This is a genomic window from Aeromonas sp. sia0103, assembly GCF_963895295.1.
Lineage (GTDB): Bacteria > Pseudomonadota > Gammaproteobacteria > Enterobacterales > Aeromonadaceae > Aeromonas > Aeromonas encheleia.
The window spans coordinates 625,187-740,529 of sequence record NZ_CAWQKG010000011.1 but is presented as its reverse complement, the minus strand read 5'-3'; the positions used below and the strand labels follow the sequence as shown (position 1 = coordinate 740,529).

The 115,343-nt window shown below is 61.6% G+C and carries 98 protein-coding genes and 2 pseudogenes (2 of these 100 running past the window's edge); 64 read left to right on the top strand and 36 right to left on the bottom strand.

Annotation, left to right across the window (positions count from 1 at the left end; all coding sequences use genetic code 11):
• On the bottom strand, positions 1 to 830 hold the 5' portion of the coding sequence (locus tag AACW18_RS06160; protein WP_218388111.1) for an ABC transporter substrate-binding protein. Its footprint begins 790 nt before the window's first position; only the first 830 of its 1,620 coding nucleotides appear in the window; it begins with the start codon at positions 828 to 830; the stop codon falls past the left edge of the window.
• 281 nt (positions 831 to 1,111) lie between these two features.
• Complete coding sequence (locus AACW18_RS06155) at positions 1,112 to 1,747, bottom strand: YchE family NAAT transporter (protein WP_042654529.1); 636 nt, start codon at positions 1,745 to 1,747, stop codon at positions 1,112 to 1,114.
• A 941-nt stretch (positions 1,748 to 2,688) separates the two neighbouring features.
• Between AACW18_RS06155 and adhE the strand changes: the two genes are divergently transcribed.
• The 5 genes from adhE (at position 2,689) to AACW18_RS06130 (ending at position 11,020) form a co-directional block, all read left to right on the top strand.
• Positions 2,689 to 5,364, top strand: coding sequence for a bifunctional acetaldehyde-CoA/alcohol dehydrogenase (gene adhE, locus AACW18_RS06150; RefSeq protein WP_042654528.1), 2,676 nt, complete (start codon positions 2,689 to 2,691; stop codon positions 5,362 to 5,364).
• 109 nt (positions 5,365 to 5,473) lie between these two features.
• Positions 5,474 to 6,709 (top strand): HD-GYP domain-containing protein, encoded by a 1,236-nt coding sequence (locus AACW18_RS06145; RefSeq protein ID WP_218388110.1) that lies wholly within the window; start codon positions 5,474 to 5,476, stop codon positions 6,707 to 6,709.
• A gap of 354 nt (positions 6,710 to 7,063) precedes the next feature.
• Positions 7,064 to 8,755 (top strand): sensor histidine kinase, encoded by a 1,692-nt coding sequence (locus tag AACW18_RS06140; RefSeq protein ID WP_218388109.1) that lies wholly within the window; start codon positions 7,064 to 7,066, stop codon positions 8,753 to 8,755.
• Positions 8,752 to 9,456, top strand: a complete 705-nt coding sequence (gene btsR, locus AACW18_RS06135; RefSeq protein WP_218388108.1) for a two-component system response regulator BtsR — start codon at positions 8,752 to 8,754, stop codon at positions 9,454 to 9,456. The genes AACW18_RS06140 and btsR overlap by 4 nt, the downstream gene beginning before the upstream one ends.
• 142 nt (positions 9,457 to 9,598) lie before the next feature.
• The gene (locus AACW18_RS06130) at positions 9,599 to 11,020 is read left to right on the top strand and encodes a carbon starvation CstA family protein (protein WP_042654524.1); all 1,422 of its coding nucleotides are present in this window, start codon (positions 9,599 to 9,601) and stop codon (positions 11,018 to 11,020) included.
• 67 nt (positions 11,021 to 11,087) lie between these two features.
• On the opposite strand, the gene AACW18_RS06125 is transcribed toward AACW18_RS06130, so the two are convergent.
• On the bottom strand, positions 11,088 to 12,716 hold the full coding sequence (locus tag AACW18_RS06125; RefSeq protein ID WP_218388107.1) for a mechanosensitive ion channel family protein: 1,629 nt from the start codon (positions 12,714 to 12,716) through the stop codon (positions 11,088 to 11,090).
• Between the two features lie 244 nt (positions 12,717 to 12,960).
• Here AACW18_RS06125 and AACW18_RS06120 point away from each other — a divergent pair, with 244 nt between their 5' ends.
• From AACW18_RS06120 to AACW18_RS06100, 5 genes are all read left to right on the top strand, one after another.
• Positions 12,961 to 13,305 (top strand): DUF3302 domain-containing protein, encoded by a 345-nt coding sequence (locus AACW18_RS06120; protein WP_126623294.1) that lies wholly within the window; start codon positions 12,961 to 12,963, stop codon positions 13,303 to 13,305.
• A 10-nt stretch (positions 13,306 to 13,315) separates the two neighbouring features.
• The gene (locus AACW18_RS06115) at positions 13,316 to 14,353 is read left to right on the top strand and encodes an HlyD family secretion protein (RefSeq protein ID WP_042654522.1); all 1,038 of its coding nucleotides are present in this window, start codon (positions 13,316 to 13,318) and stop codon (positions 14,351 to 14,353) included.
• A 170-nt stretch (positions 14,354 to 14,523) separates the two neighbouring features.
• Complete coding sequence (locus AACW18_RS06110) at positions 14,524 to 16,284, top strand: DEAD/DEAH box helicase (RefSeq protein WP_218388106.1); 1,761 nt, start codon at positions 14,524 to 14,526, stop codon at positions 16,282 to 16,284.
• Between the two features lie 171 nt (positions 16,285 to 16,455).
• Entirely contained in the window at positions 16,456 to 17,889 is a 1,434-nt protein-coding gene (dacB, locus tag AACW18_RS06105) for a D-alanyl-D-alanine carboxypeptidase/D-alanyl-D-alanine endopeptidase (RefSeq protein WP_218388105.1), read from the top strand.
• Positions 17,890 to 18,087: 198 nt separating this feature from the next.
• The gene (locus tag AACW18_RS06100; protein ID WP_218290361.1) at positions 18,088 to 18,345 is read left to right on the top strand and encodes a GrxA family glutaredoxin; all 258 of its coding nucleotides are present in this window, start codon (positions 18,088 to 18,090) and stop codon (positions 18,343 to 18,345) included.
• A gap of 72 nt (positions 18,346 to 18,417) precedes the next feature.
• On the opposite strand, the gene AACW18_RS06095 is transcribed toward AACW18_RS06100, so the two are convergent.
• Positions 18,418 to 18,627 (bottom strand): DUF1653 domain-containing protein, encoded by a 210-nt coding sequence (locus AACW18_RS06095; protein ID WP_042654518.1) that lies wholly within the window; start codon positions 18,625 to 18,627, stop codon positions 18,418 to 18,420.
• A gap of 360 nt (positions 18,628 to 18,987) precedes the next feature.
• Here AACW18_RS06095 and AACW18_RS06090 point away from each other — a divergent pair, with 360 nt between their 5' ends.
• Positions 18,988 to 20,202 carry a pyridoxal phosphate-dependent aminotransferase gene (locus AACW18_RS06090; protein WP_042654517.1) on the top strand — a complete coding sequence of 405 codons (1,215 nt, stop codon included), beginning with the start codon at positions 18,988 to 18,990 and terminating at the stop codon, positions 20,200 to 20,202.
• A gap of 156 nt (positions 20,203 to 20,358) precedes the next feature.
• Here AACW18_RS06090 and fabV read toward each other — a convergent pair whose 3' ends face one another.
• Entirely contained in the window at positions 20,359 to 21,552 is a 1,194-nt protein-coding gene (gene fabV / locus AACW18_RS06085; RefSeq protein ID WP_042654516.1) for an enoyl-ACP reductase FabV, read from the bottom strand.
• A 726-nt stretch (positions 21,553 to 22,278) separates the two neighbouring features.
• Between fabV and AACW18_RS06080 the strand changes: the two genes are divergently transcribed.
• Positions 22,279 to 22,602, top strand: coding sequence for a hypothetical protein (locus AACW18_RS06080; RefSeq protein ID WP_218388104.1), 324 nt, complete (start codon positions 22,279 to 22,281; stop codon positions 22,600 to 22,602).
• 146 nt (positions 22,603 to 22,748) lie between these two features.
• On the opposite strand, the gene AACW18_RS06075 is transcribed toward AACW18_RS06080, so the two are convergent.
• Entirely contained in the window at positions 22,749 to 22,838 is a 90-nt protein-coding gene (locus AACW18_RS06075; RefSeq protein ID WP_339381473.1) for a hypothetical protein, read from the bottom strand.
• Between the two features lie 407 nt (positions 22,839 to 23,245).
• On the opposite strand from AACW18_RS06075, the gene AACW18_RS06070 reads away from it, so the two are divergent.
• Positions 23,246 to 23,683 (top strand): DUF4124 domain-containing protein, encoded by a 438-nt coding sequence (locus tag AACW18_RS06070; protein WP_042654512.1) that lies wholly within the window; start codon positions 23,246 to 23,248, stop codon positions 23,681 to 23,683.
• Positions 23,684 to 23,766: 83 nt separating this feature from the next.
• On the opposite strand, the gene AACW18_RS06065 is transcribed toward AACW18_RS06070, so the two are convergent.
• The gene (locus tag AACW18_RS06065) at positions 23,767 to 26,187 is read right to left on the bottom strand and encodes a beta-glucosidase (protein ID WP_218388102.1); all 2,421 of its coding nucleotides are present in this window, start codon (positions 26,185 to 26,187) and stop codon (positions 23,767 to 23,769) included.
• Between the two features lie 500 nt (positions 26,188 to 26,687).
• Between AACW18_RS06065 and AACW18_RS06060 the strand changes: the two genes are divergently transcribed.
• From AACW18_RS06060 to AACW18_RS06050, 3 genes and pseudogenes are all read left to right on the top strand, one after another.
• A complete protein-coding gene (locus tag AACW18_RS06060; RefSeq protein WP_218388101.1) occupies positions 26,688 to 27,524 on the top strand; it encodes a helix-turn-helix domain-containing protein in 837 nt (278 codons plus the stop codon).
• 344 nt (positions 27,525 to 27,868) lie between these two features.
• Positions 27,869 to 28,627, top strand: a pseudogene (locus AACW18_RS06055) (PAS domain-containing protein); the annotation flags it as partial.
• 96 nt (positions 28,628 to 28,723) lie between these two features.
• On the top strand, positions 28,724 to 29,167 hold the full coding sequence (locus tag AACW18_RS06050) for a methyl-accepting chemotaxis protein (RefSeq protein WP_269746809.1): 444 nt from the start codon (positions 28,724 to 28,726) through the stop codon (positions 29,165 to 29,167).
• A gap of 78 nt (positions 29,168 to 29,245) precedes the next feature.
• On the opposite strand, the gene AACW18_RS06045 is transcribed toward AACW18_RS06050, so the two are convergent.
• Positions 29,246 to 29,443, bottom strand: a complete 198-nt coding sequence (locus AACW18_RS06045; protein ID WP_218290353.1) for a hypothetical protein — start codon at positions 29,441 to 29,443, stop codon at positions 29,246 to 29,248.
• Between the two features lie 340 nt (positions 29,444 to 29,783).
• Here AACW18_RS06045 and rsxA point away from each other — a divergent pair, with 340 nt between their 5' ends.
• The 8 genes from rsxA to gloA all read left to right on the top strand — a co-directional run bounded on the left by rsxA (position 29,784) and on the right by gloA (position 37,047).
• Positions 29,784 to 30,365 carry an electron transport complex subunit RsxA gene (gene rsxA, locus AACW18_RS06040; RefSeq protein WP_042654507.1) on the top strand — a complete coding sequence of 194 codons (582 nt, stop codon included), beginning with the start codon at positions 29,784 to 29,786 and terminating at the stop codon, positions 30,363 to 30,365.
• Between the two features lie 4 nt (positions 30,366 to 30,369).
• Positions 30,370 to 30,936, top strand: a complete 567-nt coding sequence (gene rsxB, locus AACW18_RS06035) for an electron transport complex subunit RsxB (protein WP_218388099.1) — start codon at positions 30,370 to 30,372, stop codon at positions 30,934 to 30,936.
• A 2-nt stretch (positions 30,937 to 30,938) separates the two neighbouring features.
• Positions 30,939 to 33,287, top strand: coding sequence for an electron transport complex subunit RsxC (rsxC, locus tag AACW18_RS06030; RefSeq protein WP_218388098.1), 2,349 nt, complete (start codon positions 30,939 to 30,941; stop codon positions 33,285 to 33,287).
• 3 nt (positions 33,288 to 33,290) lie between these two features.
• A complete protein-coding gene (rsxD, locus tag AACW18_RS06025) occupies positions 33,291 to 34,343 on the top strand; it encodes an electron transport complex subunit RsxD (protein WP_218388097.1) in 1,053 nt (350 codons plus the stop codon).
• Positions 34,344 to 34,386: 43 nt separating this feature from the next.
• On the top strand, positions 34,387 to 35,019 hold the full coding sequence (rsxG, locus tag AACW18_RS06020) for an electron transport complex subunit RsxG (protein ID WP_042654541.1): 633 nt from the start codon (positions 34,387 to 34,389) through the stop codon (positions 35,017 to 35,019).
• A gap of 75 nt (positions 35,020 to 35,094) precedes the next feature.
• Positions 35,095 to 35,853, top strand: coding sequence for an electron transport complex subunit E (locus AACW18_RS06015; RefSeq protein WP_042654503.1), 759 nt, complete (start codon positions 35,095 to 35,097; stop codon positions 35,851 to 35,853).
• Positions 35,854 to 35,884: 31 nt separating this feature from the next.
• Entirely contained in the window at positions 35,885 to 36,526 is a 642-nt protein-coding gene (nth, locus tag AACW18_RS06010; protein ID WP_218388096.1) for an endonuclease III, read from the top strand.
• Between the two features lie 107 nt (positions 36,527 to 36,633).
• Complete coding sequence (gene gloA / locus AACW18_RS06005) at positions 36,634 to 37,047, top strand: lactoylglutathione lyase (protein ID WP_218388095.1); 414 nt, start codon at positions 36,634 to 36,636, stop codon at positions 37,045 to 37,047.
• A 96-nt stretch (positions 37,048 to 37,143) separates the two neighbouring features.
• On the opposite strand, the pseudogene AACW18_RS06000 reads toward gloA, so the two are convergent.
• Positions 37,144 to 37,332, bottom strand: a pseudogene (locus AACW18_RS06000) (methyl-accepting chemotaxis protein); the annotation flags it as partial.
• Between the two features lie 100 nt (positions 37,333 to 37,432).
• Here AACW18_RS06000 and AACW18_RS05995 point away from each other — a divergent pair.
• The 13 genes from AACW18_RS05995 to AACW18_RS05935 all read left to right on the top strand — a co-directional run bounded on the left by AACW18_RS05995 (position 37,433) and on the right by AACW18_RS05935 (position 49,341).
• A complete protein-coding gene (locus tag AACW18_RS05995) occupies positions 37,433 to 38,362 on the top strand; it encodes a ZIP family metal transporter (protein ID WP_218388094.1) in 930 nt (309 codons plus the stop codon).
• A 158-nt stretch (positions 38,363 to 38,520) separates the two neighbouring features.
• Complete coding sequence (gene mtnN, locus AACW18_RS05990; RefSeq protein WP_218328022.1) at positions 38,521 to 39,213, top strand: 5'-methylthioadenosine/S-adenosylhomocysteine nucleosidase; 693 nt, start codon at positions 38,521 to 38,523, stop codon at positions 39,211 to 39,213.
• Between the two features lie 23 nt (positions 39,214 to 39,236).
• Positions 39,237 to 40,172, top strand: a complete 936-nt coding sequence (locus tag AACW18_RS05985; protein ID WP_218388358.1) for a cobalamin biosynthesis protein CobD/CbiB — start codon at positions 39,237 to 39,239, stop codon at positions 40,170 to 40,172.
• Positions 40,165 to 41,007 carry a cobalamin-binding protein gene (locus AACW18_RS05980; protein WP_218388093.1) on the top strand — a complete coding sequence of 281 codons (843 nt, stop codon included), beginning with the start codon at positions 40,165 to 40,167 and terminating at the stop codon, positions 41,005 to 41,007. Before AACW18_RS05985 ends, AACW18_RS05980 begins: the two co-directional genes overlap by 8 nt.
• A gap of 105 nt (positions 41,008 to 41,112) precedes the next feature.
• On the top strand, positions 41,113 to 42,117 hold the full coding sequence (gene pseB / locus AACW18_RS05975; protein WP_218388092.1) for a UDP-N-acetylglucosamine 4,6-dehydratase (inverting): 1,005 nt from the start codon (positions 41,113 to 41,115) through the stop codon (positions 42,115 to 42,117).
• Positions 42,114 to 43,256 carry a UDP-4-amino-4,6-dideoxy-N-acetyl-beta-L-altrosamine transaminase gene (gene pseC / locus AACW18_RS05970; protein ID WP_218388091.1) on the top strand — a complete coding sequence of 381 codons (1,143 nt, stop codon included), beginning with the start codon at positions 42,114 to 42,116 and terminating at the stop codon, positions 43,254 to 43,256. The genes pseB and pseC overlap by 4 nt, the downstream gene beginning before the upstream one ends.
• Positions 43,247 to 44,092: an aldo/keto reductase gene (locus AACW18_RS05965; protein ID WP_218388090.1), complete on the top strand. Its 846-nt coding sequence runs from the start codon at positions 43,247 to 43,249 to the stop codon at positions 44,090 to 44,092. The genes pseC and AACW18_RS05965 overlap by 10 nt, the downstream gene beginning before the upstream one ends.
• Positions 44,089 to 44,844 (top strand): cytidylyltransferase domain-containing protein, encoded by a 756-nt coding sequence (locus AACW18_RS05960; protein ID WP_218388089.1) that lies wholly within the window; start codon positions 44,089 to 44,091, stop codon positions 44,842 to 44,844. The genes AACW18_RS05965 and AACW18_RS05960 overlap by 4 nt, the downstream gene beginning before the upstream one ends.
• Complete coding sequence (locus tag AACW18_RS05955; protein WP_218388088.1) at positions 44,841 to 46,130, top strand: aminotransferase class III-fold pyridoxal phosphate-dependent enzyme; 1,290 nt, start codon at positions 44,841 to 44,843, stop codon at positions 46,128 to 46,130. The genes AACW18_RS05960 and AACW18_RS05955 overlap by 4 nt, the downstream gene beginning before the upstream one ends.
• Positions 46,131 to 47,075 (top strand): hypothetical protein, encoded by a 945-nt coding sequence (locus AACW18_RS05950; protein ID WP_218388087.1) that lies wholly within the window; start codon positions 46,131 to 46,133, stop codon positions 47,073 to 47,075.
• Positions 47,057 to 47,620 carry a UDP-4-amino-4,6-dideoxy-N-acetyl-beta-L-altrosamine N-acetyltransferase gene (pseH, locus tag AACW18_RS05945; protein WP_218388086.1) on the top strand — a complete coding sequence of 188 codons (564 nt, stop codon included), beginning with the start codon at positions 47,057 to 47,059 and terminating at the stop codon, positions 47,618 to 47,620. The genes AACW18_RS05950 and pseH overlap by 19 nt, the downstream gene beginning before the upstream one ends.
• On the top strand, positions 47,617 to 48,675 hold the full coding sequence (pseI, locus tag AACW18_RS05940; RefSeq protein ID WP_218388085.1) for a pseudaminic acid synthase: 1,059 nt from the start codon (positions 47,617 to 47,619) through the stop codon (positions 48,673 to 48,675). The genes pseH and pseI overlap by 4 nt, the downstream gene beginning before the upstream one ends.
• Positions 48,676 to 49,341 carry a class I SAM-dependent methyltransferase gene (locus AACW18_RS05935; RefSeq protein ID WP_218388084.1) on the top strand — a complete coding sequence of 222 codons (666 nt, stop codon included), beginning with the start codon at positions 48,676 to 48,678 and terminating at the stop codon, positions 49,339 to 49,341. It begins immediately after the preceding gene.
• A 63-nt stretch (positions 49,342 to 49,404) separates the two neighbouring features.
• Here AACW18_RS05935 and AACW18_RS05930 read toward each other — a convergent pair whose 3' ends face one another.
• The 9 genes from AACW18_RS05930 to AACW18_RS05890 all read right to left on the bottom strand — a co-directional run bounded on the left by AACW18_RS05930 (position 49,405) and on the right by AACW18_RS05890 (position 59,636).
• Positions 49,405 to 51,492 carry a motility associated factor glycosyltransferase family protein gene (locus AACW18_RS05930; protein WP_218388083.1) on the bottom strand — a complete coding sequence of 696 codons (2,088 nt, stop codon included), beginning with the start codon at positions 51,490 to 51,492 and terminating at the stop codon, positions 49,405 to 49,407.
• A complete protein-coding gene (locus tag AACW18_RS05925; protein WP_242376766.1) occupies positions 51,492 to 51,818 on the bottom strand; it encodes a hypothetical protein in 327 nt (108 codons plus the stop codon). The genes AACW18_RS05930 and AACW18_RS05925 overlap by 1 nt, the downstream gene beginning before the upstream one ends.
• The gene (fliS, locus tag AACW18_RS05920; RefSeq protein WP_218388082.1) at positions 51,815 to 52,237 is read right to left on the bottom strand and encodes a flagellar export chaperone FliS; all 423 of its coding nucleotides are present in this window, start codon (positions 52,235 to 52,237) and stop codon (positions 51,815 to 51,817) included. Before fliS ends, AACW18_RS05925 begins: the two co-directional genes overlap by 4 nt.
• A gap of 29 nt (positions 52,238 to 52,266) precedes the next feature.
• Positions 52,267 to 53,670 carry a flagellar filament capping protein FliD gene (gene fliD / locus AACW18_RS05915; RefSeq protein ID WP_218290324.1) on the bottom strand — a complete coding sequence of 468 codons (1,404 nt, stop codon included), beginning with the start codon at positions 53,668 to 53,670 and terminating at the stop codon, positions 52,267 to 52,269.
• A gap of 33 nt (positions 53,671 to 53,703) precedes the next feature.
• Positions 53,704 to 54,159 carry a flagellar protein FlaG gene (locus tag AACW18_RS05910; RefSeq protein WP_256351766.1) on the bottom strand — a complete coding sequence of 152 codons (456 nt, stop codon included), beginning with the start codon at positions 54,157 to 54,159 and terminating at the stop codon, positions 53,704 to 53,706.
• A 39-nt stretch (positions 54,160 to 54,198) separates the two neighbouring features.
• Entirely contained in the window at positions 54,199 to 55,098 is a 900-nt protein-coding gene (locus AACW18_RS05905; RefSeq protein ID WP_042654484.1) for a flagellin N-terminal helical domain-containing protein, read from the bottom strand.
• 624 nt (positions 55,099 to 55,722) lie between these two features.
• On the bottom strand, positions 55,723 to 56,628 hold the full coding sequence (locus tag AACW18_RS05900; RefSeq protein ID WP_042651513.1) for a flagellin N-terminal helical domain-containing protein: 906 nt from the start codon (positions 56,626 to 56,628) through the stop codon (positions 55,723 to 55,725).
• A 601-nt stretch (positions 56,629 to 57,229) separates the two neighbouring features.
• On the bottom strand, positions 57,230 to 58,114 hold the full coding sequence (locus AACW18_RS05895; protein ID WP_042651511.1) for a flagellin N-terminal helical domain-containing protein: 885 nt from the start codon (positions 58,112 to 58,114) through the stop codon (positions 57,230 to 57,232).
• A 622-nt stretch (positions 58,115 to 58,736) separates the two neighbouring features.
• Positions 58,737 to 59,636, bottom strand: coding sequence for a flagellin N-terminal helical domain-containing protein (locus tag AACW18_RS05890; RefSeq protein WP_042651510.1), 900 nt, complete (start codon positions 59,634 to 59,636; stop codon positions 58,737 to 58,739).
• Between the two features lie 399 nt (positions 59,637 to 60,035).
• Between AACW18_RS05890 and AACW18_RS05885 the strand changes: the two genes are divergently transcribed.
• Together AACW18_RS05885 and AACW18_RS05880 are read left to right on the top strand one after the other, a co-directional pair.
• The gene (locus AACW18_RS05885) at positions 60,036 to 60,668 is read left to right on the top strand and encodes a trimeric intracellular cation channel family protein (RefSeq protein ID WP_218290320.1); all 633 of its coding nucleotides are present in this window, start codon (positions 60,036 to 60,038) and stop codon (positions 60,666 to 60,668) included.
• Positions 60,669 to 60,769: 101 nt separating this feature from the next.
• Positions 60,770 to 61,162 carry a hypothetical protein gene (locus AACW18_RS05880; protein WP_042651508.1) on the top strand — a complete coding sequence of 131 codons (393 nt, stop codon included), beginning with the start codon at positions 60,770 to 60,772 and terminating at the stop codon, positions 61,160 to 61,162.
• A 70-nt stretch (positions 61,163 to 61,232) separates the two neighbouring features.
• Here the strand turns inward: AACW18_RS05880 and thiI are convergent, their stop codons facing one another.
• The gene (thiI, locus tag AACW18_RS05875; RefSeq protein WP_218388081.1) at positions 61,233 to 62,681 is read right to left on the bottom strand and encodes a tRNA uracil 4-sulfurtransferase ThiI; all 1,449 of its coding nucleotides are present in this window, start codon (positions 62,679 to 62,681) and stop codon (positions 61,233 to 61,235) included.
• Positions 62,682 to 62,859: 178 nt separating this feature from the next.
• Between thiI and AACW18_RS05870 the strand changes: the two genes are divergently transcribed.
• Complete coding sequence (locus tag AACW18_RS05870; RefSeq protein ID WP_218388080.1) at positions 62,860 to 63,819, top strand: hypothetical protein; 960 nt, start codon at positions 62,860 to 62,862, stop codon at positions 63,817 to 63,819.
• 67 nt (positions 63,820 to 63,886) lie between these two features.
• Here the strand turns inward: AACW18_RS05870 and pbpC are convergent, their stop codons facing one another.
• Entirely contained in the window at positions 63,887 to 66,199 is a 2,313-nt protein-coding gene (gene pbpC, locus AACW18_RS05865; RefSeq protein ID WP_256351806.1) for a penicillin-binding protein 1C, read from the bottom strand.
• 43 nt (positions 66,200 to 66,242) lie between these two features.
• A complete protein-coding gene (locus tag AACW18_RS05860) occupies positions 66,243 to 71,081 on the bottom strand; it encodes an alpha-2-macroglobulin family protein (RefSeq protein WP_218388079.1) in 4,839 nt (1,612 codons plus the stop codon).
• A 556-nt stretch (positions 71,082 to 71,637) separates the two neighbouring features.
• Here AACW18_RS05860 and AACW18_RS05855 point away from each other — a divergent pair.
• From AACW18_RS05855 to AACW18_RS05820, 8 genes are all read left to right on the top strand, one after another.
• A complete protein-coding gene (locus AACW18_RS05855) occupies positions 71,638 to 72,747 on the top strand; it encodes an AI-2E family transporter (protein ID WP_042651504.1) in 1,110 nt (369 codons plus the stop codon).
• A 4-nt stretch (positions 72,748 to 72,751) separates the two neighbouring features.
• Positions 72,752 to 74,269 carry an efflux transporter outer membrane subunit gene (locus tag AACW18_RS05850; RefSeq protein WP_042651503.1) on the top strand — a complete coding sequence of 506 codons (1,518 nt, stop codon included), beginning with the start codon at positions 72,752 to 72,754 and terminating at the stop codon, positions 74,267 to 74,269.
• Position 74,270: 1 nt separating this feature from the next.
• Positions 74,271 to 75,365 carry an HlyD family secretion protein gene (locus AACW18_RS05845; RefSeq protein WP_042651502.1) on the top strand — a complete coding sequence of 365 codons (1,095 nt, stop codon included), beginning with the start codon at positions 74,271 to 74,273 and terminating at the stop codon, positions 75,363 to 75,365.
• 8 nt (positions 75,366 to 75,373) lie between these two features.
• A complete protein-coding gene (locus tag AACW18_RS05840; protein WP_218388078.1) occupies positions 75,374 to 76,399 on the top strand; it encodes a DUF2955 domain-containing protein in 1,026 nt (341 codons plus the stop codon).
• A 1-nt stretch (position 76,400) separates the two neighbouring features.
• Complete coding sequence (locus tag AACW18_RS05835) at positions 76,401 to 76,820, top strand: ion channel (protein ID WP_218388077.1); 420 nt, start codon at positions 76,401 to 76,403, stop codon at positions 76,818 to 76,820.
• A 364-nt stretch (positions 76,821 to 77,184) separates the two neighbouring features.
• Complete coding sequence (locus AACW18_RS05830) at positions 77,185 to 80,121, top strand: sensor domain-containing phosphodiesterase (RefSeq protein WP_218388076.1); 2,937 nt, start codon at positions 77,185 to 77,187, stop codon at positions 80,119 to 80,121.
• Positions 80,122 to 80,186: 65 nt separating this feature from the next.
• Positions 80,187 to 81,029 (top strand): pyruvate formate lyase 1-activating protein, encoded by an 843-nt coding sequence (gene pflA, locus AACW18_RS05825; RefSeq protein WP_218290311.1) that lies wholly within the window; start codon positions 80,187 to 80,189, stop codon positions 81,027 to 81,029.
• 109 nt (positions 81,030 to 81,138) lie between these two features.
• Positions 81,139 to 81,780, top strand: coding sequence for an energy-coupling factor ABC transporter permease (locus AACW18_RS05820; protein WP_218388075.1), 642 nt, complete (start codon positions 81,139 to 81,141; stop codon positions 81,778 to 81,780).
• Positions 81,781 to 81,839: 59 nt separating this feature from the next.
• Here AACW18_RS05820 and AACW18_RS05815 read toward each other — a convergent pair whose 3' ends face one another.
• The 4 genes from AACW18_RS05815 to AACW18_RS05800 all read right to left on the bottom strand — a co-directional run bounded on the left by AACW18_RS05815 (position 81,840) and on the right by AACW18_RS05800 (position 85,100).
• Entirely contained in the window at positions 81,840 to 82,532 is a 693-nt protein-coding gene (locus AACW18_RS05815; protein ID WP_042651497.1) for an ABC transporter permease, read from the bottom strand.
• A 3-nt stretch (positions 82,533 to 82,535) separates the two neighbouring features.
• The gene (locus AACW18_RS05810; protein ID WP_218388074.1) at positions 82,536 to 83,276 is read right to left on the bottom strand and encodes an ABC transporter permease; all 741 of its coding nucleotides are present in this window, start codon (positions 83,274 to 83,276) and stop codon (positions 82,536 to 82,538) included.
• A 212-nt stretch (positions 83,277 to 83,488) separates the two neighbouring features.
• Complete coding sequence (locus AACW18_RS05805; protein WP_042651495.1) at positions 83,489 to 84,262, bottom strand: ABC transporter substrate-binding protein; 774 nt, start codon at positions 84,260 to 84,262, stop codon at positions 83,489 to 83,491.
• 67 nt (positions 84,263 to 84,329) lie between these two features.
• The gene (locus AACW18_RS05800; RefSeq protein WP_218290287.1) at positions 84,330 to 85,100 is read right to left on the bottom strand and encodes an ABC transporter ATP-binding protein; all 771 of its coding nucleotides are present in this window, start codon (positions 85,098 to 85,100) and stop codon (positions 84,330 to 84,332) included.
• A gap of 531 nt (positions 85,101 to 85,631) precedes the next feature.
• Between AACW18_RS05800 and AACW18_RS05795 the strand changes: the two genes are divergently transcribed.
• Both AACW18_RS05795 and AACW18_RS05790 read left to right on the top strand, forming a co-directional pair.
• The gene (locus tag AACW18_RS05795) at positions 85,632 to 86,534 is read left to right on the top strand and encodes a lysine exporter LysO family protein (RefSeq protein WP_218388073.1); all 903 of its coding nucleotides are present in this window, start codon (positions 85,632 to 85,634) and stop codon (positions 86,532 to 86,534) included.
• A 123-nt stretch (positions 86,535 to 86,657) separates the two neighbouring features.
• On the top strand, positions 86,658 to 87,263 hold the full coding sequence (locus AACW18_RS05790) for an acyl carrier protein phosphodiesterase (RefSeq protein ID WP_218388072.1): 606 nt from the start codon (positions 86,658 to 86,660) through the stop codon (positions 87,261 to 87,263).
• A 43-nt stretch (positions 87,264 to 87,306) separates the two neighbouring features.
• On the opposite strand, the gene AACW18_RS05785 is transcribed toward AACW18_RS05790, so the two are convergent.
• Entirely contained in the window at positions 87,307 to 87,690 is a 384-nt protein-coding gene (locus tag AACW18_RS05785) for a DUF2069 domain-containing protein (protein ID WP_042651492.1), read from the bottom strand.
• Positions 87,687 to 88,037, bottom strand: coding sequence for an arsenate reductase (glutaredoxin) (gene arsC / locus AACW18_RS05780; RefSeq protein WP_218388071.1), 351 nt, complete (start codon positions 88,035 to 88,037; stop codon positions 87,687 to 87,689). The genes AACW18_RS05785 and arsC overlap by 4 nt, the downstream gene beginning before the upstream one ends.
• A 60-nt stretch (positions 88,038 to 88,097) precedes the next feature.
• Between arsC and AACW18_RS05775 the strand changes: the two genes are divergently transcribed.
• Positions 88,098 to 88,577, top strand: a complete 480-nt coding sequence (locus AACW18_RS05775) for a TlpA family protein disulfide reductase (protein ID WP_218388070.1) — start codon at positions 88,098 to 88,100, stop codon at positions 88,575 to 88,577.
• Positions 88,578 to 88,675: 98 nt separating this feature from the next.
• On the opposite strand, the gene AACW18_RS05770 is transcribed toward AACW18_RS05775, so the two are convergent.
• Complete coding sequence (locus tag AACW18_RS05770) at positions 88,676 to 90,130, bottom strand: beta-barrel assembly-enhancing protease (protein ID WP_371317017.1); 1,455 nt, start codon at positions 90,128 to 90,130, stop codon at positions 88,676 to 88,678.
• A 129-nt stretch (positions 90,131 to 90,259) separates the two neighbouring features.
• Here AACW18_RS05770 and AACW18_RS05765 point away from each other — a divergent pair, with 129 nt between their 5' ends.
• The 3 genes from AACW18_RS05765 to AACW18_RS05755 all read left to right on the top strand — a co-directional run bounded on the left by AACW18_RS05765 (position 90,260) and on the right by AACW18_RS05755 (position 92,578).
• The gene (locus AACW18_RS05765; protein ID WP_042651488.1) at positions 90,260 to 90,505 is read left to right on the top strand and encodes a sulfurtransferase TusA family protein; all 246 of its coding nucleotides are present in this window, start codon (positions 90,260 to 90,262) and stop codon (positions 90,503 to 90,505) included.
• A 24-nt stretch (positions 90,506 to 90,529) separates the two neighbouring features.
• Positions 90,530 to 91,597, top strand: a complete 1,068-nt coding sequence (locus AACW18_RS05760) for an AI-2E family transporter (protein WP_042651487.1) — start codon at positions 90,530 to 90,532, stop codon at positions 91,595 to 91,597.
• A 180-nt stretch (positions 91,598 to 91,777) separates the two neighbouring features.
• Positions 91,778 to 92,578, top strand: coding sequence for a MipA/OmpV family protein (locus AACW18_RS05755; RefSeq protein ID WP_042651486.1), 801 nt, complete (start codon positions 91,778 to 91,780; stop codon positions 92,576 to 92,578).
• A gap of 73 nt (positions 92,579 to 92,651) precedes the next feature.
• On the opposite strand, the gene AACW18_RS05750 is transcribed toward AACW18_RS05755, so the two are convergent.
• From AACW18_RS05750 to yejK, 6 genes are all read right to left on the bottom strand, one after another.
• Positions 92,652 to 93,452 (bottom strand): alpha/beta fold hydrolase, encoded by an 801-nt coding sequence (locus tag AACW18_RS05750; RefSeq protein WP_218388069.1) that lies wholly within the window; start codon positions 93,450 to 93,452, stop codon positions 92,652 to 92,654.
• 202 nt (positions 93,453 to 93,654) lie between these two features.
• A complete protein-coding gene (locus AACW18_RS05745) occupies positions 93,655 to 94,791 on the bottom strand; it encodes an ABC transporter ATP-binding protein (RefSeq protein WP_218388068.1) in 1,137 nt (378 codons plus the stop codon).
• A gap of 174 nt (positions 94,792 to 94,965) precedes the next feature.
• Complete coding sequence (gene malG, locus AACW18_RS05740; RefSeq protein ID WP_033131921.1) at positions 94,966 to 95,856, bottom strand: maltose ABC transporter permease MalG; 891 nt, start codon at positions 95,854 to 95,856, stop codon at positions 94,966 to 94,968.
• Positions 95,857 to 95,868: 12 nt separating this feature from the next.
• Positions 95,869 to 97,521, bottom strand: coding sequence for a maltose ABC transporter permease MalF (gene malF / locus AACW18_RS05735; protein WP_042651483.1), 1,653 nt, complete (start codon positions 97,519 to 97,521; stop codon positions 95,869 to 95,871).
• A 71-nt stretch (positions 97,522 to 97,592) separates the two neighbouring features.
• Positions 97,593 to 98,774, bottom strand: coding sequence for a maltose/maltodextrin ABC transporter substrate-binding protein MalE (gene malE, locus AACW18_RS05730; protein ID WP_042651482.1), 1,182 nt, complete (start codon positions 98,772 to 98,774; stop codon positions 97,593 to 97,595).
• Between the two features lie 395 nt (positions 98,775 to 99,169).
• Positions 99,170 to 100,219, bottom strand: a complete 1,050-nt coding sequence (gene yejK / locus AACW18_RS05725) for a nucleoid-associated protein YejK (RefSeq protein WP_218388067.1) — start codon at positions 100,217 to 100,219, stop codon at positions 99,170 to 99,172.
• 73 nt (positions 100,220 to 100,292) lie between these two features.
• On the opposite strand from yejK, the gene AACW18_RS05720 reads away from it, so the two are divergent.
• From AACW18_RS05720 to hdfR, 10 genes are all read left to right on the top strand, one after another.
• Complete coding sequence (locus tag AACW18_RS05720; protein WP_042651480.1) at positions 100,293 to 100,520, top strand: YejL family protein; 228 nt, start codon at positions 100,293 to 100,295, stop codon at positions 100,518 to 100,520.
• A gap of 42 nt (positions 100,521 to 100,562) precedes the next feature.
• Positions 100,563 to 102,410: a DUF3413 domain-containing protein gene (locus AACW18_RS05715; protein ID WP_218388066.1), complete on the top strand. Its 1,848-nt coding sequence runs from the start codon at positions 100,563 to 100,565 to the stop codon at positions 102,408 to 102,410.
• 283 nt (positions 102,411 to 102,693) lie between these two features.
• Complete coding sequence (locus AACW18_RS05710; protein ID WP_218388065.1) at positions 102,694 to 104,859, top strand: TonB-dependent hemoglobin/transferrin/lactoferrin family receptor; 2,166 nt, start codon at positions 102,694 to 102,696, stop codon at positions 104,857 to 104,859.
• Positions 104,859 to 106,883: a prolyl oligopeptidase family serine peptidase gene (locus AACW18_RS05705; RefSeq protein WP_218388064.1), complete on the top strand. Its 2,025-nt coding sequence runs from the start codon at positions 104,859 to 104,861 to the stop codon at positions 106,881 to 106,883. The genes AACW18_RS05710 and AACW18_RS05705 overlap by 1 nt, the downstream gene beginning before the upstream one ends.
• A 40-nt stretch (positions 106,884 to 106,923) precedes the next feature.
• Positions 106,924 to 109,353: a proprotein convertase P-domain-containing protein gene (locus tag AACW18_RS05700; protein ID WP_218388063.1), complete on the top strand. Its 2,430-nt coding sequence runs from the start codon at positions 106,924 to 106,926 to the stop codon at positions 109,351 to 109,353.
• 37 nt (positions 109,354 to 109,390) lie between these two features.
• Entirely contained in the window at positions 109,391 to 110,758 is a 1,368-nt protein-coding gene (locus AACW18_RS05695) for an Lcl C-terminal domain-containing protein (RefSeq protein ID WP_218388062.1), read from the top strand.
• On the top strand, positions 110,755 to 111,312 hold the full coding sequence (locus AACW18_RS05690) for an Lcl C-terminal domain-containing protein (RefSeq protein WP_218388061.1): 558 nt from the start codon (positions 110,755 to 110,757) through the stop codon (positions 111,310 to 111,312). The genes AACW18_RS05695 and AACW18_RS05690 overlap by 4 nt, the downstream gene beginning before the upstream one ends.
• Before the next feature lie 202 nt (positions 111,313 to 111,514).
• On the top strand, positions 111,515 to 111,997 hold the full coding sequence (gene eco, locus AACW18_RS05685) for a serine protease inhibitor ecotin (protein ID WP_042651473.1): 483 nt from the start codon (positions 111,515 to 111,517) through the stop codon (positions 111,995 to 111,997).
• 294 nt (positions 111,998 to 112,291) lie between these two features.
• Positions 112,292 to 112,654, top strand: a complete 363-nt coding sequence (locus AACW18_RS05680; protein WP_218388060.1) for a DUF413 domain-containing protein — start codon at positions 112,292 to 112,294, stop codon at positions 112,652 to 112,654.
• Positions 112,654 to 113,529: an HTH-type transcriptional regulator HdfR gene (gene hdfR, locus AACW18_RS05675; RefSeq protein ID WP_042651471.1), complete on the top strand. Its 876-nt coding sequence runs from the start codon at positions 112,654 to 112,656 to the stop codon at positions 113,527 to 113,529. The genes AACW18_RS05680 and hdfR overlap by 1 nt, the downstream gene beginning before the upstream one ends.
• Before the next feature lie 68 nt (positions 113,530 to 113,597).
• Here hdfR and tyrA read toward each other — a convergent pair whose 3' ends face one another.
• A complete protein-coding gene (tyrA, locus tag AACW18_RS05670; protein WP_218388059.1) occupies positions 113,598 to 114,725 on the bottom strand; it encodes a bifunctional chorismate mutase/prephenate dehydrogenase in 1,128 nt (375 codons plus the stop codon).
• 128 nt (positions 114,726 to 114,853) lie between these two features.
• Positions 114,854 to 115,343: the final stretch of a 3-deoxy-7-phosphoheptulonate synthase gene (locus AACW18_RS05665; protein ID WP_218388058.1), read on the bottom strand. Its footprint extends 584 nt past the window's final position; 490 of the gene's 1,074 nt are visible here — the last part of the coding sequence; the start codon falls outside the window, past its right edge; its stop codon occupies positions 114,854 to 114,856.

Below are 115,343 nucleotides of genomic sequence, written 5' to 3'. Positions count from 1 at the left end.
AAGCGCTCGATCGGCATGTTGTAGGTCAGATCGAGTTCACCGGCCAGATAGCGGTTCAGCTCGGCGTTGGTGGACTGGATCGGCAGGTAGGTGACCTTGTCGACCACTGTCTTGGCGTTGTTCCAGTAGTTGGGGTTGCGCTCGACATCGACGCGCTCGTTGACTACCCAATCCTTCAGCTTGTAGGCACCGTTGGAGACCATGTTGGCCGGCTGGGTCCACTTGTCACCAAACTTCTCGATCACCGCTTTCGGTACCGGGTAAGTGGTGGTGTGGGACAGCATGCTGACGAAATAGGGGATCGCTTTTTCCAGCTGCACTTCGAAGGTGTAGTCGTCTGCGGCCTTCACGCCCAGCGTGTCGGCAGGCTTCTTGCCAGCGATGATGGCACTGGCGTTGACGATGGTCGGAAGCTCCATGTACCAGGCATAGGGAGAGCCAGTCTTGGGGTTGACTGCACGCTGGAAGGCAAAGACGAAATCATGGGCTGTCACCGGCTCGCCATTGGACCACTTGGCATCTTTGCGCAGGTGGAACACGAAGTGTTTGTTGTCCTTGGTTTCCCAGGATTCGGCCACGCCGGGCAGGGTCTCACCCTTGGGGCCTGAGCTGACGAGCCCCTCGAACAGGTCACGCAGAATATTGGATTCGACCGTTCCTTCGGTCTTGTGCGGGTCCAGGGTAGCGGGTTCTGAACCGTTACCTTTCACCAGAGACTGCTCGGGGGCGAGCTTGGTGCCAGCGGGGACATCTGCGGCCTGAGCCAGGCTGGCCCCACTGAATAGCGCAGCCAATAAAAGGGTATTTATCATTGTTTTTTTATGAGTCATTTCCATTTACTCCAACAAGAACATTCCATGCATTTGCCATAAGTGCGAGCCTGAGGTCGCAATCAGCATAATTCCCTGTCATTTCTGATAATGCAACATATATCATCAGAGCTGGTGCTAAGCCTTGGTCAAATAAACAGCTTTTAAGCCATTCCCTAGCATTTAAACAGGCTGGTTTGGTGCTTTTATATACAGCCCCGCCCGATTCTAGGAAATGGCTAACAAAAAAGAAACAATAAAAAGCCGGTCACTGGGACCGGCTCCGACAAAACAGACCTGAATCACATCAATCCGGGGAAGACGCCCTTGACGCCAGCCACCATGATCTCGATGCCAAGGGACATCATGATGAGCCCCATGATCCGGGTCACCACGTTGATGCCGGTGTTCCCCATCAGTTTGAACAACAAGGGGGCGGCACGGAAGATGAGCCAGGAGCAGTACGCAAATGCCATGGCCACCACGAACATGCCCAGCAATTGGGGCCAGGTTTTCTGGCTGGCATAGACAATAGAAGAGGAGATAGCCCCGGGCCCCGCCATCAGCGGCAGCGCCAGCGGCACCACGGCGATGGATTCCCGCGCGGCCAGTTCGCCCTTCTCCTGCTTGTTATGCTTCACTTCGCCCAGCTTGCCTTGCAGCATGGACCAGGCGATTAGAGTGATCAGCGAACCACCGGCGATGCGAAATGACGCCAATGAGATGCCGAAACTATCCAGGATCAGCTGCCCCATGCACATGGAGACCATCAGGATCACCACCACCGCAATATGGGCAGTGGTATTGGTCTTCATCCGCTCTTCCGGCTGCATGTGGCCCGTCAGGCTGACAAAGACCGGCAACAACCCAAGCGGGTTGATGATCGCAAACAGACCAACAAAAAATTTCAGATACAAAGAGACGTCAATTGCTGCCATAGGCGCCATCCAGAATCAAACGGGGCCACATGGGCCATCCCAACAAAAACTGTGCGTAAATTTACACCATGCTCATGACCTTCACCAATCAAATAATCTCACCCTTTCCGTGGCTTTTCAGTTAGTTCCTCTAATGAATCGACATAATTCAACATATCGAGTTGTTAATGCCAGCCTGGTGAAATTAACATTTTGGCAAAATTCATTAGCGCTTTATCTGACCACCTTGTCTTGTCGCGATATTTTGCATCGCAAAAAGAGACATTTTCATTGATTGATATGGAGCCAGGTTGCAATGAAACCGGATGCGCAGCCCCTTGGCGCGGCGGCTCTCCGACTCGCGTTGCCAACTGATTATCGACGATCTCTGTCCTAACATTTTGGCCCAGAGTCAGGATCAGGGTCGAACGGAAATCACACTATCGCATGTCAACCCGTGCCGGCATCTTCTGCTGTGACCGCCGAGGGCCAGCAAGCGGCCCTTTGGGTGTACAGATGGATGAAAAAAACACGCTTTTTTGCCGCAAACAACGGTAACAAGGTAAGGGGCTACCGCGAGATGATCGCCTTCGAATCCAGCGCGCCCCTGACCCACTCGGGCCGAAGGCGCTCGAGATCCCTTGGCGCATCTTCACTAACCATTTGAAAAATTAAACATATCCCTTAATTAATGCAGGGATTATCGCCGCCAGACCCCGCCCTGCTTGCAGATCGCCTCAACCGATCTACATATATGAAACAAAATTTCTTTTGTTCTTTTGTTACATATGATCCAGATCAAGTTTTTCTGCAGCGACCCCGCTCTATAATCGACTCAGAAAGCAATTTAGTAAGGCATGTAAATACCCCGTTGTGGTGATTCTATCCTTGACAGGAAGGCTATAATTGCCGGGCATTGCCAAGGTCTTACTAAACAGTTTTCAAATCATCAGGAGATAAACATGGCAGTAACCAATTTGGCTGAACTGGATGCACTGGTTGCCCGCGTCAAAGAAGCACAGCGTGAATTCGCCAGCTTCTCGCAAGAGCAGGTAGACAAGGTTTTCCGTGCCGCCGCCCTGGCCGCCAGCAACGCCCGTATCCCCTTGGCCCAAATGGCCGTGGCAGAGTCCGGTATGGGTATCATCGAAGACAAGGTTATCAAGAACCACTTCGCCTCCGAATACATCTATAACGCTTACAAAGACGAGAAGACCTGCGGCATCCTGAGCCAGGATGACGAGATGGGCACCATGATCATCGCCGAGCCGGTAGGTATCATCTGCGGTATCGTTCCGACCACCAACCCGACCGCTACCGCGATCTTCAAAGCCCTTATCTCCCTGAAGACTCGTAACGCCATCATCTTCTCCCCGCACCCCCGCGCCAAGAACTCCACCAATACCGCTGCCAAGCTGGTACTGGATGCAGCCATCTCCGCCGGTGCACCGAAAGACATCATCGGCTGGATCGATCAACCTTCCGTTGAGCTGTCCAACGCGCTGATGAAGCACAACGACATCAACCTGATCCTGGCCACCGGTGGCCCGGGCATGGTGAAAGCCGCTTACTCCTCAGGCAAGCCTGCTATCGGCGTAGGTGCGGGTAACGTGCCGATCGTCATCGACGAAACCGCCGATGTGAAGCGTGCCGTCGCCTCCATCCTGATGTCCAAGACCTTCGACAACGGTGTGGTCTGTGCGTCCGAGCAAGCTGTCATCGTGGTTGACTCCATCTACAACCAGGTGAAAGAGCGTTTCTCCAGCCACGATGGCTACATCCTGTCCAAAGATGAAGCTGACAAGGTACGTAAGGTGCTGCTGATCAACGGCGCGCTGAACGCCGATATCGTGGGCCAGCCGGCCACCAAGATCGCGGCCATGGCTGGCGTGACTGTGCCTGCCACCACCAAGATCCTGATCGGTGAAGGTCTGGAACTGTGCGCTGAAGATGAGTTCGCTCACGAGAAGCTCTCCCCGACGCTGGGTATGTTCCGTGCCAAAAACTTCGAAGACGCCGTTGATATGGCCTGTGACATGGTCAACATCGGTGGTATCGGCCACACCTCTGGTCTGTACACCGACCAGGATCGCAACGCCGACCGCATCAGATACTTCGGCGACAAGATGAAGACCGCCCGTATCCTGATCAACACCCCCTCCACCCAGGGCGGTATCGGTGACCTGTACAACTTCGCTCTTGCTCCTTCCCTGACCCTGGGTTGCGGCTCCTGGAGTGGTAACTCCATCTCCGAGAACGTCGGTCCCAAGCACCTGATCAACAAGAAGACAGTCGCAAAACGGGCAGAAAATATGCTGTGGCACAAACTTCCGAAATCCATCTATTTCCGTCGTGGCTCCCTGCCGATCGCCCTCGGTGATCTGGAAGGCAAGAAGCGTGCAATGGTGGTTACCGACCGTTTCCTGTTCAACAACGGCTATGCCGACGACGTGGTTCGTCTGCTCAAGAAGCTGAACATGGAAGTGGAAGTATTCTACGAAGTAGAAGCCGACCCGACCCTGTCCATCGTCCGCAAGGGCGCCGAGATGGCCAACTCCTTCAAGCCGGACGTAATCCTGGCGCTGGGTGGTGGTTCACCGATGGATGCGGCCAAGATCATGTGGGTCATGTACGAGCACCCGGACACCGCGTTCGAAGATCTCGCCATGCGCTTCATGGACATCCGCAAGCGTATCTACAAGTTCCCGAAAATGGGCGTGAAGGCCGAACTGGTCTGTATCACCACCACTTCCGGTACCGGCTCTGAAGTCACCCCGTTTGCGGTAGTCACCGACGACGCCACCGGCATGAAGTACCCGCTGGCCGACTACGAGCTGACCCCGAACATGGCCATCGTCGATGCCAACCTGGTCATGAACATGCCCAAGTCCCTGTGCGCCTTCGGTGGTGTGGATGCGGTCACTCACGCCATGGAAGCCTACGTTTCCGTACTGGCTAACGAATACTCCGATGGCCAGGCACTGCAAGCGCTGAAGCTGCTGAAAGAGTATCTGCCGTCCAGCTACCAGAACGGTGCCAACGATCCGGTTGCTCGCGAGAAGGTGCACAATGCTGCGACCATCGCCGGTATCGCATTCGCCAACGCCTTCCTGGGTGTCTGTCACTCCATGGCGCACAAGCTGGGTGCTGAATTCCACATTCCGCACGGCTTGGCTAACGCCCTGCTGATCAGCAACGTCATCCGCTACAACGCGAACGACAACCCGACCAAGCAGACCGCGTTCTCCCAGTACGATCGTCCGCAGGCTCGTCGTCGTTACGCCGAAATCGCCGACCACCTGGGTCTGACTGCGGCCAGTGACCGTACCGCTGCCAAGATCGAGAAGCTGCTGGCCTGGCTGGACGAGCTGAAAGCGACCTTAGGGATCCCGGCCTCCATCCGTGAAGCCGGTGTGAACGAAGCCGACTTCCTGGCCAAGGTTGACCAGCTGGCCCTGGAAGCCTTCGATGACCAGTGCACCGGTGCCAACCCGCGCTACCCGCTGATCACCGAGCTGAAAGCCATCCTGATGGACACCTACTACGGCCGTCCCTTCACCGAGGAAGCTCAGGTAGCGACCAAGGTGGAAGCCAAGGTAGAGACCAAGGTTGAAAGCAAGAAAAAATCCAAGGCCTGATAACTGGCCTTGTGATAGAGAGCCCGCGCACCTGCGCGGGCTTTTTTATTTGTCTATCTGTTTAATTTTGCTAGCTTGTTGGTAGGTAACTACGACACAAGAGCGCGTTATGGCGTTGATCCAAGCCTCTATCGAGCAGTTGAGAGTCGGCCACTACATCCATCTCCCCACGGGATGGACCAGTCACCCTTTCATGTTCAATGCCTTCAAGATCCGCGATCAGCATCAGCTCGACATCATCCGCCACCTCGAACTCACCCTGCTGATGGTGGATCCCACACGAAGCGATCTCCCGGTCGAGCCCCTCTTGCACGGTGATGCGATCCCCGTGATCACTCAGCCCCTTCCCCTCGACGAGCCCCTCCTCCCCGAGCCGGCCATGTTCGACGAGAAGGCCTTTCGCCGCTCCCTGCGCGCCGCCGACAAGGCATTCGGCCAATCCCTGTCCGAGCTGCGCGATGCGCTTGGCGCCCTCAACCTCAAGCCGGACGAGGGGCTGGCCCACACGGCGCAGATAGTGCGCGATGCCGCCGCCCGCATGGCCGCCCACGAGGGGCCGCTTGGCTTGCACCTGATCCGCAGCCAGCACACGGATATCCTGCTGCAGCACAGCCTGAGCGTGGCCTTCATCGCCATGCTGATGGCCCGCGAGCTGGGCATGAGCCCCGTCGAGATGGAAGAGGTGGGGCTGGCCGGGCTAGTCCACGACATTGGCGAGCTCAGGATCCCGAGCCAGATCACCCAGAAGCGGGGGGAGCTCAGCCGGGCCGAGTTGAATTTTCTCAACATGCACCCCCAGTACGGGCTGGAGATGCTCAACCACCTGCATGCATTTGAACCCAGGATCCGTCAGGTCGCCCATCTGCACCACGAGCGGCTCGACGGCAGCGGCTTCCCGCTCGGCAGCAAGGGGGGAGAGATCCCTCCCCTCGCCCGCCTCATCGGCCTGGTGGATTACTACGACGAGCTGCTGCACCCGCGCAGCAGCGCCACCCCGGCGGCGCCGAGCCAGGCCATAGCCCAGCTCTACAAACAGTCCCAGAAGAAGTTCGATCAGGATCTGGTCAAATTGCTGATCAAGGTGCTGGGGGTCTATCCACCCGGCTCCCTGGTTCGCCTCGACGACGGCTTGGTGGCACTGGTGCTCTCCACCGAGCCCAGCATGCCGCTCAGACCCAAGGTGCTGCCCTACTGCAAGGCGCAGCGCCCGGAAGGGGTGCCGATGATCGATCTGCGGGAGGACGGGAGAGCCATCACCGCCTGCATCAGGCGGGAGGAGCTGGACGAGGGGCAACGGCTGTTTTTCAACCTGACCCGGCGCTTCTGTTACTATTTCGCCTTCTGAGTTATCCCCAGAAGCTGGGGATAACTCATTGGACAAACCTGAATAATTGCCCAATCCCCCTCAAAATGGTCCGCTATTGAACCTGAATAAAAAACGCCCAGCCAGAAGGCCGGGCGGAGCATGCTACCTCCGTGTAGCGTATCCAGCGGATACATTCATGCTCTCTTCAGCAATACCAAGCCTGAATCGATTACACAAATATCAATTTAACATGCTGATTTTATATGGTTTTACTCCAGCATTCTGGCAAACTGCTCGCCGCGATACACCCATTGCCCGAGACGGAACAGGATCCGGATCACAAAACGCCGTGCCGGGGCCACTGCGCGCCATGGTTTTAAAGGAACGTTTTTTATGCAGTTAGTCCTCTCCCTGCTGCAGCAGATGAGCGTCAGCCTGGTCATCGCCTACCTCTTTTCCAAGAGTCCGCTGCTGCGCCCCCTGGCCAACTACTCGGTCAGGCTCCCCCACAAAGTCTTGATATACGTTATTTTTTCCTGCTTTTGCATCCTCGGCACCTACGTCGGGCTGGACATAGATGACGCCATCGCCAACACCCGCGCCGTCGGCGCCGTGCTGGGCGGGCTGCTGGGGGGTCCGCTGGTGGGCTTTCTGGTGGGACTGACCGGTGGCCTGCACCGCTATACCCTCGGCGGATTTACCGATCTCGCCTGCGCCATCTCCACCACCTGCGAGGGCTTGCTGGGTGGCCTGGTGCACTGGCGGCTGATGCGGACCAACCGGGTGGATGCCCTGTTCAAACCCCGGATCGCCTTCTTCACCACCCTCTACGCCGAGATCTTGCAGATGGTCATCATACTGCTGGTCGCCACGCCCTTTGAGCAGGCCCTGCTGCTGGTGCGCACCATCGCCACCCCCATGATCCTGGCCAACTCCTGCGGGGCGGCGCTCTTCATCAGCATGATCCGCGACCAGCAACGGATGTACGAGAAGTTCTCCCGGGTCTTCTCCGCAAAGGCGCTCACCATCGCCAACCGCACCGTCGGCATCATGACCCAGGGCTTCACCGTCGAGGCGAGCAACAAAATCGCCCGCATCGTGCAGGAAGAGACCGGGGTCGGCGCCGTCGCCATCACGGACACCGACAAGATCCTGGCCTTCATCGGCACCGGCGAGGATCACCACAAGCCGGGCACCCCCATCACCTCGGCCATCACCCTGCAGGCCATCGCCCGGAACAAGGTGCTGTTCGCCGACGGCAACCGCCAGCCCTATCGCTGCAGCATCTCCCCCCAGTGCCAGCTCGGCTCGGTGCTGGTGATCCCGCTGCAAGGGGACAAGGGGGTGATAGGCACCATCAAGCTCTACGAGCCCAAGAAGCGATTGTTCCTCAAGATCAACCACACCCTGGGGGAAGGGATCGCCAACCTGTTGTCCCAGCAGCTGCTGAGCGGCCGGCTGGAGCAGCAACAGCGGTTGCTGGTGCAGTCCGAGCTCAAACTCATCCAGGCCCAGATCAACCCCCACTTCCTGTTCAACACCCTCAACACCATCAGCGCCATCACCCGGCGCGACCCCGAGCGGGCACGCCAGCTGCTGCTGCATCTGTCACGCTTCTTTCGCAAGAACCTCAAGCGCCAGAGCGACATGGCCACCCTGCAGGAGGAGCAGGAGCACTGCCAATCCTACCTGGAGATCGAGCAGGCCCGCTTTGGTGAGCGATTGACAGTGCAAAACGAGATCCCGCCGCGGCTGGGCCAGCTGCAGTTGCCGAGCTTCACCCTGCAGCCCCTCATCGAGAATGCCATCAAGCACGGCATCTCCACCCTGCTGGAGCATGGCCGCATCCGCCTCTACGCGGAGGAAACCCCCGAGCTGGTCAGGCTCTGCGTCGAGGACAACGCCGGCGCCTGGCAGGGGGATCTGACGGGGGACGGGCTCGGCATGAACATAGTGGACCGCCGCCTCAAGAGTGCCTTCGGCGATCGCTTCGGCCTCAACGTCCAGTGCGAGCCGGAGCAATGGACCCGGGTCTCCTTCAGCATCCCCAAGGCGCCCCGGCCCCCTTCCCAGGAGATAACATGATCCGCATCCTGATCGTCGATGACGAGCCCTATGCCCGCGAAGAGTTGGCCGAGCTGCTCGGCACTGAACCCGATATCGAGATCCTCGGCTCGGCCGCCAACGCCCTTGAGGCGCTGCCGCTCATCCAACGACTCAAGCCGGACGTGGTGTTTCTCGATATCCAGATGCCCAAGCTCAGCGGCATGGAGCTGGTGGCCATGCTCGATCCCCTGCCCCGCATCGTGTTCGTCACGGCGTTTGATGACTACGCCATCCAGGCCTTCGAGGAGAACGCCTTCGACTACCTGCTCAAGCCGGTCGAGCCCGTCCGGCTGGCCAAGACGCTGGCGCGCCTCAAGCAGGATCTCACCCCCCAGTCCATCACCTCGCTGGCGCCCGCCATTCGCCACATTCCCGGCTACCTGCACAACCGGGTGCGGCTGCTGCCCATAGAGCAGGTGGAGTATGCCTTCTCGGATCTCGGCGGGGTGCACGTCGCCTGCCAGGGTGAGCTGTTTCACACCCAACTCACGCTCAAGTCGCTGGAGGAGAAGACTCCGCTGCTGCGCTGCCACCGCCAATATCTGGTGGCTCCACACGCTATCTTCGAGATCCAGTTGCTGGAGAATCAGCTGGCCCAGATCGTCACCCAAAGCGGGGCCAAGGTGCCGGTCAGCCGTCGCTACCTCAAGGAGCTGAGGGATGAGTTAGGCCTGGAGTGACCTGGCCTGAGTGTGCGCCGGCTCACAGTCGGCAACCGCTCGGGTCGCCATGCCGCCGCTCACCACCTTTACCTGCCGTTAACAGAAGAGCCCACTTAGACTGGCCGCGCACACCATAAAATAACAATGCTGGAGCGTAACAATGATCTGGTTCTTCCTCTGCGTCGGCCTGCTAGTGGCTGGCTATTTCTTCTATGGCAAGTTCATCGAGCGGATATTTGGCCCGCAACCCGAGCTCGCCACCCCCGCCATCACCATGGCCGACGGCGTGGACTATGTGCCCATGTCGGACAAGAAGGTCTACCTGGTTCAACTGCTCAACATCGCCGGGGTCGGCCCCATCTTCGGCCCCATCCTGGGTGCCCTGTACGGCCCGGTCGCCATGCTCTGGATAGTGTTTGGCTGCATCTTCGCCGGCGCGGTCCACGACTACTTCTCCGGCATGCTGTCGGTGCGCGCCAAGGGCGCCTCGGTACCAACCGTGGTCGGTGAACACCTGGGTACCACCGCCAAGCACTTCATGAACCTGTTTGCCGTGGTGCTGCTGATGCTGGTGGGTGTGGTGTTCGTGCTGAGCCCGGCGGGCCTGCTCGCGAACCTCACCTCCACCGATCTGGTCTACTGGATAGTGGCGATCTTTGCCTACTACATCCTCGCCACCATAGTCCCTATCGACAAGATCATCGGTCGCTTCTACCCCATCTTCGGCGCCCTGCTGGTGTTTATGTCGGTCGGTCTCATCATCGGCCTCATCGTCTCCGGCAAAGGCTTCTACAACACCGGGATGGACTTCTCCAACCTGCACCCGACCGAGCTGCCGCTGTGGCCGCTGCTGTTCATCACCATCGCCTGTGGCGCCGTCTCCGGCTTCCATGCCACCCAGTCCCCGCTGATGGCGCGCTGCATGCAGAACGAGAAGTCCGGTCGCTTCATCTTCTACGGCGCCATGATAGGTGAAGGGATCATCGCCCTCATCTGGTGCACCCTGGGACTCTCCTTCTACGACAGCACCGAAGCGCTCAACGCCACCCTGGCGAGCGGCGGCCCGGCGGCCGTGGTGCACGAAGTCTCCACCAGCCTGCTCGGCACGGTCGGCGGCATCCTGGCCATCCTCGGCGTGGTGATCCTGCCCATCACCTCAGGTGACACCGCGTTTCGCAGTGCCCGCCTCATAGTGGCGGACTTCCTGAAGCTGACCCAGAAACCCATGGCCAAGCGACTGCTGATCGCCGTCCCCATGTTCATCCTCGGCTTCATCATCTCCAAGGCGGAGTTTGGGGTTATCTGGCGCTACTTCGGCTGGGCCAACCAGACCACCGCCGTCATCATGCTGTGGGCCGCCGCCGCCTACCTCATCAAGGAAGGCAAGCTGCACTGGGTCTGCACCATCCCCGCCATGTTCATGACCGCCGTGGTGTTTACCTACCTGGCCAACGCGCCCATCGGCTTTGGTCTGGCGATGGACATCTCCACCATCATCGGCCTGGTGTGTACCGCCGTCATCACACTGGCCTTCCTGATCAGGTTCAGGCCATCCCGGCTGAGCGCGGTGAAGGAGAACTAACCCGCGTATCGCACCCAAATAAGAAGGCCCGGCATCGCTGCCGGGCCTTCTCGTTTTCCCTCTGCATTCACCCCTGTCTGGCCGCCGGACGCGCCTCTGCGGGCGCCTCGGCCGGGGCCTGATACCAGTGATCTCTGGCCACCAGCACCGCCTGCTCCGGCTGGGCGATGAAGTTGGGGGACATGATCTGCACCCCGAACTCGTTGAACACATCCTGGATGTGGCCATGCAGCTCCGTCTTGACCACCGCGGGCAACAAGCCCTCCTTCATGCGCACCTGCAGCTCGTATTCCACATACCAGTCCTGCAGGTTGAGCTGGCGCACCAGCGGCGGCTCGGCCTGATTGAGCTGCTGGCAGCGCCGCGCCGCCAGTTCCAGCATGGCGTGCACCTGACGCCAGGGGGTGTCGTAGCCGATGGTCACCTTGGTCAGCAGGGCGACCCCCTTGTCCCCCGCCAGTCGCGTGAGATTGGTCACCCTGCCGCCGACCACCACGGCATTGGGCAGGGTCACCTCGTGATCCTGACGCGTCACCAGCTTGGTCGAGAGGGCGTTGAGCTCGGTCACCATCCCCTCCACCTCGCCGATCTGCACCAGATCACCGGGCCGCAGGGCACGGGAGTAGATGAGCACCAGGCCGCTCATGGCATGGTTCATGATCCCGGCCGAGCCCAGAGTCACCATCAGCCCGAAGAAGACGCTGATCCCCTTGAAGGCGTCGGAATTGGCGCCGGGCAGGTAGGGATAGGCCACCGTCAGGGCGAACAGCCAGATCACCACCGAGAGCAACCGCCGGGTGGCGCCTATGGTCTCGGCGTGCAGGCCCTGCACCCGGAACTGGCCGCGCTCGATGCGATCGAACACTATGGCCAGCATCCGGATGAAGAAGCGGGTGATGACGATGATCAGCAGCACCGTTACCAGCCCCGGCATGGCCGAGATCATACCTTCCAGCATGTCGCCGCACAGGGTGAACAGGGAGTCTCCCAGCCGCTCGCTCCAGGCCCGCGTTTGCGGAAAGAGCCCCAGCACATAGGTGAGCCAGCCATAGGTGAGCGCGAAGATCAGCAGCAGCGTCAGCAGACTCAGCAGGCGAGCCTCGACATTGCCCGCCACCTGGCGCCACTGATGGGGGATCAACCCCCTCTGCAACAGCAGGCGGTTGGCGAGCCACTTCTTGACCAGCCGCAGCCCCTTTTGCAGCAGCCAGACTAGGCCAAAGAAGAGGGCACTGGCCAGCAGGGTCTTGCCGACGGCCTTGAGCAGATAGGGGGCTGAATGCAGCTCAAGATACTTGATGCGGACCTCATCCAGGCGCAGCCGGACCCGCTCGGCCGCCTGATCCAGCGTCAACTCATCGAATTCGTCCAGATCGCCGGCCAGCAGCACCAGAATGCGCTTGCCGTTCACCATGAACTCCCGGCTATCCTGGCCGACCCGAGTCCCCTTGGCCACGGTGACGGGCGAGTTCAAGTCGCCGGGCGCCATGGCCTGGAGCCGTTCATGGACCAGCCGCACCCTGGCCGCCCCATCCAGGCTGCCATACTTGGTCTGCAACATGACGATGGGCTCATGGAGCAGGATCAGGGTCTGTGACCGCTCCTGCTCGGTGGGAGCCATCCTGGGCTCTGCCGCCCAGCCGATCCTTGCCGACAACAGGCTGACCAGCAGCAGCCCTCCCCATAACAGACTCATCCAGCATGGTCTTTTCATCGCTAACTCATCTCCTTGAGCTGTGACATCCGAATCCCTTTTCCCCTTTGATTTTACAGAAAGAAATTCATCGTGCGCGGTTTATGACCAGCCAATGAACCGAGGCTGTACCGGAATGTCAACACTCTGATTGCAGTCTTGCGCTGACGTAATATGCTGTCATCATGCACCAGAAACTATGGGTGCAAGTCAGTGTGTGACCTTGCAGCCTCGATTGGAGACATTAATGATACCTGATTACATACTTACCTACGTTGCCCTCGGGATATTGGTGTTTGTCGTTCTGGTCATGTTCTACGGTGTAATCGTTATTCACGATATCCCGTATGAAATTGCCAAACACCGCAATCATCCCCATCAGGATGCGATTCACGTGGCGGGCTGGGTTAGCCTGTTCACCCTGCATGTGCTCTGGCCCTTCCTCTGGATCTGGGCCACGATTTATCGTCCCGATCGGGGCTGGGGTTTCAATCAGCGTCTGGAAAAAGACGAGAATGAGATCTCCACGCTCAAGCAAGAACTTGCCGCATTGCAAGCCCGTATGGCAACGCTCGAACAGACCGAAAAGTAGGTAATATTTCATGGACTTGCTACTCATTCTTACCTATACAGCCATCTGTGTAGGGATTTTCAAGATCTTCAAGATCCCGCTCAACAAGTGGACAGTGCCGACGGCCGTGCTCGGTGGCGTCTTCATCATAGGGGCGCTCATCGTACTGATGAACTACAACCACCCCTATTCTGAAATGTCGCGCAACTACTACGTCTCCACCCCCATAGTGCCTCTGGTGAAGGGCCGCGTCAGCGAAGTTGATGTCAAGCCCAACCAGAAAGTCAAAAAGGGAGATGTGCTGTTTCGCATCGAGTCGGAGCCCTTCGAGCAAAAGGTCGCCAGCCTGACGGCGCGGCTCGACTCCAATCAGGATTTCCTCAAGGCACTCGGTGCCAGACTGCGTTCAGCCAGCCTGGATCGCGATCGTGCCCTGGAACTGGTACGCCGCGGCATCGGCAAGCAGCGTGACCTCGACGTCACCCAGGCCAACGTGGACGACATCGTCGCCCAGCTGGATCAGCAAAAAGCGACCATCAATGATCTGCAGGCACAGCTCAACGAGGCCAAGTACGCGCTGGAGCAGACCGTGGTCTACGCCCCGAGCGATGGTCACGTCGTCCAGCTGGCGCTGCGCCCCGGCATGATAGCGACCCCCTACATGTATCGCCCTGTGATGACCTTCATCCACGAGGACGATACCTCTTATGTCGGCTGGTTCTGGCAGAACAGCATGCAGCGACTGGCGGTCGGCGATGAAGCCGAGGTGGTGATCGACGGTATCCCAGGCAAGATCTTCAAGGGTGAGGTACAAGCCGTGATCCCTGCGATCGCCTCGGGTAACGTGCAGGCCAACATAGGTTTGCTGGATCAGACCTCAGCTCAGGTGCCGGGCCGTCTGCCTGTCCTCATCAAGATCACCGACCCCGAGTGGTCCAAGTATCAGGTGATCGCGGGCTCGAGTGGCCAGGCCGCCATCTACACCGATTATTTCCACCATGTTGCCATCATGCGCAAGATTCTGCTGCGCATGGGTAGCTGGCTCAACTACCTGTTCCCCTTCCACTAAGCAAGATTGCACTCTCTCGGCGGGCCAGAATCATTCTGGCCCGCTTCCTTTGGCGGCGAGACGCCCGTCACCACCTTGCCCCATATCACTTCTGCCCTCTCACGCCTGCCCGCTGCATTTTGGCGGCAAGATCCCTATAATGGCGCCATCTCGCACCGACCAGTCTCCTCATGTTCGTTCTCAGACCCTATCAGACAGACGCAGTCAACGCCGTCATCCAGCACTTTCGTCAACGTCCGGATCCCGCCGTGGTGGTATTGCCAACCGGCGCCGGCAAGAGCCTGGTGATCGCCGAGCTGGCCCGCAAGGCCCGTGGCCGGGTGCTGGTGCTGGCCCACGTCAAGGAGCTGGTGGAGCAGAACCACGCCAAGTACGAGGCCTGGGATCTGCGTGCCGACATCTTCGCCGCCGGGCTGGATCGCAAGCAGGCCAGCGCCCAGGTGGTGTTCGGCTCGGTGCAGTCGGTGGCCCGCAACCTGGCTGCCTTCGATGGCGCCTTTTCGTTGCTCATCATCGACGAGTGCCACCGGGTCTCGCTCGATGATGACAGCCAGTACCATCAGGTGATCGGCCATCTCAGAGCCGCCAACCCGGCCCTCAAGATCCTCGGCCTCACCGCCACCCCCTACCGGCTGGGGCTGGGCTGGATCTACCGGCGCCACTATCACGGCATGGTGAAGAGCCACGGCGAACGGCTGTTTGGTGACTGCGTGTTCGAGCTGCCACTGCGCTACATGGTGAAGAATGGCTACCTGACCCCGCCCCGGCTGGTCGATGCCCCCATAGTCCACTACGACTTCAGCAAGCTGGTGCCACGGGAGAACGGCCTGTTCAGCGAGGCGGATCTCAATGGCGAGCTCAAACGCCAGCAGCGGGTCACCCCCCATATCCTGAGCCAGGTGCTGGAATACGCCGCCGATCGGCAGGGGGTGATGATCTTCGCCGCCACCGTCGAGCACGCCCGCGAGATCCAGGGCCTGCTGGTGGCCAAAGAACAATCCGCGGCCCTCATCACCGGCGAGACCCCGGGCCCGGAGCGGGATGCCCTCATCCACGCCTTCAAGGCGCGGGAGATGAAGTTTCTGGTCAATGTGGCGGTGCTCACCACCGGCTTCGATGCCCCCCATGTCGATCTCATCGTGATGCTGCGCCCTACCGAGTCGGTGTCGCTCTATCAGCAGATCGTCGGCCGCGGCCTGCGCCTGTCGCCGGGCAAGGCCGATTGCCTGGTGCTCGACTACGCCGGCAACAACTTCAACCTGTTCGCCCCCGAAGTGGGGGAGCCCAGGCCCCATGCCGGCACCGAGCCGGTGCAGGTGCCCTGCCCCGCCTGCGGCTTTGCCAACACCTTCTGGGGCAAGACCGACGAGGATGGCAAGGTGATCGAACACTACGGCCGCCGCTGTCAGGGGCTGTTCGAGGATGACGAGGGCAACCGGGAGGAGTGCGACTACCGCTTTCGCGCCAAGATTTGTCCCGCCTGCGGTGCGGAGAACGACATCGCCGCCCGCCGCTGCCAGAGCTGCGATCAGTTGCTGGTGGATCCGGACGACAAGCTCAAAGAGGCGCTCAATCTCAAGGATTGCATGGTGATCCGCTGCGCCGGCCTCACGCTCGCGGCTGGCCGGGGCAAACAGGGGGAGCGGCTGGAGGTCACCTACCACGATGAGGACGGCCTGACCCTGACCGAATACTTCGGCTTTCACTCCCCGGCCGCACGGCGCTTGTTTCAACAGCACTTTGTGCGTCATCATTGGCCCGCCCCGGGCCTGGAGCCCGAATTCACCACCCTGGACAGCGTGCTGGCTGCCGGCACCCAGTTTCGTCATCCGGATTTTGTCATCGCGCGCAAGTCCGGGCGCTTCTGGCAGGTGAAAGAGAAAATTTTTGATTATCAGGGTCGATACCGTACCGCGGACACCCTGAGTTAGCGCCCGCTTCTTGCTGGCAGCTGTGAGAGCGAGTCATTGGCTACCAGGGTCGATGTCGTACCGCGGACACCTTAGTGAGTGCCTGCTCCAGGCGAGCGGGTGAGAGAGTAAATGGTTGGTTATCAGGGTTGGCATCGCACTGCCGACCCCTTCGTCAAGTTAGAGGATCTTATGCAGCGGCTGTTGATTGGTTTTTGTGCTCTGTTTTCCATGGTGGCCCACGCCACCCCGCTGACCCCGCCCAAGGGGGGCCAGTACGCCATCATAGTGCAAGGCAACGGCGGGGTTGAATTCGCCCGTCACGCCGACGACATGATAGCGCCCGCCTCCACCATGAAGGTGCTCACCGCCCTGGCCGCCCGCCTCGAACTCGGCGCCGACTTCCGCTTCGCCACCGACGTGCAGGCCCAGCCCGGCGCCAAGCAGGGGGACGTCATCAATGGCGATATCTGGATCAACTTCGTCGGCGATCCCACCCTGTCACGGATGGATCTGGTGGCCCTGTTCAAGCAGCTCGGGGTCACCCGCATCCAGGGCAATGTCTACGTCAACACCGGCGCCTACAACGGCTACGAGCGCGGCAACGGCTGGTCCTGGGGGGATCAGACCCTCTGCTTCGCGGCACCTGTCTCCTCCGTCATCATCGACAAGAACTGCGCCTACGGTACCATCACCGCCACCCAGATTGGCAAACCGGCCATCGGCAACGTGGCCACCGGCGTGCCCATCGGCATAGGGGCCGACAACGTGGAGGTGATGAGCTATGGCGACATGGCGCGCCAGTTCTGCGCCCTGGAAGTGGACATGGCCAAGGGCAACTTCTACGAGCTCAAGGGCTGCATCAGCCCGAACAAGGAGCCGCAGGGCCTGCGCTTTGCCATCCACGACGTGGAAGCCTGGGGCTGGGACAACATCCGCTGGGCCATGAACCGCGCCGGGATCAGCCACGACGGCCTGCTGCGCGTCACCCACAAGGCGCCGGTGGGTGCCGAGACACTGGCCACCCACTACTCCGTCTCCCTGCCCGTCATGCTGAGCAAGATGCTGAAGAGATCGGACAACCTCTACGCCGACACCTTCCTGAAGACGGTGGGTCGCCACTATTACAACAAGCCGGGCAGCTACCGCAGCGGCACCATGGCGGTGCGCGCCATCCTGACCAAGAACGGCATCGATCTCGGCAACGCCACCCTGGCCGACGGCTCGGGCCTCTCCGCCCACAACCTCATCAGCGCGCGCCAGATGCTGTCGGTGCTGAACTTCATCCAGAAGAATGATGCCGAGCTCGACTTCATCAAGTTGCTGCCCAGCGCACAGGTCGACGGCACCCTGGCCTGGCGCCGCAGCGTCACCGCCCCCATGATGAAGAACAAGGTGCATGCCAAGACCGGCACCATCACCGGCACCTCCAACCTGGCCGGTTTCATCGACACGGCGAGCGGTCAGCGCAAGGCCTTCGTCATGTTCCAGCGCGGTCTGTCCCAGGATCCGGCCACCCATGAACGCTACCGTGCCAGCAAGGCACCCTGGCCCTGGACCGGATTTGAGAAAGGAGTGCTGGAGAGCATCTACCAGCAGCAACCCATCCAGATTGCCGAGCAATAAATCGGGGCCCTCATTAGCCCTGGACCGGGTTTGAGAAGGGGCTGCTGGAGCGCATTTACCAGCAGCAACCCATCCAGATTGCCGAGCAACATGCGGCTGGCTATCGAAGATGCCGAACATGGGTATCGGCAATTTCCACTTTGACTGACCCTGAGGCGGGGCTATGCTGTGCCCTGCCTCATATCACGGAGAAAAAAGATGTTTGTAGAAATTTTTGGTCGTCCCGGTTGCCCCTATTGTGTCCGTGCCAAGCAGATCGCCGAGCAGCTGGTCGAAGAGCGCGACGATTTCGAGTTCCGCTATGTGGACATCAACGCCGAGGGTCTGACCAAGGACGATCTGGCCGCCAAGGCGGGCAAGCCCGTTACCACTGTGCCGCAGATCTTCCTGGATGAGCAGCACATCGGTGGCTGCACCGATTTCGAGGCCTATGCCAAGGCCAATCTGGGCCTCTGATCCCAGCATCATCTGCATATAAAAAAGGCGCCCTCTGGCGCCTTTTTGCATCATGGCCACCGCCACGCTGACTCAGTCCAGCGGGGTGAAGCGGCTCACCACCGCCCCCTGATGCTCGATCCACTCCATGAACATGGCGACGGGGCGAGCATAGACGGCCCCATCCTGCTCGGACTGATAGATGACCAGCGACTCCTGGGTTTCGGTATGAGTGGCCAGGGTGAGAACCCGATAATGGCCTCCCTTGAAGTGACGGTAGCGACCGGGTGCGGGTGCGCGCATGGCAATGCCTCGATGAGATGATGAAAAAGCCCGTCGGACGAGGTCCCGAGACGGCCAGGACCAGGGGCTGACGCCGGTTTCCTGACCCAGCCAATCGTGCCAGATGGGATGAATATTTCAATACACTAGGGCGGCCTGGTGAAAGCATTCCTCATCTTTCACTGGTTTCTCGCCAGACAGACAAACGATCCTGCTGAAATCAACAAATTGGTAACCCTGTTTGATGGTGAAAAATCAGGGATTTATTCCAGAAATAAGATTGTTCTAGCATTCAATTCTGTGAAGAATAGGGGCAAAGAAATTAGATACTAAAACTCGCTTTCTGCCAACGCGCCCCCAGGGGAAGGAATCACGCTCACCATGTTCACTATCGACAAGTCGCACAAGCTCGACGATGTCTGCTATGACATCCGCGGCCCGGTGCATAAAGAGGCTCGCCGTCTCGAAGACGAAGGCCACCGCATCCTCAAGCTCAACATCGGCAACCCGGCCCCGTTCGGTTTCGATGCACCGGAGGAGATCATCAAGGATGTGATCCTCAACATGCCCCAGAGCCAGGGCTATTGCGACTCCAAGGGGCTGTTCTCCGCCCGCAAGGCGGTGATGCAGTATTACCAGCAGAAAGGGATGCGCAAGGTCGACATCGATGACATCTACATCGGCAACGGCGCCAGCGAGCTGATCGTGATGGCCATGCAGGCGCTGCTCAACAACGGCGACGAGATGCTGGTGCCCTCCCCCGACTATCCGCTGTGGACCGCGGCCGTCACCCTCTCCGGCGGTCATGCGGTGCACTACCGCTGCGATGAAGGGGCCGACTGGCATCCGGATCTGGACGACATCCGGGCCCGCATCACCCCGCGCACCCGCGGTCTGGTGCTGATCAACCCGAACAACCCGACCGGCGCCGTCTACGGTAGCGAATTCCAACTGGAGCTGATCGAGATCGCCCGCCAGCACAATCTCATCATCTTCGCCGACGAGATCTACGACAAGATCCTCTATGACGACATCTCCCACACCAGCGTCTGTACCCAGTGTGACGATGTGATGGTGGTGACCTTCAACGGCCTCTCCAAGGCCTATCGCGCCTGTGGCTTCCGCCAGGGCTGGATGGTGATCACCGGGCCCAAGGGCCGTGCCAAGGGCTATATCGAGGGGCTGGAGATGCTGGCCTCCATGCGGCTCTGTGCCAACGTGCCCATGCAGCACGCCATCCAGACCGCGCTCGGTGGCTACCAGAGCATCAACGAGCTGATCCTGCCGGGCGGCCGGCTGCGTCGCCAGCGGGACAAGGCCTGGGAGCTGCTCAACGAGATCCCGGGGGTCTCCTGCGTCAAGCCCAAAGGGGCGCTCTACATGTTCCCGCGCCTGGATCCCAAGGTGTACGACATTCGCGACGATCAGAAGATGGTGTTCGACCTGCTGCAGCAAGAGAAACTGCTGCTGGTGCAGGGCACCGGCTTCAACTGGCCGGCGCCGGATCACTTCCGGCTGGTGTTCCTGCCCCGTGAAGAGGAGCTGGAAGAGGCCATTGGCCGCCTCGCGCGCTTCCTCAGGGGCTACAAGCAGTAAGCTCCGCACCTCGCAACAGCACGTCGCAACAAAGGCTCCCGAGGGAGCCTTTTCTATTGCGCCCATCCCTGGGCCGCACCAACAAAAAAGCCCCGTCTGTGACAGAAGGGGCTTTTTGCAGGCCGGGAGCGGGAACCGCCCCGGCCCAGGGGTGATTTACAGCTCGACCACGTCGAAGCGCACGTCCGGATTCACATCCGCATCGTAATCCACCTCGTCCAGACCGAAGCCAAACAGGCGCAGGAACTCCTGCTTGTAGCCGGTATAGTCGGTAAGCGTGGACAGGTTCTCGGTGGTGATGGAGGGCCAGAGATCGCGGCAGGTCTGCTGCACGTCGTCACGCAGCTCCCAGTCATCCATGCGGATACGGGCCTGCTCGTCCAGCACCAGCTCCTCGCCATAGAGGCGGGTGCGCAGCATGCGGTCGACCTGCTCCATGCAGCCTTCGTGGATGCCTTTCTCTTTCATGATCTTGAAGGCCATGGATATGTAGAGCGGCATCACCGGAATGGCGCTGGAGGCCTGGGTCACCACGGATTTGAGCACGGCCACGTGAGCGGTGCCGCCCTTGCCGGCCAGATCGCCACGGATGGCGGTGGCGGCGCGGTCCAGATCTTCCTTGGCGCGGCCCAGGGTGCCATGCCAGTAGATGGGCCAGGTCAGATCGGTACCTATGTAGGAGTAGGCAACGGACTTGGCGCCGTCGGCCAGCACGCCCGCGTCACGCAGGGCCGCCATCCACAGCTCCCAATCCTGACCGCCCATGACGGTGATGGTGTTCTGGATCTCTTCCTCGTTCGCCGGCTCGACGGTGGCGGTGATGATCTGATCCTTGTTGGTATCGATGGCGGTGGTGGTGTAAGTCTCGCCGATGGGCTTCAACGCGGAGCGCACCACTTCACCGGTATCCGGCATCTTGCGTACCGGCGAGGCCAGGGAGTAGACCACCAGATCGATCTGGCCGAGATCGGCCTTGATGAGCTCGATCACCTTGGCGCGGCACTCGTTGGAGAAGGCATCGCCATTGATGCTCTTGGCGTACAGGCCGGCCTCTTTGGCCGCCTTGTCGAAGGCGGCGGAGTTGTACCAGCCGGCGGAGCCCGTCTTGGTCTCGGAGCTCGGCTTTTCGAAGAAGACGCCAATGGTGGCGGCGCCGGAGCCGAAGGCAGTGGCAATGCGCGAGGCCAGGCCGTAACCGGTGGAGGCGCCGATCACCAGTACCTTCTTGGGACCATTCTCGATGGTGCCCTTGGCCTGGGTGTAAGCAATCTGGCGACGAACATTGGCTTCACAACCGACAGGGTGAGTGGTGGTACAAATAAAGCCGCGAACCTTGGGTTTGATGATCATAGGGGGTCTCGACACCGTTAAATGAATGAAATCGGGGCATAAGATACCTCATTGTGGCCCGTTATGGTGCTCTGATGTGTTGAACTGCCTGGAAAACCGGCAAAGTGCCGTCGCCCGCCGCGAAAAATGAAAAATCCGTTGGTGCAAGACAACACCCTCAACCCAATCGGGTGTATCAACCTCAGCGACCTGGAAACTACCCAGTGCGAAAGCCGTTTAAAGAGGGGTAAAAGGCCGGAGAATCAACAGCAGGCCCTGTGATAGCACCGGCTAGATGGCAAGCCCTTGGGCCTATCGCCCCCCATCCCCTCAGGCAACAACCACACCACTCCCTGATAGTCACCAGCCTTATGCTGGTCTTGGTGGTAGCCGTGGCAGCCCCGACCGGCCGCAGAATAGATATCAGGCAATATAAAGACTCCTCGATTGGCTACGTCATCCGCAGCGAACCAGAGGGCCGCTATGACAGCGGTTTATGAAAGGTTAGAAATACAGAAGTATAATAACGTTGCTATTTCAGTAGGTGCCCCGCTATTAATTACATGTTTTTCACACACCTTAATTACAAATTTAAAGTTTCATTTTCAAAAACATTAATATAACTTCGTGGCATGCAGACATAAATTAAAGGGTTGACACAGGACCCTCGTCTGGGTATTTTTTTGCTCCTGCATATTGTTATGCAGCACTTTAAATGACTGTGACTTGATGTTTTAAGGAGATGAGATGGCAATCATAGACTCAACAACTCAAGAGTTCCAAAGCTTTATTAAGAACGGCGGCTCACTGACATTTACCGTTGATGCTCGCGATATCTCTGTTAGTGATTTCGAAGAGCTTGATAGCATCAAGCCAATTCTCTGCAGTGGCTTCGAAATCCCTCCGTCTCTGGTCATTCATGATCCGCTGGAGAAGACGGTGATACATAAATATGGTGACGAGTGGACTAACATAGTCGAGGAAATATATAGCCGAGGCGGGCGCATTGTTTACCAAAAACAACCTTCCGGCCAATTCCTCGCTACATGCACCATCCCTGCCAACGCCTGATATAAAGACTCTCTGGTTATTTAAAGTAAAACCCCGCCATGGCGGGGTTTTACTCGATGTGAGCAGTACCACTCTTGCTATCCAGACAATCCAGGCTGATACCGGGGCCCGATCAATTGCCACTGCTCCGCCACTACCGCATGGGTTTAGGCTACCGTCAGCCCATGTTTGCGACCCCATTTCGCTATATTGCGACTGTTGAACTCATCCCGGATAGCCCTATCTCGCAACGCCACCTTGGGATGCGCCCCGCTGGGAATGTAATCAACGCGCCCCCCATGCAATGCACCTCTATCAGCACCGGCTCACGGGCTGGGGCAAGCAACAGGTACAATATGACGCAGGGCCGCGCGACCGGGCCGATAGCCCGAATGTAACGGTGGATGGACTGGCACTTCGATTGGATTTTGTACTGTTTTTTCCCACATAGCCCCGTCACTACCCTGGAGCACCTTGAAGTGATGGGCTGTATGAGAGCCACCGCACAGGCAAACCGGCCGGCAACGCCAGAACACCTTCATAAACTGTGGCAATCTGTCATGAAGCGGCTCGCCGCAGCGACTACTGTTTCAGATACCCGATGCAATCAGCAAGTAACCTGCCCAGGCTTGGTTGTGCAGGCACCGCATTCAAGGAGGAGTCCATGTCACGCATTCTGGCCATCTGCCTCACCAGCCTGATTCTCACTGCCCCGCTGGTTACCCAGGCCGCCGTCTATCAATGCACAGTCAACGGCCGCGTCAGCTTCAGCGACATCCCCTGCAGCGGTGACGCCAAACCCATGGACTTGCGCGTCTACACCCCACCGGTCGAGGCGGTGGCAGAGGCCAGCAAGCAGACCCAGGAGATAGAAAAAAATCTGGCCGACAGCCAGAAGCAGCGCCAGATTGCGACCCTGCGCGCCGAGATGGAGGCCAAACAGCAGAAGATGAAAGGTGAGATCGCCAGGTTCAACGGGGCCACGACATCCCAGACCGGCGAGCCACGCTCCGCCGCCGAGATACAGTCCCTGACCCGCCGCCATCAGAGCGACATGGAGGCCCTGAACAAGCAGATCACGACCCTTCAGCAGCAGAAATAGACAGGCTCAGGTGCCAACGTCGGCGCCTGAACCTGCAAACTGGAATGAAAAGGGGGAGCCAAGGCTCCCCCATTGCTACTCCCTCAATACTGGGTTTCGAAAGCGGCCTCGGTGACCCCGGCCGGCAGCGCCAGGGCGCCGGGCGTGGTCTTGCTGACCACCAGCCTGCTGGCCAGGGTGAAGGTCAGCGGCTCTATGGCCGACACCTCGCTGGACGGGGCCACATACAGCTTGTAGGTCCCGGGCTCGATGACCCACTCGCTGTTGAGGTTGTCGAAGCTGGCCAGCCAAGTGGCCGGGATCTCGAAGCTCAGCGTCTCGCTTGCCCCCGCCGCCAGCAGGCCGGTCTTGGCGAATGCCTTGAGCTCGATGGCCGGCTTGCCGAGGGTGCCCGCCGGCGCGGCCACATAGACCTGGGCGGCCTCCTTGCCCGGTACATCGCCACTGTTGTACACCGTCGTCGTCAGGCTCAGCTTGCCCCCTTGCTCGGTGAGGCTGTTGGCCGTGATCGCCGTGTTCTTGTAGTCGAAGCTGGTGTAGGAGAGTCCATAGCCAAAGGGATAGCTCACCCCCTTGCCGAAGGTCGCATAGTAGCGATAGCCGACATAGATGCCTTCGTTGTAGTAGTGGGTATCTATGGTGCCATCACCGTCGGTGTCGGTACCTGGGAAGCCCTTGGACGAGGGCACGTCTGTGTAGCTGAGGGGGAAGGTCTGGGTCAGCTTGCCGCTGGGGTTGACGGCCCCCGACAGCAAGTCGGCCACCGCATTGCCCGCCTCCTGCCCCGGCATGTAGGCCAGCAGTATGCCGTCTACCTTATCCTGCCAGGCGCTGGTGTCCATGACGCCACTGATGTTGAGCACCACCACCACCTTCTTGCCCTGGCCGTGGAAGGCGGCCGCGACGTCGTCGATCAGGCTCTGCTCCACATCCGACAGCTGGTAGTCGCCCTTCAGGTTCTGGCGATCCACCCCTTGCATGGAGTTGCGGCCCAGGGTGATGACGGCGACGTCATTGCTGGCGGCGTAGGCGCCGATGTCGCTCGGGCTCAGCGCCGGCTCCGGGCAGCTCACCACGGTGGAGATGCCACCGAAGTCGCTCGATGTCTTGTTCGCCTCGAAGAAGCTGCGATAGAACTCCTTCAGCCCGGCATCAACGGCGAACTGCTGCGCCAGCCCGTCCACCATATTGACGGTATGGGCCGCGTTCACATCACCACTGCCGGCCCCACCTTTCAGCGTGTTGATCTGGGTGATCCCGAAGGAGGCGACCTTGCTGCCCTTGGTCAATGGCAGACTGGCCTGGCTGTTTTTCAGCAGCACCATGCCGTCGCTGGCCGCCTGCCGGGAGAGGCGAGCATGGCCGTCGAGATCCGGCGCATTGCCGGCCACATAGCCCTGGTTCGATGGCATCTTCAGCACCTGGGTCAGGATCCGCACCGCCCCCTGCGCTATGGTATCGGCGCTCAGATCCCCGGCGGCATAGGCCTCCTGCAGGCCGGTCAGGGCATCCCCGTAACCGTATGGCAAGGCCGGTCCACCCGGTTCAATCAGGTCGTTGCCCGACTTGATCATCGCGGCATAGCTACCGTCCCCCGACCACCAGTCGCTCATGACGAAGCCCTCGAAGCCCCATTCGCCCCGCAGCACAGCGGTGTTGAGATCGGCCCACTGCCCGGTGTAGGTGCCGTTGACCTTGTTCATGGCGGTCATCACCGCCCAGGGGTTGGCGTGCTCCTCCGCGTATTGGAAGCCCCGCAGATAGATCTCCCGGATGGCTCTTGGGGAGATGATGTTGTCCACGATGGAGCGCGAGGTCTCGGCATTGTTGGCGATGAAGTGCTTGATGGTGGTTCCCACCCCCTGGGCCTGCGCCCCCGCCACCTCGGCGGCCCCCATCACTCCCGACACCAACGGATCCTCGGAGAAGTATTCGAAGTTGCGACCGTTGAGCGGGTCGCGCTGGATATTCATGCCGGGAGCGAGCCAGACATCCAGCCCGTACTCCTTGATCTCGTTGCCGATGGCGGCCCCCACCTGCTTGACCAGGGCCGCATCCCAGGTCGAGGCCAGCAAAGTGCCCACCGGGAAGGCGGTGCCATAAAAGGTGCCCGCTTCCCCGTCCCGGGTCGGCGTGATGCGCACTCCGGCAGGCCCATCCGCCAGCTTGCTGGCCGCGATGTCCAGACCCGACTCGGCGTTGTATACCCCGTTGATGTAGCCCACGCTGCCGGGCACATCGCTCTTGAGGTTATTCAGGGCATCCTTGTTGGCCACGAAGGCGCCATTGGCAAACACATAGCCAGGCCCCACCAGCATCCCCAGCCGCTCCTCGGGCGTCATCTTCTGCACCATCCCCTCGGCGAGGGCGCGGTAATAGGCGTTATCCTTGTTGACCTCCGTCTTGGCGCTGGAGCTGTTGTCATTGCATCCTTGCGCCACCAGGGCCACTGCGATGGCAATGGCAACCCCACTCCATCTGTTGAGGTTATTATTATGTTTCATATGATTCCCTTTCATTCCATGTTCAGGTGAACAAACAAGCCAGAATAGCCTGTGCAGCGTAGCGCGAAGACAAGGGCGCCCGCTTTGCATCCGGGAGCGGGAATTGTGCATGGCGGTGGTGATATTCAATATCACCACCGCCATCACAGCGTTACATTTGGTTACAACAACAGACGTTAAGTTTCACTGCATTTGATCTGACGCGCAGTTATCTCACCGGGAAGATGCCTTAATCGCGCAGCGCAGCAGGATGCTGCCTGGCCAGCACAATAATACTTATCAGGCATGAAGGGACTTATATGGGGAAGAGCGTTTCCAATATTATTGCCAGATCGACGCTGCATTTTCTGCGCGAAAATGGCGTTAATACCGATGCCATCCGTGCGCAGTGTCAACTCAGCCAATATGAGCTGGATAAGAATGATGGCCGCATCTCGGACAAACAGCATCTGCGCTTTATTAAAGAGACGGAGCCATATGATTTCCTGTGGCAAGAGCGCATGCGCCAAACCGATGCTGATGATCAGATCATCAGCGGGGCCTACGCACTATTTCCGGAGCTGGTGGGTTATTGCCTCAATCAGAAAAATGCCGAGGAGGCGGTGCTCGGCTATATCCGCAACCGGGTCATCATCGGCAACTGCGACAACTTCGTCCTGCGCAAGGAGGGGGAGCATCTCGCCATCGGCTATGTCGAGGAGCCAGGCATGCCGCAGCGCAACTACTCCGCCATCGGCAACTTCATGCTGCTCAGGGCCCTCGTCCGTCTCTATGCCCCTACCACCGAGAGCGCCGTTTCCCTGCGCGGGAGCGATGAGCGCGGGCGCAAGCGGCTCGATGATGCCTTCGGCTGCCACTGCCAGTTTGGGCAGGAGGCCAACGTCATCTACTTCAAGGGGGCCGATCTGGCCAGCCCGGCCGAGACCTATCTGCCCCTGCTCAACAAGAATCAGCACCAGCTGATCACCCGCAAGGTGGCGGCGCTGGAACATGAGCAGGGTTTTTCATCCCTGATCTATTCCCTGCTTGATGAGGTCATCGAGAATGACCATATCAAGGATGAGACCAGTTTCATGGATCATATTTGTGCCGTCATGGGCATGAGTCGCTGGACCATCAATATTCGCCTCGGTCAGGAGGAAACCAATCTCAGCCTGCTATTAAAAAAGGTGCGAATAAATAAGTCCTGTCGCTGGCTGGCCGAAACCAACCTGAGTATTCAGGATATCAGCGAACGGCTGCGTTTCTCTTCCCTCTCGGTATTCTCGCGGTTTTTCTCGACCCATATGGGTTCTTCCCCCCTGCACTATCGGCGCCGGCTCGGTCAGCGGATCTGATGGGCCTCATATAAATAGATCTCATGTAAATGGGTGTGACGCCGATAATCTCGCCCCCAGGCCTGCAATCACATTCCGAATGGCACCATAATAATGGGGTGCCAATTGATGCATATTTATGGCTGCATCCTGCATGATCGGGAGATCACCCTGTGATTATCTGGCCACGCAGGGGCTAGCCGATATTCAAGTCTCCTCGCCCAATAAATTAATCGGCACTGATAATTAAAAATACAAAAAGTTCACCGTGATTCGAGTAGGGTTCATGGGATAGCGATGCTATTGTTAATTTACTCAGATTACGGTCAGTCTGTCATTCAAGGGTCTCATGGAGGAGCTCTGTTATGTTCTGGAAACGCACAACCAGCAAGGAAGCGAGTGAACAGGCGGCAAGAGTGATGGAGCTGGGGGCCTTCGAACAAGCCATCCAGTCCCAGGTTCCCTACATCCAGTTTACCCCAGCGGGCATAGTCACCTTCGTCAACGACCTGTTCCTGAAGATAGTGGGCTTTCAACGGGAGGAGCTGATCGGCAAGCACCACAGCGCGCTCTGTTTCCCGGAAGACGTCAAGACCCGTGAATACGAGAGCCTGTGGCAGGATCTGCGCGGCGGCACCGCGCGCAATGGCCGCTTCATCCGCCAGTCGAAGTCCGGCAATGCCGTCTGGCTGGAGGCCACCTACTTCCCCATCATGATCGACGGCCGGGTGGCCAGGGTCGCCAAGGTCGCCTCCGATGTGAGCCCGCAACAAAGCTCACTGGAGCGCACCCAGGCCCTGCTGGCGGCACTCGACAAGTCGCTGGCGGTGATCGACTTTCAACCGGATGGCACCGTCATCACCGCCAACCAGAATTTCCTCCACTGCTTCGGCTACCGGCTGGAGGAGGTGGTCGGCAAGCACCACCGCCAATTCTGCGATCCCGAGTTTTATCATAAGAACCCCAACTTCTGGCGGGATCTGGGCTCGGGCAACATCAAGTCAGGGCTCTTCATGCGGTTGGGACGCCATGGCGAGAAGATCTGGCTGGAGGCGACCTACAACCCCATCTTCAACCACGAGGGCAAGGTGGTAAAAATCATCAAGCTGGCGAGCGACATCACCGAGCGGGTCGAGAAATCCATCTCTACCCGTGAGGCGGCCCAGAAGGCCTGCGCCATCGCCAGCGAGACCGTCTCGAGCGCCGCCAAGGGGCGCGAGGTGATCGACAAGGTGCTGGAGACCTCCCGCCACATCAACACCTCGGTCAACGAGGTCAGCAAGCAGATAGATCTGCTCAATCAACAATCCAAGAGCATCGAGTCCATCATCTCGACCATCAGCGGCATCGCGGATCAGACCAACCTGCTGGCGCTCAACGCCGCCATCGAGGCGGCCAGGGCCGGGGAGCAGGGCCGAGGCTTTGCGGTGGTCGCGGACGAGGTGCGGCAACTGGCCGCGCGCACCTCTAGCTCCACCAACGAGATCGTCTCGGTCATCAAGCACAACTCCGACATCACCTCGAAGATCACCCAGACCGTCTCCATCGTCTCCGACAAGGCGGTGGCGGGACAGGAGCAGGCCAACATCGTCTCCAGCGTCATCAAGGAGATCATCGAGGATGCCAACTCGGTCTCGGACACCGTCAAGAGCCTGTCCATCTAAGCGCTGGTCACAACAAAACACGGGGCCTGTCCCCGTGTTTTGTTTGCTGACTGGGCTAGCCATTATTCAGTTCGCGGCTCAATCCTCCCCCTGCAGATAGCGCCTGGCATCCTCGTCGGCCGATGCCAGGGCCGCCTCCCACAACTCGGCGATGCGCAGCCCCTCCTCGCCCACCGCCTCCTCCTCCAGCGCCTCCAGCGCCCTCGCATCGGCCAGGGTAAAGGGATGGTGGGTCAGCAGCGTCTGCGCCCTCGCCAGTAACATCATGCTGTTCATCGCTCGGCTCCTCACTCTCTGCACGCTTGCGCCATGCGGCCACACTGCTACTCAAAATGTAGCCAAGGTAGCCAACAAAGGGCCGCTGACCAGCTCAGTCTGCGCGATGAACAGGGGACAAACCCCGGGTCTATGACGATGCCTCTGCCGCAGGCCTAAGCCACGACACCTGCCTGGGCACGGTCACCGTACCGGGACATGATCAGGGAAAAAGGAGGGAAAGGGGCACGACGCCCCCCTAAATTGGCCATCCGAATAATAACCATGCGGCCTTCCGGTTGTCTAAAGGCACCTAAAATCAGATAATATGGTCGCCTTCATACCGGATAACCCATCTCCCATGACTGAGTACCTGCTTTTACTGGTCGGCACTGTCCTGATCAACAACTTCGTGCTGGTGAAGTTTCTCGGCCTTTGCCCCTTCATGGGCGTCTCTGGCAAGCTGGAAACCGCCATCGGCATGGGACTGGCTACCACCTTCGTGATGACGCTGGCCAGCGCCTGCTCCTATCTGATGGAGCACTATATTCTGATCCCGCTGAACATCGCCTACCTGCGCACCCTTGGCTTTATCCTGGTGATCGCGGTGGTGGTGCAGTTCACCGAGATGGTCATTCGCAAGAGCAGCCCGACCCTCTATCGCCTGCTCGGCATCTTCCTGCCGCTCATCACCACCAACTGCGCCGTGCTCGGCGTGGCGCTGCTGAGCATCAACGAACGCCACAACTTCATGCAGAGCATCATCTACGGCTTCGGCGCGGCGTGCGGCTTCTCGCTGGTGCTGATCCTGTTTGCCGCCATGCGCGAGCGCCTGGTGGCCGCCGATGTGCCCACCCCCTTTCGCGGCGTCTCCATCGCCATGGTCACCGCCGGGCTGATGTCGTTGGCCTTCATGGGCTTTACCGGCCTCATCAAGATATAGCGCTATGACTCACATATTCTTTGCCATCCTGGTGCTGGCCCTGCTGGCCCTGGCCTTCGGCCTCATTCTGGGCTTCGCCGCCGTCAAGTTTCATGTCGAGGCGGATCCCATCGTCGATCAGCTCGATGCCCTGCTGCCCCAGACCCAGTGCGGCCAGTGCGGCTATCCCGGCTGCAAGCCCTACGCCGAGGCGCTCGCCAACGGCGATCAGATCAACAAGTGTGTACCCGGTGGCGATGCCACCATGCGCAAGATAGCCGACCTGATGGGGGTCGAGCCCCAGCCGCTCGGCGGCGGTGACGAGGCGGCGGTGCCCATCAAGAAGGTGGCCTTCATTCACGAAGACAGGTGCATAGGTTGCACCAAGTGCATCCAGGCCTGCCCGGTCGATGCCATCCTCGGTGCCACCAAGGCGATGCACACCGTCATCGTCAGCGAGTGCACAGGGTGCGATCTCTGTGTCGACCCCTGCCCGACCGACTGTATCGAGATGATCCCGGTTCCGACCACGGTCGATAACTGGAAATGGGATCTGGCCAAGGTCACCATTCCGGTCAAGATAGTGGAGTAACCATGCAGTCCTTGCTCGAACGTATCAAAGCCGGCACCCTCTGGGATTTTCACGGCGGCATTCATCCTCCCGAAAACAAGCACCAGTCCAGCCTGACACCGGTGATGGACGCGGGGATTCCTCCCCAGCTCATCATCCCGGTGCGCCAGCACGCGGGCCCGGCCGGCGATCTGCTGGTACGGGTCGGTGACAAGGTCAAGAAGGGTCAGCCGCTGACCCGCTATGACAAGGGCCGCATAGTGCCGGTGCATGCCTCCACCTCGGGCACCGTCACCGCCATCGACCTCCATACGGTGGCCCATCCGTCCGGTCTCGACGATCTCTGCATCACCCTCACCCCGGATGGGGAAGATGCCTGGGGAGTGCGCGACGCTCGCCCAGATTACTGGAATCTGGAGCGGGGCGAACTGCTCGAACGCATCCAGCAGGCCGGTATCGCCGGCCTCGGCGGCGCCGTGTTCCCGACCCACAGCAAGCTCGATGGCCGTGGTCAGCTCACCGAGATCCTGATCGTCAACGGCCTGGAGTGCGAACCCTACATCACCACAGATGATCGGCTGATGCAGCAGTATGCCGACGAGATCATGGACGGCATCCGGGTGCTCAAGCACCTGCTCAAGCCCAAGCTGACCCTGATCGGGGTGGAAGACAACAAGCCGGCGGCCATCGACGCCCTCAACCGCCATGCCACAGACCCGGATGTGCTGGTCAAGGCGGTGCCGACCAAGTACCCCTCCGGCGGGGCCAAGCAGACCATAGAGCTGCTCACCGGACGCCAGGTTCCCAAGGGCGGCCGGGCGGTCGACATGGGTATCATGGTGCTCAACGTCGCCACCGTGTTTGCCATCAAGCGCGCCATCATCGACGGTGAGCCGCTGATCGAGCGCATCGTCACCCTCACCGGGGATGCCTTCAAGAAGCCGGGCAACGCCTGGGTGCGCCTCGGCACACCGGTGCGCTGGCTGTTGCAACGCTTCGAGCTGCAGCCGGAGGCGGATCAGCGCGTCATCATGGGTGGCCCCATGATGGGCTTCACCCTGCCCCACGCCATGGTGCCCGTGGTCAAGGCCACCAACTGTCTGCTCTCCCCCACCCGGGCCGAGCTGCCGCCCCCCGGCCCCGAGCAGTCCTGCATCCGTTGCAGCGCCTGTTCCGACGTCTGCCCCGCCAACCTGCTGCCGCAGGAGTTGTACTGGTACAGCCGTGCCAAGGAGTACGACAAGGCCGAGGGGCTCAACCTGTTCGACTGCATCGAGTGCGGCGCCTGTGCCTGGGTCTGCCCGAGCGAGATCCCGCTGGTGCAGTACTACAAGATTGCCAAGGATGACATCCGCGAGGTCCACGCCGAGGCAGAGAAGGCCGAGCGCGCCAAGCAGCGATTCGAGGCCAAGCAGGCCCGCTTCGAGCGGGAAAAGGCCGCGCGCGAGGCCCGCCATGCCGAGGCGGCGGCCCAGCGCCGCCAGGCCATGACGACGGCGGGTGGGGAAGACCCGGTCGCCGCCGCTCTGGCCCGTCTCAAGGCCAAGCAGGCGGCCGCTGGTGCAGAGGTGCAACCGGACAACGCCGCCATGATGGCGGCCCGCGAGGCCCGCAAGCAGGAGGCGCTGGCCCGTCGCGCCGCCAAGGCCAGCGATGGCGATGAAGCAACCACCACCATCACGGCGGTGACGCCCGAGGCAGATCCCAAGAAGGCCGCCATCGCCGCCGCCCTGGCCCGTGCCAAGGCGAAGAAAGCCGCTCAGGCTGCGGGGGAAGTGATCGCCGAGCCCGAGGCCAACACAGCCGAGGCCACTGTGACCGAACCGGCTCCCGTCGCCGAGGTCGATCCCAAGAAGGCGGCCATTGCCGCCGCCATCGCCCGTGCCAAGGCCAAGAAAGCCGCCCAGGCTGCGGGGGAAGTGATCGCCGAGCCCGAGGCTAACACAGCCGAGGCCACTGTGACCGAACCGGCTCCCGTCGCCGAGGTCGATCCCAAGAAGGCGGCCATTGCCGCCGCCATCGCCCGTGCCAAGGCCAAGAAGGCCGCTCAGGCTGAGGGGGAAGCGGCCGAGGCCCCGGCGGTCGAACCGGCCCCCGCTGCCGACGTCGACCCCAGGAAGGCGGCCATCGCCGCCGCCATCGCCCGTGCCAAGGCCAAGAAGGCTGCCCAGGCTGCGGGGGAAGCGGTCGCCGAGACTGAGGCCAACACAGCCGAGGCCCCGGCGGTCGAGCCGGCCCCCGTCGCCGACGTCGACCCCAAGAAGGCGGCCATCGCCGCCGCCATCGCTCGCGCCAAGGCGAAGAAACTGGCCGCCGAGGCTGCCGCTCAGGGCGAGACAGAGTCAGACCCACTTTCCGACAAGAGTCACTGATCCATGTTCAATATCGCGAGTGCGCCGTTTGCCCATAACCGCAAACAGACCCAGACCCTGATGTTGCTGGTGATCCTGGCCTGTCTGCCGGGCCTGCTGGCCCAGATCTGGTTCTTCGGCTGGGGAACCCTGATCCAGATCCTGCTGGCGCTGGCGACGGCGCTGGGCAGCGAGGCGCTGGTACTCAAACTGCGGGGCCGCCCCGTCAAACCGGCCCTGCTGGACGGCAGCGCGGCGCTGACCGCCGTGCTGATCGGGCTCTCCCTGCCCCCCCTGCTGCCCTGGTGGATGCTGGTGCTGGGCACCGCCTTTGCCATCATCATCGCCAAGCACCTCTATGGAGGGCTGGGCCAGAACCTGTTCAACCCGGCCATGGTGGCCTATGTGCTGCTGCTGGTCTCCTTCCCGGTCCAGATGACCAGCTGGTTGCCGCCGTCGAGCATAGCGGCCTATGACCTTGGCTTCGGTGACGCCGTCTCGGTGATCTTCACCGGCTTCAGCCTGGACGGCTACAGCATGCTGCAGCTCAAGCAGGGGGTGGATGGCCTGACCATGGCCACGCCGCTCGACACCCTGAAGACCGGCCTGACCCAGGGCCTCACCGCCAGCGAGGTGATGACCCACAAAGTGTTCGAGGGCTGGGGCGGCATCGGCTGGAGCTGGGTCAACCTCGGCTATCTGCTGGGGGGCCTGTTCCTGCTGCAGCAGAAGGTGATCCACTGGCGCATTCCGGTCGCCGTGCTGGGGGCCTTGCTGCTCTCTGCCACCCTGGGCTATCTGGCCACGCCGGACGCCACCGCCACCCCCATGCTGCACCTGTTCAGCGGCGCCACCATGTTGGGGGCCTTCTTCATCGCCACCGATCCGGTGAGTGCCAGCACCACCCCGCGGGGCCGGCTGGTATACGGCGTGCTGATCGGCGTGCTGGTCTACCTCATTCGCCGCTACGGCGGTTACCCGGACGCCTTCGCCTTCGCGGTGCTGCTGGCCAACCTGTGCGTACCGCTGATCGACAGCCTGACCCGCCCCAAGGTCTATGGAGCGCGCCGCAAATGACCTCATCTTTGACTTCTCATCCCAGCGGAACCGGAGCCACAACATGTTAAAGAGCATGCGCAAGAACGGCGTGACCCTGGCCCTGTTCGCCCTTGGCTGCACCGCCATGGTGGTGCTGACCAACGAGCTGACCAAGGACCGCATCGCCCACCAGCAACAGCTGGAGAAGCTGCGCACCCTCGAAGCCCTGTTGCCGGAGGGGAGCTATGACAACGATCTGGTGGCCAGCTGCAAGCTGGTCAGGAGCCGGGAATATCTGGGCAGCGATCAGCCCATGCCGCTCTATACCGCGACGCTCAACGGCGAGCACACCGGCTATGCGCTGGAAACCGTGGCCCCCGACGGCTACAGTGGGGCCATTCGCATGGTCGTAGGTACCGATGCCAAGGGCGCCGTCAGCGCGGTGCGGGTGCTGGCCCACAGGGAGACCCCGGGTCTGGGCGACAAGATCGAGCTGAAGAAATCCAACTGGATCGACAGCTTCGTCGGCCGGGTGCTCAATGCGGACAACGACGCGAGCTGGGCGGTGAAGAAGGATGGCGGCGAATTCGACGCCTTCACCGGCGCCACCATCACCCCTCGCGCCGTGGTCAAGGCAGTGAAGAACCTGCTGCTGTTGCAGCAACAGCACCCGGAGCTGCTGCGTGACGCCCCCCCCTGCGACACAGCCCCATGATCCCGGTCGATAATGAACCGAGATGGCACAGATTGACGGCCGAAGCCGGCTACTCGAACACAGCGGAGCCAACAGATGGAACAGATTGATGTGATTGACGATCAGGGTCTCGCCAGCGAGAGCAATGGCCGTCGCGAAGAGCTCAAGGAGCTGATGCTGCAGGGGCTGTGGAAGAACAACCCCTCCCTGGTGCAGGTGCTGGGCTTGTGCCCGACCCTGGCGGTCTCCTCCACCTTCACCAACGCCCTTGGGCTGGGGCTGGCGACCATGGTGGTGCTGATCAGCTCCAACCTGGCCATCTCCCTGGTGCGCAACTGGGTGCCCAAGGACATTCGCATCCCGGTCTACGTGATGATCATCGCCGCCCTGGTGACCAGCGTGCAGCTGCTGATGAACGCCTACACCTATGGCCTCTATCAGGCGCTCGGCATCTTCATCGCGCTGATCGTCACCAACTGCGTCATCATAGGCCGGGCCGAGGCCTATGCCTCCAAGAACCCGCCCCTGCTGGCGGCCATCGACGGCTTGATGATGGGGCTGGGCTTCACCCTGGTGCTGCTGGTGCTGGGGGGACTGCGGGAGATCATCGGCATGGGCACCCTGTTCGACGGCGCCGATCTGCTGCTGGGGGACTGGGCCAAGTCACTGCGCATCGAGCTGTTCCATGCCGATGCCAGCCTGCTGCTGGCGATCCTGCCGCCCGGTGGCTTCATCGGGCTGGGGCTGCTCATCGCCGGCAAGAATGCCATCAACGACTGGATGGGCCGCAAGCAGAGTGCCGACAAGGCGCACTGCAGCGTGCCGGCGGCCGGTGCCCGCGCCACCCAGCTCTAATGCTCTTGCGCCAGGACAGACCCGAGAATCGATGAACAATCAAAAACGCAGACAGATTCTGGAGCGGCTGCGGGACAACAATCCCCACCCCACCACAGAACTCAACTTCAACTCGCCGTTCGAGCTGCTGATCGCCGTGCTGCTGTCGGCCCAGGCCACCGACGTGAGCGTCAACAAGGCCACCGACAAGCTCTATCCGGTAGCCAACACCCCCGCCGCCATGCTGGCGCTCGGGGTGGACGGGGTGAAGCAGTACATCAAAACCATAGGCCTGTTCAACACCAAGGCCGAGAACGTCATCAAGACCTGCGCCATCCTGCTGGAGCGCCATAATGGCGAGGTGCCGGAGGACCGCGAGGCGCTGGAAGCCCTGCCCGGGGTCGGTCGCAAGACCGCCAACGTGGTGCTCAACACCGCCTTCGGCTGGCCCACCATCGCCGTCGACACCCATATCTTTCGCGTCTCCAACCGCACCGGCTTCGCGGTGGGCAAGAACGTGGATCAGGTGGAGGAGAAGCTGCTCAAGGTGGTGCCCGCCGAGTTCAAGCTGGATGTGCACCACTGGCTGATCCTGCACGGTCGTTACACCTGCCTGGCGCGCAAACCGCGCTGCGGCTCCTGTATCATCGAAGACTTGTGTGAGTACAAAGAAAAGGTCTACCCGGAGAGCTGATCGATGAGGCGCCTGCACAACATGCAGTTGTGCCAACCTCGAGACTCTGCCTCTCTTATCAACGATTTGTGTGAATACAAAAGAACCACTACCCGGAGAATTGAGCAATGAGAATCCTGCATACGATGTTACGCGTCGGCGATCTGCAACGCTCCATCGATTTCTACACCCGCGTGCTGGGGATGAAGCTCTTGCGCAAGAGCGAGAACAGCGAATACAAGTACACCCTGGCCTTCGTCGGTTATGGCGACGAGAAGGACGAAGCCGTCATCGAGCTCACCTACAACTGGGGCGTGAGCGAGTATGAGCTGGGCTCGGCCTACGGCCACATCGCGCTGGAAGCGGACGACATCTACGGCACCTGCGACGCCCTGCGCGCCGCCGGCGCCAAGATCACCCGCGAGCCGGGCCCGGTCAAAGGCGGCACCACCGTCATCGCCTTCGTGGAAGACCCCGACGGTTACAAGATTGAACTGATCGCCAAGAAAGACGCAGGCGCGGGCCTCGGCCAGAGCTTCTGAGTCACACCTGTACCCTCCCTTGCATGGAGGTGAATAAAAAACGGGGCCCAGGGCCCCGTTTTTTATGCTCGAGATTTCTGCCGTGGCAGCCGGCCATCAGGCCAGCCGGAAGCGGCCTATGGTCTGGCGCAGGCCCGCCGCCAGCTGACTCAGCTCCAGGCAGGCGCGGGCGGTGTGATCCGCCCCTATGGCCACCTCGTTGGAGGATTCATTGATCCGCTCCACGTTGCGGCCAAGCTAATCGGAGACCGCGTCCTGCTCACCACAGGCGCTGGCGATCTGGATCCCCTGGCCGATTGCCACAATCGGCCCGCCAGCGTGGACAAAGGGGAGCGCCGGCGATGTAATGGAGCCCTCGTCTCCCCTTCGCCTCAAGGTCTTGTCCATGGATAACGCGTCGACCCTCCCCTCTTCCTGGTCCGTTCAACTGCGCGAGCAGATGCAGGCCCGCCCGCTCACCGCCTTCGGGTTGCTGATCGCGCTGGTCGCCGTGCTGCTGCTCCTGCTGCAGAGCCTCGTCATGCTGGCGACCGGTGATATCAGCCCGGGCGTTCGTTACGGCCTCATCGGCGGCGTCGCCGGTTTCGCGGCCACCGCCCTCGGCGCCCTGCCGGCGCTGTTTCTGCGCTCCGTGCCCCAGCGGGTGGAAGACGGCATGCTGGGTTTTGCCGCCGGCATGATGCTGGCGGCCAGCGCCTTCTCCCTGCTGCTGCCGGGGCTTGAGGCCGCCGAGGGGATCACCGGGGACGGTTTTCTCGCCGCCGCCGTGGTGGTCGCCGGCATGACGCTCGGGGTGCTGCTGATGCTGGGGCTGGATCAGTTCACCCCCCACGAGCATGACAAGACAGGCCCCTGCGGCCCCGGCCATGAGAGCTGCTCCCGGGTCTGGCTGTTCGTGTTTGCCATCGCGCTCCACAACCTGCCGGAGGGGATGGCCATCGGGGTCAGCTTCTCCCAGGGGGACATGGCGGTGGGTCTGCCGCTGACCACCGCCATCGCCCTGCAGGACATACCGGAAGGGCTCGCAGTCGCGCTGGCCATGTGCGCCGCCGGTTTTCGCCCCTCGGTCGCCGTGCTGGTCGCCATCGGCAGCGGCCTGCTGGAACCGCTCGGTGCCCTGCTCGGGGTCGGTCTCGCCAGCGGCATGGCCCTCGCCTACCCCATTGGCCTGGGACTGGCCGCCGGGGCCATGCTGTTCGTGGTCTCCCACGAGGTGATCCCCGAGACCCACCGCAACGGCCACCAGACCCATGCCACCCTCGGCCTGATGGCGGGCTTCGCCCTGATGATGACGCTGGACACGGCGCTGGGTTGAGACGCGGATTGATGGTCGGGGGAGCGAGCCGGTTTATTTAGACGCCACACCGGCCTCCCCCGCCCGCATTCGACCACCGGCACTCGGCGCCGCCCTTATCTTTTGCTATGATCCGCGCCAACTTATTCGGCCCAAGGGCCATAGAGACGAGGTAGAGGATGAAAGTAGGTATTATCGGCGCCATGGAGCAGGAAGTGGCCCTGCTGCGCAGCCAGCTGAGCGAACTGACCACCCTGCAACTGGGCGGCTGCGAGTTCTATCAGGGCCGGTTGGCCGGTAAAGAGGTGATCCTGACCCGCTCCGGCATCGGCAAGGTCGCCGCCAGCGTCGCCACCGGCCTGCTGCTGGAAAAATTTGCCCCGGATTGCGTCATCAACACCGGCTCCGCCGGCGGTTTCGCCCAGGACCTGCACATAGGTGACGTGGTGATCGCCAGCGAGATGCGCTTCCACGACGTGGACGTGACCGCCTTTGGCTACGAGATGGGCCAGATGGCGCAGCAGCCCGCCGCCTTCCCCTGTGACGAGAAGCTGATCGCGCTTGCCCAGAGCTGCATCGCCGAGCAGGGCAAGCATCAGACCAAGATCGGCCTCATCTGCACCGGTGATCAGTTTATGTGCAAGCCGGACGCCATCGCCAAGGCGCGCGCCGACTTCCCGCAGATGCTGGCGGTCGAGATGGAAGGGGCCGCTATCGGCCAGGTGTGCCACATGTTCAAGGTGCCCTATCTGGTGGTGCGCGCCATGTCTGACATCGCCGGCAAGGAGCAGGTGGAATCCTTCGATGCCTTCATCGAGGTGGCAGGCCAGCACTCGGCCGAGATGATCATCAAGCTGCTCGGCAAGCTGTGATCGACACCGCCGCCCTGGCGCCCATGGCCGCCTCGCTGGTCTCGACTGCGGCGGCCATTTTAGTGGGCGCCGCCCTGCTGGAGGCCATCCTGCCCTGGCCTGCCCGCTTCCGGCTCGGGGCCACGGTGCCGCTGCTGGCTCGCCTCGGTCGGCGGGTCTATCGCCCCGACGGCTCGCCCAGGCAACAAACCCAGGCGGGGCTGCTGGCCCTGCTGGTGGTCTGGCTGCCCTGCGCCGCCGGGCTCTGGGCGGTGCGCAACCTCTCCCTGTCCGAGCCCCTGTTCGATCTCCTGTTTCTGCTGCTGATGCTGGAATCATGGCCGCTGCGGGAACTCGCCAAGGCGACCCGGGTGCTGGCGACTCAGGAGACGCTGGTCGTGGCCCGCCTGCAGGCGGCGCCCTGGCTCAAGCGCGAGACGGGGGCGATGTCGGTGATGGGGCTGAACAAGGCGGTCAGCGAGAGCTGCGTGCTGCGCCTGGTGGGCCAATGGGCCGGCCCCTTGCTGGGCTTCGCCCTGGCGGGCGTGCAAGGCGCCCTGCTCTGGCGCCTCGCCCAGCTGATGAATCAGGGCTGGAGCCCGAAACAGCTGCAGTTTGCCTATTTCGGCCGCCCCGCCGCCGCGCTCTATCAGGCACTCTGCGCGCCCGCCATCCTGCTGCTGGGGCTGCCGCTATTACTAACCCAGTTGCGTCAGCTGGGCAGCCGGCTGCGCGCTGCCCTGCACTGGCCCTATCCGGCCATGGGCTGTCTGCTTGGCCTGCTGGCTCACGCCTGCGGCAGCCGACTGGGGGGCCCCCGCTACTATCAGGGGCAGCTAGTGCGCTTTCCGGTGTTTGACGCACACGCCGAACCCGCCGCCGACTCGCCGCAACGCCTGCTCCGGCGCCTGCTGCTGACGGGCTGGGGCTGGCTGGCGCTGGCGCTGCTATTGACCCTGCTGGAGCAATTCCATGGCTAGTATCTTCAGCCCGCGCACCCTGGGCGCGCTACTTTGCCTGCTCTGTTGGCCGCTGGCCGGGCTGGCGCAGACGCCGCAGCGCATCATCAGCCTCACCCCTCATCTGACCGAGCTGCTGTTCGATATCGGTGCCGGGGATCGCATAGTCGCGACCGACGATGCCTCCGACTTTCCCCCCGAGGCGCAGGCGAAGCCGCGGGTCGCCAACTACCGCAGCATCAACCTCGAGGCCCTGCTGGCCCAGAAACCAGATCTGGTGGTGGCCTGGCGCTCGGCCCAGTCCCGCATGCTGGCCCCCGTCGAGCAGCTCGGCATCCCCATCTTCTATTCGGAGCCCACCGACTTTGCCTCGCTGGCCGACGAGATGCGCCGCCTCGGCACCCTGCTCGGAGTCGAGCAGCAGGCTAATCGTGAGGCCGATGCCTATCTGGCGCGGCTGGATGCCCTGAAACAGCGCTACGGCCAGCCCAAGCCGGTCTCGGTGTTCTACCAGCTCTGGACCCCGCCGCTCACCAGCGTCAACGATTCGACCTGGCCGGGCCAGGCCATCGCACTGTGCGGCGGCAGCAACGTGACCGCCGCGGCCAAGACCCCCTACCCCCAGATCGGGCTGGAGCAGGTGATCAAGGCCAACCCGCGGCTTATCCTGGCCGGCAGCCGGGATCCCGCCGTGCTGACCCACTGGCAGCAGTGGTCCATGCTGGATGCCGTCAAGCACCGGCGGCTCGCCCTCATCAACCCCGATGAGCTGCACCGCTTCACCCCCAGGGCCCTCAACGCGGTGGAGCAACTGTGCAAGGAGATCGCCCGGAGCAACCCGGCCTCCCCCGCCTGACCCCTGCCTCCCTCCGCGGGTCATCCGTCCGATGACCCGCCATTATATGTGGCATAAAATATGCTTCCAATCTGCCAGATACTCACTTCATAACGGGACAATGACATGTTCAACGGAAAAACGATCCTGATCACCGGCGGCACCGGCTCCTTTGGCAAGAAATTCATCGAGACAGTCCTCTCCCTCTACACCCCGAGCAGGTTGATCGTCTATTCCCGTGATGAACTCAAACAATTCGAGATGCAGCAGCGCTTCAACCATCCCTGCATGCGTTACTTCATCGGCGATGTGAGGGATGCCGAGCGGCTCAACATGGCCATGCACGGCGTGGATTTCGTGGTGCATGCCGCGGCCCTCAAGCAGGTGCCGGCCGCCGAATACAACCCCATGGAGTGCATCAAGACCAACGTGGGTGGCGCGGAGAACGTCATCAAGGCGGCGCTCAACAACGGGGTCGAGAAGGTGATCGCCCTCTCCACCGACAAGGCCGCCAACCCGGTCAACCTCTATGGCGCCACCAAGCTCTGCTCCGACAAGCTGTTCGTCGCCGCCAATAATATGGCGGGCAAGAACCCGACCATCTTCTCCGTGGTCCGTTATGGCAACGTGGTGGGCTCTCGCGGCTCGGTGGTCCCCTTCTTCGACAGGCTGATCAGAGAGGGTGCCAACCATCTGCCGATCACCCATGCCGAGATGACCCGCTTCTGGCTCACCCTGCAACAGGGAGTCGACTTCGTGTTGACCAACTTCCAGCGGATGAAGGGAGGGGAGCTGTTTATCCCCAAGATCCCGTCAGTGCGCATCACCGATCTGGCCAGCGCCATGGCGCCGGAGCTGCCGCAAGAGATCGTCGGTATTCGCCCAGGCGAGAAGCTGCACGAGGTGATGTGCCCGGCCGATGACTCCTATCACACCTTCGAGTTCAACGACTATTACGTGATTTCCCCCAGCATCAGTTTCACCAGTCGCAACAATGACTTCGCAGTCAATGCCCTGGGGGATACGGCCACCCTGGTCGAGCCCGGCTTCGAATACAATTCCCTAAACAATCGGCACTTCCTGTCGATAGACGAATTGAAGATGATGAACCAGCAGGTGCTAGCCGAATGATCCCCTATGGACGCCAATCCATCACAGATGAAGATATCGATGCCGTCGTTGCCGTCCTGAAGTCGGACTATCTCACCCAGGGTGAGGCGGTGCCCGCCTTCGAACAAGGGCTGGCCGACTATTGCCGGGTCCCCCATGTGATCGCCTGCAACAATGGCACCACGGCGCTCCATCTGGCCTGCGCCGCGCTGGAGCTGGGGGGCGACGATTGGGCCTGGGTCTCGGCCATCAGCTTCGTCGCCTCCGCCAACTGTGCCCGCTACTGCGGTGCTCAGGTGGATTTTGTCGATGTGGATCCCGAGACCGGCAACCTCAGTGTGGCTGCCCTGCGGGAGAAGCTGCGCACCGTCCAGGGAACCTCCCGCCTGCCCAGGGTGCTGGTCGCCGTGCATCTGGCGGGCCAACCCTGTGATCTGAGCGAGATCGGCGCCCTGTGCCGGCAATATGGCATTCACCTCATCGAGGATGCCTGCCATGCCCTGGGGGCCAGCTATCAGGATGTCCCCATCGGCAGCTGTGCCCACAGCGACATGACCGTCTTCAGCTTCCACCCGGTGAAGCCCATCACCACAGGGGAAGGGGGCGCCGTCACTACCCGTGATGCCGCGCTGGCCGCCAAGCTGAGGCTCTATCGCAGCCACGGCATCACCCGCGATGCCGAGCAGCTGGACTCGCCCAGTCCGGGTGGCTGGTACTATGAGCAGCAGGTGCTCGGCTTCAACTATCGGCTGACCGACATTCAGGCCGCGCTGGGCCTGAGCCAGCTCGGCCGCTTGTCCCACTTTATCGACCGGCGCCAACAACTGGCTGCCCGCTACGACGAATTGCTGACCGAGCTGCCGCTGCGACCGCTGCGTCAAGACAATGACCGTAGCTCCGGCTACCACCTCTACGTAATCCAGGTCGCCGATAGGGACCAGGTGTTTGCCCGGCTGCGCGAGGCTGGCATCGGCGTGAATGTCCACTACATGCCCATACCGGCACAGCCCTATTATCGCAATCTGGGGCAGGATCCCGCCGATTACCCCGGCGCCCAGGCCTACTACCGACAAGCCATCAGCCTGCCTCTGTTCCCCAGCCTCTCATTGGCCGAGCAGGACAGAGTTATCCAGACCCTTGAGCGAGTGTTATGCGCCTAGCACTGGGCACGGTACAGTTCGGGCTCGATTACGGCATCAGCAACCAGGCAGGACAGGTCGGTGATGATACCCTCGACGATATCCTGACGCTGGCTTGCCAACTGGGCATCGATACCCTGGACACGGCGCAAGCCTATGGCAATGCCGAGTCGCGGCTCGGCAGCCGCCACAGCGCCGACTTTCTGTTGGTGGACAAGCTGGCCCCCGGTATCCTGGCCACCGAGGTCGCTGCTTCCGTCGACAACAGCCTGCGCCAACTGGCACGCCCGAGGCTGGATGGGCTGCTGCTCCATCGCGGCCAGGACGCCAGCCCCGCCCTGTTCGAACAGCTGATGGAACTGCAGCGACAAGGCAAGGTGGGCAAGCTGGGGGTGTCGGTCTACTCCCCGGACGAGCTGGATCTGTGGTTGAGCCAGGGCTACCCATTGCATCTGGTGCAACTGCCTGCCAACCTGCTCGACCAGCGCTTCCTGCGCACGGGCTGGCTGGACAGGTTGCAGGCGCTGGGGTGCGAGATCCATGTGCGCTCCCTCTTCCTGCAGGGGCTGTTACTGATGCAGCCAGCTCTGCGACCCGACTATTTTCAGCACTTCGCCCAGCCACTGACCCGGCTGGATCACTGGCAGCCCCATCTTCCGCTTCTCGACAAGGCGCTGTCACTGATAGCGGCCCTGCCCCAGGTCAGCCGGTTCGTGGTGGGGGTCTGTCATGCCCATGAGCTGGCCGCCATCGCCACGGCCTATGCCCGGCGGCAGACATTGAGCGACACCGAGCTGGCCGGCCTCGCCTGCGACGAACCCGGCCTCATCAACCCGGCACAGTGGAAGTCATCATGATCCTCGGAATCCTACAGGCCAGGGCGGGCTCCAGCCGGCTGCCGGGCAAGGTGCTCAAACCCTTGCTGGGCGTCCCCATGCTCGCCCGCCAGATTGAACGACTGAAACGATCGACCAGGCTGGATCAGCTGATGGTCGCCACCAGCGACCAGGCCGACGATGAGGCCATCGCCCGACTTTGCGCGCAGCTGGACGTGCCCTGTTTTCGTGGCCCCCTTGACGACGTGTTGCAACGCTTCCATCTGGCCGCGCAACGCTTTAACCCCAGCCAGATCGTCAGGCTCACCGGCGACTGCCCGCTGGCGGATCCCGAGCTCATCGATGAACTCATCGAGCTCCACCTGCAGGGTGGCTATGACTACAGCAGCAACTGCTGGGATCCCTGCTACCCGGATGGCCTGGACGCCGAGATCCTGAGTGCCGCCACCCTGCGTCTGCTGGCCGCGCAGGCCCAGAGCCCGGCCGAGCGCGAGCATGTGACCTATTACATCCGCCAACATGCCGAGCTGTTCAAGATAGGCAGATTGAGCCGTACGCCGAGCCTGGCCCAGTTGCGCTGGACAGTGGATGAACCCGCCGATTTTGAGCTGATTGAGCAGATCTATGGGCAGCTTTATCCTACAAACCCAGCATTTACCACTAACGACATCCTCATTTTGCTGGCTCGGGCGCCACATCTCGCGACCCTGAATACCCAGCATCAGCGCAATGAAGGGCTGGCAAGCTCGCTGGCCAAGGAGAACCACCCATGACCTCACGTTATCAACATTCACTGGCACTCTCCGCCCGGGCAGAGCAGAGCATTCCTCTGGGCTCCCAGACCTTCTCCAAGAGCCGTCTCTGCTTCCCCTACGGCGCCGCCCCGCTGTTTATCGAGCGCGGCCAGGGCGCCAGGGTGTGGGATGTGGATGGCAACTCGTATCTGGACTTTGCCAGCGGTCTGCTCGCCATCAGCCTCGGCTATTGCGACCCGGATGTGAACCAGGCCGTGCTGGAGCAGCTCAACCTCGGCTCCATCTTCTCGCTCCCCCACCGCCTGGAGACCGAGGTGGCGGAGCAACTCATCGAGCTGATCCCCTGCGCCGAGATGGTCCGGTTCGGCAAGAATGGCACCGATGCGACCTCCGCCTGCATTCGCCTCTCCCGCGCCGTGACCGGCAGGGAGCGGGTCGCCGTCTGTGGTTACCATGGCTGGCAGGACTGGTACATAGGCTCCACCACTCGCCACCTGGGGGTGCCCGAGTGCGTGCGGGAGCTGACCCATCGCTTCGACTACAACGATCTGGCGTCACTGCGAGCGCAACTTGAGGCCCATCCCGGGGAGTTTGCCGCCGTGATCCTGGAGCCGATGAACGTCGCCTGGCCCTCCCCCGAATTTCTGCCCGGCCTGCGCCAGCTGTGTGACCAGCATGGCGCCCTGCTCATCTTCGACGAGACCATCACGGGTTTTCGCTTCCATCTGGGCGGCGCCCAGACCCTGTTCGGCGTCACGCCGGATCTGGCCGCCTTCGGCAAGGGCATGGCCAATGGCTTCCCCATCTCCGCCGTGGTGGGCCGTCGCGATCACATGCAGCGCATGGAGGATATCTTCTTCTCCGGCACCTTTGGCGGCGATGCCATCGCCCTGGCCGCGGCCAACGCCGTGATCAAGAAGATGCGCAGCCTCGATGTGCCTGCCCGGCTGGCCGAACGGGGTCAACCCCTGCTGGACGGACTGGATAGCCTGTTGCAGACGCTGGACGCCCCCCAATGGCTCAAGACCGCCGGTCACCCGAGCTGGAGCTTCCTGCTGATCGGCGATTCGGCCAACCATTCCAGCTGGCTGCTCAAGAGCTACTTCATTCAGGAGCTGTGCAAGCGCGGCATCCTCAGCCTAGGTAGCCACAACATCAACCTGGCACACAGCGAACAGGATATGAGGACGCTGCTCGATGTCTATGCCGAGGTTCTGCCGGAACTGATCCGTCTGGATGCCGATAACGCCATCCATCAGGCCCTGGATGGCGAGCCGATCCAGCCGGTGTTCAAGGTGCGTTGAGTGCTGCCGCTGTGGATTTTCAGCGAAGGGGATAAAGAGCGGGGTCTCGGCCACCTCAGCCGCTGCAGTGCCTATGGGGCAGCCTGGCGGCAACAGGGCGGTACCGTCCACTGGGTGGTCGAAGGCGATGAGCTGGCGCAAGCCCTGCTCAAGGATGAGAGCGTCAGCTGGGACAACTGGCAACAGCAAAGCGCCTCCCCACGGCAGGCGGTCGCCATCGTCGACTCCTACTCGGCGAGTCTGGCCACCCTCGAGAGTATCTCGGCTGGCTTCCAGCGGGTCATCTATCTCGATGACACCGAGCGCCTGAACTACCCCAGGGGGTTGGTGATACATGCCAGCCCCGGCACGCCCAGCCACCAGTCGGGCGCCGCCAGCTGGCAATGGGGGCCGAGTTGGCAGCCCCTGCGCCCCCCCTTCTGGTCCCTGCCCGCCCGTACCCAGGTCGCCGCCCGCATAGAGCGCATCCTGATCATCATGGGAGGCACCGATGTGCGTGACCTGACCCCAGGCTTGGTGGCCTGGTTGCGCCGGCACAGACCCGAAACTGAACTGGAGGTCGTCACCCGGGAGCCCGACCCGCGCCTTGAGGGGTGTAGGCAACATCACCATCTCGACGCCGAGCAGATGGCCGGCCTCATGTCCCGCTGCGACATGGCCATCAGCAGTGCCGGACAAGTCACCTATGAGCTGGCTCGCTGCGGCCTGCCGGGCATCCTGATCGGGGTCGCCGACAACCAGGCAAGCCAGCTGGCCGGCTGGTGCAGCAGTGACGCTTTTCTCTCGGCGGGTTGGTGGCACGACCCTGCACTATTCTCCCGACTGGAACAGGGCCTGTCCAGGCTGGCGCCAGCAGATGAGCGAGCCAGACGGACCCTCAGGCTGCAGACGCTAATGGCAGGAAATGGAACCCTGGAGGCACTCTCATGGCTCAAGCAGACATAGACCTGCAACGGCACTTCAGCCTCGCCGGGCTGGAGCTCATCCCCTTCGCCATGCTGGACGAGCCGCAGACAGTAGCGGTCTGGCAGATGCGAAACCATCCGGAAATCGCGCGCTGGATGAACACGGGGGGCGATATCAGCCTCGAGACGCATCGCGCCTTCATGGCGCGCCAGCAAGATGAAAGCCGCAACCTCAATTACCTCTGCCAGGACGCGCAAGGGATCCTCGGAGTGATCTCCCTGCACCGATTGGACTGGCAAAATCGACTGGCCTGGCTTGGGATCTATCGCAATCCCAGGCGCACCGATAAGGGGCTGGGGATGCGTCTGCTGGCCGCCATCAACCAGCTGGCGTTTGAGGTCGCGCGCTTGCACACGCTCAAGCTGGAGGTCGCGGCGGACAATGAAAGAGCCATTCAGGCCTATTTGAGGGCCGGTTTTTGTCAGGAAGGCGCCTGGCGGGAAGCGGTCTACCGACCCCATACCACACATTATGTCGATCTCTTGCTCATGGGGATCACCGAACAGGAGTGGAGACATCCATGAACCCAAGCAGGGCTCAAGCCATCAATCCGAAGCGATGCTTCATCATTGCCGAACTGTCGGCCAACCATGGCCACTCACTGGACAAGGCCCTGGCGACGGTGCGCGCCGCCAAGGAGTGCGGTGCCGATGCCATCAAGATCCAGACCTACACCGCCGATACCATCACCCTGGATTGCGACAATGAATATTTCCAGATTAATCAGGGCACTATCTGGGATGGCACCACGCTACACAAGCTCTATCAAGAGGCCTATACCCCTTGGGAATGGCATGCCGCCATCCAGGCCGAAGCGGAGAAAGCAGGGCTTGTCTTCTTCTCGACCCCCTTTGACTTCACCGCCGTCGATTTCCTGGAAACCCTCGATGTCCCCCTCTACAAGATCGCCTCGTTCGAGATCACCGACATTCCGCTGATCGAATATGCGGCCAGCAAGGGCAAGCCGATGATCATCTCGACCGGCATCGCGACCCTTGCCGATATCGATGCGGCCGTGCAGGCCTGCCGCCGCATGGGCAATCAGGATATCACCCTGCTCAAGTGCACCTCTTCCTATCCCGCCCCGGTGGAAGAAGCCAACCTGCTCACCATCCCCAATATGCGGCAGACATTTGGCGTCAAGGTGGGACTCTCGGACCATACCCTGGGGCAGGCCGTGGCCATGGCCGCCGCCGCCCTGGGTGCCGAGGTGATAGAGAAACACTTCATCCTGGATCGCGCATTGGGTGGCCCGGATGCCTCTTTCTCCATGACCCCAGCAGAATTTGGCCAGATGGTGGCGGGCGTAAGGCAAGTGGAGGCCGCGCTGGGTGAGATCAGCTACAGCCTCAACCCCAAGGCAGAGCAGAACCGTCTGTTTTCACGTTCGTTGTTCGTCTGTGAGGATATGAAGGCGGGAGAGGCGTTCACTCCCCGTAATTTGCGATCCATCCGACCCGCTCACGGGTTGCCCCCAGTCCACCTTCCCTCCCTGCTGGGCCGCTGCGCCAGCCAGGATATTCAGGCCGGCACGCCGCTGGCCTGGTCATTGATTTCCCAAGCTGCCGAGGAGCGCTAGATGCAACAGAAGAACGTCTTCATGGCACAAGAAGGGAATGAGTGGTACGAGCGAAACAAGACCGCCATTCTCGGCAAGTCGCTGGCCAGCGATCCCATCTTCAAGGCGCTGCACTATCTGGCGGTCAAACCCGCCCGGATCCTGGAGATAGGTTGCGCCAATGGCTGGCGACTGGCGCAGTTGGCCGAGCATTATGGGGCCCGCTGCTATGGGGTGGATCCGTCGGCAAGTGCCATCCAGGATGGGCTCTCTCGCTATCCAGGGTTGCATCTCTCCGTGGGGACCGCCGATTGTCTGCCCGAGATAGAAGCCGTCGATCTCATCATCTTCGGCTTCTGCCTCTACCTGTGCGACCCACAGGATCTGTTCAAGATTGCCGCCGGCAGCGATGCCCTGCTGGCCGATCGGGGTCTGATGACCATCATGGATTTCAATCCTCCGGCGGGTCACTATCGCAACGACTACCAGCATCACGCCAATCTCTTCAGCTACAAGATGAACTACGGGGAGCTGTTTGGCTGGCACCCTGGCTACCATCGTCTGTTCGAACACGTGCAGCATCACGATGGCGGCGCCGAACTGGAGCCGGATGCGCTGATCTCGGTACAGATATTGCGAAAGGATGCGAGGCTGCTCACGGCGCAGAACCCCTACCCCAAGAGATAAAAAATACCGACCCCAGGGTCGGTATTTTCATTTTCTGCTCTTACTTTCTGAATGCTTCGGCTCTTATTTTCTGAACAGTGCCATCACTTCGTTATCAATCATGTCGACGCTGTCGAGTGCCCTTGGATACATCTCCCTCGCCTTGGCTAAAAACTCCAGCCAGAGATCGATGGCGGGTTTCATCAGCACCAGCGTCTCCTCTTCACCCTCGAATGAATAGAGAATGGAGCTCAACAGGGTGAACACATAATTCATCGACCCGACCATGGTCTGGGAAATATGTTGCTGCCGGGTGGCGGCGATCTGGGAGAGATAGCCAAAGTTACGCAGCATCAGCTGATTCAACTCATTACGAGACCTGAAGTCCTGTTGCCATTCGGCCATCATCTTGTCGATGAGGATATTGAAGAACTCGATATCCAGCAAGGGTTCAAAATCCTGCTTTGACAAGGGAATGGGGGCGCAGAGCCCGGCGATCTCCTCGAGCAGAGCAGGCTTGTCGACCCGATGGAGCAGGCTTATTTCTGCACTCGGCAAGGCTCTGGCGTGCTCAATCTTGGCACCATCGCTGCAGTTGAAGCATCGAACATCTTCATTCGCAGCCAATACCTGCTCTATCACGCGGCGGGAGGTGTCAAACATGGCGTTGCTGATGACGGTGCCATCAAAGTTTCCTTCGCGTCGCCACTGACTGTCGCCATACATCAGATCGCCAAGGGCCCCGGCATTTTCCTCATTGTTGTAATAGGAGCTGAGCTTCGAATGATGGTGCCCCTTGTGCTTGTAGCCATTATCCAGGCCGAACAGATAAAGGTTCTTGAAACCGAGGTGAGTGGGCGCGCTGACACCGATATTGCCCACCAGAGGGTTGACACCGCCAAGGGCGGCACAGGCTTGCCAGCCTGGGAAGTAGTTCCGATAGAGCACCACCCCTGGCTCACTGAGCTTGAAGACAAGTGCCGATTGATTGAAGAGTGTCGCGCAATCAGGATGGATCACATCCGTACTCAAGAATAAAACATCCCGCAGATATTCAGGATCATTCAGGTTGACCAGGAAGTCATAGACTATCTTGGTGCGTTCGGTTTCCACGTGAATATCCGGCTTGATGCCCACCTTGTGCAATGCGGAAATGGCACTGCCACACGAGATCAAAATAGCCTTGTCTTTATTCTCCCTGATGACCGCGATTGATTCATCCAGCGAGGGGCCATTGGCAATGATGAAGACGGGGGTCCGGTGATGTTCTGGCGCGACCCTCTGGTCTTGTTTCAAAAAAGGGACCGCACGTTCGATATTGTTGATGGTGTGAGACAAGGCAATCAGGTTGTCATCGAAGAAGCCCCATCCCATCACCAACAGATAATATTCTTGCTGCACCTTCTCTATCAGTTTCCTTATCTTGTCGTTCTGATATCCCCACATGATGAAGGCATTGGCGATAAGGAAAGAACCCCGACTATGAATGGCCGACGAGAAGTCCTTCACTATGGTCTCTTCATCCTGTCCCAACAGGATGTGCAGCCCCAGGTTTTCCTGATGCAAATAAGCCAGCAGCGGTGCCCAATCAAAACAGAATAGCGACCCGTAGAAGAGATCCAGATCCGGCTCAAACAGGAACAGAGTACCGATCTTGCACCGCTCATAGAGATAGCCGAGGTGGTAACCCAGACCCACCCCGAAGATAAGGGCGCTGGGTACCTCGAGGGGAACACGGCTCAACATGTCTTCCCTGGTGGATATGTCGTCCAGATAAGCATTCAGTTTGTTGAGGTATTCCACATGCATGAAGCCGAGTGGATTGGCCTCTTGGCTGAAGGAGAACTTGGACAGCCCCCCCCGCTCCATGAACTCCTTAACCAGGGTCTCGCAGATGAGATAAGGCTCGGCGCCATACACGGCGACGTCATCATCGAGCCAGGCCAGATTGGGCTGGCCATTTTCACTACAGAAAAATCTGAAGGGACGAGCGGGTTGATAGGCTTCATACATGTCCGCAATATGGGGAATATATTGGCGAAAGGCCGCCATATTCTGCGCAAAGCGAAGCGGTAACGCCGCCGCCATGGCCACTTCCTGCTCTGCCTGTTGTTGCAGTCGCAGCGCCTCCTGTTCGGCTTTTGCCAAGGCAGTATCAATATTGACGGACATCAGAACTCCTTGCTGTTCACTCGATAGGCTTGCCCGGCCTTGTTGGCCCGCCCGACCTGGGTCAGCTGTTTAAAAACGGCTTGATGATGGCTGATGGCCAGGGCTTTCATCTGCTTTTCTTGAATGGAGAGGCTTGTGGCCAAGGCGGCGATGTCCTGTTGTTGCAGAGGATCATCTTTTGCCAATTGAGCCAGACGAGCGATCAAGGCCAGACGCTCATCCATGCACAATAACGCCTCGTCGTATCGCTGCTGTTGCAACAGCGCCTCCATTAAACTGGCATTTTCCGTCAATGCCTCATCGAGGGAGGCTGACGTGATGTTCACAGCTCACCCAGCTGTTGTCTCATTTGGTAGCCTTGCTGTTTCTCTGTTTCCGGCAGTTGATCCCAACCGGATTTGATTGTCACCATCAGCCCCATGACCTCATCGAGGGGGACGCTATCGCGTGCCAGACTGGCATCCCAGATACGCTCATCCATATAGGAGTAGAGTCCATATAGATCTTCGGCCATGGTGCCCTGGCTCATGTCGAGTGCATCCTGCAATCCATGCAACAGCCCTTGCGCCTTGGAGACCGCAATGGATTTTGCCTCCATATCATGCCGCTCAATGGCACCCTTGGCCTGAGCCAGTCGCTCGAGAAAGCCTTGCATCATGAGCTGAATGACACGGTGAGGATCGGCAACCGCCAAATCAGCCGTGATGCTGGTTGCCTTATATGCCTTCAGATTACGGTTGTACATAACATGAGTCCTCGTAATATCACGCTCAATCAATTCTTATTGTTTATTTGTAACGACGTCAGGGCGGATGCCGAGTTATTCATTTTAACAAGCAGGGCATCCAGGCTGCCGTATTGGGCTCGCAAAGAGGCTTCATATTTTGCCAGCTGCGCGCTGGCCGTCGCCGTTTTTTGAGTGAGGCTGCGCAAATCTGAATTCAACACATCTTCTCGTTGTGCCAGCATGCCGCCACTCTTGGTGTACTCTTTCAACCCTGTGTTCAGGGTGGCTGCCAGGCCCTTGTCCCCACCAAACAGCGCTACAACCTGGTCGAAGTTCTTGTCGACGGCCTCGCCAAACTTCGTCTTGTCGAGAGACAGCTTGCCCTTGTTATCCATCTTGACGCCGATCTCGAAGATGGTGGAATAGGTACCGCTGTTCTGGGAAGGGCTGACCAGTAGATTACTCATGAAAGATTCGATGGCTCGGGTGGTCGAATCACCGGCCAGGGCGCCACCATCATCCTGTTTCACCCCCCCCACGAAGGTGCCACGCTTGCCCAGGGTGCCCATGCTGTCTTGCAGGGTGTTGTAACCGTCTACGAACTGCTGGACAAGTTCCTGAATAGAGGTCTTGTCGGTCGTGATATCGACCTTGTTTGACTTCAGTGCTCCCGACGTGGTGCTGTCTTTGTCCAGGTCCGAGACGCGCAACACCGTTATCTTGAGATCCTGGACGGAGTCGTCAAAGGTATTGGTATCGCTCTTGAGGGTGTTGCCATCCACGACAATTTCGGCACTGCTGGCCGGCCGTGTCTGGCTCATGACACCTCCCCCCGCCTCGAAGATACCGAGCTCGGCGGTACTCCCGGTGATGGTCAGATCCTTGCCATCTCCTGATACACCGGAGTCAATCATCAGCTTGGCCTTGCCATCGGCGGTATTGACGATGTTGACACTGAGCCCAAAGTTGTCACCATTGCTGTTGATGTTCTTGCGGATGTCTTGCAAGGTATCGCCGGCTTTCACATCCACCTTGAAGGTCTTGTCGCCGGCCTTGAACGTCAGTTGACCATCCTGAGTGACCAACGGGGTGGTTGAGCTGTCGAAGGTCCCTTCCTGACGACTCGTCTGCGCCAACTTGTTGACGGTGATGTTGTATTGACCGTTGGAAGCGCCTGACTTGCTCTCCACCTTCAGCACGGGATCGTCCTTGCTTTGGGTGATGTTGATGGCGCGCTTGTTGAAAGCGCCGGGGGCACTCAGTTTGTCGAGGATGTCGGTGAAGGCGGAGAGAGAGGATTTGAGCTGGCCTATGCCAGACAAGGTGATCTTGGTACTGTTTTGTTTGGTGATGATCGGTTGCTGCAACTGGGCTTTCTTCGCCGCCACACTCGCCGAAATCACGCTTTCAAGATCGAGTCCAGAACCCGCCCCTGCAGAGGTAATCGCCATACATCCTCCTGTCTATCAACTTAAAAAATAGGGTCAAACCTGACCATCGAACAGCAGCCCCGGGAGACTGGCCAGATTGCCACTCGCCTGCTCCATAGCCTGTAACCTCTTGTTCATCAAGAGCATTTCCTCACTCGGGATCTGGCGAATAACCTGCTTGGTATCCGCGTCTATCACCTTGATCACCGGTTGTTCGAGTTCGGGGACCAGAGTGAAATTGATTGTCCATCCCTTCAACTTGCTCAAACTATCCAATCTTTCTTGCAATTCTTGGGCCTGTTTTTCTATATAGGCCTTATCTATACGCGACTCTGCTGGTTTGGTATGCGCCGGCGGATCCTGCGATACCTTGGCTGTCGGCTCGACACTTGCCTGTTCGACCGAGTTATCCCCACCTGATGCGGGAGAAACAGTCATGGCGGCCTGAGGGCCGCCATGTTGAGTGAGCGTCGAAGTAACAGAAGGCAAGGTTATCGATTCATTGGCCATCTGCTGCTCCTTATATCAGTGGCTGAAGATGGTACCGGCTTAGCCCAGCAGCGATAGGGCCGACTGCGGACGCTGGTTGGCCTGGGCCAGGATGCTGGAGGCCGCCTGTTGCAGAATATTCTGCTTGGTCATATTGGCGGTCTCGGTCGCAAAGTCTGCATCACGGATACGGGAGCGCGCGGCACTGACGTTTTCCGAGATGTTGGACTGGTTGCGAATGGTCGAATCCAGCCGGTTCTGCACCGCACCCAGCTCGGCACGCTTGCCATCGACCACACCCAGCATGGAATCGACGGCAGCCAATACGTTTTGAGCCGCGCTCTGGGTGGCAATGTTAATGCCACCTGCACTGCCGCCAACGAAAATAGCTGACACCAGCACGGTACCGCCAGTGGCGGTCGTGATTGACGTGCCCGCAGCAGCGGCAATGCCCGAGATACTGAAGCCTGCAGACTGATTCAGGCTAAAGCCGATGGTCTGGTTGGCATCGGCGCCCACCTGGAAGGAGCCGCTGTAGTTGCCATCCAGCAACTTGGTGCCGGCGAAGGTGGTGTCTGTAGAGATGCGGTTGATCTCCGATCCCAGCTGATCCACTTCCTTTTGCAGAGCCTCGCGATCCTTGGCGGAGTTGGAGCCGTTGGCGGATTGCTGAGCCAGGGTGCGCATGCGCTGCAGCATGCCGGTCACTTCATCCATGGCGCCTTCCGCGGTCTGCGCCAGGGAGATGCCGTCGTTGGCGTTGCGGTTGCCCTGATCCAGGCCATTGACCTGGGAGGTCAGACGGTTGGAGATCTGCAGACCCGCCGCATCGTCCTTGGCGCTGTTAATGCGCAGACCGGACGCCAGGCGGGTGTACGAGGTATCCAACGACTTGGTGGTGTTCATCAAGTTACGCTGCGCGTTCAATGATGAAGTGTTGGTATTGATAAACATGGCCATAAAAGATTTCTCCTGATGAACAAGAAACTGCGGACTCTGCTTGTGTCAACACAGTCAGGATCCCACCGTTCAGATGGACAGCTTGAACGGGTCTGTACCATCTGGCGGGTCCTCTGTTTGAACGGACATCAAACCCGCAGTTGCGCAAATGTTGGACTTCCGAACTCCCCTCATTTTGCTTCACATTCTGTAGCGGCATTTTCAACAAAAGCTTTAGGAGATTTATTGCCGCCCTCATCAACCCAGAGGTAAATACTCGCCGCCCGGCGTGATCTGGTTGACGAAACATCACACCGTAAGACCGCTCTGATACGGAGAATAGGCAGCGCGATTGCGGATCAGGACTAGATAGGGAATGGCATGATTTGTGCTTTCTTTATAGGGAGCCGATTTCTCGGCACCCATAAGAAAGGCCGACAGTGTCGGCCAAAGAAGAGCTTACGCTCAGGAGAACAACCTCGAGGGTGACAGAGTGAACGATCTGCGCAACACTCGAGGGGTATACCAATAAGAGAATCATGCTTTCGATAGAACAAGGCGTAAATCCGAACACCCCGTTGTTCCATCTTTCTTACCAGGGCGGCCTGAACAACCGCCCTTTTCTTTTTCTTGGAACTTATCGAGTTAGCCCAGCAGCGACAGGGCCGATTGCGGGCGCTGGTTGGCCTGCGCCAGGATGCTAGAGGCCGCCTGTTGCAGAATATTCTGCTTGGTCATGTTGGCGGTCTCGGTCGCAAAGTCTGCATCACGGATACGGGAGCGCGCGGCACTGACGTTTTCCGAGATGTTGGACTGGTTGCGAATAGTCGAATCCAGCCGGTTCTGCACCGCACCCAGCTCGGCACGCTTGCCATCCACCACGCCCAGCATGGAATCGACAGCGGCCAGCACGTTCTGAGCATTGCTCTGACTGCTGATGCTGATACCACCGGGATTGGAACCGCTGGTGAAAATGGTTGAAACCGCGGTAACGATAGAGCCAGCAGGACCACTGGTAAAATTGGAAGCCGCCGTCGCAATCCCAGAAATACTGAAACCACCGACCTGACTCAGACTGAAACCTATAGTCTGGTTGGCATCGGCGCCCACCTGGAAGGAGCCGCTGTAGTTGCCATCCAGCAACTTGGTACCGGCGAAGGTGGTGTCTGTAGAGATGCGGTTGATCTCCGATCCCAGCTGATCCACTTCCTTCTGCAGAGCCTCGCGATCCTTGGCGGAGTTGGAGCCGTTGGCGGATTGCTGAGCCAGGGTGCGCATGCGCTGCAGCATGCCGGTCACTTCATCCATGGCCCCTTCCGCGGTCTGCGCCAGGGAGATGCCGTCGTTGGCGTTGCGGTTGCCCTGATCCAGGCCATTGACCTGGGAGGTCAGACGGTTGGAGATCTGCAGACCGGCCGCATCGTCCTTGGCGCTGTTGATGCGCAGACCGGACGCCAAGCGGGTGTACGAGGTATCCAACGACTTGGTGGTGTTCATCAAGTTACGCTGGGCGTTCAATGATGAAGTGTTGGTATTGATAAACATGGCCATAAAAGATTTCTCCTGATGAACAAGAAACTGTGGGCTCTGCTTGTGTCAACACAGTCAGGATCCCACCGTTCAGATGGACAGCTTGAACGGGTCTGTTCCACCTGGCGGGCCCTCCGTTTGAACGAACATCGGGCCCACAGTTGCGCAAATGCTGGATTTCCAAGCCCCCTCATTTTGCTTCACGTTCTGTAACGGCAGTCCCATCAGAAGCTTTAGGGTGACCCTATCAATAAAGAGGTTGTCACTCTCCATAATGACGTGATGGCAAAGAGGGCTCTTTATCACTCCCTGACACCCTGCGCTTAATCTGCCATCGAAGGCTGATATCAGGTATCAACGGGGATGGTTAATACGCTCTGATTTATGGTTCATCGTTTTACCGGTACCAATAAGAAAGCCGACGATGTCGGCCGAAGAAGAGCTTACACTCAGGAGGACAGCCTCGAGGTGACAGTGTGAACGGCTGCCAACCTCGAGGCGATATATAAGAGGGTCTCTCTTTCGATAGAACAAGGTGTCAATCCGAACACCCCGTTGTTCCATCTTTCTGATCAGGGCGGCCTGAACAACCGCCCTTTTCTTTTTCTTGGGACTTATCGAATTAGCCCAGCAGCGACAGAGCCGATTGCGGGCGCTGGTTGGCCTGCGCCAAGATGCTGGAGGCCGCCTGCTGCAGGATATTCTGCTTGGTCATGTTGGCAGTTTCGGTGGCAAAGTCCGCATCACGGATACGGGAGCGCGCGGCACTGACGTTTTCCGAGATATTGGATTGGTTACGAATGGTCGAATCCAACCGGTTCTGCACCGCACCCAGCTCGGCACGCTTGCCATCGACCACTTCCAACATGGAGTCGACTGCCGCCAGGACATTTTGAGCATTGCTCTGACTGCTGATGCTGATACCACCGATGTTAGAGCCACTGGTAAACACACTGCCAACCGGCGCGCCACCTGCTGCAGTCACCGCAGTCGCAATGCCTGAAATGCTGAAACCGCCAGCCTGGCTCAGGCTGAAGCCAATGGTCTGGTTGGCATCGGCCCCCACCTGGAAGTTGCCGCTGTAGTTGCCATCCAGCAACTTGGTGCCGGCGAAGGTGGTGTCTTTGGAGATACGGTTGATCTCGGAGCCCAGCTGATCCACCTCTTTTTGCAGGGCCTCACGATCCTTGTCGGAGTTGGAGCCGTTGGCGGATTGCTGAGCCAGGGTGCGCATGCGCTGCAGCATGCCGGTCACTTCATCCATGGCTCCTTCCGCGGTCTGCGCCAGGGAGATGCCGTCGTTGGCGTTGCGGTTACCCTGATCCAGACCGTTGACCTGAGAGGTCAGACGGTTGGAGATCTGCAGACCCGCCGCATCGTCCTTGGCGCTGTTGATGCGCAGGCCGGATGCCAGGCGGGTGTACGAGGTATCCAACGACTTGGTGGTGTTCATCAAGTTACGCTGCGCGTTCAATGATGAAGTGTTGGTATTGATAAACATGGCCATAAAAGATTTCTCCTGATGAACAAGAAACTGCGGGCTCTGCTTGTGTCAACACAGTCAGGATCCCACCGTTCAGATGGACAGCTTGAACGGGTCTGTACCATCTGGCGGGTCCTCTGTTTGAACGGACATCAAACCCGCAGTTGCGCAAATGTTGGACTTCCGAACACCCCTCATTTTGCTTCACATCCTGTAGCGGCATTTTCAACAAAAGCTTTAGGAGATTTATTGCCGCCCTCATCAACCGAGAGGCAGATACTCGCCGCTCGGCATGATGCGGTTGACGAAGAGTTGCGCCGTAAGACCTCCCTGATGTGGAGAATGCACACAGGGATTGCAGATCAGGGCTAGATCGAGAATGGCATGGTTTGTGCTTTGCTTTATGGGACGTCAGTTTTCTGGCATCCATAAAAAAGGCCGACAGTGTCGGCCAAAAAGAGCTTACGCTCAGGAGAACAACCTCGAGGGTGGCAGAGTGAACGATCTGCGTAACACTCGAGGGCTATATCATTAAGAGAATTTCTCTTTCGATAGAACAAGGCGTAAATCCGAACACCCCATTGTTCCATCTTTATTACCAGGGCGGCCTGAACAACCGCCCTTTTCTTTATTCTTTAATTACCGCTTAATTCTGCAGCAGGGAGAGTGCGGACTGTGGACGCTGGTTGGCTTGCGCCAGAATGCTGGAAGCCGCCTGTTGCAAAATGTTCTGTTTGGTCATATTGGCGGTCTCAGTCGCAAAATCTGCATCACGAATACGGGAACGCGCGGCACTGACGTTTTCCGAGATATTGGACTGGTTGCGGATGGTCGAATCCAACCGGTTTTGCACCGCACCCAGCTCCGCACGCTTGCCATCGACCACGGTCAAAAGGGAGTCAACTGCGGCCAATACGTTTTGAGCAGCGCTCTGGGTAGCGATGTTAATACCACCAGCACTGCCGCCAACGAAAATAGTTGACACCAGCATAGCGCCAGTAGCAGTCGTGATTGACGTGCCAGCTGCAGCCGCAATTCCGGAGATGCTGAAACCATCGGCCTGGCTCAGGCTAAAACCGATAGTCTGGTTGGCATCGGCCCCCACCTGGAAAGTACCGCTAAAAGAGCCATCCAGCAGTTTGGTACCCGCAAAGGTAGTCGCGCTAGAGATACGGTTGACCTCAGCCCCCAGTTGATCTACCTCTTTTTGCAAGGCTTCACGATCCTTGGCGGAGTTGGAGCCGTTGGCGGATTGTTGGGCCAGGGTGCGCATGCGCTGCAGCATGCCGGTCACTTCGTCCATGGCGCCTTCTGCGGTCTGCGCCAAAGAGATGCCATCGTTGGCGTTGCGGTTGCCCTGATCCAGGCCGTTGACCTGGGAGGTCAGACGGTTGGAGATCTGCAGACCGGCCGCATCGTCTTTTGCGCTGTTGATGCGCAGACCTGAGGCCAGCCGAGTGTAAGAGGTATCCAGGGATTTGGTGCTGTTCATCATGTTACGCTGAGCGTTAAGCGATGAAACGTTGGTATTGATATACATACTCATGACTATTCTCCTAAGCTATTAAATTTTATCTTTAATTCACTCAGGCTTTATTTTGTTCGTGCCTGATATGTTTAGTTAACGGCGCTCTTTGGTGAGACTTTAATTTGTTTTTTACAGCCTTCATGGCCGTAATTGCCGCCTAACCTATATATCGGCCTGTATTTCTCAGCCTTGAGAAAAAAGTTCAGGATTTTTTGTGGCGACTCCGAAGCCGCCCTCCTCGGCCAAGAGCCATCTCCCCCTCCGATGGGTGGGGAACGGTCATTTCGCCAGCACCTCCTGACCACAAGCCCCTGGAAACTAGGCCTGGCTCCCATTTTTACACTCCAGGATTGCTCACTCGCCTGACTTGCCCCTAAAATCGCCGCCCCATCATCTATCGGACGTGAGTTGTTCTCCATGCAGACACTGGTTGAGCAGATTGTTTACATCAGCGACATGTTTGGTACTGCGGTCTTCGCGTTCTCCGGGGTACTGGTGGCCGGCAGGCTGCGCATGGATGGCTTCGGTGTCATGGTATTGGCGGCGGTGACCGCCATCGGCGGGGGCACCATACGTGACATGATCCTGGGAGCCACCCCGGTGTTCTGGGTGCGCGACCCTCTCTATATCTGGGTGGTCATCGCCACGGCGCTGATTGGCATGTGGATGGTCAAGCTGCCAAGGCGCATGCCCTGGTACGTGCTGCCGGTGGCGGATGCCTTCGGCCTGGCCCTGTTCACCGTGATCGGGGCACAGAAGGCGCTGAACTTCGGCACCCCGGGCCTGATTGCGGTGCTCATGGGCACCATGACAGGGGTGGCGGGCGGCATGATCCGGGATGTGCTGGCGCGGGAGGTCCCCATGGTGCTGCAGAAGGAGATCTATGCCACCGCCTGCATCCTGGGGGGCATCCTCTACACGGTGGCACTGGAGTGTGACGTAGACAGGGTCGCCGCCATGCTGATCAGCATGCTCGGGGTGTTCGGTTTGCGGGTGGCGGCCATCTACTGGCACCTGTCGCTGCCCACCTTCTCGCTGCAACGCCACTGAACCCGCCCTGGATGAGCGATATCGCACTCCCGGACAGGTAGCATTGAACCAAGCCGGCTTTTCTGTTGTCATACAGTGGTCGTTTTAAGCCGGAATACCTCATGCAAAAACTTGGGCTCATTACCACGCTAGTTCTGATGACGGTGGCGGCGGCTCATGCCAGCGCACAGGTCCTGTTCGGCCGCCTGGCCTCGACGCCGGTGCAGCAGTTCAACCAGCAGATCCGTCAGGCGAACAGCAGCCAGCAGGGTTGGGTCAACGACTATCGTGAAGTGGCGCGACGTTTCGTCGGCCATAGCGACGTTCCCAGTCGCATCCACGCACAGCAACTGGATAATGATCTGGTGCTTTCGGTGGCCCTCGATGGCAACAAGAGTGACATGATCTATATCCTGACCCTGTTCCGCAGCAACAATCTGTGGCAGATGCGTCAGGCCGAGATGGGCTGGCGTTGCCAGGGCCAGGAGACCTTTACCCCAGTGCCCTGCCCCTGAGCGGCTACCTCTGTGAAATAAAAAAATCCGGCACTTGGCCGGATTTTTTTATTTGGCGGCAATCCCACCGTTAAGGGCGATAGACCTTCACATTGTCAAAGCCCTGCTCCTTCAGATAGAGCGCCTGCAGCTTGCTCATCACGCCGCGATCGCAGTAGAGCAGATAGGTCTGCTCCTTGGGCAGATCACCAAAGGTGGTCGCCAGCTTGAAGAAGGGCAGATGTATCACCTCGCGTCCTTCCACCACCAGCGGCTTCTCATCACGCTCATCGCTGGAGCGGATGTCCAGAATGACTTCGCCTGCGGCCAGCTCCTGGGTGGTCTCCACCTCTTGCACCTGAGCTGTGGTCTCCTCGCCGATGCGGCGGATATCGAGATAGCGCGCCTCACTCACCACCTTGTCCAGGATCGCGAAGTCGAAGTTGCCCTCTTCCGCCTCGATGTTGGACAGCACGGCCTTGATGGTCGGCTTCTTGGAGATGACGCCGCAATATTCCGGCATGGTCTCGGCGAACTCCAGGGTACCGATGCGGCGCGCCTCGCTGATGATGTCCGGCTTGTCCCAGGTGATGAGCGGACGCAGGATCACCTTGTCGGTCACCCGGTCGATCACATTGAGGTTGGTCAGCGTCTGGCTGGATACCTGACCCACGCACTCACCGGTTACCAGCGCCGGGATCTGGAAGGTTTCCGCGACCTGGCCGGCGGCGCGCATCATCATGCGCTTGAGCACCACCCCCATCTGACCGTTGTCGATCTTCTCGAGGATCTCGGCCACCACGGGCTCGAAGTCGATGGCGGTGAAACGCACCTTGTGGGAGGCACCGAACTTGCTCCACAGGTAGTAGGCCACCTGCTTCACGCCGATCTCGTGGGCGGCCCCCCCCAGATTGAAGAAGCAGTAGTGCACCCGGCAGCCGCGCTTGATGAACTGGTAGGAGGCCACGCCGGAGTCGAAGCCGCCAGAGATCAGGCTCAGCACATCTTCCTGAGTCGCCATGGGGAAGCCGCCCATGCCGTGGTGGACGGCGCTGATGATGTAGAGCTCATCGTTTTCCACCTCCAGATTGACCTGGATATCGGGCTTCTTGAGGCGCACACCGGCGGTTTCGCAGTGCTGGTTGAGACCACCGCCCACGTAGCGCTCAAGCTCCAGGGAGCTGAAGTCGTGCTTGCCGACCCGACGGGCCCGTACGCAGAAGGTCTTGCCCTTGAGGCGATCGCCCCAGACCGCACGGGTCTGTTCGAAGATGTCGTGCAAGTCGGTGAAGTTGCTCAGTTTCACTTCGAGGAAGTACTGGATGCCGGGGATGCAGGCCAGGGTCTCCAGGTACTGGGCGTGGAACTGATCATTGCGGGAGCTCACGACCAGCTTGTCCCAGTCCATCCGTACGCGGGCATCGTCGTCGAAGCGGCGCAACACGTTACGGATGTTGCCCTGCAGCATCTTGGTGAAGCGCTGACGCACTGACTTGCTCTTGATGGTGATTTCCGGGAACAGCTTGATAATGAACTTCATGATGATGACTCGGGTGGCCTCGATTTAAGGGCGCGAATTATATCAGAAGTTTAGGGTCAGCGCCTACTGGCTGAGCACCGGCTCACATTTCCCCACGCAATGTTTGCGACGCGGCGGCCTTCTTGCGTATATTCCCGAGCCTGCGCCTTGGCAACATGCTCGACAACAGATCGATTCGATGAAGACCTATATCTACTACCCCGGAATGGAAGTACGGGACGAGCTCTGGCTCAAGTTTGCCCTGATCTACCTGGAGCGGCTCGCCTTCGTCTTTACCGTGAGTGAGAAGAGCGGCCTTACCGCCCTGCTGGAGCGCCTGCGCCAGCAGACCGATCTGCTGGCCGAGCGGCCGGATGCCAGCTTCTTTGCGGCCATCACCCCGCAGCTGGAGAGCCAGCTCGGCGGCCTCCTCGCCCCCGATTTCGCCCGCCACAAGGTATTTGGCAACCGGGAGCTCATCGACCGCTGGCGTGCGAGCCCCAACCACGACTGCTTCTGCCCGGCCCAGGCCGGGCTGGAGCGGCTGCACGGTTTCTGCCTCGCGGCAGGCTTCGCCAGCCAGGACGAGGGCGGGATCAGGATGGCGCGGCGCTTCGCCAATCTGCTCTCCATGCGCCTCGCCCGTGAGTGGGCACTCGCCAATGAGGGGGCGCTCATCACCGATCACGACTACCTGGATCGCCTGTTGCACCTGCTGGAATCCCGCTACCACCACAGAGGCGGCCAGGATTGCTTCCATCTCGAGATCCCGTTGCAAGTGCCCACTCACCTTGGCGAGATAGCCTTTGACGAGTTGATCGCCCTGCGCGCCCGCAGCGGCTTTCGCCAGCAACTGGCCGAATTCCACCAGGCGCTCGATGCCCTGCTCGCCATGCTCGGCAGCGGTTATGCCGAGCCCGCCGTGCTGACCCGCTTCGAGCAGGCCCAGCAAGGGCTCAATCTGCTGCTGGGGGGCGAGACCCTCAGCCTGCCGCTCACCACGCTGATTAGCACCGGCTTGCCGGCCATGGCGATGATCCATCGGCTCAAGGAAAGCCATCCGGACACAGGGCTCGTCTTCCACCCCATCAAGAAGAGCCACTTCCACCAGCGCAAGAGCCAGCACTTCTTCACCCGGCTCGGTCAGGTCAAACCCTGACCCACGCAGCAGCCCATATACCCTCACTCGACCGGGTCGGGCCAAGTCCAGCGAAAGTCCCTCCTGCTCAGGAGGGATTCTCCAGTCGAAACTCGATACGATCGCTATTGCCCGCCTCGTCCACCACCACCAGCTGGTAACGGCCCGCCTCGCTCAACACCTGATCCCCGTCCCAACGCAGCCGCTGGCCGTTGAGGAACCAGTGCGGCTTGCCAATCCCGCCCAGCACCCTGGGCTGCAGACGATAGCGCTGACTGCGGATGAGGTTGCCCTCCCCCAGCGCCACTATGCGAATCGGCGCCTGCAGGTCCGCCTCCCGCGCCTCCCCGGCGCAGCCGCTGGCGAGCAGGGCCCCGCGCCGCTCGGCAGGATCCCGCCAGGGCTCCAGCGACAGGGGCCAGAGCGCCCGCCAGGCCGAGTCGCTGGCATTGCCGCAGCGAGCCAGGGTCGGCTTGCCCTCCGCCGTCAGCGCGACCTTGCGCAGCGGCGACGGCCAATCCATGGGATCGGGCAAGGTGGGGGGATCCCGCTCCTCCAGCAGCCAGGCGCGCTGATGCTGCAGGCAGGCCTCCGGCAGGGTGGCGCGCTCACGGCGCCCCAGCGGCCAGCAGATGTTGGCCTCGCTGACGGTATTGGGTTGCACCGGCAAGGGGCTGTTATCCCCCAGCCGTGAATAGACCGAGAGCAGCAGCGGTATGGCCGCACTCTGGCCGTAAAAGCCGGGCAAGGGGGTGCCATCGGGACGCCCCAGCCAGACGCCTAGGGTCCAGCGACCGGACACCCCCAGCGCCCAGCTGTCGCGATAGCCGTAGCTGGTGCCGGTCTTCCAGGCCAGTCGGTTGACCCGCCCGGTCGCCTCGCTGGCGAAGGGCTGATCCGCCCGCCCCTGGGCGCTCAGGATCTGCCAGATGATCCAGGCGGCACCCGGGCTCAGCAGGGGGCGCGAGATGGCCTGCTGGCCCGCCTGCCAGACCGGCATCGCCACCTGCCCCTGCCGGCTGAGGGCACTGTAGAGCGCCACCAGCTGCTCCAGCCGGATGCCCGCCGCCCCCAGCGCGATGGCGGGATTGGGTTTGTCGGAGAGCGCCAGCCGCACGCCGGCGTTGTCCAACCGGTTGACCAGGGTGTCGGGGCCCAGCGCCTCCAGCACCTGCACCGCCGGCACGTTGAGGGATTGCTGCAACGCCTGGGTCAGGGTGACCGGCCCCTGGAAGGCGCCGCTGAAGTTGGCGGGTCTGTAGTCAGAGCCGAGGCGCGGCGCATCGGAGAGCAGTGAGCCCCCGTGCACCAGCCCGGCATCCAGCGCCAGCCCATAGATGAACGGCTTGAGGGTGGAGCCGGGGGAGCGGATCGCCTGCACCATGTCGAGGTAGCCGTGGCGCCGCAGGTTGCCGTACTCGGCGCTGCCCACGTAGGCGCGCACCGCCATGGTCCTGTTGTCCACCAGCAAGAGCGCCGCCGAGGTCTGCTCCGGGAAGCGGCGGATATAACTCTCCACCCGAGCCTCCAGCCAGCGTTGCAGATCCCCGTCTATGGTGGTGTGCACCAGGGCGCCCGGCTGACTGCTGGCGGCGAGGCGCGCAAACAACGGCGCCTCCATGGGGGTGAAATGGCCCCGCGCCAGCACCGGCTCGATGCGTCCCTGAGTCCAGACGCTCTCGGGCCAGGCCCCCTGCTTGACCAGCCGCAGCATCACCTTGTCGCGGGCGGCGCGCGCCCGCTCGGGGTGGCGATCCGGGCGGTAACGGCTCGGCGCCTGGGGCAACACCGCCAGCAGGGCGGCCTCGGCATGGCTGAGTTTGGCCGCACTCTTGCCCAGATAGGCAAAGCTGGCCGCCTGCACCCCCTCCAGGTTGCCGCCGAAGGGGGCCCGGTTGAGGTAGACGGTGAGCAGGGTGCGCTTGTCATAGTGCCACTCCAGCTGCAGCGCCCGCGCCATCTGGCGCAGCTTGCCCGGCACACTGCGGTGATAGGGCTCGATCAGCCGGGCCACCTGCATGGTGAGGGTCGAGCCGCCGGAGACCGCCCGCCCATAGCGCAGCCACTGCCAGACCCCGCGCACCATGGCCACCGGATTGACCCCGGGATGTTGCCAGAAGTGGCGATCCTCGTAGCCGAGCAGCGCCTCGATGTAGCGGGGGGAGACCTGCGCCAGGGTCACCGGGTAGCGCCACACCCCGCTGGTGTCGGCGAAGGCTCGCAGCGGTCGCCCCTGCATGTCGAGCACCACCCGCGCATAGGCGGGATCCAGCGGTGGCGGCGGGAAGAGGCGATCCAGCGTCAGCAACAACAGCAGCAGACCGCACAGGCCGCCGCCGGTGATCCGCAGCCAACGGGGCCAGCGTGACCAGGCACGCCACCCCTTGCGGACGAGCGCCAGACCCCGCTGGTTGGCCGGACGGCTCGCGTCCGGCGATGGCGCCTTATTCAGAGATGATCACCTCGTGGATATCCTGTCCCACCGCGCGCAGTTCGGGGCGGTACATGTCCTCCACCTGGGTCGGCGGCACCCGATAACGGCCCGGCGTCACCGCCCGCATCAGGTAGACCAGCTGCTGGTTGCTTCCCTCGCTCAGATCCAGCGCCGCCGTGTAGCGATCGTCTCTGTACTCCTGATGCTTGAGGTAGTCGTTCCACTCGCTCTGCCAGGCCGGTTTGCCTTCGATGCTAAGCTCCTCCAGCTTGATGCTGTTGCCAAGGGCCGGATTTTCCAGCTCGAACCCCGCCGGCAGCATCTCCACCAGCAGGGCGTCGGGCACCGCCTGCTCGCTCGCCACGTTGAGTCGCACCACCACCAGATCACCGACCCTGACCTTGGCGGGATCGAAGCGCTGACCCTCGGCATTGAACCAGCTGCGGGTCACGCTCATCCCCTGGCTGATACGCTCGGGCGCCTGCTCCGGGTAGCCGATCAGGGTGCGCTGCACATAGAGGGAGCCCTTGCCCTCGTTGGTGACGCTGGTCACCCCCAGCGCCTCGGGCGCCCCTAGCTGTGCGCTGGCCCGGCCGGCCAGGGGTTGCCCACCGGTGGCCGAGCCCAATTTGGCCTGCCAGTCGGTGGCGGGATCGGCCTGCGCCAGCCGCAGCAGGGCGAGCCGCTCCTGGGTGCTGAGCCACTGGCGATGGGCCAGCAGCTCGGCCAGCCTGGCGCTCAGCTCGGGCCAGCGCTCGGAGGCCAGCCGGTGCTGGCGCAGCAGGGCGAGTTCGAGGGCCCCGTCCCGCAGCGGCGAGCCGTAATCCCCCAGATAGTCATCCCCGCGCTCGACGCCGAGCGCCTGGGTCAACGCCTTGGCGGCGCTCTGCTCATCCCCCATGGCCGACAGGGCCAGGGAGAGGTGCAGCAGCGGCAGGCCGGAGCGGGCGTGATCCGCCTGCTGCTCCCAGATGAGGCGCAGGGCGGAGAGCGGTGCCTTGCCCACCCGCGCCAGCACGAAGGCGCTGTAGGCCTGATAGGCCAGGCGGCTGTGCTCGGGGGCGCTGCTCCAGCGCTCCCCATACTGGCTGTCGGTGAGGTAGCTCTGCAGGCGACCCAGCGCCTGATTGAGCATGGCCTCCGGCACGGCCTCGCCGGCCTCCTTGCGGGTCAACAGGTAGTCGGCGGCATAGGCGGTGAGCCACTGCTCCTCGTCGGAGCGGCCATCCCACAGGCCGAAGCCGCCACTTGGCAGCTGCAGCCGTTGCAGACGCTGCAACAGGGCCCGCTGCACCTCGGCTTCGCTCAGCGGTTTCTCTGTCTTGGGCAGATTCTGTGACCAGGCCTCCCGCTCGGCGGCGGTGCTGAGCTGATAGGGCCAGGCGCGCGACAGGGTCTGCTCCAGGCAGGCATAGGGGTATTGCGCCAACGCCTGCCACTGGGCCGCCGGATCCCAGGGCGGGGTACCGGAGAGACTCAACAAGCCTTGCAGATTGGCGGGATCCAGCCCCGCCAGCTCAGCCAGGGCAAAACTCATCTGCTGCGCCGGCACCAGCATCTGGTAGCGCTGACGCGTCTGCGCCGGCCAGGGGGAGCGCAGCGGCAGCGACCAGTCGCGGCTCACGGCAAAGTCCTTGCCGCTGGCAGCCAGCTGCAGGCGGGCCACCCCGCTCGCCCCGGTCACGGTGAGCGGCAGCGTCAGCCAGCGCTCCTCGCCATTCTTGAGGTTGAGGGTCTCGGGCAATTCGCCCCCCGCCTGCAAGCCCCCACTCAGGGTCCAGGCCAGCGACAGGCTCTGATCCGCACCGCTCATGTTGCGCAGCTGCACCAGGGCCCGGGTCTCATCCCCCCTGGCGCCGAAGCGCGGCCAGCCTATCTCGGCCACCAGGGGCGCCACCACCTTGACGGCGCGCTCCGCCTGGCCGACCTGCTGCTCGTTCCAGGCCAGCGCCATCAGCGCCAGCTCACCGTTGAAGTTCGGCAGCTCGAGCGGAATGCTCGCCTTGCCAGCCCCATCGAAGCTCACCTCGCCACTCCAGAGCGCGGCGATCTCGACCCGGCTCTCCAGCGCCCCGCCTTTCTTGAGGGCCGGCGCATCGCCACCGTAGCTGAGGCGAGCCAGCTTGCCGTCCTGAGGCGGGATCACCTGACCGTAGTTATCGAACAGATCCTGGGCGAAGCGCTTGCGCCCGAAGAAGATCTCGAACGGATCGAGGGGCTTGTAATCGCTGATGTTGAGCACCCCTCGATCCACCGCCGCCAGCACCACCCGGCCCTGACTGTTCGGCGTCGAGGTCACCGCCACCTCGAACCGGGTGAGCGGCACCGCCTTGTCCGCTGCACTCAGGGTGAGCGGCAGGCGACGGGACTCTCTGTCCAGCACCAGGGGCACCAGACCGACAGAACGCAGACTCTGCACGCTTTGCTGGCTTATTGGCACCGACTCGCTGTCGGGGGCGGCGATCTGCGCCGAGATATGCAGGTCATGACGTTGCCACTCGGGGCTGACGGGGATCTCGAACTCGCCGCGCCCCTCCTTCAACTCGATGCGCTGCCACCAGCGCAGGCCGTCGCCATCCTCCACCAGCAGCAGCCCCTTGCCGGGACGGGGCGCCACAAGCGTTACCCTTGCCTTGTCGCCGGCCTGATAGGCCCGCTTGTCGAGGCTAATGGCAATCTTGTCCGGTCGAGCCTGCTCGCCACCGCCGCCCCAGGCGTAGCTGCCGATCTCTACCCTCAGGCTGGATTGATGGCCCTGGCTGTTTTCCACCTCGAGCCGATACCAGCCAGCGGCCAGTGGCAGGCTGAGCCTGGTCGGCTCCTTGCCATCCAGTTGCAGGCTCTGCTCCTGCTCCAGATAGGGCTGGCTGTTGAATTCATACTTCCACCCCTCCCCACCCGCGTAGTGCCAGTAGTAGTCCCGATACTCGTTGATGAGGCGCACCTTCACCTCACCGGCCACCGGCTGGCCCTGCTCATCGAGGTTGAGGATCTGGAAGGGCAGCGGCGCGCCCCCCTCCACCCTGTCTGCCACGAAGTCCGCCTTGAGGGCCGGCCACTGGCTCCCCTCGGGCCAACCATACTGGGTGCGGCCACGATTGACCGCACGGCCACCCGGCTCGGACAGGGACACCCGATACGCGACCTCGAGCGGCCCCAGCGCGGCTACGCTCTCCAGCTGATCCCCCAGGGCGACCTGCCCCTGCCCCTTCTCGTCGAGAGTCAGGCTGACGGGCTCCAGCTCCCTGGCCTGTTCGCTCAGCAGCACATCCCCCAGGGTGAAGCCCTGCCACTGGGTGAACGGCATGGTGGCGCGACCTATCTTCACCTCCGCCTTGGCCTTGGTGCCGCTGGCGGGTGCGCCGTAGAGGTAATCCCCCTGCAATGGCAGCGTCAGCGCCGCTTCTTGGGTCAGTAGTTCCCCGTCCGGTCCGCGGCCGAGCTGCAGCTTGAGCCGCTCAGGCAGGAACTCCTCCACCAGGAAGGGCCACTCGAAGCGGCTGCCGGCGGCGGTCTTCAGGGTGATGTTCCAGCGCCCGAGCGGCGCATCCTCCGGCAACCGCAGACCGTAATGGGCGGCGCCGAGATGATCCGGCAGCAGCCGTTTCTGCTCGAGCAGCTGACCGTCCGGCTGTTTCACCTCCAGCTCCACCGCCATGCCCGGCAGCAACTGGCCATCCTGCCCCTTGAGCAGGATCTCGCTGTCGAGCCGCTCGCCGGGACGATAGAGATCCCGGCCGCTGAACAGATAGAGTTGCTGGGCCTGCCAGGGCTGGGTGCCCAGATCGAAGGAGGAGAGATCGAGGGCGGCGCCGTCGAGACGCAGCACCGCCAGATGGCTGCCCTGCTCCGCCAGCAGCAGACGCGCGCCCTGCACCTGTTCGAAGCGGCGATGGCCCTGGGTGTCCGAGCTTTGCACCTGCAGCCGGTTGCCCTTCTCATCGAGCAGGGAGAGCTGCACATCCTTGAGCGGGGCGGCGCTGGCGAGGGAGCTCACGAAGACTTCCAGCTGATCCGGGTAACGGCGTGCGCTGAGCCCCATGTCGCTCACCGCGAAATAGGTGGTCTCCTTGCGCCAGCGGTAGTCACCGAGGGGCGACATCACCGCAAAATAGACCCCGGCCTCGGCCAGTTGCGGCTCCTTCACGTTGATGAGGCGAGTCTCGCGGCGGTTGGGATCCAGCTCCAGGGCGTAGCGGCCGCTGAACACCCGCTTGGCACGGGCCGTGATCTGCTCCAGCTCCCAGTTGCCCATACCGGCACCGGGCCTGTATTCGGCGAGAAAACGCGGCAGATAGTCGGCGTCTACCCGGAAGAAGTCGATGTTGACCTCATCCACGTTGACCCCGTTGATGGGCAGGCGCAGCTCCTGGCGCAACGGCAGCACCATGCCGCTGGCGGCGAAGGAGGCACCGGCCTCCAGCGGCCGGGTCTTGAGGGTCCAGCTCTGGGGGGCAGGGCCCAGACCCGCCTTGAGGGTCACCTCATAACTCTTGTTGGGCTGAACCTGCGGGAAGTAGAGGGTGCGGCCATCCTCGGCCAGGATCCAGTCCCCCTGCACCTGCTTGCCCCCCTCCGTCACCCCGAGCCAGGCTTGCCAGCTCGATCTCGGTGCCAGCGGACCGGAGAAGACCAGCGCCAGCGCCGGTGCATCCCGGTACTGGCGGGCATTGGCCTGGCTGATCTCGGTCGGGGCGCCCGTCTCCTGCCGCGCTGCGGGCGCCTGATTGGCGGGCTCGGGCTTGTCAGGGCCACAGCCTGCCAGGACCAATACCGCCAGCAAGAGCGCAGGCCAGGGGCGCGACAGATGCAAGAGGCGGGAAACGAGGTTGGAATCGGAGAGATACATAGGTTTGGTCCCGGATTGGGTTGCCGCATTCACGGCATAATGGCCAATAGAATAAGGGATCCGGACCGGGTAACACAAAACCCATTTCGGGGTGATCCGCACCGATAACAGTAAGCATCACCCCATGTTGTTTTTAAACAAGCGAGATTTACACATAATCCATACGAATCTCCTTGTTAGATAACTATTTTATAGTTAATGATGTCCACCAGTTTTCTGAACCCAAGCTAAACTGGGAGCTATAGATCGCTTGTGCCGATTTTGGCTACTCTTTATTCTCTGCGCTCGACTACGGGTCGAGCCCAGAGAAGAGAAGAGATGCACAGCGCGAGGTGGGATAAACACTTAATAATTATGATGTTATCTTGACCCCCACCCTGCAGTGAGACTTATCTGTTCCATGGATGAAAACAGGTGACGAGACTCTACAAAACACTCATCTCCATATTGAAATACTTTCTAGCTTATTTTATTGCGACTGCAGTTATCCGCAGGCCTGGACTTAGTGCTGGTCACGGATGGTTGTGCACTCATTACTGATTGGGATAACACCACAATGGAAAATAACGATCTGTCCGTAGTCGAAAAAAGGTTGGTTGCCAGATTCCTGGATATGTTCATCAAGTTCGGTCTTATCCTGGCATTGGGCTCTTTCTGCTTTACCGTATTCTCCCCCTTCATGAACATGATGTTGTGGGCCCTCATTCTGGCGGTCACCCTCTATCCGCTCCACCAGCGTTTTGCCACGCGCCTGGGTGGGAAACAGGGCAAGGCAGCGACCCTGCTGGTCCTGCTGGGGGTATTGCTGATCGTCGCCCCGACCGTCGCCATGCTCAGCTCCCTGGGTGACAGCGTCAGCACCCTGGTCGACAAGGTGAACAACAACACCCTGGTGATCCCGGCGCCTTCCGCCAGCATCGCCGAGATCCCGCTAGTGGGTGGAAAAGTGCACGCCATGTGGCTGAAAGCCTCGATGGATCTGCCCAGCCTGATCAACAGCTACCGCCCGCAGTTGGGCGATCTTGCCAAGCAGGTGGTGGGCATGCTGGCCAGCATGGGTGGTGGCTTGCTGGGCTTTGTCGCCTCCTTCATCGTGGCCGGTATCATGATGGCCTGGGGTGCTCCGGGCGCAGTCAGTGCCGATCGCATCGCCATGCGCATCACCGATGAACGCAAGGGGCTGGCGCTGACCAAGCTCTGCACCAGCACCATCAGGGCCGTGGCTCAGGGCGTCATCGGGGTGGCCTTCATCCAGGCGCTGCTGGCGGGTATCGTCATGTCACTGGCAGGGATCCCGGGCGTCGGCATCTTCTTCATCCTCGCCCTCATCCTGGGCATCGCCCAGGTGCCTGTCATTCTGATAACGGGTCCGGCCATCGCCTACATGTGGGCGACCGGGGATAACGGTACCGTGGCCAACATCATCTACTCCGTTCTGCTGGTCATCGCAGGCATGGCGGACAACGTGCTCAAGCCGCTGCTGCTGGGTCGTGGGGTTGATGCCCCCATGCCGGTAGTGTTGCTGGGTGCCCTTGGCGGCATGGCAACCAGTGGCATCCTCGGGATGTTCATCGGTGCCACCCTGCTCTCCATCGGTTATCGCATCTTCATGGCCTGGGTCAACGAAGGTCCGGCTGCGGCGGATAAAGTGGCTGCGGATAAATAAACGCATGATCCCCGATCGTTACCTTATGCGCCCCCTGCTCACAGGGGGGGCATGTCTGTTGCTGAGCGCCTGTACCGTGCTCGGCCCGGACTATCAGCCCCCCCAGGTCAAGGAGATGGCGGGCTGGCAAAGCGCCAGCGAGAGCCAGTTCAAGGATTCCCCCCGCGCCGCTGATTATCGCCAGTGGTGGACCCAGTTAAATGATCCCGTGCTGAGCGCTCTGGTCGAGGAGGCCCTGGTCAAGAATCCGGATGTGCGGATCGCCGGTTTGCGCATCCTCGAGGCCCAGGCCCAGCTCGGCATCGCCGAGAGCCTGCTCGGTCCTCAAGCCACGGTCGCCAGCGGGGAATGGCTGCAAGCCGGCCAGACACGCAACGGCCACAGCACTTCAGGAAGCAGCTATGGCGCCGCCTTCAACCTGGGTTGGGAGCTCGATTTTTGGGGCAAGTTCCAGCGTGGGGTGGAAGCGGCGGATGCCAACTACTTCGCCACCCTGGCGCAGTACGATGACATCCAGGTCCTGATGATCGCCCAGGTGGCCCAGCTCTATGTGAGCATACGGACAGTGGAGGCCCGCCTTGAGATCGCCCACGAGAACGCCCGTATCCAGCAACGCAGCCTGGAGATCACCGAGCGGCTGTTCAAGAGCGGCAACAACGCCGAGCTGGACGTGCAGCAGGCCAAGACCCAATACCTGGGGACCCTCTCCAGCATTCCACAACTCGAAACCAGCCTGCGCCAGAGCCAGAATGCCCTGAGCACCCTGCTCGCCAGGGTGCCAGGTCCGCTCCCCGAGATGCTCCCCGGCACCGGCGTGATCCCGCAGGGCGAGCTCGCGCTGGTCGCCGAGATGCCTGCCGATCTGCTGCGCCGCCGTCCCGATGTGCGGGTGGCGGAGCGGCAGCTGGCCGCCCAGTCGGCGCTGATCGGGGTGGCCGAGACCGAGCTCTATCCCTCCATCACCCTGCTCGGCACCCTGGGGGTGAGCGCCACCGGCGGTGGCAGCGAGACTTTCTCCTGGGCTGCCGGCCCCGCCATCAGCTGGGATCTGCTGGATCGCGGCCGCCTCAGCAATCAGGTGCTGGTGCAAGATGCCCGCTTCCAGCAACTGCACGAACGCTACCGCGACACCGTGTTCCGGGCGGCCCGCGAGGTGGACGACTCCGCCGTGGCCTATGCCAACGGCCAGGATGAGATCGAGCTGTTGGGCCAAACCGGCGCGGCGGCTCGCCGCTCTCTGGATATCGCCAACACCCAGTACCGCGAAGGGATGGCCGACTTCCAGCGGGTACTCGATTCCCAGCGCGCCCTGTTCAACCAGCAGGAACGGCTGGTCAACAGCCGCGGCGCCCGGATGCGCGATCTCATCACTCTCTACAAGGCACTGGGTGGCGGATGGGAACAGGGGCGACAGCGTCCCCTGGTGACGCCAGAAGTCGATGCCCAGTTCAGGACCAACTCAGATTGGGCGCCCCTGCTCGATGCAACTCAGCCCCAGCCCACGGCTCAGAAGGTAAAATAGAATGACTGACAGTTCCGCTTCCCCCGGCCAGGCCAGCCGCCGCTCCACCCTGGGGCTGCTTGGGCTGATCGTCCTCCTGTTGATCTGGTATCTGCTGGCCGATCGGTTGACGCCCTACAGCTCCCAGGCCAGGGTGCAGGCCTTCGTGGTCCCCGTCGCCGCCGAGGTATCGGGCCAGATCCGCCAGGTCTATGTGAAGGACAATCAGGACGTGTCGGCAGGGGCCTCCCTGTTCGAGATCGATCCCGAACCCTACGACATCGCCCTCGCCAAGGCGCGCTCCGACTACCAGACGGTGCTCAGCAGCGTCAAGGCGAGCGGTGAAGGCATCAAGGCCGCAGAGGCAAGCCTGCAGGCCATGCGCGCCGCCTATGACAATGCGGCCAAGGATGCCGATCGCCAGGAGCGCCTCTATCGGGAAGATCCGGGTGCCATCTCGGTCCGCCGACTCGAGGTCGCCCAGGCCACCCGCGAGACGGCCAAGAGCCAGGTGGCCGCGGCCGAGGCCGATGTGCGCCGCGCCATCGAGGCCGCAGGGGTGAACGGCGAGAACAACTCCCAGTTGCTCAGCGCCCGCTCGGCGGTGCACAAGGCGGAGCTGGATCGGAAGAATACCCTGGTGGTGGCGCCCGGCAGCGGCCTCATCACTGACCTGAGTACCGACGTCGGCCAGTTCATCGGCGCCGGCGCACCGGCCATGACCCTGATCGCCATCCACGACGTCTGGATCTCCGCCGATCTGACCGAGAACAACCTGGCCAACATTCAGCCTGACGATGAGGTCGCCATCCTGCTCGACAGCCTGCCCGGCCGCATCTTCAAGGGCAAGGTGCGCAGCATCGGCTACGGGGTGGGTGATGGTCAGAGTCAGCCGGCGGGGTCGCTGCCGACGGTGGACAACAACCGTGACTGGCTGCGCCAGGCCCAGCGCTTCCCGGTCAAGGTCGCCTTCACCGAAGACGATCTGCCGCCGGTTGCCGCGCTGCGGGTCGGCGGTCAGGCCGACGTGCTGGTCTATGCGGATGAGGGCGGGCTGATGAACCTGTTGGGCGCCCTCTACATTCGCCTGATGAGCCTCTGCTCCTTCCTGTACTGATGAGCCCTATGCATAACGGAGATCGTGCGGTACTCAGGATTGGTGTTGGCATCGCGCTCGCCACCCTGATCTGCTATGGGCTGGCCCTGCCCATGCCACACCTTGGCTGCATCATGGCCTGGGTGGTGCTGTGCCGCCCGGGGGAGCCGCTCGCCCTGCGCAAGGGGCTGGTCGGGGGCCTCATGCTGCTGGCCATCATGGTCGGCGGCGTCTTGCTGGTCCCCCTGCTGACCCACTATGCCCTGGCGGCCGTGCTGCTCATTACCCTGCTGCTCTATCTGCTGATGCAACAGTCGATGGCCGGCAAGGGGGCATCCGCCATGCTGCTCATCATGGCCATCACCGTGATCCCGGTGGCGGGCCTCATCGAGCAGACGCTGGCCATCTCCATCGCTCAGATGATGGGAGTGGGGATACTGATCGGTACCCTGGTCAATCTGCTGAGCCATGCGCTGTTCCCTCCTCAGCCCACGGCCGCCGTGGCGGGCAAGGCCCCCTCTCGCCCGGAGCAGCCAACCCGGCTGGCGATGCGAGCCGTGGTGATAGTGCTGCCGGTCTGGCTGCTGGCACTCGGCAACCCGGCCTTCTACATTCCCGCCGTGATGAAGACGGTGGCGCTGGCGCAGCAGAGCACCTCAATCAATGCCAAACACGCGGGCAAGGAGCTGGTGCTGTCGACCCTGATGGGTGCCCTGCTGGCCTTTGTGCTCTGGATAGGGCTCAGCATCTGGCCCTCCCTGCTGATGCTGGTGCTGATGCTGGGCCTGATGACCCTCTGGCTGGCCAGGCGCCTGGTGCGGCTGGTGCCGGGTCGCTTCCCGCCCTCGTTCTGGAGCAATGCCTGGATCACGGCGCTGATCCTGTTTGGTCCGGCCATCGAAGACAGTGCGACCGGTAAAGACGTCTGGCTGGCGGCCGCGATGCGGTGCGGCCTGTATCTGCTGGTGGCCGGTTATGGCTGGTTGTGCATCGTGACCCTGGAGCGCTGGTGGCCCGTTGGCCGACCGGCGGCAGAAACACAGATAGGAGAGTGATATGTTATCTATTTTGCTGGTCGGCCTCCCCGTGATCCTGGCCAATATGCTGCTGCAGTCCGCGGTGTCCGTCGGGGGCATTCGCTTCTATATCAATCACTTCCATGAAAGGGAAGGGGTGCTGGCCGGGGTGTTGGCCCTGTTTGGCATCATCATCATAGTGCTGACGGGCAACCTGCTGCAGATCACGCTCTGGGGCGCCCTGTTCCTGTGGCTGGGGGAGTTTGCCACCCTGCAGGAGGCCATCTATCACTCCGGTGTCAACTTTGCCACCCTGGGCTATGGCGACATCGTCATGAGCGCACAGTGGAAGCTGCTTGGCCCGCTGGAAGCGGTCAACGGCGCCCTGATGATCGGCCTGTCCGGCGCCAGCATGCTGGCGGTCCTGCAGCATCACATTCGCAAGCAACTCGGCCAGTAGTGCCACGAATAGTGCCTCTCGCCGGGCGTTCGAAAACATAAAAAAGAGGGGAGCCAATGGCTCCCCTCTCTCATTTCAGGTGGCTTGGGGCCAACCGCTCGCCCCGTGCCCCTCGCCTCAGCTCACGGCGATCTGTTCGGTCGCGGTGGCAGTGGCAGTGTTCTTACGCTTGATTTCACGCGCCAGCAGGGTGGAGAAGGCACTAAGGGGCTAATGCCTGTGGGGCTTCCATTGGAAACCTTTAATCCGTCATCAGATTGGGCGAACACAAGGGGGTGGGTTTCTGATGGCGTGAAATTTCGTTTGGGCCGGTTTTGCAGTATTCTTGCCCTCCGACAGTTGTTCAACAGGATAGTGCCAGTTCATGTCGTCTACCGCGCTCAGTCCCCTCCCCTCTGCCAGCCAGGCACCGCTGTTTTTTCGCCTGGACACCCGCAGCCAACGGCTGGTCGCCCTGACCGATGTGATGCAGACCCCGCTCCACTGGCTGGATGAGCCCAGGAGCGCCTGGCCAAGCCAGTTGCCGGATGCCCTGCGCCTGCCCGTCGAGCAACGGCTCGCCAGCGGCCAGGGTGGCAAATTGCTGGTGCGCTTCGCCGATCAGCAGTGGCACATTTCACTTTCCCATGAACAGGACGCCTTCTGGCTCATCTGCCTGCAGACCCAGCGCAATGAGAGTGCCGCCAATCTGGCGTTGCAGTTGCCACGGCTGAGCCAGATGGCCAGCCAGCAGCAATATGCGGCCATGCTGGAAAGCCTCAAAGAATGCCTTGGCGCCGATCGACTGATCCTCTGGCACTACCAGGCCAACGGCCCGCTCGGCAGCGAGCAACTGAGCCCGGTGTTCAGCCTGGGGGTTGATTCTCTCGGTGCCATCCGCGGGGATAGCCGCTATATCCGGGCCCTGCGCACCCGCGGCGCCTTGAGTTTCTCGGAGGCGGCCCATCAGCCCATGCTGAGCCAGCACTATTACCTGGCCGATACCCAGGTCAGCTCCCGCCTGGATGGCGCCCTGCTGGAGCAGGAGAAACTCATCGGGGTACTCAGCCTCGAATATGCCGAGACGACCCAGCTCGGTGAGGAGGTGCTGCAACTGGTGCGCCACTGTGCCCAGCTGCTGGGCCACTGGCAACCGGCACAGGCCGAGCCTGAGCCCTCCCTGTCACTGCCCGCCGAGCTGGCCAGCAAGACCGGCCACGACTACTGCCGCGCCCTGATCGGCTGGGCCATGGCCACCAGCGGGGCCCGCATCGGCTGGCTCGGTGAATATCAGCCGAGGGGGCAGGAGCTTTGGCTGATCCCGCACTGCGTGCACAAGGATGGCGCCTTCGTCTCCCGCAGGCCGGTCAATATCAACCTGGGGCCAGGCCAGGATCTGTTCCTCCATGGCCAGGCGCTCTATGTGGAAGACCTGCCCCTGCGCTACCCGCAGGCGACACGCCTGCTGAAGACCGAGGCCAAGGCCTACGTCGGCATCCCCCTGGCCATCGGATCGGCCTCTCCGCTTGGCCAGCTCACCCTGTTGCTCGACGCCCCCCTTGCCGACCCCATGCCCCTGCTCGATGCCCTCAACAGCCAGCGCGAACGGGCGGCCATCGAGCTGCAGCGCCTCGCCAGTGACGATGCCTTGCGCCTGGCGGAGGTGGCCTTCAATACCCACGATGGCTTGCTGGTGATGGATGACAACGGCATCATCCTCAAGGTCAATGCCTCCTTCACCCGCATCACCGGCTTTCGGGACGATGAGATGATCGGCCTTCACTTCGAGTCGCTGCGACCCACCTACTATGGCGACAGCCTGAGGGACGAGGTCATCTCGGCCGTGCTCAGGCAGGAGTTCTGGCTGGGCGAGGAGCAATGCCTGCACAAGAGCGGCCACCTCTTCCCGGTGCGGCTCATGGTGAGCGTGGTCAAGGATGGGGCCGGCGGCATCTCCCATTTCGTCTGCAGCTTCTACGACATCACCGAGGAAAAAGAGGCGGCCCGCCACATCGAGCAGCTCGCCTATTACGATGATCTGTCCGGCCTCTACAACAGGCGCAGCCTGAACGACATCCTGCAGCGCACCCTGCTCGCCCCGAGCGGGCAGTGGGGTGCCCTGCTGCTGCTGGATCTCGACAACTTCAAGTCGATCAACGACTCCCTCGGCCATGCCTGCGGCGATCTGCTGCTGCGGGCCGTGGTGGAGCGGCTCAAGTCCCTGCCGCAGGACAATCTGGTGCTGGCCCGCACCTCGGGCGACGAGTTCGCGCTGCTGTTCACGGCCCTGGGCCAGGGCTATGTCACCGCCAAGATCCTGGCGGAGCACTTCGCCCGCGAGTTGATGGGGATGTTCCGCAACCCGTTCGATATCGACGATCACAAGCTGCACTGCAGCGCCTCGGTGGGGATCAGCCTCTTCTGTGACGAAGACAAGGATCATATGGTCCTGATGCAGCAGGCCGATACCGCCTCCCACATGGCCAAACGCTCTGGCCAGGGCAGCTATGTCTTCTTCAGCGAGGCCATGGCCGAGAAAGAGAAGAACAAGCTCTCCCTGAACAACCAGTTGCGCGACGCCCTGCGCAACAACGAGCTGGCGTTGCACTATCAGCCCCAGTACCGGGTCGACAACGGCACCCTCTCCGGCGCAGAGGCCCTGCTGCGCTGGCAGAAGAGCGACGGTACCATGGTACCCCCCGGTGAGTTCATCCCCATCGCCGAGGAGACCAGTCTCATCCAGGAGATAGGCTACTGGGTGATGAAGACCGCCTGTGCCCAGTACAGTTTCTGGCTCAACCAAGGTCTGGTCATCCCCCATCTGTCGGTCAACGTCAGCGCCCGCCAGTTCCACACCGCCGGTTTCGTGCAGCAGGTGGAGTACATTCTGCGTGATACCGGGGTGCCTCCCTCCCGCCTGCTGCTGGAGGTGACCGAGTCCGTGGTGCTGGAAAACCGGCTGGAGAGCATCGCCAAGATCCGCCAGCTCAAGGCCATCGGCCTCCTGATCTCCATCGATGACTTCGGCACCGGCTATTCATCCCTCGCTTATTTGCGCGATTTGCCGGCCGACGAGGTCAAACTGGATAGAAGCTTCATCCAGACGCTGGTCCACAGCGAACAGGACAGGGCCATCGTCAAGGCGATCCTGGATCTCGCCCAGGTATTTCGCTTTACGGTGACCGCCGAAGGGGTGGAAGATGAGGAGCAGCTCAAGGTGCTCAAGCAGCTGGGCTGCCAGCACTACCAAGGCTTCCTGACCAGTCGCCCGCTCACAGTCAAGGCGCTCGAACGGTTGCTGGGGGCCCCATCCCCGGGCTAAACATGTAGGATTTATAGGGCTTTATGTAATAAAATAACGGCCTGCTCGAATCATTGGAGTCGTCTATGTCAGTCATAAACCGGATCCCTGCCGTTGAAACCAGCGGCTCTGCCGAGAGTTGCGGAAGCACGCACCGGAGCCCTGCCGCCAGCGATGCCAGCAGTACAGATGTTATTGGCCGGATCCATTCCGTTGAGACCTGCGGCACGGTCGACGGCCCCGGCATCCGATTTATCGTGTTCATGCAGGGCTGCCTGATGCGCTGCAAGTATTGCCATAACCGGGATACCTGGGACACCCAGGGCGGCCGCGAGGTCACTGTGCCCGAGTTGATGAGCGATCTCACCAGCTATCGCCACTTCATGAATGCCTCCGGCGGCGGCGTCACGGCCTCCGGTGGGGAAGCCATGCTGCAGCAAGAGTTCATCGCCGAGCTGTTTGCCGCCTGCAAGGCGCAGGGGATCCACACCTGCCTCGATACCAACGGCTTCGTGCGCCATTACGACGAGCTGCTCGATCGGGTACTCGACAACACCGATCTGGTGCTGCTCGATATCAAGCAGATCAACGACGACAAGCATATCCCGCTCACCCACGTCAGCAACAAATATACCCTGGAGTTTGCCCGCTATCTGGCGGCAAGGGGCCAGAACATGTGGATCCGCTACGTGGTGGTGCCCAGCTGGTCCGACGATGACGAGAGCGCCGAAGGCCTCGGCCAGTTCATCGCCAAGCTGGGGGACTGTGTCGAGAAGGTAGAGCTGCTGCCCTACCATGAACTCGGCAAACACAAGTGGGACGTGCTGGGTGATCACTATGATCTGACCGGGATCAGACCCCCCAGCAAGGAGACCATGGACAGAGTCCAGGGCATCCTAGGCAAGTACCACCCCAACGTTAAATACTGATGACAAAGGGCTGACTCGGAAGGGGCAGCCCTTTTCTTCACCCGGGCCATCCTGTCGATACGCTCGTCTTTCGTTCATCCGCTGAGGATTAGATGCCAAGGAAGATGCCATGACTGAAGGACAAGTCGCCGCCCTCTTGCTCTGGTTGGTGCTGCTCATCTTCAGCCTGCGGGGCTCCCTGCTGCGCACCCTGCATGACAACCCCCTCTACCAACACCTCTGTCTGGGCGGTGCCATCGCCCTGGTGCCACTCTGGACCCTGCGAGCCGGCCTGCATGAGGGGCTGGAGATCCATTTTCTCGGCCTCACCAGCCTGACCCTGCTGCTGGGTTGGCGCCTCGCCCTGCTTGCCCCCTGCCTCACCCTGCTGATCCTCGGCTACTTTGGCATCACCGATCTGGCCGAGCTGGGCTGGCAGGCGCTGATTGGCATAGGCCTGCCGGTCGCTACTAGCTGGTTGCTGTTTCTGGCGAGCTGGGCCTGGCTGCCCCGCCACCTGTTCGTCTACCTGTTCGTGGCCGCCTTCCTCGGCGGCGCCCTCAGCATCACGGTCAAGATGATCGCCAGCGCCCTGTGGATGGGGCTGGATGCGCGCTACAGCTGGCAGGTGATAGGCGCCGACTATCTCTCCATCTGGCCACTGCTGCTCTTCCCCGAGGCCCTGCTCAACGGCATGGCCATGACCCTGCTCGCGGTCTACCGCCCCCACTGGGTCAACACCTTCTTCGATCGGGAATATCTGGGGCGCTGACCCCTTATGAAATATGAGACCCACAAAAAAGCCCGCAGCTGCGGGCTTTTTTATTGTCGTTACACGGAGCGGGGTCGCAGGTGGGCGTGCCAGCGGGTCTCCCACTTCTTGAACAGCCAGACGATGACGAAGGTCAGCAGCATGTAGAGCAGGCCTGCGGTCAGGAACGCCTCGAACGGGCTGTAGTAGCGGGAGTTGATGATCCGCGCGGCGCCGGTCAGGTCGACGATGGTGATGATGCCCGCCACCGCCGAACCCTGTAGCATGAAGATCACCTCGTTGCTATAGGCGGGCAGCGCACGGCGGAACGAGTTCGGCAATATGATGCGGGTGAGGGTCTGCCAGCGGGTCATGCCGAAGGCGTTGGCCGCCTCGATCTGCCCCTTGGGCATGTTGAGCACGGCGCCGCGCACTATCTCGGCGGTGTAGGCGCCGGTGTTGAGGGTGAACGCCAGCAGGGCACAGAACCAGGCCTCGGAGAACAGCTCCCAGGCGACGCTGTTCTTCAACCACTCCCACTGGGCGGCGCCGTAGTAGATGATGAACAGCTGCACCAGCAGCGGGGTACCGCGGAAGAAGTAGATATAGGCCCAGATCGGCCCCTTGATCAGCCAGTTGTGACTGTTGCGCAAGATGCCCATGGGCACCGCCAGCGCCAGACCCAACGCGAGGGACGCCGCCACTAGCAGTATGGTGGTGTATAGGCCCTGCCAGTAGGTGGGCCACTCATCGAGAATGATGGAGAAATCCATGGCTTACCTCGTCTTTATCGCATAGTGACGCTCGGCCCACTTGAGCGCCGAGGTGGAGACCGCAGTGAAGATCAGGAAGATCAGGGCCACCGCCATGTAGAAGGTGAATGGCTGCTGGGTCGAGCCCGCCGCCAGGGACGCCTTGCGCACCATGTCATCGAGCCCGATGATGGAGACCAGCGCCGTGGTCTTGAGCAGCACCAGCCAGTTGTTGCCAAAGCCCGGCAGGGCGTGGCGCATCATCTGGGGGAACAGGATCCGCACAAACACCTGGCTAGCGCGCATGCCAAAGGCGCGGGCCGCCTCCAGCTCGCCCTTGTCCACCGCCAGGATGGCGCCGCGGAAGGTCTCAGTCATGTAGGCGCCGAAGATGAAGCCGATGGTGGCCACCCCGGCCGCGAAGGGGCTGATGTCGATGTAATCGGGCAGCAGGGAGACCCACTCCTGGTTCGGATTGCTCTCCAGCAGGTAGTTGTTGTAGGTCTCGTTGACCCAGGTACAGAGGTTGTTGATCAGCACCTGGCCGCCAAAGAACAGCAGCATCATCAGCACCAGATCGGGGATGCCGCGAATGACGGTGGTGTAGCCGGTGGCGATGCCGCGCGCCCACTTGTAGGGGGAGAGCTTGGCCAGCGCCCCCAGCATGCCGAGCAGCAGGGCCAGCAGCAGTGAGGCCAGCCCCACCTCCAGCGTGACCCAGGCGCCCTCCAGCAGGGAGGTTTCATATCCTTTCAAATCAAACATATGCAGCTCCATCGCAACTAATTGAGTGGGCTCGCCCTTCCCAAGCAGAGGCTCCATATCCTTTCAAATCGACCACATGCAGCTCCATTGCAACTGAGCGGGCCCGTAAACTCCCCTGGGGAGGCCACGGGCCCGAAGACTACAGACGGGGATCAAACTGTCTGGATGACTCGCCGTGAGCGTCTCATCCTGATCCGTCGCAGACGGCGTTCTTACTCGCCGTAGACGTCGAAGTCGAAGTACTTGTCGTTGATCGCCTTGTACTTGCCGTTGGCACGCAGGGCCAGGATGGCGGCGTTGAATTTATCTTTCAGATCCTTGTCAGCCTTGCGTACCGCGATGCCGGCACCCTCGCCAAACCACTTGGGATCGGTCAGTTTCGGGCCGACGAACTCGAAGGCATCGCCCCCTTCCTTCTTCAGCAGACCGTCGCTGATGGCGGCGGAGTCGGCCATCACATAGTCAACCCGGCCGGATTTCAGATCGAGATAGGCCTCGTCTGCGGTGCCGTAGCGCTTGATGGTGGCGTTGGGGAAGTTGTCGGTGATGTAGGTGTCCATGGAGGTGGCGCGCTGTACGGCGACTGTCTTGCCGTCCATGAAGGCCTTGTCGAGCTGCACTTCGGTGCCTTTCTTGGCGGCGAAGCGGGCCGGAATGTGCTGGTACTTCTGGGTGAAGTCCACCTTCTTCTTGCGCTCTTCGGTGATGTCCATGGTGGCGATGATGGCGTCATACTTGCGTGACAGCAGCGCCGGGATGATACCGTCCCAGTCCTGCTTGATCAGGGTACACTTCACCTTCATCTCTTCACACAGGGCGTTGGCGATGTCGATGTCGAAACCTTTCACCTCGCCACTTGGCTCGGTCCAGGAGAAGGGAGGATAGGCCCCTTCCACCCCGATCCGCACCTCTTTCCACTCCTTGGCCATCAGGCTGCCGGAACACAGAGCAGTCACCACGGCGGTCGCCAGCATCAGCTTGTTCATGTATCTCTCCTTGATAAACACGTCGATCGTTGAAAACGAAGATTGTTGAATAATGAAATCCCGCCCATCAATAGATGGAGGAGATGAATTGCTTGAATCGTTCCGACTTGGGATGGGCGAAGATCTCCTTGGGATTGCCCTCCTCCTCCACCCTGCCTTGGTGCAGGAACATCACCTTGTTCGACACGTCGCGGGCAAACGACATCTCGTGAGTGACCACCAGCATGGTGCGACCCTCTTCGGCCAGCTCGCGCATCAGGCCGAGCACCTCTCCCACCAGTTCGGGATCCAGCGCCGAGGTGGGCTCGTCAAACAGCATCACCTCGGGCTCCACCGCCAGGGCGCGGGCGATGGCCGCACGCTGCTGCTGGCCGCCGGAGAGGTGACCGGGATAATAGTCACGCCGCTCCCACAGGCCGACCCGGTTGAGCAACTGCTCCGCCTTGGCGATGGCCTCGGCACGGGGCACCTTCAGCACCTGGATAGGCACCTCGATGATGTTCTGCATGATGGTCATGTGCGACCAGAGATTGAAGCTTTGAAACACCATGGCCAGCCGGCTGCGAATACGCTCGACCTGGCGCATATCCTCCGGCAGCCGCTCGCCGGCCCGGTTGGCTTTCATGCGAATCAGCTCGCCATGGAGTGATACGGTGCCGGAAGAGGGGGTCTCCAGCAGATTGATACAGCGCAGAAAGGTCGACTTCCCCGAGCCGGAGGAGCCGATCAGGGAGATCACGTCCCCCTTGTGGGCCGTCATGTCGATGCCCTTGAGCACTTCGTGGGTGCCAAAATATTTGTGCAGTTCACGAACTTCCAGTGCGGCAACGTCGCTCATCCATTACAACCTTGTCTGTCCCTAGACGCCGCTACGGCGCGACTCCACCATCGCAAATTTAACAAAAAGTTAACCGATGGCAACCTTCAGCGAAAATATCATTCAGGTAGTTAAAAAACAATACAGAACCGAGGTATTTAGTGGTTTATCTGTATTTTTATTGGCCTTGACGGTATTTTTCAGCACTTTGTCTGCATAAAATCCGCTTTGCGCCACCTCTGAGATACCGCCTTTTTATACCCGGAACGCACCAGTGGCAAGAAGATTCAGCCATTTCAGTCAGAAGCCGTTCAGAGTCACTTTATTCATCCCTGTTCAGTCGAACAAAACGCACTTTTTTCGAAATGGAATTGATTTCATTGGCGATGACGAGCCGAGGTCAGGGCACTTGGGGAAGGGGGGTTTGCAATGAAAAGGTAACAATCCGATAAAAAAAGGGCCGAATGAAACATACAAACTCATGGATATATGACTCTTGGCCAATAAGTAGTGGTAATGTGTCGTTTTCCCAGTTTTGTGACCGAGGCCCCAATGTTGCTGAATGTGTTGCTGATCCTGCTGCCGCTGGTGATTGGCTATCTTGTCCCCCTATCTTCCACCCGGCTCATCAAGCTGATCAATCAGTCCCTCGGCAAGATGGTCTACCTCATCCTGTTTCTGATGGGGCTGGGGCTGGCCTATGTGGAGAACCTCGGCAGCAACCTGGCGGTGATCTTCAAGGTGGCCGGGGTGATGCTGGCCGCCATCACCGCCTGCAACTTGCTGGCGCTCTGGTGGCTGGACAAGCGCAGCCCGCCGACCCACGAGGCACCCGATGCCAGGATGCCGAGCAAGCTGCATCTGCTGTGGGAGTCCCTACAGCTCTGCTTCGTGGTGCTCGGCGGCGTGCTGCTGGGGCTGCTGGTGGACTTGCGTGCCCTGCCCATCGACAAGTGGAGCGAGTGGGCCCTGATGCTGTTGCTGCTGCTCATCGGCATCCAGATGCGCAACTCCGGCATGCGGCTGCGCCAGATCCTGCTCAACCCCTGGGGCATGAAGATAGCCGCCACCGTCATCCTCAGCAGCTGGCTCGGCAGCCTGCTGGCGGCCCAGTTGCTCGACATGCCGTTCAGCCATGCCCTGGCGCTGGCCTCCAGCTTCGGCTGGTATTCGCTGTCGGGCATCCTGGTGGCCGACAAGCTGGGCCCTGTGCTCGGCTCCGCCGCCTTCATCAACGATCTGGGGCGTGAACTCATCGCCATCCTCATCATTCCCATGCTGATGCGCCGTCACCCCTCCGCCGCCATCGGCTATGGCGGCGCCACCGCGCTGGACTTCACCCTGCCGGTGATCCAGAAGTCCGGCGGCATCCAGGTCGTGCCGGTGGCCATCGTCTCCGGCTTCATCCTGAGCCTGCTCGGCCCCATCCTGATACTGGCCTTCCTCGCCATCTGAGCCGGGCCGGCCACGGCCCCTCCCTGCGCCGGCGGATCTGCCAGCTCTATGCCATAGGCAAGGGCCGGCAGATCCGCTAGGCTCAGCCACAGTCACCCTCAGCCACGGTCAACGCCCGCCCCCATGAACTATCTGGCTCACCTGCATCTGGCCGCCCACACCCACAGCTCCCTCACCGGCAATCTGATGGGGGACTTCGTCAAGGGACCGCTGCCCAGTGCCCTGGGTCCCGCCTTTGACGAAGGGATCTGGCTGCATCGCAAGATAGATGCCTTCACCGACGCGCATCCCGAGCACAGGGCCGCCGTCGGCCGCTTCGAGGCACCCTGGCGCCGCTTTGGCGGCATCCTGGTCGACATGCTCTATGACCACTGGCTCTGCCGGCACTGGCCGCAATTTACCGCAGAGCCCCTGCCCCGCTTCCTGAGCGAGAGCTATGGCCAACTGCTGGCGGATCACGTCCTGCTGCCGGACGGCCTGCCCCTGCCCCTGCGCCGGATGGCGGAGCAGAACTGGATCGCTTCTTACCACAGCAAAGAGGGGCTGACCCGTGCCCTCAACGGCATCGGCCATCGGCTGCGCCGCCCGCTGCCACTGGGGGAGGCGCTCAGCACCCTGGATGAGGCCAAGTGGCGAGCCTGCGAGCAGGGCTTCCTGCGCTTCTACCCCGAGCTGATCCTGTTCAGCGAGCATCAGCTGACGGCCCGTCGCCACGGCGCGCCGGCATAAAAAAACGCCCCATGCGGGGCGTCTTGTCAGGGCTGAAGCTGGCCTATTCGGCCTGATCCTTCTTCTTGCGAATGCTGAGGCCCAGCTCACGACCGCGCAGGCGGGCGTAGTAGATGGTGCCGACGAAGGCGAGCGTAGTGAACACCAACTCCACCACCGCCAGCGCGCGCTCCCCCTCGTCCGTGGTGATCAGGGTCAGGGCATGGAGGAAATAGGGCATCAGCACGAAGTTGCCCCAGGCATGGGTATAAGGGTTGCCCTGCGCTATGCCCTTGAGCGGGAACAGCAGCGGCACGGTCCAGATCACCGGCAGCAGCCAGGGGTTGAGCCCAGGGTGGGGCGAGAGCCACAGGTGCCACAGGATGACCCAGGCCAGCAGGCCGAAGAAGCCGACCAGGGTCAGCAGGCGGGCGAAGCGAGTGGTCACTTGAGGATCTCCAGCACCTGCTCCGGCGGGCGACCGATGCGGGCCTTGCCATCGCGGATGACAATGGGGCGCTCGATGAGCTTGGGGTGCTGATGCATGGCGTGGATCAGCGCATCGCCGCTCTGCGAACCGAGCTCCAGCTCCCGATAGAGATCTTCCTTGGTGCGCATCAGCTGGCGGGGATCGTCGAACCCGAGCTGCGCCAGCAGGGTCCGAATTTGTGCCTCGCTCGGCGCCTGTTCCAGATAGAGCACCACCTCAGGGGCGATCCCGTGCTGCTCCAGCAGGGCCAGGGTTTCACGGCTCTTGGAGCAGCGCGGATTGTGGTAAATTTGGGTCTCACTCATGGTAACTCCCTGATTGAACGCAAGATGGGACAAGAAACGGCGCTATTGTAGGGGAAACGGATGCACAGGGTAAGCGCAAGGGGACTGGAAATGAAACGAATTTGTTGGCTGTTTGTGGCCACTCTGCTGGGGGCCTGTTCGCCGCCCCCCGGCTTCACCGATGTCGCTGGCAAGCAGGTTGCACTGGCCGAATTCGCCGGCAAGCCGCTGCTGGTCAACTACTTCGCCCCCTGGTGCGCCCCCTGCCTGCGGGAGATGCCGCTGCTCGCGGCGCTGCAGCGGGAGGGCAGGATCAGGGTCATCGCCATCAACTATGATCCGGCCTCCCCCGCCGAGCTGACCGAGCTGGCCCAACGCTACCGGATTGCCGTGCCCCTGATGATCCCCCTGGATGAAGCCAGCCTGCCCTTCCCCCGTCCAAGCGCGCTGCCCACCAGCTATCTGCTCGATGAAGCAGGCAAGTTGCAAGAGACCCTGCAGGGGGAGCTCGACGAAACCAAGCTCGCCGCCCTCAACGCCTGGGCGACGAGAGCCCGATAGCGGCTCAGCGCTTGTCTCATCGAGGGAGGCTGACCAGAAAGAGAACGGGGCGCACCCTCGCAGGCGCACCCCGTTTCATTGTGCTATCCCCTGGCGTATCAGCCCTTCAGGCTGTCCAGATCCTTCTTCGCCCGCTCCAGCTGGGTGATGCGGGCCTCGATGCGGGCCAGGGTCAGCTTGTCGCTGGTGGTGCCACGGGCCACGATCAGCTCGTCGATGGCGGCCTGATAATCCCCGCGCAGGGAGAGCGTCTCCGCCCTGGCCATGTGCAAGTCCGTCATCCGTCCGGCCTTGCGATAGGCATCGGACAGCAGGCTCCAGGCCAGGCTGTTCTCCTCGTGCTCGCGGGCATAGGGATCCAGGATGGCGATGGACTTCTTGTAGTTCCCCGCCTCCAGATAGGCGTTGCCGAGGTTAACCACCACCACCTCGTTGTCCGGCATGCGGGTGCGGAACCGCTCCAGCCGGGCGATGGCCTGGGCACTGCGCCCCTTGGCGAGATCGATGTCGGTCAGGGCATCCACCATGAACAGATCTTCTGGATGGCGCGCCGCCAACTGCTGCATCAGGGCATCGGCCTCGTCGGTGCGCTTGAGCTGCAACAGCACCAGCGCCTTGCCGTAGAGGGCGGCATCCTTGAGGGGATAATCCCCCTTCTGCAACCGGCTGTCGAAGTAGGTGAGCAGCCCCTGCGGGCTCTCGGTGCCATAGCGCACCTGGATGCGCACCTTGGCCAGCCAGAAGTCGAGGCTCGGCGGCAGGGTCCGTAGCCCATAGCTGCTGGCGCGGGAGCGGGCCTCGCTGATCCGGGTCTCGGGCAGCGGGTGAGTGAGCAGCATCTCAGGCGGCTTGCTGGCGTAGCGGTACTCGGCCGCCAGCTTCTGGAAGAAGGTGGCCATGCCCATGGGATCGAAACCGGCGTCATACAGGGTCTTCATGCCGATCCGGTCCGCTTCGTATTCGTTGTCGCGGGTGTAGTTGATGGCCGACTGCATCGACAGGCCGAGCGTCGCCTGCAGGGCGGCGATACCGGCGGTGGGGTTGATCACCGCGAGTGCGATGGAGCCCACCAGACCGGCCAGGGTCATGGCCGAGCTGCTGGCCTGCGCCTCCATGTAACGGGCGATGTGGCGCTGGGTCACGTGGGTGATTTCGTGGGCCAGCACCGAGGCGAGCTCGCTCTCGCTGTCGGCGTAGAGGAACAGCCCGGTGTGCACCTTGACCCGGCCCCCCAGGAAGGCGGCCGCGTTGATGCTGGGATCGTTGATGAGGAAGAAGGTAAACGGGAAACGTACCCCATCGGCGTTGGTGAGCAGGCGCTGACCGAGATCATCGATGTACTCGCTCAGCACGGGATCGTCGATGATGGGCAGACCGGCCCTGGCGAAACGCATGAAGGCATTGCCATAGCGCACTTCCTGCTCGATGGGCAGGGCTGCAACTCCGGCGGTACCGATGTCGGGCAGCTGGTTGCTCGCCTGGGCATGGAAGGTGGCCCCCATCAGGGAAACCAGCATGGGAAGCGATGCCATCAAGGGGGAAAAACGGGCCACGTTATCTCTATCTCCATCGGAAAGGGCTCTGGCAGAATACCCTTGCCTATCAAGGCTCACAAGCGTTGTTTCATACTGGTATCACGGCCATAATGGCGGCCACTGCGCGCGATGGAGCCTCCCCTTAATATGGAACAGCAATGGGAACAGCTCGACCTGACCCCTTGGCGTTGTCCCGAGCCCCTCATCCGGCTCAAGCTCTGGCTGCGCCGCGCCCAACCCGGTCAATCCCTGCACATCCTGCTGGGAGATCCCGGCTCAAGACAGGACATACCGGCCTGGCTGCGTCGCCAGGGCCATCAGGTTCTGCAACTGCAGGAGTCCGAAGCCTGCCTCTCTTTGCAGCTAGTCGTCGGGGTCATGCCGTCGTCATGACCCCAGTAATGTAAGGAAGCTCCGATGTTAGAAGTCTTGAAGCGCTGGTATCAGACCCGTTTTTCCGATCCGGCTGCCGTCACCCTGTTCCTGCTGCTGGTGTTCTGCTTCGCCGTGCTCTGGCTGTTCGGCGATCTGCTGGCGCCGCTGCTGGTGGCGCTGGTGATGGCCTATCTGCTGGAGTGGCCGGTGATCCGGCTGCAACGGGCCGGGCTCTCCCGCACCCTGGCCACCAGCCTGGTGCTGTTGCTGTTTGTCGCGCTGACCACCATGGCCCTGCTGGGGTTGATCCCGACCCTGGTGAGCCAGGGCATCAACCTGGCCAAGGAGGCGCCCGCCATGCTGGCCCACGCCCAGGACTATGTGCGTGGGCTGCCGGATAAATACCCCGACGTCGTCGACATCAGCCTGGTCGAGACCCTGATCGACAACATCCGCCAACGCATCCTGACCGGCGGCGAGCAGCTGGTGAGCGCCTCCCTGAGCTCGTTGGTCAACGTGGTCGCCATCCTGATCTACGTCATCCTGGTGCCGCTGATGGTGTTCTTCATGCTCAAGGACAAGCAGGTGCTGATGGGCAGCCTGCGCCGCTTCCTGCCGCGCAACCGCACCCTGGTCAACCGGGTCTGGGTGGAGATGAACGATCAGATCATCAACTACATCCGTGGCAAGGTGATCGAGATCCTCATCGTCGGAGTGGCCACCTACATCCCCTTCGCCCTGATGGGACTGCGCTACTCGGTGCTGCTGGCGGTGGCGGTCGGCCTGTCTGCGCTCATCCCCTACATCGGGGTCGCGGTGGTGACCATCCCCGTCGCCATGGTAGCCCTGTTCCAGTGGGGGCTGACCCCCGACTTTGCCTGGCTGATGGTGGCCTATCTGGTGGTACAGGGTCTGGATGGCAACCTGCTGGTGCCCCTGCTGTTCTCCGAGGCGGTCAACCTGCACCCGGTCGCCATCATCATCGCCGTGCTGGTATTCGGCGGCCTGTGGGGCTTCTGGGGGATCTTCTTCGCCATTCCGCTCGCGACCCTGGTCAAGGCGGTGCTCAATGCCTGGCCCAAGCGGGACGACTCCATCCCGGTCGCCTGATCATCTTCCCTCAGGTTTGCGGCGCAGCCGATCGGCGGCAAGCTATGATAGTGAGGACGCAAGCCCCTCAGAGGCCGGTGATGAGCAGTATCGGCCGCTGATGAAAGCACGCTATCATGCTCGGCCAGGCCCCACAGGGATGTGGCCAATACGACCTGTTCACCATGCTTTGGAGAGACGATGACACCAATCCGTCAGCTTGCCGCCACCTGTTCCCTCTTGCTGTTGCTTTCCCCCGTCGCCCGGGCCGAGGTCGATCTCGGCTCACTCGATATCTTCGTGCAGGACAGTCCGACCAGCCCGGTGCCCAAGGGGCTGGTGCTGGGCGGCGCCGTCATCGGCGGCAATGCCCGCTATCAGGGCCAGGACGATACCGCCCTCGCGCTGCCCGGCTTCATCTACTTTGGCGAGCAGTTCATGTTCCTCGGGGACAGGGCCCGCTACTACTTCCACAAGGATGACAGCTTCGCCGCCTACGGTTACGGCAGGGTGCGCTTTGGCAACCTGGACCCCGACGATGCCCCCGAGCTGGCGGGCATGGAGGAGCGTGAGTGGGAGCTGGAAGGGGGCGTCGGCGCCAGCCTGATCACCCCCTACGCCCTGCTCAGCACCCGGCTCAGCACGGACGTCACCGGGACCAGCAACGGCCAGGAGCTGCTGCTGTGGGCCGACTTCCCCATATTGCGGGACAAGCTGCTCATCATGCCCGGCATGGGGGTGATGATCCGCAGCAGCAAGCTGGCGAACTACTACTTTGGCGGAGTCTCGGGGAACGAGGCCACGGCGCAGCGTCCCGAGTGGGACACCGGCACCACCTTCTCCCCCATGGCCGCCCTCATCACCAGCTACCGCTTCAGCCCCCACTGGATCGGCATGTTTGCCGCCAACTACGAGTTCTATGACAAAGACGTCGCCAACAGCCCCATAGTCCAGCACGATGGGGAGCTCTACGCCGGCTTCGCCGTGGGTTACATCTGGTAGGCCCCACAGTCAGCCAGCAAAAAGGGAGCCCAAGGCTCCCTTTTCTACTGTGGCCCTCAGCGACGGGCCGTCATCACAGGCTGGCCAGAAACTCGGCCAGCGCCCGGTTGACGAACTCGGGATTCTCCAGGGTCGAGATATGGCCCGCGGCCGGGATCTCCTTGAAGGGGCAGGCCAGCGTCTCGGCCATCAGATAGCCTTCCAGCACGGGGCGAGCCTTGTCCTCACAGCCGGTCATCACCAGGCTCGGCACCGTGATCTCTTCGAGCCACTCCATGCGATCCTCGCGGGTCACGAAGCTGCGCCCCACCGCCACCAGGCTCGCCACCTTGTCCGCTGGCCAGCTGGCGAGACGGGCCTTGAAGCCCGCCATCAGCGCCGCATCCGGTTGATGGGCGAAGAACAGCGGCGCCACCTGCTCCACGATGGGCGCCGGTATGCTGCCAAGCTGCTCGATGGCGGCGAGCATGGCGAGATAGCGCTCGCAGGGGATCTGGGGCTCCCAGCCAACGAAGCTGTCCATCAGCACCAGTCCCTTGAGGCGCATAGGCGCCAGCCTGGCCAGCTCCACGCCCCACATGCCACCGATGGAGAGGCCCACCAGCACGAACTCATCCACACCGAGGGCATCGAGCAGGGCCAGGTGATCCCGGGCCAGGGTCGCCAGGGTACAGGGCCCTTCCGGCAACGGGTCGGAATCACCGTGCCCCCACAGCTCGGGCACTACGCAGCGGTACTGCCCCTTGAGGGCGGCCACTTGCGGCGCCCACATGGCACTGTCCCACAGATAGCTGTGGCCAAACAACAGGACCGGGCCCTGGCCCTCGTCCAGATAGGCCAGCTGACGACCTGCTATCTCCATCAATTGTTTCATGTTTTCTCCTGTTGCCGGCAAACGGGGCGGCAGTGTAGCACGACCCTGTTGGCCCTGGCCTCCCCCACCGCAAGAGGACGCAGCCCGTGACGCAGAAAGCGCCAGGCCATCGCTCGCCACGGGGTTGCCGAGTGCCGGGCAATAAAAAGCCGGTCTGACGACCGGCAAAAAGGCATTGAATACAAGGAAAACCTGAGCGCCCTCAGGCGCGGATATATTTCGCCGTGCGCGGGAAGGCCTGCTCCTTGGCATCGAACAGGTAGCACGCCTCGGCCGGGATGCCGACGCTGTACTGCTGGCCGGTGGCCACGTCGATGTCGGAGTGCGCCTTGACGGTGAAGTCATGGCCATCCACGTCCATATAGACGAAGGACTCGGCCCCCAGATGCTCAGCCACCTGCACTATGCCGGTCACCTTGCTGTGGGCATGGGCGTGATCCAGAGTCACCAGATGCTCGGGGCGCACCCCCAGCTCGACCTTGTCACCGACCGCGCCGCTGCGGGCATCGATCCGGGCACGCACGGTGTCGCCTGAGGTCAGCCGAACCACACACTCCTGCTCGCCTATCTCCTGCAGCTCCCCCGCCAGGAAGTTCATCTTGGGAGAGCCGATGAAGCCCGCCACGAACTTGTTGTCCGGGTTGTGGTAGAGATCGAGTGGCGTGCCGAACTGCTCCAGGTTGGTCTCGGCCTCGCCCTTGAGCGGGCTCAGCACCACGATGCGGTTGGCCAGGGTCATGGCCTCCACCTGATCGTGGGTCACGTAGATGATGGTGGAGTTGAGCTCCTTGTGCAGCTTGGCGATCTCGATGCGCATCTTGACCCGCAGCGCGGCATCCAGGTTCGACAAGGGTTCGTCGAACAGGAACACCTGCGGCTGCTGCACGATGGAGCGACCTATGGCCACCCGCTGGCGCTGGCCACCGGAGAGCGCCTTGGGCTTTCTGTCCAGCAGCGGCTCCAGCCCCAGGATCTCGGCGGCGCGCATCACCCGCTTGTGGATGTTCTCCTTGTCCATCTTCTTGAGCTTGAGGCCGAAGGCCATGTTCTCGTAGATGTTCATGTGCGGGTAGAGGGCGTAGGACTGGAACACCATGCCCACGTTGCGCTCCACCGGTGGCACGTCGTTCATGTAGCGGCCGCCGATGGTCAGCTCACCGCTGGTGATGTCCTCCAGGCCCGCGATCATCCGCAGCAGGGTGGACTTGCCACAACCGGACGGGCCGACGAAGACGATGAACTCCCCTTCCTTGATGGCCAGGTTGATGTTGCGCAGCGTGTCCTTGTGGACCGCCGGATCGTAGTTCTTGCGAACGTTGTTGAGTACTACTTCAGCCATGACGAGCTCCGCTCTTGAATCTTTGCAAATCGTGATGGCGGGGGGAGCCTGCTCCCCCGGCCACAAACCTTAACCTTTGACGCCACCGGCGGTGAGACCGCCTACCAGCCAGCCCTGTGATAGATCAGCAGGAACACCTTGGTGTTGGCGGCGTGGCACATGCGGCAAGCACACTTAACCTTTCACCCCGCCAGCGGTGAGGCCACCCACCAGCCAGCGCTGAGCCAGCAGGAACACCACTGTGATGGGCAGACCCGACAGCACGGCGGCGGCCGCGAAGTCACCCCACAGATAGTTCTGTGGATAGAGGTATTGCTGGGCACCGACCGCCAGGGTCAGGTTGTTCACATCCTGCAGCAGGATGGAGGCCACGGGCACCTCGGTGATGGTGCCGATGAAGGCCAGGATGAACACCACCGCCAGTATGGGCACCGACAGGGGCAACAGGATCAGGCGGAAAGCCTGCCACGGGGTGGCGCCGTCGATGGCCGCTGCCTCTTCCAGGGAGGAGTCGATGGTCTCGAAGTAGCCCTTGATGGTCCAGACGTGCAGCGCTATGCCGCCCATGTAGGCCAGGATCAGGCCGCCGTGGGTGTTGAGACCCAGCCAGGGGATGTAGTCACCAATCTTGTTGAACAGCGCATAGATGGCCACCAGCGCCAGCACCGCCGGGAACATCTGGAAGATCAGCATCCCCTGCAGAATGGTCTGCTTGCCACGGAACCGCAGGCGGGCAAACGCATAGGCACAGGTGGTCGACAGCGCCACTATCATCACGGCGGTGATGCCGGCGATCTTGATGGAGTTCCACAGCCAGGTCAGCACCGGGAAGGGTGGCGGCGTGATGCTGCCATCGGCGTTGGTGATGGACATGCCCAGCGCCAGCTTCCAGTGATCCAGGGTCGGATCGGAGGGGATGATCTCCCCCACCGAGAAGTTGCCGTTACGAAACGAGATGGCGATAACCATGATCACCGGGAAGATGATCAGCGCCAGGAAGCCCCACATGACCAGGTGGGTTGCCCACACCCGGTATTTGACTGACTTGGGTTGTACGATTGCCATTTAGAAGCCTCCTTACAGTTGCTTGTCGGCTTTGGACAATTTCAGGTTGAGCAGTGCGAGCGCGCCGACGATCAGGAAGATGGCAGTGGCGATGGCACTGGCCAGACCGTAGTCCTGACCACCCGAGCCCTGGAACGCGATCCGGTAGGTGTAGTTCACCAGCAGATCGGTGGTCCCGGCCGGGGTACTGGCCCCTATGATGTCCGGCGCCCCGTTGGTCAACAACTGGATGAGGACGAAGTTGTTGAAGTTGAACGCAAAGGATGCGATCAGCAGCGGCGTGAGCGGCTTCATCAACAGCGGTACCGTGATCTTGAAGAAGTTCTGTACCGGACCCGCACCGTCCATGGCCGACGCCTCGTAGAGGTCCTCCGGGATCGCCTTGAGCAGCCCCATGCAGAGGATCATCATGTAGGGGTAGCCGAGCCAGGTGTTGACGATGAGGATCATCACCTTGGCCAGGAAGGGGGTGGTGTACCAGTCCGGCTTGATGCCGAACGCCGCTTCCAGGAACAGGTTGATCTCACCGAAGTTCTGGTTGAACAAGCCCTTGAACACCAGGATGGAGATGAACGCCGGGATCGCATAGGGCAGGATCAGCATGACCCGGTAGAAGCCGCGCCCCCTGAGTTGCTCCCACTGCACCAGACAGGCCATCACCATGCCGATGGCCAGGGTGAAGACGACCGAACAGGCGGAGAAGATCACGGTCCAGACGAAGATCTGCATGAAGGGACCCTGGATGCCCGGGTCTGTCATGATGCGGGCGAAGTTCTTCCAGCCCACGCTCACCACGAAACCGGGGGCCATGCCCTTGCCGACAAACTGGCCATCGGCATCGATGTACTGGTAGAAGCCGGTGTCACCGTTGGGCAGCATCAGCTCGCCACTCTGGTTGTCACGCAGCAGATTGCTGTCCTTGATCACCACCCCGGACTTGAGCACGGCGCCGTCCACCAGTTGGGTATAGAGCGGCTTCTGGGCGGCAAACTTGCGCAGGCTGCTCATGGTCAGGTGGATCTTGCCATCCGGCAGCACCAGATCCAGCGCATTGAGGTTGGTACGGTGATCGACGATGGCCCGGATGGGTGCCGCCTGGCCGACGGACTCCCCGTTCAGGGGCTGCAACTGAACAACCTGGACGCCATCCTGCACCTTGCCCTCGCGGACGGCCTGGGTGCGAGCCTGGTTATTCAGCAGGGTAAGGGGTTGACTGATAAAGGATTGGTCGTCCTGTTGCAACAGCAGCTGAAACTGATTGTTCTCACCACCCAAGAGGGTGAAATCGAATTCACCGCCGGTCACCTTGTAGCTTTTTTTCAGATGGTATTCCCGTGCCTGCTCGAGGGAGAGCAGGTTGGCACCCGAGTAGTTGGTGAAGGCGATGCCGATCGTGTAGGCAAGAGGGAAGATGATAAAAACAACCATGCCAGCCACACCGGGGAAGATATAGCGGTGGGCATAGGTCTTCTTGTTCATGAAGACATACAGACCGACGGAGACCACCACCAGATCGAGCAGAGCGAATACCCACTCACCGCTGGCGTACATCATCACGGCTGCATAACCGTTGAGGATGGCTACCAGGGCTGCGAGGGTCCACTTAAGCCAGGTGTGCTTATCCTTCGGACCGGCATAGGATTCAATAGAAGGTACTACTTCCATGCCAATTAACCTTTATAACGCCAAGAGAGATTGGAGAGAGTGGGAGGCCCGAAGGCCTCCCTGGTGCGTGCTTACTGAACGATACGCTTGGCAGCGGTATCCAGGGCTTCATCAACGCTCTGACGGCCAGAGGTGACGTTCTTGAGGGCAGTTTCGAAGGAGGACCAGAAACGGCTCATCTCAGGCACGGACGGCATCGGCTCGCCATTCTGGGCGTTCTGCATGGTGGCCTTGATGTTCGGATCCGATTCCAGGGTCTTCTGGAAGGACTTCAGTGCCACGGCACCCAGCGGCTTGTCGGCGTTCACCGGCGCCAGACCGGCATCGGTCAGCAGGTAGTTCTCGAGGAACTCGATGGCCAGATCCTTGTTCGGGCTGGCGGCGTTGATGGTCGCACCCAGCACGCCGACGAAGGCCTTGGCCGGCTTACCCTTCAGGGTCGGCAGCGGCGCTACGCCGTACTTGATGCCGCTCTTGTCCAGGTTGCTCCAGGCCCAGGGGCCGTTGATCATCATGGCCACTTCGCCCTTGTTGAACTTGGCATCCATGACACCGTAGTCGATGCCCTTCTCCAGGTGACCGGACTTGATCATCTCGGAGATGTAGCCGACGCCGGCCTTGGCACCCGCGTTGGCCACGCCGGTGTCTTTCACGTCATAACCGGTAGCGGTCTTCTTGAAGGCATAACCACCGTTGGCGGCCACCAGCGGGTAGCTGAAGTAGGGGGTGTCATAGGCCCACATGATGGCGCGCTTGCCACTCTTCTTCAGGTCTTCGTCGATCTTGGCGATCTCTTCGAAGGTCTTCGGCGGATTGGGCAACAGATCCTTGTTGTAAATCAGGCTGACGGCTTCGACCGCGACCGGGTAACCGTAGGTCTTGCCATCGACGGTCATGGCATCCCAGGCGAACTGCTCGAACTTGGCCTTCTCGGCGGCGTTCGGGGTCACGGGGACCAGCAGACCGGCCTTGACCCACTCACCGTAACGGTCGTGAGCCCAGAAGAAGATGTCCGGACCGTTGCCGGTGGCGGCAGCTTGCTGGAATTTCACCTCGACCTGATCCGGGTGAGCGACGGTGACCTTGATGCCGGTCTCGGCTTCGAACTTCTTACCTACTTCGGCCAGGCCGTTGTAGCCCTTGTCACCGTTGATCCAGATGGTCAGTTGACCTTCGTCAATCGCAGCAGTGGCTGAGCAAGCCACGCCCAGAGTAGCCAGACCGATCAGGGATGACAGCAATTTCTTTTTCATGAGCCTTTCCTTGTATTAGTTCCGCGCTGTAAGAGCATTGTGTGCGAGATGAATATTATCCCAAGCCGCCACCGCCTCACATGACACGCCTCGCATTTTTGAAATGCAATTACGTATTTTCTTCCAGAAAGTTCTGAAAACATTTTCTTATTTCAGGAGGTTAGGGGGATTTATTGGCATATTTTTGGTTGTTGACCGAAAAATAATTACCAAACAGAAATAAATTTACACCATTGAAAGGGGTTTCACTCCAATGAAAACCCTTTCATCCCCATTATTCTGTGCAATGTGTTAACAAAGTACCGAGTCGGTTTCCATGCACGCCAACCCCTTAAATAAAAAGACACCACAGCGGGCTGTGGTGTCTTTTTAGCAAAAATGGAGCCTGGATCACATTATGACTGACGCAGCAGCTGATCCTTGAGGTTGGGCGGCACGCCACGAATGGTCAGGGTATCGGTCTGCGGATCGTAAAAGATGCGGCTGTTCAATAACTTCTGCTCAAAACTCAGGGTCAGACCGCCGCCGGAGCCGACAAATTTGGTCAGCCCACGCAGGGTGGAGCGATCGGCCGGGAAGCGCTCTTCCAGCTCATATTCCTGGCCGAGGAAGCTATAGAAGTCGAGATCGCCGTCTCCCGGCAATTCGGCGGAGAGCTCCTTGATCTCTATCTCCTCGCCGGCGCTGGCCTGCTCGGTGCAATATTTGAAGACCTGCTTCTTGTAGTCATTGCGTTCGGCGGGTTCGAGCTGACGGCTGTCGCAATAATCGTCCACCGCCTGCAACAGGCCTTTATTCTGCACCTTGGCATCCATTCCCTCGCGGGCACCCAGCAGATCCAGGAAGAAGTCCCCCAACTTGCGGCCGACCCGCCCCTTGCTGAAGGTGATATAACGGCGGGATTCCGGCTGGGTTTTCCACTCGGTCAGATCGATGCGGGCCACCAGGTTGAGTTTACCGATATCCAGGTAGTGAATATGGCGCAAGTCCAGCGCCTCGCTGACGGTGACGCTCTCCTTGCCTTCCAGCAGGGCAATCATCAAATAATCGACGCCGACATAGTTGTACTTGGCAAACAACAGCACCCCTTGCTCATCCAGGGCGTGCTCCACCAGGTTTTTCACCAGCAGCTGGGTCATGGTCACCGAGAAGGGGACGAATTCGGTCTGCTCGCCGAGCAGTTGCTCGAGGGCGATGCGAAAGGCGGGAGAGGGCTGTTTCGGGGCGTCTTCGCCGTCGGCCAGCTCGGCAACGGCCGTTTCGGGGTCGGCGAAGAAACCGAAGCCCTTGCCGCCCTTGCCGTTATAGATGCGATGGAGTTCTGCCATCAGCCCTTGCACCGCCTCGTCGGCAGGCAGGGTCTGGCTGCGGGTGTCGGCGTGCGGTTGACCATCGTTGCCCTGGCGCAGGGAGTGAAGAATGATCTTGTCGATATCGAGACTCATGTCACAAAGCCATAGTGTTAGCCGAAAGGGTGAAGTATTATAAGGCGCTTTGAACCGAGATGAACTGAAGATTATGCCCATCGTATCAAAGTACACAAACCAGCAATTTGATGACCTGATGAATGACCTGATCACCGTACTGGAGAAGCACAAAGCGCCAGTCGACCTCAGCCTGATGGTGCTGGGCAATCTGAGCACCAACATCATCAACAACATGGCTCCGGCACAACGTCAGGCTATTGCTGAAAAATTTATCCAGGCTCTGACTTCTTCGGTCGACAATCGCCACGACGCACATTGAGTCGCCGACTTTTTTGACGTTTCTCTACGCAGATGGATCACTATGGTCGAAACCGGCAACCCCTATCGTGATAATGTCTCTCGCCTGATCACCTGGGGGCATTGGTTCTCCTTCTTCAACATCATCCTGGCCATGCTGATCGCGACCCGTTACCTGGGTTCCATCAGTTGGCCATCGACCACGCTCGGCGTGACCTATCTCATCATCAGCTGGATAGGTCATTTCTCGTTCCTGAGCTTCGTCACCTACCTGCTGACCATATTCCCGCTGAGCTTCGTGCTGCCCAAAGAGAGGCCGCTGCGCTTCATCTCGGCCATCATCGCCACCCTGGCGCTGGTGCTGCTGCTGATCGATACCCAGGTGTTCCAGCTGTTCAAGTTCCACCTGAACGGTCAGGTGTGGCAACTGCTGCTGGATCAGGCCCAGACCGAGGAGGGCTCGATCTGGAGCATCATCTTCGTGGCGGTGCCGACCATCTTCCTGCTGCAGCTGCTGCTGTCGGCCTATGTGTGGCGCAAGATCAACAAGCGCAAGCGCCGCCAGTACGGCAACCAGGTCGGGCTGGCCCTGCTGGTCTGCTTCATGCTGACTCACCTGGTCAACAGCTGGGCCGATGCGACCCTGTATCAGCCCATCACCATGCAGCGCGCCAACTTCCCGCTCTCCTACCCCATGACCGCCAGAAGTTTCCTGGCCAAGCATGGCTGGCTGGATCTCGAGCAGTATGAGAAGAAGGCAGAGGATCAGGGCAACGGTGAGCACCGGCTGCTCTACCCGCTGCGCCCGCTCAACGTGAGCGCCCCGTCCGAGCACAAGAACCTGCTGGTGGTGGTGGTCGACTCGCTGCGGGCCGACATGCTCAACAGCATCAACATGCCCAACCTGCAGCGCTACGCAGACAACCATCTCAATTTCCGCAACCACATGAGTGGCGGCAACGACGATGTGATGGGGATGTTCAGCCTCTTCTACGGGCTGCCCGGCCACTACTATGACGACATCCGCACCGACAAGCGCCCACCGGTGCTGTTCGACGAGATGCTGCGCCAGGACTATCAGTTCGGCCTGTTCGGTGCGCTGGAAGATGCCCAGCAATACCAGCAGAGCCTGCTCGCCGGCCTGCGCAAGCAGGTGTTTGTCTCCGAGCAGATCGATGACACTCGCCTCATCGGCGACTGGCAGCAGTGGATGCTCAAGCGCACCGACGATCGCCCCTGGTTCTCGCTGGTCTATCTGTCGAGCCCGGGCGATTATCAGGTGCCCGCCGGTGTGAAGGGGCCCTTCCAGCCCGAGCTGACCCGCTTCAATCCGGCCACCGCCTACCGGACCGAGAACCTGCAGAAGCTGGAGAATCGCTACAAGAACACGGTGTTCTATACCGACCAGTTGCTGGCGCAGATGCTGGATCAGCTGCAGCAGCAGGGGCTGAGCGAGCAGACCATAGTCGTCGTCACCTCCAACCATGGTCAGGAGTTCAACGAGACCCAGAGCAACAGCTGGGGCTATGGCAGCAACTACTCACCCTATCAGGTGCAGGTGCCTCTGGTACTCGCCTGGCCCGGTGCCGAGAGCAAGCCGCAGGAGCTGCCGAGCAGCCACCTGGATCTGGTGCCGACCCTGATGAAGGGCATGCTGGGGGTCCGCAATCCGCCGCGGGACTACAGCATAGGCCGCAGCCTGTTCGACACCAGCCCGCGCAACTGGCTGCTGGCCGGCGATCAGAATGATTTCGCCATCTATCAGGACAACACCATCACCCACTTCAACAAGCAGGGTGACTTCGAACTGCTGGATCGCGACAGCTATCGCCCCATCAAGCACGGTACCCCGGACATGGGCGCCATGATCCAGGTGATGAACGAGCTCAATCGCTTCTACCGTACCCCCTGACGGGGTTTATTGAGTCTGAAAAGCCCGCCACCCCGGCGGGCTTTTTATTGCCTGTGGCTCCATTCGTTACAGGTTCTTTCCTCTTCCCTCCCCCTCCCTTTTCCTTCATTGCTAACCTATCTATCCGCAAACGTCTGTCTTCCCCTACTGACTTACCAGTCAAAAACATCAATCCAATCAAGATCATAAAAACCAAATGATAATAGTTATCAATCATTGATCTGGCTGGACCACTCTGCAATAATCCGCGCCCTTCAGGCTTAAATAATAATCATTATCAACAATGAAAACACCATTGCACTACTGGCCCATGCTGCTGTCCGGCACAGCCCTGGCCGCCAGCGATCCGGTCGGGATCGACTCAACCGGGATCAACCCCACCCTCAAGGCGCGCGAGACCATAGTGGTCAAGGGCCAGCGCATCGAGCAGAAGCTGTCCGATGTCTCGGGCTCCATCACCGTCATCACCGAGGAGGATCTGGATCGCCAGGTGGCCACCGAGCTCACCGACGTGTTCAAGAACGAGCCCGGCGTCTCGGTGACCGGCTCCGCCGGCCGGCCGCAGAACATCATCATCCGCGGCATGGGTGGCAACCGGGTGCTGATCATCAAGGATGGGGTGCGGGTCAGCGACGGCTTCGGCGCCGACGATCTCAACGACAAGGTGGGCCGCTTCAGCTTCGACCTCGATGACGTCAAACAGATCGAGGTGGCCAAGGGGGCGGGCTCCTCCCTGCACGGCTCAGACGCCATCGGCGGTACCATAGTCATCAGCACCAAGCAGCCGGAAGACTACCTGCAGGGCCAGGACGCCTATCTGAGCGGCAAGATCCTGCAGGATGGCAGCAGCGACAAGCAGAAGCTGAGCGCCACCGGCGCCGCCCGGGTGCTGGACAGCGAGCACCTGCTGCGCCTCTCCGGCTGGCAGGGGCACGAGACCGCCAACTATGACGAGAGCCGCATCCCGGCGGATCTGGACGGCCTCAGCGCCTCCACCAGCTCCCGCTTCGAGCTGAATGAACACCATCTGCTGCGCCTCGAGCTCGACTACTTCGAAGACAATGCCGAGCGGGATCAGGGACCGCGCGAGGTGCCTCAGCCCGATGGCAAGTGGCAGGTGCGCCAGTACCGCGAAGAGGCGTCGCAGACGAGCCAGGGAGGCAAGCTGAGCTGGGAGGCGAGCAACCTCGAGCATCTACTGGCGGATCGGTTCAGCTGGAGCCTCTATGGCGGCCATGCCAAGAACACCGCCAACAAGCGCAGCCTGCTGCAAAACGATCTGCTGAGCGGCTACCCCCGCTATCGCAGCGAGCGGGAGCTCGCCACCTTCACCGAAGACCGCATCGGCAGCGAGCTGGATGTGCGTCGCGATCTCAGCACCGGCGCCCTCGCCCACCAGCTGAGTTACGGCATGGAGCTGGAGCGCACCCGCCACGAGCGGCCGGTGGACAAGCTGAGCCTGGAGGCCGGCGTGCCGCAGCCCCAGCAGTCGGCGCCCTTCAGTCGGGCCCGCACCGATCGGGCCGGCGTCTGGCTGAGCGACGTGGCGACCCTGGGTCAGTGGCAGTTCACCCCGACCCTGCGCATGGATCATCAGTGGCTGACCCCGCTGGATGGCAGCAATGGCGAGAACCACAGCTGGCACATCTCCCCCAGCCTGGCCGCCAGCTACCGCTTTAACGAGCAGTGGCGCAGCTGGCTCAGCTACGCCAACGGCTTTCGCGCCCCCTCCTACGACAAGGTGTACGGCAACATCCCCCACTACTTCGCCCTGCCGCCGTTCGAGATCATCGCCAACACCGAGCTGCAGGAGGAGACCAGCCACAGCTTCGAGTGGGGTCTGGGTGGCGAGGGGGAGAACTGGAGCATCAAGCCCGCGCTCTTCTACAACCGCTACTACAACTTCATCGACTGGCGTGAGGTGGGGCTGCGCCTGAGCGACGGCGTCATACTGCGCCAGTACCGCAACGTGGCCAAGGCCGAGACCTGGGGCGCCGAAGTGGCCGCCAGCTACTGGCTGACCCCGGAATGGGAACTCGCCACCAAGCTCGGCTGGGTCGACGGGGAAGACAGCCAGGGCGAGGCGCTGCGCACCCTCACCCCGCTGGAGGGCAACACCCGCCTCAGCTACCAGGCCAACGACTGGAGCCTGGGGCTGCAGGCCGATTACGCCGCCGCCATGAATCGGGTCCCCAGCTGCGGCAACAGCCTGACCAACCAGCAGGGGGCGTGCATGCAGAGCGCCGGCTGGTTCAGCTTGGGCATGACCGCCGACTGGCTGATCACCGACGCCCTCAAGGTCAACCTCAAGCTGGATAACCTGTTCGACACCCGTTACACCCGCTATCAGGATGTGGCCGGGCTGGAAGCCGGCACCGACGCCTCCCTCTTCACCCAGACCGGTCGTTCCCTGAGCGCCAGCCTGCGCTACACCTTCTGGGGGATCTGATGCATAACCTCCTGATCCTGGCCGCCCTGCTGGCGGCCCCTGCCCCCCAGGCCGCCGAGCCGGCGCCCCTCATCCCCAAGCGTCCCGCGCTGCTACAGGGGGAGATAGCCCGGCTCGATCCCTATGGCGGCTGGCGTGACGACAGCCGCCGCTCTCCCGAGCTGCTGGCCCTGCTGCGCGAGCAGAACCGCTGGACCGAACAGCGGCTCAGCGGCCAGCAAGGGCTGGCACGGCAGCTGCAGACCGAGTGGCAAGCCCGGGGGCGGGGCGAACCCATGCCCGAGGAGTGGCTGCACCAGGCGGGTAGCCAGTGGCGTATGCAGGCGGACGGCAGCCTGTGGCAACGGACCGATGAGCGGGCCGCCCCCCGCCAGCGGCTGGCCCCGCGCCAACCGGACAACGGCTACTACGAGCTCGCCAGCTGGTTCCTGCACCCCGACGGGCGCTGGCTGGCGCTGGCCGAAGACAGCCGCGGCGATCGGGATTACCGCATCAGCCTGCTGGATCTGGAGAGTGGCAAGACACTCACCACCCTGATGCACCGCGCCGGCGATCTGCTCTGGAGCCTGGATGGCCGCACCCTCTACACCCTCGCCAACGAGCGCAACACCCTGCGCCCCTGGCAGCTGTGGGCCTGGCAGGACGGCAAGGAAGCACTCGTGCATCAGGAGGCCGACGCCGCCTGGCTGCTCAGCCTCTATCGCACCACGGATCGGCGCCACCTCATCTTACAGAGCAACAACCACAACGGCTCCGAGCAATACCTGCTGGACGACGGCAAGGCGGCCCTGATCAGGGCCCGCCAGCCCGGGGTGGAGTACTACCTGGACACCCTGGATGAGCGGGTACTGTTCAAGAGCAATCAGGATGGGGAGCTAGGTCTCTACCAGGCCGCCAGCCTGGCCGAGGCGGGCCGGCAACCCTGGCACCGGCTCTGGTCCGGCCAGGATAAAACCCTCGAGAAGTGGCGCCTGTTTGCCGATCACACTGTGCTGCAATACCGCAAGGAGGGCGATGACTGGCTCGATGTGCTGGACGCCGACGGCAGGCTGGCGCACAGCCTGCCACTCACCGAGGGGGCCGGCACGGCCTGGATCCAGGGCAGCCAGGATCCCACCAGCGCGCGGGTGCTGATCCGCCGCCAGGGCATGGCCGAGGCCCCGCACCAGCGCTGGCTGGATCTGGCCTCGGGTCGATGGTCGAGCGATGCCGCCCGGGCCAGCGAGTCCCCCTATCAGAGCGAACGGCGCTGGGTGCAGGGCAAGGACGGCGCCCGGGTGCCGGTCTCCCTGGTGTGGCGCAAGGATGTCACCCGTCCCAAGGCGCTGCTGCTCTACGGCTATGGCGCCTATGGCACCCCCATGCGCCCCTACTACCAACCCCAGGTGCTGAGCCTGCTCGATCGCGGCTTCGTCTACGCCATCGCCCATGTGCGAGGCGGCGGCCTGCTGGGGGATGACTGGTACCGGGAGGGGCGTGGCCGGCACAAGCAGCACAGCGTGGACGACTTCCTGGCGGTCGCCGATGCCCTGGCGCTAGATCCCGCCATCGACCCCGCCCGCCTGTTCGCCATGGGGGGCAGCGCCGGTGGCCTGCTGGTGGCGGCGGCGCTCAATCAGGCGCCGACCCGCTTCACCGGCGCCGTGCTGCAGGTGCCCTTCGTCGACCTGCTCGGCACCATGATGGATCCCGAGCTGCCCCTCACCCGCCAGGAGTATGCCGAGTGGGGCAACCCGGCCAGGCCGGCCGACTATGCCGCCATGCGCAGGCTCAGCCCCTATGACAACCTGCACGCCGCCCCCTACCCGCCCCTCTATGTGACGGCCGGGCTATACGACAGTCAGGTGCCCTACTGGGAGCCGCTCAAGTGGCTGGCCCGCCTGCGGGAGCACAGCACCGGGACGGGTCCCTATCTGCTGAGCACCGAGCTCGATGGCGGCCACCAGGCCAGCCCCCACACGGCGCGGCAACAGGCCGCCCGTGAATATGCCTTCCTGCTCAGCCTGGCCGGGATCAGCCGCTGATGCCATGGCGTCCTCTTTCATCTCTGTTTTGGAGTCAACTATGAAACCCTCTTCCCTGGCCCTCTGGCTGGCGGCGACCCTGCTCGCCCAGCCCCTCTGTGCGGCGGAGCTGCTGTTCGTCGATGCAGCGCCGCTGACCACCACGCCGCAGCAGTGGCTGGAGCAGCGCCTCGGCGTGACCCTGGCCCTCGACTACGACAGGACCAGCCTGCTCGGCCATCACCATAGCTTCCACCAGCTGGTCAACGGCCTGCCGGTGGCCACCACTCAGGCCGCCGTCAGCATCGATCCGGCCGGCAAGCCCTGGCGCCTCTACCACAACCTGCGCCCCCTCACCGCCAGCCAGCCGGGCTGCGATGCCAGCGGCAACCTGGATCCCCTGCTGACCAGCCTGCGCGATGCGGGCGCCGAGATAGATCCGCTGGGACCGGTCGAGGCCTGGTATTGGCGCGATGGGGAGACCCTGGTGCCGGCCCTGCGCCAACGGGTACGCGAGCACAAGGAGGGCAACGCCAAGGCCTCCCATGTGCAGCTGTTTGCGAGCTGCGACGGCAGCCAGGAGCTCGGCCGCTGGGGCGACATCGCCACCACCCAGGCGCTGCAGGCGCCCGACGCGGGCGAGGTGTCGGTGCTGGCCCGGGTGTTCGATCCGGATCCTCGCACCCAGCTGCAAGATGCCAGCCTGGTCTGGCACGACTCCCTGGTGCTGGCCGACGCCGCCTATCAGGACAAGGTGGTGCTGCCCGTCACCCGGCAAGGCAGTGACTACGTGCTGAGCGGCCCCCATGCCCGGGTGGTGGATGCCATGGAGCCCAGCACGGCCCCCTACCGCGCCGACAACCCACTGGCATTTCGCCTGACCCGGGACGACCTCGGCTTTGCCGACATCAATGCCTACTACCACCTGGACCTGGCCCAGCGCCACCTCGAGGCGCTCGGCTTTGCCAACCTCATCCCCGGCGCCCTCGACATCGACACCGATGCGGGCTTTCAGGACAACTCCCTCTACGATCCGTTCGAGCGCAGGCTGGAGCTGGGCCGCAGCGGCGTGCCCGATGCCGAGGATCCCATGGTTGTCTGGCACGAGTTCGGCCACGCGGTGCAGCACCACATAGTGCCGGATCTCGGCGATGAGGGGGACTGGGGCGCCATCGGCGAAGGCTTCAGCGACTATCTGGCGGCCAGCCATCGCCAGCGCAGCGAGGCGGGCCGCCAGTTCGAGCCGGCCATGGTGTTCAACTGGGATGCCCGCTTCACCGACAGGGCGCCGCGCCAGCTGGACGATCTGCGCGCCCGCTACCACCCGGACTACAACTACCCGGCCCACCGCACCATCAACGGCAGCAACGGGGATCAGCTGTGGGGCACGCCCCTGTTCCAGGCCCTGTTGGCGGCGGTGGCCGAGCACGGGGAGCTGGCGCGGGACGAGTTTGATCGCCTCGTCATCGAGGCCCACTTCGGCCTGGGCCCGGCCATCCGCATGCCGCAGCTGGCCCGCCTCACGGTGGACACGGCCGAGCGACTCTACCCGGCGCGCCACTATGGCCGTCTGCTGGAGCAGGCATTCCGCCAGCACGGCCTGCTGCAGGCGCCGGTCAACATAGCCCTGGCCGACGGCAGCGCCATCGAACTCGGCAAGCGCCAGTCCGTGGTGCTCAGCCTCAGCAACCCCGGCACCACGGCGGTGACCCTGCACAGTCTGACCCTGGCCCTGCCCGGCGGCCTGCAGGCCGATCCCTACCAGTGGCAGACCAGCACCCTGGCGGCAGGTGCCAGCATGACCACCACCCTGCGGCTGCTGGCCCAGACCCCGCTCGCCTGTGGCGATGTCGCGGCGCTGCCGGTCAGCCTCGCCCTCACCGGGGCCAGCCCGAGCAAGCGTCAATGGCAGCAGCAACTGAGCCTGCCCATCGGTACCCCCGTGATCAGCCGGGCCAACGGCCAGTCACTGACCCTGAAAGATGCGTTGAGTGCGGATGAAAAGGGGCTGAGCCAGACCAGCCTGATGGTGGAGAAGACCCAGGCCCGGGTGAGTAACGAGCTGCAACTGAGCCTGGATCTGCAACACCAGGCCCTGGACGAGCTGGAGATCTGGCTCAACTCCCCCTCCGGCACCCGGGTCCAGATCTGGGACAAGGGCTACAGCCCGCTGCCGCGCCTCAAGGGGGTGTTCCCGACCGAGCTGCAATCCCTGCAGCCCTTCACTCTGTTCGTGGGTGAGCCGCTGGCCGGCCGGTGGACCCTGGAGCTGGTGGACAACGCCCCCGGCAAGCAGGGCCGCCTCAATGGCTGGAGCATCAGCCAGCGCACCGGTGCCCGGTGCGGCGAGCCCATAGCGCCGCCGGATGACGGCATCATCCACTTCGACACCGCGGACAGCGGCGGCGGCGGAGCCTTCAACCCGCTCTGGCTGTTGCCGCTCGCCCTCTGGCGCCGCCTCGCCCGTCGCGAGACCGTTCGTTCCTATTAATAGCAGCGAGGAGCCAAGGCCCCTCCAAGGACCATAAATGAAGATGAGAATTAGCCCGCTGGCCTGTTTGCTGGCGCCCCTGCTCACCGCCTGCGGTGGCGGCTCGGACGAGGCGCCCCTGGCCGCGCCGGACTATCGCCTGACGGTCAACCTGCCCCAGGCGGGCACCCTGTGCGTCAACCTCAACCAGAACAACAGCTGCGACGCCGGTGAACCCGCCGTCAGCGGCGCCGCCGGTGCCCGCCCGCTGACAGGCAGCTCCCCCGCCTTGCTGACCAGCCCCCTGCTGTTCATCCCAAGCGACCCGGCCGCCCTGACCCTGACCCACCCGGCGGCGCGCCAGGATGGGCAGCAGCTCACCCCCACCCCCCTGAGCAGCCTGCTGCAGACCCGCATCGGCGAGGGATTACCACCGGCCGAGGCGCTGGCCGCCCTGCTGCTCGCCCTGGCGCCGCTGCAGCCCGGCCAGGATCTGGCGGCCCTGGCTCGGTTGGAAGAGTTCAACCAGGCCCTCGGTGAGCTGGCGCTGGCCGCACTCGATGACGCCACGACCCTGCCGGGCCAATCCGCCGATGAACGCCGGCGCCAGATCTGGCAAGGGCTGGTCACCCTGCTGCCCGAGCTCGGCCAGCACTTTGCCAACAGCCCCGAGCTGCTGAGCCAGCAGGCCAGTCTCGCCGCCGTGCTGCGACAACAGCAACCGAGGGCCCTGGTCACCGCCAGCGGCGTCACCACCTACAGCGACGGAACCGACTACCTGCTGATCAGCGAGCCCGCCGATCACCCGGGCCAGGAGGCCAGCCTCAAGCAGCCCCCCCTGCGCTATCGCAAGCTGGACGGCAAGGGCCAACCGCTGCCGGACAACGCGGCCCAGTGGGACTGCGTGGAGGATCTCAACAGCGGCCTCGTCTGGGAGAAGAAGCTGGATGACCCGGACAGTCCGCGGGATCTGCATCGGGTCTTCGCCTGGGAGTTTGGCAACTACCATCCCACCCAGAAGGAGCTGGACTACGCCTGCCCGAATGGCGAGGCCATCTGCACCACGGAGCAGTACCGGCAGTGGCTCAATAGCCAGCAACTGTGCGGCATCCAGAACTGGCGTCTGCCCCACATTCAGGAGCTGATGAGCCTGCAGCATTTTGGCTCCCTCAGTCAGCAAGACGGCCAGGTCGTCAGCATTGATGTGCGCTATTTCCCCGATGTCGGCCCTTCCAACGGTGACTACCATGGCATCTACTGGAGTCAGACCCTGACCCCGTCCCGTCGTCTCGAGAGCGTTCCCATCGCGGTCCTTGGTCCCCAGTTCCTGGGGGAGGATCCGGGCGCCGATTATCCCTATGCTGTCCAGAATCCCAATGAAGTCAATGCCCTGCAACTGCGCCTGGTGGCCGAGGTAACCCGATGAACAAGTTTCTCCTGACCCTGCTGCTTTGTCTGTGCAGCCCGCTGGCACTGGCCATCGCCATCTGCGATGACAACATGCCCAGAACCAGCCCCAGCTCCCGCTTCCTCGATCGCGGCAACGGCACAGTGATGGACAGAGCCTCCGGTCTGACCTGGATGCGTTGCCAGCTCGGCCAGAGCTGGCGCAACCAGAGCTGCAGCGGCGAACCAACCCGGCTCTACTGGCAACAGGCGCTGCTGACGGCGGAGCGGATCCGCACCGAGCCCAACCACGCCCTCCATGGCTTCGGCGGCCACCATGACTGGCGCCTGCCCACCATCAAGGAGCTGGCCAGCCTGCTGGAATCCGCCTGCTACAAACCGGCACTGAATGAAACCATCTTTCCCCGCGCCATGGCCGGCGAGGGCAAGGAGGTGAATGACGGCTACGTCTATCTCTGGTCCTCCACCCCCTTCCCGGCGGGCAAGACGGTGGCCTATCTCGACATCACCAGCGGCGCCATCGGCATGCGGGCACCCAGTGCCTGGGCCAAGCAGGTGCTGCTGGTACGCTAGCCGGACGGTGCGGGGCCTCGGCCGGCCGCGTTGGCCCCGCCCCCTCGGCGAGGGATAAGAGCATTGGTGGGATTTGATATCAAAAAAGCACCAGATCACGTCATTGTGTGCCTGATCCCGCCGGATTTGGGCCGCAGAGCGCTGGCATGAAACCGGCAGAGCGGTTAGTCTAGCGGCGTTGAACCAACCCCATGAGGTACAGATGAAAACCGTATTGCGTTTTAGCCTGCTGGGCGCCTTGTTATTGGGTGGCCATGCCTTCGCCGCCGAGCCGAAAAAATTTGATATCAGCATGTTCCCCGCCGCCGAAGTGAACCAGGAACGTGTCGTGATCCGCCTGCCGGAAGTCGAGAACGAAGCCGACATGATGGTCGAGCTGCAGGTCGGCAAGAAGATGCCGGTTGACTGCAACCTGCCTCGCTTCGCCGGCAACCTGGAACAGCACAGCGTCAAGGGCTGGGGCTACAACTACCTGACCCTGGGTCAGGTCTCCGGCCCCATCAGCACCCTGATGGCCTGCCCGGACGGTCAGAAGAAAGAGACCTTCATCCAGATCTATGGTCAGGGCTTCTTCGTGAACTACAACTCCAAGCTGCCGTTCGTCATCTATGTGCCGCAGGAGTATGAAGTACGCTACCGTCTGTGGCGTGCCGACAACCTGGCTCAGCCAGCCATGATCGAGTGAGTAACCGGATATCGGGTTCAGCCGATTCATGACGATCCCAAATAAAGCGCCATATGGCGCTTTATTTTTAGCTTATTTATCTGCGGCCATTCTCTCCTTCCTTTACAGAAGCTGACATAACTCCACTATTTTTCAGGCTTTTTGTGCTGCTCACCGCAAAATTCCCGCGCGGGGTGAGACAAACCCAGTTCGATGAAAGATATTTGTTAACATAGGAAGAAAATTGATTTTGCACTCTGCGACGGCCTGATGATACTTGCCCGCAAAGGTCAAACTAACCAGAACAAGAGCACTATGAGCTTCGAATCAGACAAGCGTTTCAATGACTTCAAACATTTCCCCCGTGGCCTGCGTCGCAGTGGCGAATTCACCGTGGCCGAAGCGGACAGTCTGGAAAAGTTCGGCACCGTCATGCTGGCGCTCTATCAGGGCAACCTGGCGCCGCGCGATGAGGTCGAGAGTGCCTTCCTCGAACAGGTCAAATCCGGTGAGGCCGGTGGCAACCCGCACGCCAAGGTGTGGTTCAAATATCTGAAGGTGATCGGTCCCAAGCGGGTGCACCGCCTCTGCACAGTCGCGGGTGGCGCCAACGAAGACACCGGCGGCGGCTTCGAGAGTGGTGGCGGCGGCGGTAGCAGCGACGAGTCCCTCGATTAATGGATACCGAACTGCTGCGGACCTTCATCGAGGTCAGCAAGACCCGCCACTTTGGCCGGGCGGCTGAGAATCTCTATCTGACCCAGTCGGCGGTGAGCTTTCGGATCCGCCAGCTCGAGCAACAGCTCGGGGTCAGTCTGTTTGCCCGTCATCGCAACAACATCCGGCTGACGGCCTCCGGTGAGCGTCTGCTGCCCTACGCCGATGCCATCTTGCACACCCTGGGCCGCGCCAAGCAGGATGTGGCCCTCTCCCCCGGTTTCAGTCAGCAGCTCGCAATCGGCGCGCCTGCGGTGTTCTGGGAGCTCGATTTCAACGACTGGCTCAACCATGTCTATGCGCTGGCCCCCGGCCTCGCGGTACGGCTCGAGACCGCCTCCCGCGAGCACCTGTGCCGCCAGTTGCTGGAGCGCTCCCTCGATCTGGCCCTGCTCTCGGAGCCGACCAAGATCGACGAGATCGCCCTGCACCCCATCGGCGAGCTGGTGTTCGAACTGGTGAGCCGGGATGGGGCCGCCAACGCCGACAGCCTGATGCAGATGCCGCACATTCACCTCGACTGGGGCACCAGCTTCGAGCCGCAGCCCAGCCGGCTGCAGAGCCTGCAGAAGACCCCGGTGTTGCATTCGAGCTCCGCCAGCATGGCGTTGCAGTTCGTGCTGGCCAACGGTGGCGCCGCCTATCTGCCACGGCGGATGGTGAGCCCCTTCCTGGAACAGGGGCGGCTTCATCTGGTGGAAGGGGGCCAGCCGCTGAGCCGCCCGCTCTACCTCGCCTACCTGGAGAAGTCCGATCGCCGGGAGTTGATCGATCAGCTGCTGACCCTGCCGCTGGGCTGGGCCGATGCCGATCTGCGCCTGCCGCAGCCGGAATAATCCCAGACGGGATAGCACAGACAGCAAAAGGGGCCTCAAGGGCCCCTTTTGTATGGATGCACGCCGCCTCAGCCGTGCTGGCGGCGGTCGTTGGCCTGGGCCAGCAGCATGCGGCTCTCGCGCAGGAACTCGTCGGCATGTTCGCCGAAGAAGCCGGAGACCTGCGAGAAGGCATCGATGAAACCGGCCCTGTCCCCCTGCTCCAGTAACCCCAACACCTCACCGAAGTTCTGGTAGTAGCGGCGGATCATCGCCAGATTCTGCGGCGACGAGAGGATGATGTCGGCGTAGAGCTCGGGATCCTGGGCGAACAGCCGTCCCACCATGGCGAGCTCCAGCCGGTAGATGGGGGAGCTCAGGGCCAGCAGCCTGTCCAGATTGGCCCGCTCTTGAGAGAGGTGCCAGCCGTAGGCGAAGGTCGCGAAGTGACGCAGCGCCTGAATGAGGGTCATGGCCTCATCGTGGGCGCGGGCCTCGACCTGCTGCAGGCGGGCGCCCCAGATGGTCATCTGATCCAGCAGCCACTGGCTGGCGGCCGGGTCCCGGCCCTGGCAGCAGACGATCACCTGCTTGGCGAGGCTCGCCACATCCGGTCCGAACATGGGGTGCAGCCCCAATACCGGCCCCTGGTGTACCGCCAGCATGTGGGCGAGCGGCTCCCCCTTGACGCTGGTGACATCCACCAGCAAACAATCGGCGGGCAAGTGGCCGAGCCGGTCGATGATCTGGCAGGTGATGTCGATGGGCACCGCCACCATCACCAGGCCGGCACCGGCCAGGATGGCGTCGGCCCTCGGCCAGTCGGCCTGCTCCAGGGTCTCGACGCGATAGCCGGAGAGGCTGAACATATGGCCGAACAGCCGGCCAAGCTGGCCCTGACCGCCGATGATGACCACCTTGCCCAGGGTCGGCTTCATGCACTTGAAGCCGGTGTCCTTCTCGCTGGCGTAGGATTCGCGCATCACCCGGCGCAGCACATCCTCGATGAGATCCCCCGGCACCCCGAGCGCCTCGGCCTCGGCCCGGCGGCGGGCCAGCATGCTCGCCTCCCGATCCGGCGCATAGATGGGCAGGCCGTGCCGACTCTTCACCTCGCCCACTTCCCCCACCAGGGCCAGACGCTCCGCCAACAGATCGATCAACAGCCGATCTACCGCATCAATCTTGTCCCTGAGGGCATTCAACTCTTCAGCCATATCCGGTCCCTGCTGGCGCCGCTGGCGGCGGCGCCCTGTGATTCAATCGATGACAACAAGATGTCACGAGAACGGCACAGCCAAGGGGTGTGCCGTTCTCGACTTTCCGTCAGACAAGATACCACGGCTTAAGACGCGGTTCTGCCCTTGAGGGGGGTCGCCAGCTGGCTGTGGCAACGGGCCAGCAGGGTGGCGGTGGTGTCCCAGTCGATGCAGGCATCGGTGATGGAGACCCCGTAGCGCATCTGCTCCTTGGGCTGCTCGCTGGACTGGTTGCCTTCGAACAGGTTGGATTCGAGCATCACCCCTATGATGGAGCTGTTACCCTCCTGGATCTGGTGGATGACGTTGTCGGCCACCTTGGGTTGCAGGCGGTGATCCTTGCTGGAGTTGCCGTGGCTGCAATCCACCACCAGGCCGGGCAGCAGGCCCGCCTTCTCCAGCGCCTCTTCCGCCAGCGACACATTGACCGAGTCGTAGTTCGGGTGCTTGCCGCCGCGCAGGATCACGTGGCCGTCCGGGTTGCCCTGGGTCTGCAGCAGGGCGACCTGGCCCTGCTGGTTGATGCCCATGAAGGCATGGGGGCTGGAGGCCGCCTGCAGCGCGTTGATGGCGGTG

Coding starts and splice junctions, on each gene's coding strand:
- AACW18_RS06155 (WP_042654529.1), bottom strand. CDS start 1,747: ATGGCAGCAATTGACGTCTCTTTGTATCTGAAATTTTTTGTTGGTCTG.
- adhE (WP_042654528.1), top strand. CDS start 2,689: ATGGCAGTAACCAATTTGGCTGAACTGGATGCACTGGTTGCCCGCGTC.
- AACW18_RS06145 (WP_218388110.1), top strand. CDS start 5,474: ATGGCGTTGATCCAAGCCTCTATCGAGCAGTTGAGAGTCGGCCACTAC.
- AACW18_RS06140 (WP_218388109.1), top strand. CDS start 7,064: ATGCAGTTAGTCCTCTCCCTGCTGCAGCAGATGAGCGTCAGCCTGGTC.
- btsR (WP_218388108.1), top strand. CDS start 8,752: ATGATCCGCATCCTGATCGTCGATGACGAGCCCTATGCCCGCGAAGAG.
- AACW18_RS06130 (WP_042654524.1), top strand. CDS start 9,599: ATGATCTGGTTCTTCCTCTGCGTCGGCCTGCTAGTGGCTGGCTATTTC.
- AACW18_RS06125 (WP_218388107.1), bottom strand. CDS start 12,716: ATGAGTCTGTTATGGGGAGGGCTGCTGCTGGTCAGCCTGTTGTCGGCA.
- AACW18_RS06120 (WP_126623294.1), top strand. CDS start 12,961: ATGATACCTGATTACATACTTACCTACGTTGCCCTCGGGATATTGGTG.
- AACW18_RS06115 (WP_042654522.1), top strand. CDS start 13,316: ATGGACTTGCTACTCATTCTTACCTATACAGCCATCTGTGTAGGGATT.
- AACW18_RS06110 (WP_218388106.1), top strand. CDS start 14,524: ATGTTCGTTCTCAGACCCTATCAGACAGACGCAGTCAACGCCGTCATC.
- dacB (WP_218388105.1), top strand. CDS start 16,456: ATGCAGCGGCTGTTGATTGGTTTTTGTGCTCTGTTTTCCATGGTGGCC.
- AACW18_RS06100 (WP_218290361.1), top strand. CDS start 18,088: ATGTTTGTAGAAATTTTTGGTCGTCCCGGTTGCCCCTATTGTGTCCGT.
- AACW18_RS06095 (WP_042654518.1), bottom strand. CDS start 18,627: ATGCGCGCACCCGCACCCGGTCGCTACCGTCACTTCAAGGGAGGCCAT.
- AACW18_RS06090 (WP_042654517.1), top strand. CDS start 18,988: ATGTTCACTATCGACAAGTCGCACAAGCTCGACGATGTCTGCTATGAC.
- fabV (WP_042654516.1), bottom strand. CDS start 21,552: ATGATCATCAAACCCAAGGTTCGCGGCTTTATTTGTACCACCACTCAC.
- AACW18_RS06080 (WP_218388104.1), top strand. CDS start 22,279: ATGGCAATCATAGACTCAACAACTCAAGAGTTCCAAAGCTTTATTAAG.
- AACW18_RS06070 (WP_042654512.1), top strand. CDS start 23,246: ATGTCACGCATTCTGGCCATCTGCCTCACCAGCCTGATTCTCACTGCC.
- AACW18_RS06065 (WP_218388102.1), bottom strand. CDS start 26,187: ATGAAACATAATAATAACCTCAACAGATGGAGTGGGGTTGCCATTGCC.
- AACW18_RS06060 (WP_218388101.1), top strand. CDS start 26,688: ATGCGCCAAACCGATGCTGATGATCAGATCATCAGCGGGGCCTACGCA.
- AACW18_RS06045 (WP_218290353.1), bottom strand. CDS start 29,443: ATGAACAGCATGATGTTACTGGCGAGGGCGCAGACGCTGCTGACCCAC.
- rsxA (WP_042654507.1), top strand. CDS start 29,784: ATGACTGAGTACCTGCTTTTACTGGTCGGCACTGTCCTGATCAACAAC.
- rsxB (WP_218388099.1), top strand. CDS start 30,370: ATGACTCACATATTCTTTGCCATCCTGGTGCTGGCCCTGCTGGCCCTG.
- rsxC (WP_218388098.1), top strand. CDS start 30,939: ATGCAGTCCTTGCTCGAACGTATCAAAGCCGGCACCCTCTGGGATTTT.
- rsxD (WP_218388097.1), top strand. CDS start 33,291: ATGTTCAATATCGCGAGTGCGCCGTTTGCCCATAACCGCAAACAGACC.
- rsxG (WP_042654541.1), top strand. CDS start 34,387: ATGTTAAAGAGCATGCGCAAGAACGGCGTGACCCTGGCCCTGTTCGCC.
- AACW18_RS06015 (WP_042654503.1), top strand. CDS start 35,095: ATGGAACAGATTGATGTGATTGACGATCAGGGTCTCGCCAGCGAGAGC.
- nth (WP_218388096.1), top strand. CDS start 35,885: ATGAACAATCAAAAACGCAGACAGATTCTGGAGCGGCTGCGGGACAAC.
- gloA (WP_218388095.1), top strand. CDS start 36,634: ATGAGAATCCTGCATACGATGTTACGCGTCGGCGATCTGCAACGCTCC.
- AACW18_RS05995 (WP_218388094.1), top strand. CDS start 37,433: ATGGATAACGCGTCGACCCTCCCCTCTTCCTGGTCCGTTCAACTGCGC.
- mtnN (WP_218328022.1), top strand. CDS start 38,521: ATGAAAGTAGGTATTATCGGCGCCATGGAGCAGGAAGTGGCCCTGCTG.
- AACW18_RS05985 (WP_218388358.1), top strand. CDS start 39,237: ATGGCCGCCTCGCTGGTCTCGACTGCGGCGGCCATTTTAGTGGGCGCC.
- AACW18_RS05980 (WP_218388093.1), top strand. CDS start 40,165: ATGGCTAGTATCTTCAGCCCGCGCACCCTGGGCGCGCTACTTTGCCTG.
- pseB (WP_218388092.1), top strand. CDS start 41,113: ATGTTCAACGGAAAAACGATCCTGATCACCGGCGGCACCGGCTCCTTT.
- pseC (WP_218388091.1), top strand. CDS start 42,114: ATGATCCCCTATGGACGCCAATCCATCACAGATGAAGATATCGATGCC.
- AACW18_RS05965 (WP_218388090.1), top strand. CDS start 43,247: ATGCGCCTAGCACTGGGCACGGTACAGTTCGGGCTCGATTACGGCATC.
- AACW18_RS05960 (WP_218388089.1), top strand. CDS start 44,089: ATGATCCTCGGAATCCTACAGGCCAGGGCGGGCTCCAGCCGGCTGCCG.
- AACW18_RS05955 (WP_218388088.1), top strand. CDS start 44,841: ATGACCTCACGTTATCAACATTCACTGGCACTCTCCGCCCGGGCAGAG.
- pseH (WP_218388086.1), top strand. CDS start 47,057: ATGGCTCAAGCAGACATAGACCTGCAACGGCACTTCAGCCTCGCCGGG.
- pseI (WP_218388085.1), top strand. CDS start 47,617: ATGAACCCAAGCAGGGCTCAAGCCATCAATCCGAAGCGATGCTTCATC.
- AACW18_RS05935 (WP_218388084.1), top strand. CDS start 48,676: ATGCAACAGAAGAACGTCTTCATGGCACAAGAAGGGAATGAGTGGTAC.
- AACW18_RS05930 (WP_218388083.1), bottom strand. CDS start 51,492: ATGTCCGTCAATATTGATACTGCCTTGGCAAAAGCCGAACAGGAGGCG.
- fliS (WP_218388082.1), bottom strand. CDS start 52,237: ATGTACAACCGTAATCTGAAGGCATATAAGGCAACCAGCATCACGGCT.
- fliD (WP_218290324.1), bottom strand. CDS start 53,670: ATGGCGATTACCTCTGCAGGGGCGGGTTCTGGACTCGATCTTGAAAGC.
- AACW18_RS05910 (WP_256351766.1), bottom strand. CDS start 54,159: ATGGCCAATGAATCGATAACCTTGCCTTCTGTTACTTCGACGCTCACT.
- AACW18_RS05905 (WP_042654484.1), bottom strand. CDS start 55,098: ATGGCCATGTTTATCAATACCAACACTTCATCATTGAACGCGCAGCGT.
- AACW18_RS05900 (WP_042651513.1), bottom strand. CDS start 56,628: ATGGCCATGTTTATCAATACCAACACTTCATCATTGAACGCCCAGCGT.
- AACW18_RS05895 (WP_042651511.1), bottom strand. CDS start 58,114: ATGGCCATGTTTATCAATACCAACACTTCATCATTGAACGCGCAGCGT.
- AACW18_RS05890 (WP_042651510.1), bottom strand. CDS start 59,636: ATGAGTATGTATATCAATACCAACGTTTCATCGCTTAACGCTCAGCGT.
- AACW18_RS05885 (WP_218290320.1), top strand. CDS start 60,036: ATGCAGACACTGGTTGAGCAGATTGTTTACATCAGCGACATGTTTGGT.
- AACW18_RS05880 (WP_042651508.1), top strand. CDS start 60,770: ATGCAAAAACTTGGGCTCATTACCACGCTAGTTCTGATGACGGTGGCG.
- thiI (WP_218388081.1), bottom strand. CDS start 62,681: ATGAAGTTCATTATCAAGCTGTTCCCGGAAATCACCATCAAGAGCAAG.
- AACW18_RS05870 (WP_218388080.1), top strand. CDS start 62,860: ATGAAGACCTATATCTACTACCCCGGAATGGAAGTACGGGACGAGCTC.
- AACW18_RS05860 (WP_218388079.1), bottom strand. CDS start 71,081: ATGTATCTCTCCGATTCCAACCTCGTTTCCCGCCTCTTGCATCTGTCG.
- AACW18_RS05855 (WP_042651504.1), top strand. CDS start 71,638: ATGGAAAATAACGATCTGTCCGTAGTCGAAAAAAGGTTGGTTGCCAGA.
- AACW18_RS05850 (WP_042651503.1), top strand. CDS start 72,752: ATGATCCCCGATCGTTACCTTATGCGCCCCCTGCTCACAGGGGGGGCA.
- AACW18_RS05845 (WP_042651502.1), top strand. CDS start 74,271: ATGACTGACAGTTCCGCTTCCCCCGGCCAGGCCAGCCGCCGCTCCACC.
- AACW18_RS05840 (WP_218388078.1), top strand. CDS start 75,374: ATGCATAACGGAGATCGTGCGGTACTCAGGATTGGTGTTGGCATCGCG.
- AACW18_RS05835 (WP_218388077.1), top strand. CDS start 76,401: ATGTTATCTATTTTGCTGGTCGGCCTCCCCGTGATCCTGGCCAATATG.
- AACW18_RS05830 (WP_218388076.1), top strand. CDS start 77,185: ATGTCGTCTACCGCGCTCAGTCCCCTCCCCTCTGCCAGCCAGGCACCG.
- pflA (WP_218290311.1), top strand. CDS start 80,187: ATGTCAGTCATAAACCGGATCCCTGCCGTTGAAACCAGCGGCTCTGCC.
- AACW18_RS05820 (WP_218388075.1), top strand. CDS start 81,139: ATGACTGAAGGACAAGTCGCCGCCCTCTTGCTCTGGTTGGTGCTGCTC.
- AACW18_RS05815 (WP_042651497.1), bottom strand. CDS start 82,532: ATGGATTTCTCCATCATTCTCGATGAGTGGCCCACCTACTGGCAGGGC.
- AACW18_RS05810 (WP_218388074.1), bottom strand. CDS start 83,276: ATGTTTGATTTGAAAGGATATGAAACCTCCCTGCTGGAGGGCGCCTGG.
- AACW18_RS05805 (WP_042651495.1), bottom strand. CDS start 84,262: ATGAACAAGCTGATGCTGGCGACCGCCGTGGTGACTGCTCTGTGTTCC.
- AACW18_RS05800 (WP_218290287.1), bottom strand. CDS start 85,100: ATGAGCGACGTTGCCGCACTGGAAGTTCGTGAACTGCACAAATATTTT.
- AACW18_RS05795 (WP_218388073.1), top strand. CDS start 85,632: ATGTTGCTGAATGTGTTGCTGATCCTGCTGCCGCTGGTGATTGGCTAT.
- AACW18_RS05790 (WP_218388072.1), top strand. CDS start 86,658: ATGAACTATCTGGCTCACCTGCATCTGGCCGCCCACACCCACAGCTCC.
- arsC (WP_218388071.1), bottom strand. CDS start 88,037: ATGAGTGAGACCCAAATTTACCACAATCCGCGCTGCTCCAAGAGCCGT.
- AACW18_RS05775 (WP_218388070.1), top strand. CDS start 88,098: ATGCACAGGGTAAGCGCAAGGGGACTGGAAATGAAACGAATTTGTTGG.
- AACW18_RS05765 (WP_042651488.1), top strand. CDS start 90,260: ATGGAACAGCAATGGGAACAGCTCGACCTGACCCCTTGGCGTTGTCCC.
- AACW18_RS05760 (WP_042651487.1), top strand. CDS start 90,530: ATGTTAGAAGTCTTGAAGCGCTGGTATCAGACCCGTTTTTCCGATCCG.
- AACW18_RS05755 (WP_042651486.1), top strand. CDS start 91,778: ATGACACCAATCCGTCAGCTTGCCGCCACCTGTTCCCTCTTGCTGTTG.
- AACW18_RS05750 (WP_218388069.1), bottom strand. CDS start 93,452: ATGAAACAATTGATGGAGATAGCAGGTCGTCAGCTGGCCTATCTGGAC.
- AACW18_RS05745 (WP_218388068.1), bottom strand. CDS start 94,791: ATGGCTGAAGTAGTACTCAACAACGTTCGCAAGAACTACGATCCGGCG.
- malG (WP_033131921.1), bottom strand. CDS start 95,856: ATGGCAATCGTACAACCCAAGTCAGTCAAATACCGGGTGTGGGCAACC.
- malF (WP_042651483.1), bottom strand. CDS start 97,521: ATGGAAGTAGTACCTTCTATTGAATCCTATGCCGGTCCGAAGGATAAG.
- malE (WP_042651482.1), bottom strand. CDS start 98,774: ATGAAAAAGAAATTGCTGTCATCCCTGATCGGTCTGGCTACTCTGGGC.
- yejK (WP_218388067.1), bottom strand. CDS start 100,219: ATGAGTCTCGATATCGACAAGATCATTCTTCACTCCCTGCGCCAGGGC.
- AACW18_RS05720 (WP_042651480.1), top strand. CDS start 100,293: ATGCCCATCGTATCAAAGTACACAAACCAGCAATTTGATGACCTGATG.
- AACW18_RS05715 (WP_218388066.1), top strand. CDS start 100,563: ATGGTCGAAACCGGCAACCCCTATCGTGATAATGTCTCTCGCCTGATC.
- AACW18_RS05710 (WP_218388065.1), top strand. CDS start 102,694: ATGAAAACACCATTGCACTACTGGCCCATGCTGCTGTCCGGCACAGCC.
- AACW18_RS05705 (WP_218388064.1), top strand. CDS start 104,859: ATGCATAACCTCCTGATCCTGGCCGCCCTGCTGGCGGCCCCTGCCCCC.
- AACW18_RS05700 (WP_218388063.1), top strand. CDS start 106,924: ATGAAACCCTCTTCCCTGGCCCTCTGGCTGGCGGCGACCCTGCTCGCC.
- AACW18_RS05695 (WP_218388062.1), top strand. CDS start 109,391: ATGAAGATGAGAATTAGCCCGCTGGCCTGTTTGCTGGCGCCCCTGCTC.
- AACW18_RS05690 (WP_218388061.1), top strand. CDS start 110,755: ATGAACAAGTTTCTCCTGACCCTGCTGCTTTGTCTGTGCAGCCCGCTG.
- eco (WP_042651473.1), top strand. CDS start 111,515: ATGAAAACCGTATTGCGTTTTAGCCTGCTGGGCGCCTTGTTATTGGGT.
- AACW18_RS05680 (WP_218388060.1), top strand. CDS start 112,292: ATGAGCTTCGAATCAGACAAGCGTTTCAATGACTTCAAACATTTCCCC.
- hdfR (WP_042651471.1), top strand. CDS start 112,654: ATGGATACCGAACTGCTGCGGACCTTCATCGAGGTCAGCAAGACCCGC.
- tyrA (WP_218388059.1), bottom strand. CDS start 114,725: ATGGCTGAAGAGTTGAATGCCCTCAGGGACAAGATTGATGCGGTAGAT.